We start from the raw sequence: 112,637 nt of genomic DNA, 5'->3' as shown, positions 1-112,637 counted from the left end.
TCCATGAAGCGTGGGTCGAGCGACAGGGTCGCGCCGCTGATCAGCCCGATGAACAGCACGGTGCCAACACCGGTGATGGTGGCATAGCGCACCGCCTGTTTCCGTAAGGTGCCCTCGGTTTTCATGACGAGCCAGGTGGAGCCCAGAAGCGCGTAGCCGACCACGAGGGCGACACCGGTCAGCAGGCTGAACGGGGTCAGCCAGTCCCACCAGCCACCGGCGTAGGCGCGGCCTTCGACATGGATACCCTGCACGAAAGCACCGAGCGCGATGCCCTGGCAGAAGGCGGCGACCATGGACCCCGCGGTGAAGGCAAAGTCCCAGTGGCCGCGGTGGTTCTCGCTCCGCCAGCGGAACTCGAACGCCACACCGCGGAAGATGAGCGCGATCAGCATGGCGATGACCGGGGCGTAAAGCGCGGGCATCAGGATCGAGTAGGCCAGCGGGAAGGTGGCGAACAGGCCGCCACCGCCGAGGATCAGCCAGGTTTCGTTGCCGTCCCACACTGGGGCGACCGTGTTCATGGCGACATCGCGGTCCTGGTCACGCCTCAGGAACGGGAACAGGATGCCGATGCCGAGGTCGAAACCGTCAAGCAGCACATAGATGAGGATCGCGGTGGCGATCAGGAAAGCCCAGATGAGCGGTAGGTCGATCATGGCTGGCTCCTATTCTTTTGCGTCTGTGGTTTCGAGGTAGGCGGCGGTGGACGCGACCCGGGTAGGTTTACCCCTGTCCGGACCGTGCGTGGCCTCACTCGGTGTCTGGCGCATCAGGCGCAGGATGTAGAAGACCCCGGTACCGAACACGATGAAGTAAACGGCTGCGAACACGGCAAGCGATGTCCCGACAGCCGGTGCCCCAATGGGCGACATGGACTGGTCGGTGCGCAGGAGGCCGTAGATCGTATAGGGCTGGCGGCCGACTTCGGTGACGATCCAGCCTGAGACCACGGCGATGAAACCGGCGGGGCCCATCGCGACGGCAGCTTTCTTCAGAAGCGGCGTGTCATAAAGCTTGCCGCGGAAGCGCTGGACAAGTCCCCAAATGCCGAGCCCGGCCATCAGAAGCCCAAGCCCCACCATAACCCGGAAGGCCCAGAAGACCACGAACACCGGCGGACGTTCGTCCTTCGGCCATTCCTTCAGGCCCTTGATGGTGCCGTTCATGCTGTGGGTCAGGATCAGGCTGGCGAGATGCGGAATTTCGACCGCGTAATCCACGGTCTCGGTCTTCTCATTCGGGATGCCGAACAGCAGCAGCGGCACAGGGCCGTCATTCTCAAAGTGACCTTCCATCGCGGCCACCTTGGCGGGCTGGTGCTCCAGCGTGTTGAGGCCATGCTGGTCACCGGCGAAAATCTGGATCGGCGCGACGATGGCGGCCATCCAAAGCGCCATGGAGAACATGATGCGCGCGGGGCGGTTGTCCTTGTCCTTCAGAAGGTGCCAGGCGCCGACACTGCCGACCACGAAGGCGGTGGTCAGGTAGGCTGCCAGCACCATATGAACCAGCCGGTAGGGGAAGGACGGGTTGAAGATCACCTCCCACCAATCGGCGGCGACAAACTGGCCTGCGTCGTTGATGGCATAGCCCGCCGGCGTCTGCATCCAGCTGTTCACGCTCAAAATCCAGAAGGCGGAGAAGAGCGTGCCGAAGGCCACCATCAGCGTGGCGGTGTAATGCAGCCGCTTGCCGACCCGTTCGAGCCCGAACAGCATGATGCCGAGGAAGCCTGCTTCCAGGAAGAAGGCGGACAGGACTTCATAGCCCAGCAGCGGGCCGATCACCGGGCCGGCCTTATCGGAGAAGACGGACCAGTTGGTGCCGAACTGGTAGCTCATCACCAGGCCGGAAACCACGCCCATGCCGAAGGCGACAGCGAAGATTTTCATCCAGTATTTGAAGGCGGTCAGGTAGGCGTTGTCGCCGGTTTTGAGCCATAACCCTTCAAGGACGGCGAGGTAGGAGGCGAGGCCGATGGAGAAGGCGGGGAAGATGATGTGGAAGGCGACAGTGAAGGCAAATTGTGAACGTGCTAGGAATTCAGCGCTGAAATAATCAGCCATCTGTTTACTCCTTGATCTGGCGGAGCTGGGGTCACTCCGCCGCTTGGGCTGTACGGGCCAGATCGGGGGCCAATTCTTCGATGGCCTTATACTGGCTAAGGAATACTTTGCCTGTGAGGTGCTGCAGCAGGCTGGACCGTTCAAGCCGATCCATCACCGGCCCTTTGACCTCACTCAGGTGGAAGGTGACGCCTGAGGTCTTCAGGCGGCTGTTGATCTCCTCCAGGCTCTCAAGAGCGCTGGCATCGATCTCGTTAACGGCCGGGCACATCAGGACAACATGCTTGAGCGCCTTGTTCGCACTCACCAAATCATAGACCTTGTCCTCAAGGAACCGGGCGTTGGCGAAATACAAACTCTCATCAACCCGGAGGGTCAACACCGTATCATTCGTCAAGACATTATGCCGCAGGATGTTACGGAAATGCTCGGTTCCTGGCACGATTCCGACGATAGCACAGTGCGGTTTGCTTGTCCGGTAAAGGTGCAGCACGATCGATAAAACCACACCTGCGATCAGACCGAGTTCGACTCCGGCGATCAAGGTCACGACAATGGTTGTCGCGGTGGCGGCGAAGTCGCGCTTCGAATAGCGCCAGGTATGCAGAAGCACCTTGCCGTCGATCAGCGACAGCACGGCGACGATGATGGTCGCGGCCAGCGTCGCCTTGGGCAGGAAATACAGAAGCGGGGTCAGGAAGATGGTGGCGACGGCGATGCCGATGGCGGTGAAGGCGCCAGCCGCCGGGGTTTCGGCCCCTGCATCAAAATTGACGACCGACCGGGCGAAGCCGCCGGTTATCGGGTAGCCGCCGGTCACGCCCGCGCCGATATTGGCGATGCCGAGGGCGACAAGCTCCTGGTCCGGGTCCACGCGTTGACGGCGTTTGGCAGCCAGGGTCTGTGCCACGGAAATCGAGGAGACGAAGCCGATCAGGCTGATCAGAAAGGCCGAGCTGGCCATGTGGGTGATCAGCGCCATGTCGAGATGCGGCACGGTCACGGACGGCAGGCCCACGGGCACTTGGCCAACCACAGGCACGCCGCTTTGGTCCAGATGCCAAACGGCGGTGATAAGGGTGGTGATGATAACCACCGCGACGGGCCCGCCCTTGGCAAGCGGCCCGGCCCAGGTTTCGCTGACGCCGATGGACAGGAGCATCTTCTTCAGGCGGGAGCGGGTTGAGAACAGCGCCGCCATGCTGGCGGTGCCGATGATCAGGGTAGGCACGTTGGTTTTGCCGATTTGGGCGGAAAGCGATTCAATAAGCTCGATTAATGTGCTGCCGCTCGATGTAATCCCGAGGATATATTTGAACTGGCTGACCGCGATCAGGATGCTGGAGGCGACGATGAAGCCGGAAATCACCGGGTGGCTGAGGAAATTCACCAGAAACCCCAGGCGCATCAGCCCCATCACCAAAAGCATCAGGCCGGAAAGGAGCGCGAGGACCATCGCCGCTTCGACATAGCCGATGCCGCTTCCGGGCGCAGCATGGGATATAGCGGCTGCTGTCATCAGCGAGATCACGGCTACGGGGCCGACCGCCAGCGCCCGTCCGGTGCCGAAGATGGCATAAAGCACAAGCGGCAGCATACTGGCATAGAGGCCGACTTCAGGCGGCAGGTCAGCAAGCATGGCATAGGCAAGCGACTGCGGGATCAGCATGACTGTGACGATGATGGCCGCCGTGATGTCGCTGACAAACGCCCGGCTGTTGTAAGCCGCTCCCCACTCGAGAATGGGGAAGAAACGCTTGAGGGTGGAAGCCGCTTTCATGGGCTATATATCCTTCTCTCGCCTGTAAAGGACGATGGCAGCAGGGGAACTGCTGCCATCATTGTTATTTTTTGTCTTTGAAATCGCAAGCGTCTGACGCGTCATGTGCGAGCGGCGCATGGCTCAGCACCTGCGGTTTCGCCAGCCATTCCCGGCCTTTGAGCATCAGGTCGAAATAGATGGACGGCATCAGCTTTTCCTTCAGGAACCAGGCGATGCTGGACGGCTTGGTGCCTTCGATCAGCCAGCGCGGCAGAGTCGGCTGCAGTTTGCCGCCATAGCCGAATTCGGCGAGGACGACCTTGCCGCGTTCCACCGTCAGCGGGCAGGAGCCGTAACCTGCATAAAGCGCGCCGGGGGCCTGGCCGTCCAGAACGGCGAGCACATTGTGGGCAACCACGGGCGCCTGCTTGCGCACGGCCGCGGCGGTTTTGGCGTTGGGGGCGGAACAGCTGTCGCCGAGCGAGAAGATATTGCCATACTTCTGGTGCTGCAGCGTTTCATTATTGACGGCGACCCAGCCGACGGCATCGGCGATCGGGCTGCCCTTCATGACATCGAGCGGCCCTTGCGGCGGGCAGACATGGAGCATGTCGAATTCCCGCGTTTCTTGGGTGACGTTCCCGGCGTCATCGGTCACCGCGAAGGTGGCGATTTTCTTCGCGCCATCGACCGCGATCAGGTCTTCTTTGTAATGCAGGTGGGCGTTATAGCGCTCGATATAGCCCATCAGGGCAGGGACATAGTCGGCGACGCCGAAAAGCGCGGCACCTGCCAGGTGGAAATTGATGTCGATATCCTTGAGACGGCCCTCGCGGCGCCAATGGTCGCACGCCATATACATGGCTTTCTGCGGCGCGCCCGCACATTTGATCGGCATCGGCGGCTGGGTGAAAAGCGCGCGGCCGTTCCTGAGGCCGGTGACCAGCTCCCAGGTATAGGGGGCGAGGTCGAACCGGTAGTTTGAGGTTACGCCGTTCTTGCCTAGCGTGTCGGTCAGGCCCTCGACCTTGTCCCAGTCGAGCTTCAGGCCCGGGGCAACCACGAGGGTCTTGTAATAGATTTTCTCACCGTCTTCGAGGACCACGGCATTCTTGGTGGGCAGGAATTCCGCCACCGCGCCATGCAGCCAGGTCGTGCCTGCGGGCAGGACATCCGCGAGCGGGCGTTTCGTCTGTTCACGGCTGAAGACGCCGCCGCCGACCAGGGTCCAGCCGGGCTGGTAATAATGAACCTCTTTGGGCTCGATGATGGCGATGTCCAGGTCCGCGCGGCGCTTAAGCAGGCTGGCTGCAGCGGCGATGCCGCCGGCGCCGCCCCCGATGATGACAACATCGTGGGCATGGCGCTCGGCCTCGGGCACCTTCTTGGCCCGGCCTTTGGTGTCAGCGCTGCCCGCCGTCATGCCTTCAATCGTGCCGCGGAGGGCGCTGAGGTTATAGCCAGCGGATGCCGCGGTCTTGAGGATGGCGTCGGTGGACAGGTGCCCGGCTTCGGAAAGCGCCCACAGGCTGATCGACCGCATCCCCGAACGGCAGTGTGCCAGCACCGGGCCTTTCATCTGGGCCATGGCGCGACCGAAGGCGTTGATGTCCTTCTTGGTCATGCGGCCGGGGCGGATCGGAATATGGCGGTAGTCCATGCCATGTTCGGCAGCCAGATCAGCCATTTTTGCAGCGCTCGGCTGGCCCATGCTTTCACCGTCCGGGCGGTTGTTGATGATGCCCTTGAAACCTTGGGCGGCCAGGATGCTGATGTCCTGCTCACTGATTTGCGGCGAAACCGAAAGGCCCGGCGTTACTTTTTTTACAGTCATGGGGTGGGGCTCTCCTAGTCGCCGTTAAAACAGGTTGATCGGCAGTTTCAAATAGCGGATGCCATTGTCTTCTGCCGGGGGCATGTCGCCCGCGCGCATATTGACCTGCACGGACGGCAGGATGAGGCGCGGCATATCAAGCGTGGCGTCGCGTTTGTTGCGCATCTCTGCGAACTCTGCGGCGCTGATGCCTTCATGAATATGAACATTCTTGGTCTTCTCCTCGCCGACGGTGGTTTCCCAGGCGTAGGTGTCACGCCCCGGGGCCTTATAGTCATGGCACATGAAGAGACGGGTCTCATCCGGCAGGGCAAAAATTTTCTGGACCGAGGCGTAAAGCGTTTCGGCGCTGCCGCCCGGGAAGTCGCAGCGGGCGGTGCCATAGTCCGGCATGAAGAGGGTGTCGCCAACGAAGCCGGCATCGCCGATGATATAGGTCATGCAGGCGGGGGTGTGGCCGGGCGTGTGGAGGGCGCGGGCCTCGATGTTGCCAACCTTGAAGCTGTCGCCATCGTTGAACAGATGGTCGAACTGGCTGCCATCGCGCTGGAAGTCGGTCCCGGCGTTGAACGCTTTGCCGAAGACATCCTGCACAACGGTGATGTTGGTGCCGATGGCGAGCGCGCCGCCCAGCTTTTCCTTGAGGTAGGGGGCTGCGGACATATGGTCGGCATGGACGTGGGTTTCGAGAATCCAGTCCACTGTCAGGCCGGCTTCCTCAATGAAGGCGATGATCTCATCGGCGCTTTTGGTGCTGGTCCGGCCCGAATTGGGGGCGAAGTCGAGCACGGAATCGACGATGGCGCATTTCTTGGTTTCCGGGTCGGACACCACGTAGCTCACGGTAAAGGTGTCCTTGTCGAAGAAGGCTTTGACTTGCGGGGTCATGGATTATCTCCTGGCGCGTGGCCCACACTTTCTTAAAGTCTAAGGGGCATGTTTCTTTGAGGGGTTTAGCGTCGGTTATTCTTTGCGGTAGGGGTCGGGGCTCAGTCTTATCCGGCTGCGTGTTTTGCCGGTGACCTTGGGAAAGGTCGGCGCGGCATCCGGCTTGAGCAGCATTTCCGATAATGTTTCGGCCGAGACGGGCTTGCCGCCGGTAATGGTCCCTGTGCCGAAGGTCAGGCACAGGGCGTTCACGAGGCGTTCCAGCCTGTCGTCGTCGAGCCGGTAGAAAACGGCTTTCGATTCCCGCCTGGTGGTGACTAGGCCTTCGTCACGCAGACGGGCCAGTTCCCGCGAAAGGCCGGGTTGGCGGACACCCGTCAGGCGTTCAATATCGCTGACCGATTTTTCGCCGTCCATCAGGGTACAGGCGGTCAATAGCCGGTTGGGGTGCGACAGGGTCTTCAGAAGACCCGCCACTTCTTCAGCATTCTGACGGATGTCCGTGAGGGCGGCGGGCTCAGTCATTTCGAGCTCTCCACATAGTACCAGTCACGGCCATTGCCTGTGGCTTGCGGCACCCGGGACCGGAGCGCCTCAACCGTGGTCGGCGGTACCTGCAGAAGCTTGTCGCCCGGCTGCCAGCCTTCCGGGGTGGCGAGATCGCCCTGGCTTGTCGCCTGAAGGGCGGCCAGGACGCGCAGCATTTCATCGACCGAACGCCCCACGCTCATCGGATAATGGATAAGCGCCCGCACGATGCCTTCGGGGTCGATGAAAAAGGCGGAGCGAATGGTCGACGTGCTTGTTGAGAAAGCGTCAATCATACCGTAGGCTTCCGCTACGGCGAGGGAGAGGTCCTCGATGATTGGGAAGCTGATCTGCACGCCGAAACGTTCTTCGATGTTCTGTATCCAGGCAAGGTGAGCGTAGATGCTGTCAGCCGAAAGGCCAAGCAGTTCACAGTCGAGATCGCGAAAGCGGTCTGCGGCTTTTTCAAGGGCGATGAATTCGGAGGTGCAAACCGGGGTAAAGTCCGCCGGGTGTGAAAAAAGGATCAGCCATTTGCCCCAATAATCGCTGAGACAGCGTACGCCCATCGTGGTGCGTGCGGCGAAAACAGGGGCTTTATCATTGAGGCGGATGGGCCGGGTCGGCGCGTCGTTTTCTTGGTCTTCATGATGGGTCATGATCCAGAGAGCCTCCATGTGAATTTAATGACTATCACTTTACATATATCAATTACGTAAAATGTAAAGTGTTTGGTGGGAATGTTGGGAAAAGGAAGTTATAAGTGTTTGAACATTCGTATGTTATGGGGTTGGCGGGCGGCGGCCTGATCGGCCTGTCTGTCGTGTTTCTGATGGCGACGACCGGGAGAATCGCCGGCATCAGCGGCATGATTGAAGGGCTCTTGGACCCGAAAGCCGGGGAATCGGCCTGGAAGCTGGCGTTCCTCATTGGCCTGCTGCTGGCGCCGACCCTGTTTCGTCTTGTGACCGGCGGCGTGCCTGAAATCGGCTTTCCGCATTCGCTCGGCCTGATGGTTGCAGGTGGCCTGCTGGTCGGTTTCGGCACCCGGGTAGGGGGCGGCTGCACCAGCGGTCACGGCGTTTGCGGCATCGCGCGTATGTCGCGCCGGTCGATCGTCTCCACCCTGACCTTCATGGCGACAGGGATCCTGACCGTCTATGTGGTCGGCCTTGTGGGAGGCGGCCAATGAAACTGATCGCCTCTTTGCTTGCCGGTCTCGGGTTCGGGGTCGGTCTCACGCTGTCGGGGATGGTCAATCCGGACAAGGTGATTGGCTTCCTCGATATCACTGGCCATTGGGACCCGACGCTGGCCTTCGTCATGGGCGGGGCGCTGATGGTCACCGCGATTGGGTACCGTTTCGTGCTCAAGCGGGCCTGTCCGATGTGCGACGACAAGTTCTATGTCTCTCTCGATAACAAGATCGATGCCCGGCTCGTCGGTGGCGCCGCAGTGTTCGGGATTGGCTGGGGGCTGGCTGGCTTTTGCCCCGGTCCTGCCGTTTCGGCCGTTGGGTTGCATGCCATGCCGGCGCTTTGGGTCGTCGGGGCCATGCTGGTCGGCATGATGGCCAAGCGGTTGATCGTGGGCCGCCACTAGAAAAAATGTGGCGGCGGACCTCCGCGCAGGTTTGCCGCCACGCCTCTCACAGGGAGGACGCTTTTGCCACTCCGCAAGGACTGAATCTAAGGTTTAGGCGATCTTTTCCCTCTTCCGCGCTATGATGGCAGGGCATCTCTGAAGGGGAGGGACGCATGACCATGATCACGCGCGTATTGGCCGGGGGGCTTGTCGCCGGGTTTCTCGATATCAGCTATGCCATCATCGTTTATGGCTTCAAGGGCGTGCCGCCGGTGCGCATTTTCCAATCGGTCGCGGGCGGGCTTTATGGCCGCGCCACCTATGATGGCGGGATAAGAACGGCACTTCAGGGCGGGCTTCTGCATTTCGCCATGGCCCTGGTGATGGCGGCGGTGTTCGTCGCCGCCTATGACCGGCTCAGCTTCCTGCAGAAGAAGACACCCTTGTGGGGCATGGCCTATGGGCTTGGTCTCTTCTTGGTGATGTATCTTGTGGTGATGCCCTTGTCGGCCATCGGCATGATCCGGATCCCCCACGGCGGGTATTTTCTCGGGGCCTTGTTCGCCCATTGCTGCCTCGTCGGGTTACCGATCGCGCTGGCCGCCCGCGGGCGCCGTCCTATCGCGGCATTGTGACCATCTCTTTTGTGCGACTGCTTGCATTGCCGGATGCCTTTGCCTAAACCCAAAAGCTGACCGGCCGGATGCGGGGATAACCCAACCTCCGGCCTGACCGATACCCCAGAATAAGCACAATGAGTTTGGGCATATGGACAAGCGTGGAATTTATGAGGCCGTCAGCGGGGACATCCTCGCCGTTCTGGACGGTGAGACGAATGTGACCGCCCGCATGGCGACGGTATCCTGCCTTCTGTCGCAGGCATTTGCCGACACCTATTTCTGGACCGGCTTCTATGTCGTCGACCCCGAAAAGGAGCGCGAGCTAGTGGTCGGGCCCTACCAGGGGACGCTCGGCTGCCTGCGCATTGCTTTCGGCCGTGGCGTGTGCGGCATGGCGGCGGAGAGCGGTGAAACCCAGGTGGTGGAAGACGTTCATGCGCTTGAAAACCACATTGCGTGCGACAGCCGCAGCAATTCCGAGATCGTCGTGCCGGTCCATGATGGCACGGGCCGCCTGATCGCCGTGTTCGATGTCGACTCCACCAAGTTTGGCGCCTTTGATGACACTGACAAGGAATGCCTTGAAGATCTGATGGCGAAGGTTTTCGCCTGATCTCCCCAACCCGCCCCGAAAAGGAGACCGGTTATGAAATATCTGCACACGATGGTCCGGGTGAAAGACCTGGACGAATCGCTCGATTTCTACTGCAACAAGCTCGGCCTTACGGAAGTGGGCCGCCATGAGGTTCCGGCTGGCCGCTTCACGCTGGTGTTCCTCGCCGCGCCCGGCAATGAGGATGCGCAGGTGGAACTGACCTACAATTGGGACGCGGAAGACTATTCAGGCGGCCGGAATTTCGGTCACCTCGCTTATGCGGTTGACGATATATACGATCTTTGCCAACGTCTTATGGATAAGGGCGTCGTGATCAACAGGCCGCCGCGGGATGGCCATATGGCTTTTGTGCGCAGCCCCGACGGGATTTCGATCGAGTTGTTGCAGGCTGGGAAACGGCTTGAGCCCAAGGAACCATGGGCGTCCATGCCGAATGTCGGCGAATGGTAATGAGGACTTCCCCTTTTGGGGGAAACCAGTTTAAATTCAAGCTTGGTTAACTAAGTTTTTAGTCTTCTTGCGCTCAATGGAATTGGGTATCCAGGCAAGATATTAGGGGATCGTCGTTGCAGCTGCACTGGTCAGACCGCATATCTTTCAAAATGGCCAGGACAGCGGTGATCATTGCCTTTGCCGTGGGTCTGGTGCTGTCTGCCGGTCAGGTTTATCTCGATTATATCGAAGAAGGCGGCCTTCTGGACCAGAAGGTGCTGAAAAGCCTGCAGGTGGCTGAAAAAGCCGCGACCCGTGCCGTGCTGATCCTCGATTCCGACCTCGCGCAGGAGGTTGTTTCCGGCCTGATGCAGTATGACTATGTCTCCGCCGCCGCGATCCTTGATGACCACGGTTCTGTGCTTGCGGGTGCCAAGAAGGATACCAGCCGTCTGGGGACGCCCAGCATCAACTATGCACGTATTTTCGTGGATGACGTGAAGGAATATACCTTCCGCCTCAACCTGCCGGATACGATGGCCGAGCGGCCGGGCAGCCTGCGTGTGACCGTCGACCGGGCCATCGGCCTTCAGCCTTTCTTCTCGCGGGCGGTGACGACTTTCCTGTCCGGTTTAGTACGCAACATGCTGCTCGTGATCCTGCTCTATTTCGCCTTCCACCAGGGGCTGACCAAGCCGCTGGTGCAGATCGTGGAGAAGATGAGCGGCATCAACCCCGAACATCCGGGCGAGCAGCGCATCAGCGTGCACCGGCGCCACAAGAAGGATGAGCTTGGCCTGCTGGTTGCCCAGACCAACCTGTCGTTCGATGCCGTGCAGGTGCTTCTCGATAACCTCCGGTCGACCAACAAGGCGCTGTCTTCATCCGAGGAAGCGCTGAGGAAGCGATCGTGGGAGCTGGAGCAGGAGGTTGAGCGCACCAAGAAGACCTCGATGGAGCTGATTGTCACCAAGGAGCAGGCCGAAGCCGCCAACCGCGCCAAGTCCGTGTTCCTTGCGAACGTCAGCCACGAGCTTCGGACCCCCTTGAACGCCATCATCGGTTTCTCCTCCATCATGGCGGACCAGATGTTCGGCCCGATCGGGCATGAGAAATACCGCGAATATCTGCAGGACATCCGGTCGTCGAGCGAGCATCTGTCCGACGTTCTCGGCGAAGTGCTCGACCTTGCCAAAATCGAGGCTGGTCAGTTCAAGATGGAAGATGAAGACGTGGATATGGTGCGCCTCTTCAACGAAAGCCAGGCGCTTATTTCCGGCCAGGCATCGCAGAAGGGCTTCAGCGTTGCCATGGATGTGCCCGAAGACCTGCCGAAGGTGAAGGGCGACCGTCTCCGCCTCAAGCAGTCGGTTCTCAACCTTCTGTCAAATGCGGTGAAATTCACGCCGCAGGGCAATGGCAATGTCATGCTTTCCGCAGCGATGGACCATGAAAGCGGTGAGATGATCATCCGTGTCGCCGACAAGGGGATCGGTATCTCGCCCGAGGAGCAGGAGCTTGTCTTCTCGCCGTTCGTGCGCTCGGCTTCGGCGCTTAGCCGCAGCCATGAAGGCACAGGGCTCGGGCTGTCGCTGGTCAAGGCCTTTGTCGACATGCATGGGGGTACGATCTCCCTGAAAAGCGAGCCTGAGAAGGGCTCCACCTTTACCATCCGCCTGCCGTCGGACCGTGTAATTACCCAAGCGTAAGCGGGGCGCCGGCCTAGTCTTTCCCGGCGGGGCAGGTTTTCTTGCGCGGGCTGGGTTAAATCCGCTCGTACCAATATTCCGAAAACACCAGAAGCTCGGTGAAGGCGCCATCCTTGATGACCGGGATGACGAGATTTTCGGTGCGCTTGTTCTGGCGGCCGAGAACCGAGGCGCGGGCGCAAAAGGGTTTCCTGAGGTCGATGGCATATTGCCCGATGGCCAGCCAGCGCCGGAATAGTTCAGGGGGCAGGCTTTCCCGTCCGTATTGCCCGGTCATTTCATGCAGGTCATTGGCGACGTGGGTCGCCAGTACGCGGGCATAAAAGTCCACAAGTTTGCCGTCCTTGATGATCAGATCGAACAGGGAAGCGTTGGAAATGAAGTCCCGGATGTCATTCGGGGTGAAAGCGCTGCGCTCCAGCATCCCTTCGGCATTGAGCCGGGGCTGCAGCCATTTGTCAGCGGTTTGCAACAAAGGACGGAGCAACCGGTAAGGTGATTCAAGTGTCAGGTCGACAGGTTTCGACATTACCGTCTCTTATCGTGAGCTTATTAATCGTACCATAGGCTGTTGTCTGGAACGGTCAAGCATCAGGCAGGCTGCTCACAGAAAAGAGAAGGGCCCGCCTTGGCGAACCCTTCGTTTGAAACCAACTTGAAAACCTATCCGGATGAGGCCGGTTTAGATGCTGTCCAGCGCTTGGGACAGGTCCGCGATCAGGTCATCGACATTCTCGATACCCACCGAAATGCGGAGCATACTTTCCGTGATGCCAAGGCGGTTCTTCACATCGTCGGGTACGTCCGAGTGGGTCATGGCGAACGGATGTTCCATCAGGCTTTCGGTGCCGCCGAGGCTGACAGCCAGCTTGATGATGCTGAGATTGTCCAGCACCCGGAAGGCGGCAGCTTCGTCACCGTCGACATCGAAGGCGAAGGTGGAACCAGCCGCGCCGCCACACTGTTCCTGGAAGATCGAATAGCAGGGATCGCTTTCTTCGAGGAAGCCGAGATAATGCACCTTGCTGACCTTCGGGTGGTCGCGCAGATATTCGGCAATCTTGCGGGCGTTGTTGGCGCTTTCGGTCATGCGGATCTTGAGGGTTTCAAGCGAGCGCATGATCAGCCAGCCGGTGTGGGGGTCGCACATGGTGCCGAGGATGGTCCGGAACCCGGCAACCGGCGCCATGACGTCGGCGGCGCCCACGGCCCCGCCTGCCACCACGTCCGAGTGACCGGCGACATATTTGGTCAGCGAATAGATGACGATATCGGCGCCGTGGCTGAGCGGCTTCTGCCACAGCGGGCCGAGGAAGGTGTTGTCGGTCATCACCACCGGACGGTGCCCCTGTTCTTCGCCTAGCTTATCGGCGAGGTCGCGGCACATATGCAGGTCGACCAGGTCATTGGTCGGGTTGGCCGGGGTTTCGGTGTAGATGACAGCCACACGGCCCAGTTTTTTGGCTTGTTCGATTGCCGGGGCGAGGGTCGCCTCATCGCCACCTGCTTCAAATTCCACCGACTGGATACCGAATGCCGGCAGGATGTTACGGATCAGATATTCGGTGCCGCCATAAACCGGAGCGGAATGCACGATCACGTCGCCGGGGCGCAGGTAAGCCCACAGGCAGGTGGAGATGGCCGCCATGCCGGAGGAGAAGGTCAGGCCCTTCTCGGCGTCTTCCCACAGCGCAAGCCGGTCTTCGAGCACTTCAAGGTCCGGGTTGTTGATGCGGGAATAGATCAGGCCCGGTTCTTCGCCTTCGGCCGCCTGGCGCTTGCCGTAGGCGAGTTCGAAGAAATCTTTACCGGCCTTGGCGGATTCGAACACGAAGGTGGAGGTCATGAACACGGGCGGCTTGAGGGCGCCTTCCGACAGCATCGGGTCGTAGCCATAGCCCATCATCTGGGATTCAGGGCTCAGGCGGTGGTTGCCGATAAATTTCCGGCGAAAGTCTTTCCGGGTCTTGGTCATTGGGGCGTCCTTCATTGGCACTGATGTTTTTCGGCCTTTTGGTGGCACGTTGGGTCCGTTTGTTCCCTATATCAGTCCCCCTTGCAACTAGATTCTGCTTGGCTTGAAATTAATGAAAGTCCTTAATTTCTGCGGGCTTGGCGGTGTTCTGCAGTTGTCGTGCGCGCTGGTTCCGTCTGTCACGGCTTTGCCTTTCGGGGGGAGGACGCTATAAACCATGGAGATGGCCCCAAACGCGACACCCGGAGTTTCCATGCTGATTGTTTTATCCCCCGCCAAGAAACTGGATTTCGAACGCGAGAATTATGCCGAGGATGCCCGGCCACCGCGCTTCATGAAGGAAGCGAATGAGCTGGTCGGCTATGCCCGCAAGCTCAAGTCCGAAGACCTCAAGGGTATGATGGGCATCTCGGACGCGCTCGCTGAGCTGAATGTCGGTCGCTTTAAGGCGTTCAAGACGCCCTTCACGCCCGCGAATGCCCGCCCGGCGCTTGATGCTTTCAGGGGCGATGTTTATGTCGGGCTCGATGCCGACACGCTTGATCAGGCGGGGCGTGCTTTTGCCGACAGTCATGTCCGCATCCTGTCGGGGCTTTATGGCCTGCTGCGGCCGCTTGACCTCATGCAGGCCTACCGGCTGGAGATGGGGACCAAGTTCGCGACCGATAAGGGCAAAACCCTCTATGCCTATTGGGGGGACCGTATCGCTGAAGCCCTGAACGATGACCTGGAGGGCGAGGCCGATCCGGTTATCGTCAACCTGGCATCGGGCGAATATTTCAAGGCGGTCAAGCAGAAGGCCCTGAAGGCGCGGGTGATCACGCCTGTGTTCAAGGAGGTTAAGAACGGGGAAGGCAAGGTTATCTCCTTCCTGGCCAAGAAAGCCCGGGGGCTGATGACCCGCTATGTCATCGACAACCGCATCACGGAACCCGAAAAGCTGAAGGCCTTCGACCTGGAGGGGTATAAGTATGACCCCAGCCAGTCGGACGCTGACACATGGGTGTTCACCCGGCCGCGTGCCTGAGCCTCAAGGCGCCGCAGTCCAGACCTCGAACGCCGGTTGGGCAGGCGCGACGTTTTCGGTGTTGGTGATATCCCGGAAAACGCCGACCAGATACCGGTGTCCCATATGATTGGCAAACTGGCCGCTGCTGGCGATCCGCCTTTTTTGTCCGTCCTCGCGCGTTAGATCGAAATTGAAGGTGAAGCCTGTTTTTTCCCGGGCCGCGTAGCGGATATAGCGCGCCATCTGCTTGCGGGTCTCAGCCGAATAATATTTGGCGGAAGCAGGCCCCGTCGGGACTTTGGCGTTGACCGAGCGGCCATGCAGGGCGAAAACGCCGTCCGACCACTGAACCTCCCATGTATCCAGGTTGAGGACCCAGGTGCCGAAACCGCCCAGTTTTTCCGCCTGGGCCTGTTGCAACTCCAACAGATCCTTTCGGGCTCTCAGGCGTATGACCCGGTGCTGGGCTTCCTGCTCTCTCTCCATGATCTCGGCGCGCTCACGCCGGATAGACCGGTTCAGATAGTTGATGAAGAGGCTGATGAGCAGCGTGAAAGCGGCGAACTCCAGGCACAGGCCCAGGATATTTTCCGTGCTGTGGCGGGCCAGGCTCGTCTTCCGGATATAGGACGCAATATAGGTGGAAAGGGCTTTCATGGCCCTGAGGGCGGGTAGGTCATCCACTTTCACCAGCGGGTCCAGTGCTCCGGTGCGCTTCCAGGGCACCGTGTTCGCGGTGGTAAGGGCCGCGGTGTAATTCCGGAGCATGGTGGTGATATCCGCCTTTTCGGCAAAAAATCCGGGAATGCGGTCTTCGGTCTTGGCCCAAAGCTCCTTGGCCAGGTGCATCTGTTCATTGGCGCGTCTCAGGTAGGCCGGACTACCCCTGAGGACGTAGTTTTTGAAATTGTGGATGAAACCGCCATAGCCGAAGGTGGTTCTGAACTCGGCATAGGTCCGGCGCGTTTCGACCATATTTTCCAACTGCGTGTCGGTTTCGTGCATATAGTGGACACGGATAAGGAGCAGGCCGATTGCGGCCATTGTGGCAGTGAGGCCTAGAATCAGACTGACCCAGAAAACGATTCTCTTCGCTAGCGAGTCATATAGGAATTGGGTCATCGCGCTGAGATCGGGGTTGTTGCTTCCATGGGATGTATAATAGCAAAATATACAATCATTACGATTTAAAAATATTCCATAAATGGTATGATTTCAAATGGCGGCTTGCGAAAGGCTGCTGTGGACACATGGAGCCTTCTATTTTTGTCAGTGACTTCAGGGGGATGCATCGGGGGCGGCCAAATGCGGCGATGGCGTGGTCTCCGTCCGGCACCGCTGCCGGTTCGCCTGCGGCCAGCCTGAAACCGGGGCGGTTTATAGGAGGGTTAGCCGCGGATAAACAGAAGTTGTTTTCGACTTTGAGGGCCAGGAAGCTATAGTAACGGTCAAGTTTCAACACGATGGAGGGCGCGGGACATGGATTTTAAAGTCAATGGCAAAGCCGTCAGCTTTGACGGCGAAGGCGATATGCCGCTGCTGTGGTATCTGCGCGATATCGCAGGCATGACCGGTACCAAGTTCGGCTGTGGCGCCGGCCTGTGCGGCGCCTGCACGGTTCAGGTGAACGGCACGGCCGTCCGCTCGTGCCAGACCGCGATGGAAGACGTGGCAGGCGCCAATATCACCACCATCGAGGGCCTGGCGGCCGGCGATACGCTGACCGCGCTCCAGATGGCCTGGGCCCAGCATGAGGTGCCCCAGTGCGGCTATTGCCAGAGCGGCCAGCTCATGCAGGCGGCGGCGCTTCTCAAGGAAAACCCGTCCCCCTCCGACGAGGAAATCGAGCAGGCCATGTATGGCAACATCTGCCGTTGCGGCACCTACCAGCGCATCAAGGCTGCGATCAAAGCGGTCGTGAGCGGTGAGATCAAGGGAGGCACGTTATGAGCTTCGATATCGAAAATATCTCACGCCGCGGCATCCTCAAGGGCATCGGCATCACCTCCGGGTTGATCCTGGCGGCCCCGCTTGTCGGTTGTTCCCCGGCGCAGAAAGCCATGGGCAAGCCGCTCAAAAGCTCGGTCTATCTGCAGATCGACCCGGACGGCACCGTGCATCTTTATGTGCACCGGGTGGAAATGGGCCAGGGCAGCCGCACCGGCCTGTCGCAAATCATCACCGATGAGCTGGACGGTGACTGGTCGCGCATCAAGCTGGTGAATGCATACGGCGACAAGAAGTTCGGTGACCAGGATACCGACGGCTCCACCTCGATCCGCAAATTCTATGATGCCTTCCGTGAAGCAGGGGCGGTCGCCCGTACCATGCTGGAACAGGCCGCCGCCGCCAAATGGGGCGTGGATGTCTCCAAGGTCGAGGCCCAGCACCACCGCATCGTCAATAATGAGACCGGCAAGTCCGAGGACTTCAGCGTCTTCGTCGATGCCGCCTCCAAGCTGCCGGTGCCCGATGCCAAGACGGTCAAGCTCAAGACGCCGGGCGAACGCACGCTGATCGGCAAGCCCAAGCGCAACGTCTATATGAAGGAATTCCTCACCGGCACCGCCCAGTATGGCCAGGATGTCCGCCGTGAGGGCATGCTCTATGCCGTGGCGGTCCGCCCGCCTGTGGTCGGCGGCAAGGTCAAGTCCTTTGACCGCGGGGCGGCCATCGCCGTCAAGGGCGTGGTCGATGTGGTCGAACTGCCGACGCTTGAAAAGCCGGTTGCCTTCAAACCGCTCGGCGGTGTTGCCGTGCTGGCGACCAATACCTGGGCCGCCATGAAGGGTGCGAAGGCCCTGAAGGCCGAGTTCGAGGATGGCCCCAACGGCGATTATGATACCACCGTTTATGCATCCAAGCTGTGGCAGGCCATCGATGGCGAAAGCCGCAACTTCCTGAAGGTGGGCGACGCCGATGCCGCCCTGAAGACCGCGCCGCATGTCTTGCGCGCGCAGTATTTCGTGCCGCACCTGGCGCACGCGCCGATGGAACCGCCCGCGGCCACCGCCGAATGGAAGGACGGCAAGCTCAGTATCTGGACCTGCTGCCAGAACCCGCAGTCGGTGCAGGAAACCGTGGCGCCTTATGTCGGCCAGAAGCCGGAAGAGATTTATGTCGAAGCCACACTTCTGGGTGGGGCCTTCGGGCGCAAGTCCAAGCCGGATTTCGCCGCCGAGGCAGCGATCCTCGCCAAGCATGCCGGGCGCCCGGTCAAGATGGTCTGGACCCGTGAAGATGACATGCATCATGACTATTTCCACACCATTTCGGCGCAGCGGGTCGAAGCGGCGCTCGATGACAAGGGCAAGGTAACCGCCTGGAAGCACAAGTCCGTCTTCCCGTCGATTGCCGAGCTTTTCAACCCGAAGGTGGATGGCCCGACCGCGTCCGAGCTTGGCCTCGGCCTTCTGGATATGCCGTTCGACATCCCGAACCTGCAGGTCGATGCGGGCGCGGCACGCGGCAAGGTACGGATTGGCTGGCTCCGCTCGGTCACCAATATCCAGCATGCGTTCGCGATCGGCTCCTTCGTCGATGAAATCGCCACGGCGCGCGGCACCGACAGCCTCGCCACCTGGATGGAGCTTATCGGACCTGACCGGGTGATCAACCCGGTGGCCGAAGGTGCGGACTATTCCAACTATGGCGAAAAGCCGGACCGCCACCCGATCGAGACCGCCCGCCTCAAGGGTGTGCTCAAGAAAGTGGCTGAGATGTCGGGCTATGGCACGGTCGCCGAAAAGGGCCGCGGGCTCGGCATTGCCGCGCACCGCAGCTTCGTCAGCTACGTCGCCTCAGCCGTTGAGGTGAAAGTGGCGGACGACGGCACGCTCACGATCCCGCGGGTCTGGATGGCGATCGACTGTGGCCTTGCCGTCAACCCGGACCGGGTCAGGGCGCAGATGGAAGGCGCTGTGGTCTTTGCGCTCTCGCACGCGGTCCATGGCGAAATCACCGCCAAGAACGGCCGTATCCAGCAAAGCAATTTCGACACCTTCCAGGTCTTCCGGATGGAAGAAGCGCCGACGGTCGAGGTGGAAATTCTGGAAACCACCGGCATCCCCGGCGGGGTGGGCGAACCGGGCGTGCCGCCTGTGGCCCCGGCGCTTACCAACGCCATTTATGCCGCCACCGGCCGCCGCATCCGCCGCTTGCCGGTGGGCGACCAGCTTTCAGCCTGACCCTGAAGCGCATCGTCAAAAAACAAAAGGCGGTCCCTTTCGGGGCCGCCTTCGTTTTAGCCTGAAAGCTAAGGATTAGAAGCGGTAAGCCACACCCAGCGTCGTGGTGACGGAAGAGGTGTCATACATGTTGGCTTTCACGCGGAACGACCAGTTGCTGCCAATGGCGCGCTCGTAGCCGAGGATCGTGCTGAGGCCGTCACCGGTGGCGGAGAAACCAAAGGCGGATGCCTTGACTTTGACATAGCCTGCGCCGACAAAAATCATGTCGCGCTTCTCTGCGCCGAAGGCATAGCCGACCGTGCCATTGACGGTCCAGATATTGTCGAGATAGTCGATGTCGGCCGACCCGAACGTGCCTTCAACGCCCAGGACGAGGTCGTTGTCGAGCTGCTTACGCGCGCCCAGAACGCCTGCATAATAGAGGTCGTTATAGTCGCTATCGTTCACCAGACCGGCTTCCGCACCGAGGTAAAAACCGGTGAAGGGGTGTGCGTCGTCTGCTTGTGCCGCACCGGCAAATGCCAGGGTAGCGGCGGCCATCGCTGCCAGCGAAATTGCTTTCATGATAAGTACCTTTATTTTTTACATTAAACCGGGAAAGTCCGGGGCGGCTTAGATAGCGGCTCACGGCGTAAGTGCAATTCAACGAAAGTGTAATTTCAGCCTAAAGCTGTTTATTGTTGCATTTTTGTGACGCCCATAGGGGCTGTAAGACACGGCTTGAACCGGGGCCCCTCTCACGGCTATAAGGCAGGCCTGAATATGGCTCCGGGCTTAGCCTTGGCGCTTAAGAGTTTTCCTTCTGAATGGATGCATCATGGCCGCACCGATCCTGAGCCTGCGTGATATCGACCTCCACTGGGGGGCTGATCCGGTGCTCGACCATCTGGAGCTTCATATCGGCGACAATGACCGCCTGTGCCTGATTGGCCGCAACGGTGCCGGTAAGTCGACGCTTCTCAAGGTCATCGCGGGACTGATTGAGCCCGAAGGCGGCGAACGCTGGGTCCAGCCCGGCACCCGCGTGGCCTACCTGCCGCAGGAACCGGACGCCAGCGGCTACGCCAGCCTCTATGACTATATCGTTGGCGGCCTGCCCGTGGATGAGCAGGACCAGACCTACCGCGCCGACGTGCTGGTCGAGGACCTGGATATCAACGCCGATGCCACGCCGGACAGCGCCTCGGGCGGGGAACTCCGCCGTGCGGCACTCGCGCGCACGCTGATCGGTGAGCCGGAGCTGCTGCTGCTGGATGAGCCGACCAACCACCTGGATATCAACATCATCCAGTGGCTGGAGGACTATCTCAAGACCTGGCGCGGCGCGATGGTGATGATCAGCCACGACCGTACCTTCCTGAATAACCTCGCCACCGCCTGCCTGTGGCTCGACCGCGGCAAGATCCGCCGTCTTGAGGACGGCTTCCAGTCGTTCGAAGCCTGGCAGGACAAGGTCGTCGCCGAAGAAGCCGAGGCGATGAAAAAGCTCGACAAGGTGATCAAGGAAGAAACCCGCTGGTCGGTCGAAGGCATCAGCGCGCGCCGGACCCGGAACCAGGGCCGCCTCAGGCGCCTTTATGCCCTCCGGGATGAACGCCGCAACGCGGTCAAGGCCACGGGGCAGGTGTCTATCACGCTCGCGGGCGCGGACAAGTCCGGCAAGACGGTGATTGAGGCCAAGAATATCAGCAAGGCCTATGACGGCCGCACGCTGTTTGAGGATTTCTCCATCCGCATCAACCGCGGCGACCGGATCGGTATCATCGGTCCGAACGGTGCGGGCAAATCGACGCTCCTGAAGGTACTGATTGGCGATCTGGAGCCGGACAGCGGCACCGTCAAGATCGGCACCAAGCTGGAGACCGTGATCATCGACCAGAAGCGCGCGGCGCTCAAGGATGACATGACGGTCAAGGATGCGCTGACCGGCGGACGCGGCAACTATGTCCATATCGGGGATGAGGCCCGGCATTTCGCCACCTATATGAAGGAATTCCTGTTCAAGCCGGAAAACGCGAATACGCCGGTTTCGGCGCTTTCGGGTGGGGAACGGAACCGGCTCTTGATCGCGTCCAACTTCGCCAAGCCCTCGAACCTGATGGTGCTCGATGAGCCGACCAACGACCTGGACATGGACACGCTCGACCTCCTTGAGGAAGTGCTGGCGGACTATAAGGGCACCATTATTCTCGTCTCTCACGACCGGGATTTTCTCGACCGGGTCGTGACCTCGTCTATCGTGATGGAAGGTGACGGCACTGCGGTCGAATATGCCGGGGGCTATTCGGATTATAAGGCCCAGAAGGCACTGTCCGCCGCGCCGGAAAAGCTGGAGGCCAAAGAGAAAACGCCCAAGGAAAAACTGGTGTCCATCGACGCCGCGCCGAAGAAGAAAGCCAGCAAGCTGTCCTACAAGGACCAGCGGGAGCTGGACGGCCTTCCGGCGGAGATCGAGGCCCTGAATACCAAGATTGCCCAGATGGAAGCCGAAATTTCGGACCCCGCGCTTTACACAAAGAACCCGGACCGCTTCGCCGCGCTCACGAAAGAGATCGGCGCCGCGCGAGACCATCTGGACGAACGCGAAATGCGTTGGCTCGAACTTGAAGAACTCAAGGACCAGCTTTCGGGCTAGGCAATATACCTGGCTCATTATCAAGATTGAAAGCTTGCTTCCTCCAGTTGTGTCGCTAAGTTTGGGGCAAGTCTTCTTGGGGGTAGGTATGACTGTACGACGACTTCTGGCTTTGGCGGCAATGGTGATTGCCGTTGGCTCATCTTCTGTACAAGCCGAAAATGCATGTAAGGTCTCGGATGTTTTGCCGAAGCTGCAGGCTTTGGCCCTAAACCGCATTCCGGCTGAGGAGCGTTCATTTGGTACGATGAAATCCCTGCGTCTTTGGGATCAGGCAGAAGTGGCTGCTCAAAAATATGATGAGGCCATCAAGACGAAATATGGGGCGCATCCGGATACGTCTATTGCGAACATGCTGTTGGACTGGAATGCGTTGGAGCGTTTCCATCTGATGCGTGGTTTCTATGAGGGAAAGCGGAGTCTTGCCGACGTGGAGGCTTACCTAGCGAAAAGTCAGGACGACTGGCGCAGGATGGTTGATGTTCTAGATTATGTTGATCTGCCGGATGAGGCATTGACAGGCATTGCTCAAGTCTTGGTGACCAAAGTAGTCCCCAGTATGCGCGGGTTCAACATGGGCGGGGCTATTGCAGCCCAAGGACCAAAATTTTTGCGGCTGGTTGAAGACACGCCAGCATACAAGGCAGAACCAATATTTGCCAAAATTGGTGAGGTCGGCTTGCTTGCTCAACGAGGGGACCTTTCTACTGCTACACGTGTTCTGAGAAAGATGATTGAAGAAGCGCGTCAGAAAGCACCCTCCTTGCCGGAAAGCATTCACTACGATTTGTCATATAATGCGATGGCGATTGGCGATGGACAGGCCCTTAAAATGCTCGCCAATATCCGTTCAGAACCGGAACCACCTGACCCAAATCTGGAAGGTGAAGACCTTGGGCCCGCCAGATATGATATGGCGGACGACTGGAAGAATCGAACATCTTTCTCGGCTTCAGAGCTTACCGCCATGCAGTGGGACCGCCGTCGCTTGATTGGGCTGATGCTGACCTTCGAGCAGTTGCAGGTTGGGACTATGAAAGCGCGCAAGGCTTTGGCGACCAAACTACTCCCGGTACCCGAGCAAAGTGAAAATATCGGGCGTCTCTATGCCTATATTGGTGACGAGCCTGGCTTTTTCGATCTGATTGCGAAGGAGCCGCCCGAGGAACAGGCCAAGGCCATTCTCGCATATATAACTTTCCTGAGGGGTAGGGGGCTTTCGCCTTCAGAAAATGCATGGAAGCAGCTGATCGGCCAGATTGGCGCTCTGCAATATCAGACCTATGAACCAAAGCAGATAACGAAAGATGGCGGTGTACGCTACCAGATGGGCCCGAATGCCTTTGAGGGCGATTTGGTTGATGCTGCCGACCTCGTTTTGGCCATGTGCCATAAATAGCTTCTGCCCCTTGCCCTTCTCCGTGCTTTGGACTAATAGTTTCCGCCTCCGTAGGGGAGTAGCCGCCTTCGACCATCAGAAGGCCCCGTATCAACAGACTTGGTTCAGCCCGCAAAGGGGTGCCATGGTGCGGGGAGGCCGGTTTCCGGTTTGGCGAGACCTATGGCGAGCGCGTGCCGGTTTACGTGAGGGAGCTGGCGGTTCGTGCCGCCATTAGGTATGCCCGGCTCCCTCCTGTGAGACTTTTCATGCAGGCTTTCTTTGCGATTTTCGTGACCGTGTTTCTGGCCGAACTGGGGGACAAGACCCAGCTTGCCACTGTGCTTTTTGCCTCGGACGGCAAGATGCCGGCCTATGCCGTGTTCATCGCGGCGGCGGCGGCGCTTGTCGCGTCAACGGCGCTGGCGGTTGTCGTCGGCACGCTGGCCGAACGCTACATGACCATGGTGCCCCTGAAGCTTATTGCCGGGCTCGGCTTCATTGTGATCGGCGCCTATACGGTTTGGGATCATTTCAAGGACGTGGCCTGAGGGCTCACCACTCATTCCTGATGGCGGCGACTGGGGTCCATACCGTGTCCCAGCGGCTAAGTTTTTCGTCCTTACTGAGCACCTTGGGTGAGGCCGGGACGCTGGCGGGCAGGGTGGCGTGGTCATCAAGCGCGCGGGCGTTTACCGCGCCCTTGGGCTTGCCACCGATCTCGCTGGTTACGGCGCTCACGCCGCCGCAGTTCTGGCAGATCCAGAAATGGGCGCTTTCGGAGCCCTGCTTGAACAGGCTGAGGGCGGCTTCATTCTGCACCTCGATGGTCAGCGCGCCTTCAGGGTCGGACAGCCACTCGGCGCCGTGCAGGGTGCAGAAGTCGCAGTCACAGGCGCGCGGGGTCAGGGCATCCGCCGTTTTGCCGCTTTCGAAGCGGATGGTGATGTTGCCGCAATAACAGCCGCCGGTGTGGTTGGTCATGTCCGTCTCCGTCAAGTCAGTCTCGCCCCTGCGAATTTGCCACAGGGGCGGGTCAATAAACAGGGGGCGGGCGCTATAATTTTTCTGTTCAAGGCCGGGAAATCTGCTAAACAGGGGCCAACCGCTGCCCGGCGGCTTTTTTGCGGCTGGGGGCATTACCGAAAATCAGTCTGAAGGATAAGCTGCAGAGGGTAACCATGGCAGGCCATTCCAAATTTAAAAACATTATGTACCGCAAGGGCGCCCAAGATAAAAAGCGCTCGAAAATCTTCTCCAAGCTGAGCCGCGAGATCACGGTTGCCGCCAAGATGGGCGGTGAGGAGATCGACAGCAACCCGCGCCTGCGCCTGGCCGTTGCGACCGCGCGTGCCCAGTCGATGCCGAAAGACAATATCGAACGCGCGATTGCGAAAGCATCGGGCGGCGACGCCGAAAACTATGATGAAATGCGCTATGAGGGCTATGCCTCGGGCGGCGTTGGCATCATCGTTGAGGCGCTGACCGATAACCGCAACCGGACCGCGTCCGACGTGCGGACCATCTTCGGCAAGGCCGGTGGCAACATGGGCGAAAGCGGCTCTGTCGGTTTCATGTTCGACCGGGTTGGTGAAATCAGCTATCCGGCGGATGTCGCCGATGCCGAGGCCATGTTCGAAGCTGCGCTCGAAGCTGGCGCCGAGGAAGTTGAATCGGATGAGGACGGCCACGCCATCTATACCGATGCCGCCGACCTGCATGCCGTTGCGACTGCGCTCACCGAAGCGTTCGGTGGCAAGGAACCGGAAAGCGCCAAGCTGATCTGGAAGCCCAAGGAGCCGATCGTGCTCGACAAGGAAGGGGCTGAGAAGGTCATGCGCCTTATCGAAGCGCTTGAGGACAATGACGATGTCCAGACCGTGTTCGGCAACTATGATATTCCGGATGACGTGCTCGCCGAGCTCGACGCCGAATAACAACAGATAATGTTGGGGCCTGCCAAGGTTTTCGCAGGGCGGAATCCGGGTGGGCCCCGTCTTTATTCAGGGAGCGAGGCAAAGAGGGCATATGCGGCTATTGGGGCTTGATCCGGGATTGCAGCGCACGGGCTGGGGCATTGTCGAGGCCGAAGGGACCCGCCTGCGCCATGTCGCCAACGGTACTGTCACCTCCTCACCCAAGAAATCCCTCGCCGAACGCCTCGTCGAACTCTATGACGGCCTCAGTGCCATCCTCCAGGAATGGCAGCCGCAGTCCTGCGCGGTTGAGGAAACCTTCGTCAACAAGAACCCCACCTCCACGCTGAAGCTCGGCCAGGCGCGCGGCATTTCGATGCTGGTGCCGGCGATCCACGGCCTTAATGTTGCCGAATATACCCCGAACCATGTCAAGAAATCGGTGGTCGGTGTCGGCCATGCCGACAAGAACCAGGTCGATGCCATGGTGCGGGTGCTTTTGCCGGGCGTGAAAATAAATGGCCCCGATGCAGCAGATGCGCTTGCGGTTGCCATCTGCCATGCGCATCATGTGGCAACCATGAAGAATATCGGGGGCCAAATGTTATGAGGGAACGGACGTTTTGATTGCGAAGCTCAAGGGTCTGGTGGATGCGGTCGGCGACGACTGGGCGATCATTGATGTCGGCGGGGTCGGCTATCTTGTTCATGCGTCTTCGCGCACGCTCGGCGGCTTGCCGTCCGTAGGGCAAGCCATTGGTTTGCATATAGAAACCGTGGTCCGTGAGGACGCGATCACCCTGTATGGCTTCGGCGATGTAGCGGAGCGGAACATGTTCCGCTTGCTCACCAGCGTGCAGGGCGTTGGCGCCAAGGTAGCGCTCGCTATCCTTTCCGTCCTCAATCCCAATGACTTGCAGAACGCCATCGCGGCCCAGGACAAGACAGCCGTCGCCCGCGCGAACGGTGTCGGGCCCAAGCTCGCCACCCGGATCGTCACCGAACTGAAGGACAAGGTCACCGGCCTTGTGTTCCAGCCGAAGGGTGTTGCCGGTGCGGCAGTCGCGGGCGGGCAAACTGTTGCGGCTGCAACAGCGGATGAAACCGTGGTCGCCGATGCCGTCTCCGCGCTCGTCAACCTCGGCTACCGGCCCGCGGACGCCCACGGTGCCGTCGCCCGCGCCTACCAGGAGCTGGGGGAGGGCGCGACCGTCGCCACCCTCGTGCCCGCCGCCCTCAGGGAGCTCAGTAGCGTATGAGCGATGCGGAAGAAAACCGGCTCGTAAGTGGACAGGAAGGCCTGAGCGATACGCTCGACGCGGGTCTCCGCCCGCAAAGCCTGGGCGAATTCATCGGCCAGCAGCAGGCGCGGGAAAACCTTAGCGTCTTCATCGAAGCTGCCCGTGCGCGCGGTGAAGCGATGGACCATGTGCTGTTTTTCGGCCCGCCGGGCCTCGGGAAAACCACGCTGGCGCAGATTGTTGCGCGGGAGCTCGGGGTGAATTTCCGAGCGACCTCCGGTCCGGTGATCTCGAAGGCTGGGGATCTGGCCGCGCTTCTGACCAACCTGCAGGAACGCGATGTCCTGTTCATCGATGAAATCCACCGGCTCAATCCGGCGGTGGAGGAAATTCTCTATCCGGCGATGGAGGATTTCCAGCTCGACCTGATTATCGGCGAAGGCCCGGCCGCGCGCTCGGTCCGCATCGACCTGCCGCAGTTCACGCTGGTGGGCGCCACCACGCGTTCAGGGCTTATCACCAAGCCGCTCAGGGATCGTTTCGGTATCCCAACGAGACTGGATTTCTATAACACCGAGGAACTGACTGAGGTGGTGCGCAGGGGTGCACGGCTGCTGGACCTCGCCATGACCGAGAAGGGCGCCCGTGAAGTGGCGGCGCGTTCGCGCGGGACCCCGCGTATCGCCGGGCGGCTCCTGCGCCGGGTGCGGGATTTCGCGCTGGTGGCTGAACGTACCGAGGTTGATGAAGTGGCGGCGGATGCCGCGCTGAACCGGCTTCAGGTCGATAACCTCGGCCTCGACACCATGGACCGGCGCTATCTCAAATGCATCGGCGAAACCTATATGGGCGGCCCGGTCGGGATCGAGACGCTGGCGGCCGCGCTTTCCGAACCGCGTGACGCCATTGAGGACATCATCGAGCCGTATCTCATGCAGGTCGGCCTGGTGCAGCGCACGCCGCGCGGCCGCATCCTGTCGCCCGACGGCTGGAAACATCTTGGCCTCACGCCGCCGCCAAGCCGCGAGGCGGGCCAGCTCGATATGCTTGGAGGATCGAAATGACCGCACAGGTCGCAACCGGCGCCTGGAAGGACGGCGTTTTTCACTTCCCGATCCGGGTCTATTATGAGGACACGGACGTCGGCGGCATGGTCTATCACGGCCGTTATGTCAGCTATTTCGAGCGCGTGCGCACCGAAAGCATCCGCGATACCGCGGCGGACGTGAACGCGCTCTTTGACCTCAGTGAAGAAGAGGGTGGGCCGCTGACCTATGTGGTCTCGAACCTCAACATCAGTTTCCGCCAGCAAGCAAAGATCGGCGATGTGCTGATGGGCCACAGCATGGTGAAGCGCGTTCGCGCCGCTGCCATAGAAGCGAAACAATGGATCACTAGGGATGGTGTGATGGTGGCCGAAGCCGATGTGCTGGTTGCCGTCATCGGGCCGGACGGCCGTCCGCGCCGCTGGCCCGCCGCCGCGCGCGACGCCTGGACCACATGGATGAAAGAGGCCGAGGCGGCAGCCGCCCGCGGCGCATAGAGGGTATGAGGAGAGTATAATGATCGGTCAAGCCGTGGAAGCTGTGCAGCTGGGGGGCAATGCGCCCGATTATTCGATCGTCGGCATGTTCATGTCCGCCGACATCATCGTGCAGGGCGTGATGGTGCTTCTCCTGGTCGCAAGCCTGTGGGGCTGGTCGATCATCTTCAATACCTGGAGCCGGGTGAAGACAGCCAAGTCCGCGGCGAACGAATTTGAGGACACTTTCTGGTCCGGGGCCAGCCTTGATGAGCTTTATAACCGCATCAAGGGCGCGCCCAACCATCCGATCGCGGCGGTGTTCGTCGCTGCGATGCGCGAATGGCAGCGCTCCTTGAGCGGCAAGAATGGCGGCGGGCTTGATAAGGTCACGGTGCAGGACCGGATTTACAAGGTCATGCATGTCACCACCGGCCGCGAGATGGACCGGCTTGAAGGCCAGGTCGGCTACCTCGCCACCATCGGTTCGGCATCGCCCTTTGTGGGCCTTTTCGGTACCGTCTGGGGCGTGATGAACAGCTTTACCTCGATCGCACAGGCCTCCAACACGTCGCTCGCCACCGTGGCGCCGGGGATCGCCGAGGCGCTTCTTGCCACCGCGTTCGGGCTTGTCGCCGCCATCCCGGCGGTGATCGGATATAACAAGCTGTCCACCGATCTGGGCCGCTACGCCAGCCGGGTCGAAGGCTTCGCGGACGAGTTCGCGGCCATCCTGTCCCGCCAGCTTGACGAGCGGGGGCACTAGGGATGGGCGCGTCAGTCACAAGCGGTGGCAAGGTAGAAGGCGCGCGCCGCAGGCGCGGGCGCTACAAGCCGCTGGCCGAAATCAACGTCACGCCGTTTGTCGATGTGATGCTGGTGCTTCTGGTTATCTTCATGGTGGCGGCGCCTTTGCTGACAGCCGGTGTGCAGGTGAACCTGCCGAAGGCGGCGGCCAAGCCCCTGCCGCAGGATAACAAGCCGCTTGAAATCACCATCGACCAAAAAGGTGCCATATTCCTTGTGAACACTGAGGTGAAGCTGGAACAGCTGGTTCCCCGGCTGAAGGCAATCGCGGGCGAAAGCAAGGACACGCGTATTTATGTGCGTGGTGACAGCCGGTTGGATTACGGCCGGGTCATGCAGGTGATCGGCACCATCAACGCCGCCGGGTTCACCAAGGTGGCCCTGATCGCCGAAAACAAAAACAAGTAGCCCGCCAAAGTGAGGGTATCCGTGAGGTCGAGAGGTTCTGAGGTCGTCTGGTGAAGGGAGAACGCATAGGCTGGGTCTTGTCTGCGGTGCTGCATGTTGGTGTGGCGACCGTTGCGCTTGTCGGGCTGCCATCGCTCCACCATGAGCGGCCGGCCCCGCCGCCGCCCATTGACATCGACTTCGTCAAGATTGCGGACAAAACGACGGCGGCGGCCCCGAAGGCTGAGAAGCAGCAGGAGCAGCAGGCCCCGCAGCATTCGGTGGCCGCAGCTGAGCCGGTGCCGGAAACCGCGACGGAAGCGATGCCGCTGCCGAAGCCCGCGCCCAAGGTGAAGGATATTCCAAAGCCGACGCCGAAGCCCAAGGTTTCGGAGCGCGAGAAACTGAGGAACAGCGTGCGGGTCCACGCCAAGCCCAAGCCACCGAGCCGGTTGAAGCTCAAGAATATCTCCTCGGTGATCGACCGCGCGCTCAAGGAAGAGCAGATCGCCACCAAGGAAGGCAAGAAGCAGGAAGAAAAGCAGGTCGCGAAGAAGAAGGAAGAGGCCAAGCCTGATCCGTTCGCCGGCATCCGTGGCCGGATCGCCGCAGCATCGCTTCGGGATGCGCTGAGCCAGAAGTTGGCGAAATGCTGGACCTTCCCGCGCGGCGCCAAGGGCGTGGAGGATATGCAGGTGACGGTACGAATTTACCTGCGGCCGGACGGTACGCTGGCGCGGATACCGGAATTTGTCGGCGTCGGGGACTTGAACGACCCCAGCCGGGGCTTCTATCGTACCTTCGCTGAAAGCGCACGCCGGGCCGTGCAGCTGTGCGAACCCTATAAGGAAGCGATGCAATATCTGCCCAAGGGCACAGGCTATATCGATTTTAATTTCTCCGGCGCTGAATTTGCCGGTGACTGACCAAAAGCGGGGATGAGTAACCATGGTTACGCGGATTAAACACACTATCGTTGCCACGATGACAGCCCTTCTGGCGGTGTTCGTATTTGCGAGCGCGGCACAGGCCCAGCTCAAGGTGGACGTCACCCGCGGCACCATCGACCCGGTGCCGATCGCCATCCCGGACTTTGCCCCGGTGAAGGATATCGAAACGCCTGCGGGTAAACTGTCTGACATCGGCGCGAGCATCTCGCAGGTGATTACTTCGAACCTCGTTTCCACCGGGCTTTTCCGGGCGGTTGACCCGGCGGCCTTCATCGAGAAGGTGACGGCTGCGCCCACGCGCCCGAACTTTGCCGCCTGGCGACCGCTTGCCGCGCAAGCGCTGGTGACAGGCCGCCTGGAACTGCTGCCCAGTGGCAGCCTGCGGGTTGAATTCCGCCTGTGGGATGTGGTTGCCGAGGTGCAGATGGAGGGTGTGGGGTACACGACCCCGGTGCCCAACTGGCGCCGCATCGCCCATGTGATATCCGACCGTATCTATAGCCGCCTTACCGGTGAAGAAGGCTATTTCGACACGCGCATCGTCTATATCGCTGAAACCGGGGACCCGCTCCACCGCATCAAACGACTGGCGGTGATGGACCAGGACGGCGCCAACCAGCAGTTCCTGACCGACGGCAGCTATCTGGTGCTGACGCCGCGTTTCTCGCCCAACCGGCAGGAAATTACGTTCCTGAGCTATTTCAAGAACAAGCCGCGGGTTTACCTGTTCAATATCCTCTCGAACCGGTTTGAGGTGCTGGGGGACTTCCCGAACATGACCTTCGCGCCCAGGTTCTCACCGGACGGCAACAAGGTGATCATGAGCTTGGCTGAAAACGGCAACTCGGACATTTACGTGATGGACCTGCCGACCCGGAAGGTGACGCGCCTGACCAACGATCCGGGCATTGATACCTCGCCGTCCTATTCGCCGGACGGCAAGCATATCGTCTTCAACTCGGACCGCGGCGGCAGCCAGCAGCTTTATGTGATGGATGCCGACGGCTCGAACGTGCACCGCATCAGCTTCGGTCGTGGGCGCTATGCTACGCCGGTCTGGTCGCCGCGGGGTGACCTGATCGCCTTCACCAAGATCGGCGAACGCAAGTTCCGGATCGGTGTCATGCGGCCGGATGGCAAGGGCGAACGCCTGCTCACCAACGCCTATCAGGACGAAGGCCCGACATGGTCGCCGAACGGCCGTGTGTTGATGTTCTTCCGCACCACCAAATATGACAACAAGGGCGGTGGGGGTCATCCGCGCCTGTGGTCGGTGGACCTGACCGGTTATAACGAACGCCAGGTACCGACCCCGTATGACGCGTCCGACCCTGCTTGGTCGCCGCCCTTGCCGGTCACAAAGAAATAAGCTGCGGTCAAGGCTGCCGGTCCGATGGATAGGATTGATACACTCATCATTGGTGCCGGGGTCGTCGGCCTCGCCATCGCCCGGGCGTGTGCCCTTAAGGGCCATGATGTCGCGATCCTGGAGGCCGAGGGCCGGATCGGCAGTATGACCTCGTCACGCAATAGCGAGGTGATCCACGCGGGTCTTTATTATCCCAAAGGCAGCCTGAAGGCGCGGCTGTGCGTGCGCGGACGGAACCAGCTTTATGCCTATGCCGCCGAAAAGGCCATTCCGCATAAGTTCCTCGGCAAGCTGATTGTCGCGCGCAACGATGCGGAAAGGGCGATGCTGGACCATATCCTGACGGCAGCACATGATGCCGGCGTGTATGACCTGGAGCGGCTTTCAGCAGAAGACCTCAACCGGCGGGAAGGGGCGCTGGCCGGTATCGCCGGACTTTTTTCGCCGTCGACCGGCATCATCGATGTTCATGCCTATATGGATGCGCTGCTGATGGACGCTGAGGCGCACGGCGCCATGCTGGCGCTCAAGAACCGGGTGACGGCGATCACGCCAGATGATGGCGGCTTCACGGTCGGCGTCATGGGCGAAGACGGCCCGTATGAGATCGGGGCCCGGCGGGTGGTCAACGCCGCCGGCCTGTCGGCCTGGGATGTGGCGCAGACGATTGCCGGCCTCAGGGACGGGGCGGTCCCGCCGCGCTTTTACGCCAAGGGCTGCTATTTCCGACTGACCGGCCCATCGCCCTTCTCCCACCTTATCTACCCTGTTCCGGTGCCGGGCGGGCTTGGCATTCACCTGACGCTCGATATGGAAGGCGGCGCGCGGTTCGGCCCCAATGTGGTTTGGACCGATACGGTCGACTATTCGGTCGACCCAAGCCAGGAAGCCGCGTTCCGGGATGCGATCGAGGGTTATTACCCCGGCATCAGGGACCGGTCGCTCACCCCGGATTTCGCCGGGGTAAGGCCCAAGATCGCGGGGCCGGGCAGGCCGGGGGCGGATTTCATGATCCAGACCGAGAAGGTGCATGGGCTGCCGGGGCTTATCCAGCTTTTCGGCATTGAATCGCCGGGGCTCACGTCCTCGCTTGCGCTGGCGGATTATGTGGTCGCGCAGCTTTCCGCCCCTGCGACCTGACAGCGCACCTTACTGGTTCCACAAGAAAATGCCGTGCGGCATGGTGGCTTTTCGCGTACCCTCCCGGGGTGTTTCCGGCTAGGCTGGCTGCGGCTGGAAACATATGGGGACTGGGCTTCTCAAATATTATTTTTGAGGGGGGTATTTTGGATTTTTCGCGTCTGACCGATCCGCAATGGTTCGAGCTGAACAAGGAATTGCACGGCCGTCCGGCCTTCGCCTTGAAGGCGCCGGTGCGCGTCAGCCATTTTGCCTATCTTTCGGGGGAGGATGGCGGTGCGCGCGACCGGGCGCACCTGGAGGCCCTCTGTAAGGCTTTTGACGTCGAGCCGCCAGCGGATGGCGGTCGTCATTTCAAGGCAGATTTTGGCGCGTTCGCGCTCAAGTGGGAACGCCACACCGAATTCACCACCTACACCGTTGTCACGCCGAGGGGGCAGGCCGCGCCCTTTGAAGCCATGGCCGCGGATGTACTGCCTGCAGATTGGATGACCGACAGCCCGGGCCGGCTTTTGCTCGCGCTCAAGATTGAGCTGGTGGATGCCGACAATGTCCCCGACAAGGAGGCCTGCTTCGCCGGGTTCCGCAACCGGGATATGGCGGGCAGCCTGGTCTCCGGCGGGCGGTCGAGCGCCTGGTCGGACTTCCATATCGATGACGACGGCTGCCTGCGGGTCGCTGTCCTGAATGACGACCTGACGGAAGGCCGTGCCGGGCGGCTTGTCCAGCGGCTGATCGAGATTTTTACCTATGGCCACATGGCGCTGATGGCGCTGCCGCTCGCGCGCCGGGTCATGGCCCAGTCCGCCACCATCGAGGCTGAGCTTGAAGACACAGTCGCGCATCTGGCGGCCAGCGAAGCGGGGGAAGATGCGGAGACGCATCTCGACACGCTCCTTGAGCTTGCCGCGCGGACCGAGCATCTGGCGGCGGGCTCACGCTTCCGCTTTTCGGCGGCCAAGGCCTATAACGCGCTCGTCCTCAGGCGGTTTGAGGAAATCCGCGAGGACCGGATGCCCGCGCACCAGCGTCTTTCCAACTTTTTCGACCGTCATCTGGCGCCCGCGATGCGCACATGTGAGGCGGCATCGAACCGGCTTTCCGACCTCGCGCTCAGGGTGGACCGGGCAGCCGGGCTTTTGCGTACGCAGGTGGAGCTGGGGATGCAGCGCCAGAACGGCGCGCTTCTGGCTGCGATGAACCGCAGAAGCCAGCTTCAGCTGAGGCTTCAGGAGACGGTTGAAGGTCTATCTGTCGTCGCGATCAGCTATTATGCGCTGGGGCTGGTGAAGATTGCTTTCAAGGCGCTGAAGACGGTGTCGCCGTTCGGGGTGCATATCGACCCGGCGCTGGCCACCGGGGTCGCTGCGCCTTTCGTCATTTTCGGGGCCTTCATGATGATCCGGGGTATCCGTAAGTCCGTCCTTACTAAGCCGGAGGAAGACGAGGGCTGAGCCTTCGGGAGTTTCAGGACCTTGCGGGGATTTCCCTAGGGCGTCGGGGGCAGGCCTTGGCTGTAGGCGGCAAGCGCCTTCTTGCGCAGGTCGTCCAGGGTCTGGTTGATACGGTTCAAATCGGCAATGAGGGCAGGGTCGGTCTTGCGGCTGCAGGCCAGGCTCAGGTCCGCCTTTTTCCATAAAAGCGCCAGCTCGGGCGGCGGCACGCCGATATCCCGCGCGGCGGCGGGGGCGTTGGAGACCCCGGATATCCACAGGTCTGCCCGGCCGTGATAGAGCATCTTGGCGGCGAGGTCGTCATTTATGGTGGCCAATACTTTGATATGGGCGCTCCGTTCTAGCGACTTGACCGAGGCGCTGCCCAGCTTCCCGGCAACGACATAGGGTTTGAGGTCATCGAGGTCATGGATCACGATCGAACTGCCGGGGCGGCGATAAAGCGCCCAGCCACCTTCAATCAATGGCCCGACCCACTTGAAGGTGGCTTCGCGGGTCTTGGTCCTGTTGATGACGAAGGCGCAGGTGTTGGGGGTTTCCTTGGCGGCGCGGTAGGCGCGGGCCGTGGGCATCAAGGTCAGGCTATAGTCCACATTGGCGCGGCGCATCAGTTCCTTGACGATCTCCACGGCGCTGCCCTCGATTTGGTCGCTCTTGGGGTCCCGGAAATTGTAGGGTGGGTTTTGTTCGGTCAGCAGGCTCAGGTGGGGGTTGGTTTCACCTGCGCTCACCCGTGCCGTTCCGGCAATGGCCAGAAAAGAGAGGCTGCAGATGACGAGGTACCGAGGACTGATCAAGTGAGGCGCTCCGCTAATTGAAATCGATCATTCAGACAGCGTAACAACTCATAGCTACCTTGTAACAATAGCGCATAAGGGCGGGTAAAACACCTCTTATCTGGCGCCGGGACTATTGGGATGCGCGTTGGGCGGGCAAAAAGTCATACCGGGCGAGGCTGGCTTCCCGTGCCTCGCCGAGGTTTGTATTCAGGTGATTGAGATGGGCAATGAGGCTTTCGTCCATCTTGGCATTACAGGCCATGTATAGGTCCGCGCGGGCCAGCACCAAAGCCTGCTCAACCGGTTCTTCCCCCAACTCTTTGACAATAGCGCTATGGCGTAGAAGGCCCGAAAGCCACAGGTCCGCCCGGCCTTTGTAAAGGAGACGCGCGGCGGCAAGGTCATCCGCCACCTGAAGGGGCACGGCGTGATAGACATTCGTCACATGGGCGGCCTGGCTGGGCGTGAAGGTGCCGGAAATCGCCAGGCCTTTCAGGTCCTTGATGGAGCTGATGTTGATATCGCTCCCTGCACGGCGGTACAGCGCCCAGCCGCCCTTGAACAGGGGGCCGACCCAGGTGAAAAGCGTCTCACGCTCTTTCAACCGGTTGGTGACGAAGACGCAGGTATTGGCGTTCAGAAGGGCCAGCTCATAGGCCCGGTTCCAGGGCATAAGCGTCATGCTGTAGTTGGCTTCGGCCTTGTCCATGAGGCTGCGGACCAGATCGACCGCGGCACCGGTGGCGGTCCCGTCCTTTTTGCCCTTGAAGGCGAAAGGCGGGTTGTTCGCGGTCAGCAATGTCAGGAACGGGGCGGGGCCGGACACCTTGTTTGGCGTCGATGCCGCCTGCACCTGGGCGGGCAGAAGCCCAAGTGTGAGAAGGCCCAAGGCAGCAAAAAGGGCGCCAAAAGATTTTGCCGCCCCGGTGTTTTTTGCTTTGCTACGCACAAGCGCTCCCGTCATTTCGGCAGTGGCGATACACCAAACAGCCATTCATGGATTGAGATGAAGCCTACATAAAGCGCGATTGCGATGACAAGGACAATGATATCCTTGATCACAGGTTTCTTCTCAGGCTTCTTCCATTCGCCGTCGCGCCGGTTGCTTCCCCAAATGGCGATAAGCGCCCAGGCCGCAAAGCCGCCGAACAGGGCCGTCGAGCGGGTTTCCCCATTCGAGAACAGGTGGCCGATACCCCAAAGGGCGACCGCCGTCAGCTGCGGATTGCGGATGAAGCGCTTGATGTTCGTGGGCGCGCGCGTGGCAACGAACAGGATGAAGGCAACAAGCACGAACAAGGGCGTGACATGGATGCCCCAGGCGGGTGGCGTGTAACACATGCCCGCACCCGCGGCGGCCTTCCAGCCGGTGATGATAAGGTAAAGCGAACTCAGGATAACGAGCGCGAACAGGCCCTTATACGGCATTTCCCCGATTACACCGGCCGCCCTGTTGCGCACAGGACGCGCGAAAAGCGGAATGAAATGCGCGAAGAAAAAGAGCGCAAGGCCCAGATACAAGGTCGTCATGGCAGTCCTCCCCTTATGCCAGCCATTTGGATGAGGGGAAGCCTACCCTACTTTGGCCTTGGGGAGAAGTTCCCTATTCAGGCTGGAGCCTTAGCCTTCGAGCGGCGGCACGCTGAAGCTGGTGTCGGCCCGGCACAGGAACCAGGGGTTCAGGAAGGTCCTGAGGTCCTTGCCGTAGCTGAGCGGTGTGCCGTCCGGGGCGTCCACTTCACCGCCCGCGGCCAGCAGCACGGCATGGGCGGCGGCGGTGTCCCACTCACACGTGGGGCCGAGGCGCGGGTAGAGGTCGGCCTCGCCGGTTGCCAGCAGGCAGAATTTCAGGCTGGAGCCGATGGAGACATGCTCGGCGGCCGGGAAATGGTTGAGCCAGGCTTCAAGGTCGGGCGAGCGGTGCGATTTCGAGGCGACGATAACCAGGTTGTCCGGGTCGGCTTTGCGGGTCGTGATCGCGCGTTTGCCGGAGATATGGTCGCCGTGGGCGTCCGCAATCCAGGCGCCTTGGCCGACGATACCCCAGTAAAGCTTGCCCATGGCGGGGGCGAGCACGAAGCCCATAATGGGTTTGCCATCCTTGATGAGGCCGATATTGACGGTGAAGTCCTGGCCTTTCTTGATGAATTCCTTGGTGCCGTCCAGCGGGTCGACAAGCCAGAAAGTGCCGCCAGAAATGTCCGGGCATTTGCCTTCGGACTTGGCTTCTTCGCCGACCATGGGAATTTCAGGAGCAATCTTTTCGAGGGCGGCCTGGATGACTTCCTCGCCGCGGCGGTCGGCTTCGGTTACCGGGGAGGCATCGGCCTTACCAAAAACTTCGAAATCGGAATGGTAGACCTCCATCACCACGCGGCCTGCGGCCAGCATGGTCTCAATGATCGGATCTACCAGTGTTTCCAAAGCTTTGGTCATAGTTTCCTCGTGTAAAAATGGTCTGAAATCGTTTCGTCACTTGGCCCGGTGGCTTTCGCCCGCTATGGTTCTGACACAGAGGTCATAAATGGCAAGGAAAAATGTCCCCAGCGGCCGGTCTGACGGCAGCAAAAGGGGGCGGGAAACAGGCGCGGAGCGGGCGCCTTCCAGCCAGCGGCCTTGGCAGTAAATGTGGGGAGAAGCCCTGATGAAGAATATGGATTTCGCGGCACTTTTGTGTTCGCGCCTGTGTCATGATTTGGTCAGCCCGGTGGGGGCGATCAACAACGGCCTGGAAATCCTGCAGGAAGAACATGATGCCTCGATGCGGGAGGCCGTGATCGACCTCATCGAAAAGTCCACCCGCCAAACCAGCAATAAATTGCAATTTTTCCGTCTTGCCTTCGGGGCTGCGGGCGGCTTTTCGGCCCAGCTCGACATGCGGGAGGCCGAGCGCGCGCTCAGGGCGTTTCTGGATGGCAGCCGGGTTGCGCTTGAATGGCAGGTCGACGTACCGAATGCGCCGAAGGGCCTTGTGAAGCTTCTTCTGAATTTGGCCCTGGTTGTGTCGGAATCGCTGATCCGGGGCGGTGCGCTGACCGTAAGCATGAAGATGATGGACGGAAAAGCTGCAATAAACATCGAAGGCTCGGGTGACCGTGTCATCCTGTCTCCTGCCGTGCAGGCAGTGATGACGGGCGCGCCGACAGATGAGGAGCTGGAGCCAAGAACGGCACCGGCCTATCTGGCGGCCTCGGTCGCAAGGGATCATGGCGGCCGTGTTTCCATCGAGGCTGTGACCGAAACGTCGGTTCGGGTTACCGCAAGCTTGGAGATGGCCGAGATGCAAACAGGCGGCTAATCTGGCACCAGACCAATAAGTTTTACACGTTCTTAACTCTTTTTAGCCAAGGTGCGAGTTGTGTATTTGTGTGCGTGGGGGCACACTCGAATAACAAGCGCCAAAAGAACCCTCAGGGACCAAGACCTATGGACGATCTGTTAAACGAATTCCTTACCGAAACCGGGGAAAGCATCGATGTTGTCGACGTCGAGCTGGTGAAGCTGGAGCAGGACCCCAACAACAAGGAAGTGCTGGATAACATTTTCCGCCTGGTCCACACCATCAAGGGGACATGCGGCTTCCTGGGGTTGCCGCGGCTGGAATCGGTGGCGCACGCGTCTGAAAACGTTCTTGGCAAATTCCGGGATGGCGAGCTTCAGGTCTCCGAGCATTCGGTGACGGTGATCCTGGAAAGCCTGGACCGGATCAAGGAAATCCTGGCAGGGCTTGAGGCGACGGAGGAGGAGCCGGAAGGCGACGACACCGACCTGATCGCCCGGCTGGATGCCATCGCGGAAGGCAAGGATGCCGCCCCCGCGCCTGAACCCGATACGATTGAGGGTGAGATTATCGACCCGGGCCTTGGCCGTGTGCTCAAGCCAGGCGAAGTTTCGCTTGCGGAACTGGAAGCCGCCTTTGCCAATGCCCCGGGGCCGGATGAGGCAGACGAGGCCGCCCCCGCACCGAGTGCGGCTGGGACAAGCGGCGCGCAGAAAAGTCTGTTCGAGCGTGTCGGGGGTGAGGACACGCTTGCAGTGGCCGCGCACCTTTTGGCCCAGCGGCTGGAAAAGCACCAGGAACTGGGCAAGTTCTTCGCAAGTGTTGACGCAGAACAGCGCAAGGGCCGCTTTATGGGCCTGATGCTGGCGCTTTATAAGGATGACCTGGACGCCGCCGACAATGTCGGCCGCCAACTCGTTACCGTTTCCGGTTTTTCCGAACAGAATTTCAATACGCTTATTGGGCTGGTCAAGGATGTCCTGGTTGAATGCCAGGTGGATGGCGACACGGCTGACGAAGCCGTCATGAGCTTCGAGCTGGTGCGTGAGGCTGTCCTGAGTGCCTCGAAAGCCATCACCAAGGCCGAAACCAACAAGGCCGGCCGTGAAGCAAAAAGCGGCGAGCAGGCCGCAGCCGGGGGCGAAAGCGGCAAGCGCGTCAGCCAGTCTATCCGGGTGAACGTCGATCTTCTCGAAGAACTGATGAACCTGGTGTCCGAGCTGGTGCTGACCCGGAACCAGCTTCTGCAGATTACCCGCAATGTTGAAAATTCCGAGCTGGGCGTCCCACTCCAGCGGCTGAGCCAGTGCACTACCGAGCTGCAGGAAAGCGTGATGAAGACGCGGATGCAGCCGATCGGCAACGCCTGGGCGAAACTGCCGCGGATCGTGCGTGACCTTACCGTCGAACTCGACAAGAAGATCGAGCTTGAAATGCTCGGCGCCGATACGGAGCTCGACCGTCAGGTTCTTGAGCTTATCAAGGATCCGCTCACCCATATGGTCCGGAACTCTGCTGACCACGGCATTGAAACCCCGGCCGAGCGGATTGCCCTTGGCAAGGATGAGGGCGGTACCATTACCCTGAACGCCTATCATGAAGGCGGTCACATCATCATCGAGATCAAGGACGACGGGCGCGGGATTTCCGTCTCGAAACTGTCGAAGAAAATTCTGGAGAAGCGGCTCGCCACCGAGGCGGAACTCGCCGAAATGTCCGACGCCCAGATCCAGAAATTCATTTTCCATCCGGGCTTCTCGACCGCCGAGCAGATCACCAGCGTGTCGGGCCGTGGTGTCGGCATGGACGTGGTGCGCTCGAACATCGAAAAGATCGGCGGCACCATCGATATGCAGTCGGTCGAAGGCAAGGGCTCGCGCTTCGCGATCAAGATCCCGCTGACGCTGGCTATCGTCGCGGGTCTCATCGTCAAGGCACAGGATGAACGTTACGCTATCCCACAGATCAGCGTTCTTGAACTTGTCCGGGCAGCACAGAACAGCGAGCATAAGATCGAGACGATCAAGAACACGCCGGTGCTCAGGCTCCGGAACAGGCTTCTGCCGCTCGTCTATCTCAATGAAATCCTTGGTTTTATGACGCGGGAGGAAATCGATGCCCGCGACAACAAGGACGACTTTATCGTTGTGGCGCAGGTTGGCACCTTTACCTTCGGCATCGTCGTCGACCAGGTGTTCGACACCGAGGAAATCGTGGTCAAGCCGGTGGCGCCGATCCTGAAGGACCTGGAAATTTATTCGGGGAACACCATTCTGGGCGACGGTAGCGTGATCATGATCCTCGATCCGAACGGCATCGCAGCGCTTGCGAATTCGAGCGCGGGCGATCACGAGCACGAAGAAGAAAAAGCCCACGAGGAAGCCAAGAAACGCACGGTACAGGACGAGAAGGAAAGCATGCTTCTGTTCCGGGCTGGCGGGACCAACCCGCGGGCCGTTCCGCTTGGCCTCGTTGCGCGGCTTGAGGAAATCGATATCTCCAGCGTCGAGCAATCGGATGGCCGCCTGATGGTTCAGTATCGGGGTGCCCTGATGCCGCTCATCCTCGCAGACGACAATATGGCGCTGAAGGAAGACGGCCGTCAGCCCGTGCTTGTCTTTACCGACCGCGAATACACCATGGGCCTCGCCGTCGATGAAATCCTCGATATCGTCGAAGATAAGCTCGATATCAAGCTGGCCTCGGATCGGCCGGGTGTTGTCGGCTCGGCGGTGATCGCCGGCAAGGCATCGGAAGTCATCGATGTTGCCCATTTCCTGAGCCTCGCTTTCGCAGACTGGCTCAAGAGCCGGGACATGGCCGACGATGTCGCGCCCTCAAGAGGCGTGAGCCTGCTGCTCATCGACGACAGCGACTTCTTCCGCAACATGCTGAAGCCGGTGCTGACGGTGGCGGGCTATGAGGTCAAGGCGGTCTCGAGCGCTGCTGTTGCGCTCAGGCTGATGGAAGAAGGCTACATGTTCGATATGGTCATCTCCGACATCGAAATGCCGGATATGAACGGCTTTGATTTCGCCCGTGAAATCCGGGACGGCAGCCGCTGGGCCGAGCTGCCGCTGATCGCGCTGTCGGCGTTGGCGACCGAACGTGACATTGCGCGCGGCCATGAAGCTGGCTTCGACGATTATGTCGCCAAATTCGATAAGGAAACGCTGCTCAGAAGCCTGTCGCAGCAACTGAAGATCAAAGGAGACGCGGCATGAGTAGCGATATGGTCGTCCGCAAGGACCTGAATGTCGTCACCACTGGGTCGCAGGATTATGTGACCGTCCGCCTCGCGGGGCAGACCCTCGGCATCCCGGTTCTCGGGGTGCATGATGTCTTGAATGCCCAGCAGATCACCAGAATTCCGCTCGCGCCCGAGTGGGTCTCCGGTGTCCTCAACCTGCGTGGCCGGATCGTGACCGCGATCGACCTTCGCCGCCGTCTCGGCTTCCCGCCGCTTGAAGAGGGGAAAGTCAGCATGTCGGTGGTGGTTGAGCATAATGAAGAGCCCTACAGCCTTCAGATCGACAGCGTTGGGGAAGTGCTGTCGCTCGACAACCAGCTGTTCGAGAAAAACCCGGTCACGCTGGACCCGCGCTGGCGCGAAGTCAGCCGTGGTATTTACCGGCTTGAAAAAGAGCTCTTGCCCATTTTGGACGTCGACAAACTTCTGGCCTTTGAAAGCAAGGACAAAGCGGCCTAAGATAAGGCGATGCAGCAACAAACAGGTTTCACCGGCGGGGTGGAATGAGGAGATTCCTGAGAAATGAAACTATGTCTTGTCGTCGATGACTCGAAAGTGATCCGCAAGGTCGCCCGGCGCATTCTCGAAGAACTCAATTTCGAGATTGAAGAAGCCGTTGACGGCCAGGATGCTCTCGATGTGTGCGACCGGAATATGCCCGATGTGGTGCTCTTGGACTGGAACATGCCCGTGATGGACGGGTTGGATTTCCTCAAGGCCTTGCGCTCCCGCGAAGGGGTTGAACAGCCGGTCGTGGTCTTCTGCACCACAGAAAACGATATGGCCCACATCCGTACCGCGATCGAGGCCGGTGCTAACGAATATATTATGAAACCGTTCGACCGCGAGATTATCGAAGCGAAATTCTCCCAGGTCGGGCTGCTGTAGGCAGGATTAACAATCAGTGACATCAGGCGTGTCCAATACGAATGTGGCGGTCAAGGACGGAGGCCCGTATCGGGTAATGGTCGTTGACGATAGCGCCATCATTCGCGGTTTTTTGAGCCGGTATCTGTCTGAAGATCCCGATATTGAGGTTGTGACCACCGCCAACAATGGCGCTGTGGCGCTGCGTCAGCTTGGGTTGAATGACATAGAAGTCGTTGTTCTCGACATTGAAATGCCGGAGATGGATGGGCTGACCGCGCTGCCGAAGATGATCGACATGAAGCCTGATATCCAGGTGGTCATGGCATCGACGCTGACCCGCAAGAACGCGGAAATCAGCTTGCGCAGCCTGCAGATGGGCGCGGTCGACTATGTGCCGAAGCCGGAGACGGCCCGGTCTGTGAACGCCAGCATCGATTTCCGGCGCGAGTTGGTTGACAAGGTCAAGGCCTGGGCTGGCCGCCGCCGCAAAAAACGCGGTGAAGCGTTGCCGACCACGGGCGAGGATATGCCGGGGCTGACGCCTGCGCGTCCGGGCCTGCGCCCTGCGCAGTCTGCGGGTGGGTTTGTCACCGCGCGCCGTCCTGTGGCCCGGCCTGTAACCGTGGCCAGTGCGCGCCCGGCTGCAGCAGCGGTCAGGCCGCAAGTCGCGGACAAAGAGGACCAGCCGCTTCCGATCAGCGCCATGTTGGGCCGCGAGATCAAACTGCGGACTGGGTCTTTCAAGCGTCCGAAAATCCTGGCGGTGGGCTCATCCACCGGGGGGCCGCAGGCGCTGATGAAGTTTTTCAAGGCTTTCGGCAAGGCCCCGAATGTGCCGATCCTGATCACCCAGCATATGCCGGCGACCTTCACGGCGATCCTGGCGGAGCATCTGGGGCAGGCGACCGGTTGGCCGGCACAGGAAGCGCGTGACGGTATCGTACCGGAAGCGGGCAAGATTTATGTCGCCCCTGGCGGCCGTCACATGGAAGTGGCGGAAGACGATAAAGGCGTTCATCTCCATCTGACCGATGAACCGCCCGAGAATTTTTGCCGTCCGGCAGTGGACCCCTTGTTCCGGAGCCTTGCTGCCACGTTTGGCGAACGTGCCCTGGCAGTGGTGCTGACCGGTATGGGCCATGATGGCCTCAAAGGCGCGCGTGAACTGACGCGGGCCGGTGGCACCGTGCTGGCGCAGGATGAAGCCTCCAGTGTTGTTTGGGGGATGCCTGGCGCTGTTGCCACGGCAGGCTTATGTACCGAAGTGTTACCGGTTGAGGAGCTGGGTCAAGCTACCGCCAAGCGGATACAGGGAGGAATTGGATGAAGACGGAAGATTTTGAATTCCTTTCCGGTATGCTCAAGGAACGGTCTGGTCTGATGCTGACGCCTGACAAGGTGTATCTGCTGGAAAGCCGGCTGACGCCTTTGGCGCGCAAGCGCGGGCTCGATACGCTCGACGCGCTTGTCCAGAAGCTGCGGATGAGCCGGGATGAGGGCCTGATCAAGGATGTCACCGAAGCGATGACGACTAACGAGTCCTTCTTTTTCCGGGATAATACGCCGTTCGAGCTGTTCAAGGATCATGTGCTGCCGGCGATGGACAAGGCCCGCGGGACGCAGAAACGCCTGCGCATCTGGTGCGCGGCGGCTTCGACCGGCCAGGAACCCTATTCGCTGGCCATCCTGCTGCGTGAAAACTGGATGAAGTGGCAGAACTGGAATATTGAGATTGTCGGCACCGACATCTGCACCCAGGTGCTGGAGAAAGCCAAGGCTGGCACCTACAGCCAGTTTGAGGTCCAGCGCGGTTTGCCGATCCAGATGCTGATCAAATATTTCCGTCAGGAAGGCGACCAGTGGCGCATCAGCGACGATATCCGCAACATGGTCACCTTCAGGCCCTTTAACCTGTTGAGCAACTTTATCGGCATGGGCACGTTCGACGTTATCTATTGCCGCAACGTGCTGATCTATTTCGACCAGACCACCAAGAAGGGCGTTCTGGAACGGATGCGCAAATGTCTTGCTGATGATGGAACGCTGTTCCTGGGGGCGGCGGAAACCGTGCTCGGTATCACGGACGCCTTCCGCCCTGTTCGTGGTCATCGCGGCATGTATGTGCCGACCGATGGCGCCGCTGAGAAACTGATGGGGCTGGGCTGACAAGCCCCCCCTTCACAGCCCGCTGATGCCGGGCAGCGTTCCGAGTAGATCATCCATCCCTATCCACAGCATACGTTGGGGGACCTATGTTTATCGGACACTTTGCCGTTGGGATGGCAGCCAAGCGCGTTGCCCCCAAGGCCTCGCTCGGCAGCCTGTTCCTGGCAGCACAATTTGTCGACCTTCTGTGGCCGACCCTTTTGCTCCTGGGGCTTGAAACGGTGCGGATCGACCCGACCGCCACGGCGGTCACGCCGCTTGATTTCGTCCATTATCCCATCTCCCACAGCCTGGTAAGCGGTGTTGGCTGGGCTATCCTTATCGGGGGCCTGACCTACCTGTTCAGCCGGCGTGTGCGCGATGCCGTGGTCATGGGCTGCCTGGTGGTTAGTCACTGGTTTCTGGACCTTGTCGTCCACCGGCCGGACCTGCCCCTTTATCCGGGCGGGCCGAAGCTGGGGTTTGACCTTTGGGCTTCCAAACCGATGTCCGTGGTGGTCGAGCTGGGCCTGTTTATGGTTGGGGCGCTGGTCTATATCCGTGCCACCCGGCCGACCGACAAGACTGGCCGTTTCGCCTTCATGGGCCTTATCCTTTTCCTGCTCCTCATTTACGCAGGCAATCTGTTCGGGGCGCCGCCGCCGAGCGCAACCGCAATTGCGTGGGTGGGGCAGGCACAGTGGCTGATTGTCCTGTGGGCCTACTGGGCGGACAGGCACCGGCACCCGGTTGAGGCGGCGTAACGTTTCCGGGTATGGAACCCAAGAAAAAAAGCAGGCCGGAAAGCCTGCTTTTTTCCTGTCTTGAAACTATATGCCCGGATCAGGCGACGGCTTCATCGCTTTCCTCTGACGGGTTCCTCAGCACATAGCCTCGGCCCCAGACGGTTTCGATGTAATTGTCGCCCTCGGATGCGGCTGCCAGCTTCTTCCTGAGCTTGCAGATGAAGACGTCGATGATCTTCAACTCCGGCTCGTCGATGCCGCCATAAAGATGGTTGAGGAACATTTCCTTGGTCAGCGTGCTGCCCTTGCGAAGCGAAAGCAGCTCCAGCATCGCATATTCCTTGCCGGTCAGGTGTACGCGCTGGCCCGCGACTTCAACGGTCTTGGTGTCCAGGTTAACCGAAAGCTTGCCGGTCTTGATGATCGACTGGCTATGGCCCTTGGAGCGGCGGACAATGGCATGGATGCGGGCGACCAGTTCTTCCTTGTGGAAAGGTTTGGTCAGGTAATCATCCGCGCCGAAGCCAAGGCCCTTGACCTTGTTTTCCATTTCCGTGAGGCCGGACAGGATCAGGATCGGCGTATTGACCTTGGCCGTACGCAGCTTCTTGAGCACGTCATAGCCATGCATGTCCGGGAGGTTCAGGTCCAGGAGGATAATGTCATAGTCATAGAGCTTACCGAGATCGAGCCCTTCTTCGCCAAGGTCTGTGCTGTACACATTGAAACCTTCAGCGTTCAGCATCAGTTCGATGCTGCGGGTCATCGTCGGATCGTCTTCAATTAGAAGAACACGCATGTTCATTCCCCTATCAGTCTGATCAATCAGCCCGGATGCCTGTCAGGCTTTAACAATAAAAAGTGACCCTATCTGACACACTTCCATGGTTAATGTTAACGAAGGTTAACAGATTGTCTACTAAAAACCATGCCGCCGTCCTGAGAGGGGATATGGAATTTGACCTGGCTTTTACCAATCATTAAAACCGATAGGGCATGATGACCGTCAAGGTCACGAGAGGGGTACCGTGCAAAGTCTCATCCAGGAAATCGAGCGGGTCCACACGGAGCGCCGTTACGGCCGGGTCACCGGCGTCCGCGGGTTGCTCGTTGAAGTGGCAGGCATCGGCCAACATGTGTCGATCGGGTCTCGCATGGAAGTTGAGACGCGGGATTGGCGCCGTGTCGCTGTGGAAGTCGTTGGCTTCCGGCAGCAGACCGCGCTTTGCATGCCCTATGACATGCTTGAAGGTGTCGGTGTTGGCTGCAAGGCCGTGCTGACCCACAGCGAACCTGTTGTTTTTCCAAGCTCTGCCTGGCTCGGCCGCGTGGTGAACGCGCTGGGTGAACCGATTGACGGCAAAGGCCCGATCAGCCACGGCACGCGCCCACGGCTTCTGCGCTCCGGCCCGCCGCCTGCGCATGACCGTCAGCGCGTCGGTGGCAAGATCGACCTTGGCGTGCGGGCGCTCAATGCGTTCACAAGTTGTTGCCGCGGTCAGCGGATGGGTATCTTCGCGGGCTCCGGTGTTGGTAAGTCCGTGCTCTTGTCCATGGTCGCGCGCTATTCCGATTCGGACGTCAGCGTTATCGGCCTGATCGGCGAACGGGGCCGCGAGGTCCAGGAATTTATTGAGGACGATTTGGGCGAGGAAGGCCTCGCCCGGTCGGTCGTTGTGGTGGCAACTTCGGACGAATCGGCACTGATGCGTCGTCAGGCCGCGCACCTCACGCTCACGCTGGCCGAATATTTCCGCGATGCGGGCTCCGAGGTCATGTGCCTGATGGACAGCGTGACCCGTTTTGCCATGGCGCAGCGTGAGATCGGCCTCGCCGGTGGCGAGCCGCCGACCAGCAAAGGCTATACGCCCACCGTCTTCACCGAACTGCCGCGGCTTCTGGAGCGCGCGGGGCCGGGGCCGCGGGGGGCGGGCAATATCACCGGGCTCTTCACCGTGCTTGTGGAAGGCGATGACCATAACGAACCGGTCGCCGATGCCGTGCGTGGTATTTTGGACGGCCACATCGTCATGGAACGGGCGATTGCTGAACGTGGCCGCTACCCGGCTATCAATATCCTCAAATCCATTTCGCGGACTATGCCGCGCTGCAACAGTGACGATCAGAATATCCTGGTGCGTGAAGCCAAGCGCTATATGTCGGTGTACTCCGACATGGAGGAAATGATCCGTCTCGGCGCCTACCGGCAGGGCAGCAACCCGGAAGTGGATGCCGCCATCGCCTATAACCCGTATCTGGAAGAATTCCTCGGCCAATGGAAGGATGACGTCACCACGATGGACCAGGGTTATGAACGCCTGCGCGAAATCATGATGATGGGACCGGCGGCTGAAATTCTATCCGAAATCCAGCTTTCCGGCGCGGCATAAGGGACATTAAGTGGCAAGCAGGCTCGACAATATCATTCGCCTGAGGAAGTGGGAACTCGACGAAAAACGCCGGGTTCTGGCAACGCTTCAGGCGGAGGAAGATGCCATTATCGCCCGTCTTGATGCGCTTGAGCAGGAAGTGGCGGTACAGTCGCAGAGCGGCGGACAGCTTGAAGTTTCCCCCACCACACTTGGCATTTACCTGGAAGGTGCCCGCGTTCGGGCCGACATGCTGGAGGCCGAGCTTGAGGCTCAGGCCGAAAAGGTTGCCGAGCAGCAGGACATTGTCGCCGAGGCCTTCCGGGAGCTGAAAACTTTTGAGATCGCCCGTGAGCAGGAAATGAAGCGTATCGCGCTCAAGGAAGCGCGGGAGGAACAGGCTGCGTTCGATGAACTGGGCATTCAGGCCCATATGCGTGAGGATGCCTTCGGCCTGAGCTAGGTCCTGCAGGTAGCTGTCCACATCCCCTTCTAATTTCTTTTCAAAAGCGCCTTGATCCTGTTAAGTTTTTCGCGGCTTACAGGAGAGGCTTCCATGACCCAACCTTCCAAGGATGACGGCGCCAAGACGCTCGAGCGGCTTCAATCGCTGGACCGCCGGTATCATCTGCATTCCTTTACCGACCCCCAGGCTTTGGTGCAGGCGCCGCCTTTCATGATGGAAACGGCGGAAGGCTGCTATGTTTCGGGGCAGGGCATCAGGCTTCTGGATGCCATGGCCGGTCTCGGCTGCGTCAACATCGGGTATGGCCGCAAGGAAATGGTGGAAACCGCCGCTTCGGCCATGGAGGTCCTGAGCTATTATCACAGCTTCGCGGCGGTCTCGAACCCGACGGCGGCGGCGCTTGCAGGCAAGCTGGCGTCCTTGGCGCCGGAAGGTCTCAACAAGGTATTTTTCGCCAACTCGGGCTCGGAAGCCAATGAGACGCTGATCAAGCTCGCGCTTCTATACTGGCGCCGGAAAGGCCAGCCGAAGAAGCGCGTGATCATCACGCGGGATTATAGTTACCACGGCAGCACCATCGCCACCTCGCTCCTCAATGGCAATACGGCCATGCAGGAGGAGTTCGGCCTGGACGCGCATGGCGAAGTGGCGCGGGTGATGGCACCTTTCTGGTACCGTCATGGCGGCAAAATGAACCCGGAAGCCTTCGGTCTTCATGCCGCGCGTGCGATTGAGGAGAAAATCGTCGAACTGGGCGCGGACAAGGTTGCCGCCGTGTTCGCGGAGCCGATCCAGGGCACCATGGGCGCGATCATCCCGCCGGACAGCTACTGGCCGGAGGTGGAGCGTATCTGCCGCCGCCACGATGTGCTTCTGGTGGCTGACGAAGTCGTCACCGGCCTTGGCCGGACCGGCGCCTGGTTTGCCCAGTCCACATACGGTTTCAAGGCCGACATGATGACGCTCGCCAAGGGCTTGTCGTCCGGCTATTACCCGATTTCCGCCGCGGTGGTCAGCGATGAGATCGCCGAGGTCATCACCGACAGGCAGGAAATCATGCAGCATGGCTTCACCACCTCGGCGCACCCTGTGGCCTGTGCCGTGGCGCTCAGGAACCTTGATGTCCTGGAAAAAGACAAGTTGATCGACCGTGTCTCCAATGACATCGGGCCTTATTTCGCCACCAAGCTGATCGAGCTTGAGAAACACCCGCTGGTGGGTGAGGTACGGGTGGCCGGCCTGATCGCGGGGATCGAGCTGACCCGCAACAAGGAAACGCGGGAACAGTATCCGGAAGAATTCAACCTCGGCGGCCATGTCGGGCACGCGGCGATGATCCGTGGTGTGATCGCGCGGCCCGCGGGGAATGCGCTTGTGCTGTGCCCGCCCTTCATCATCAAGCGCGGTGAGGTCGATTATCTCGTGAGCGCGCTTTATGACGCGCTCGACGATACCCTGAAGCTGATGAAACAGCAGGGCGTCTGGCCGTAAGGGGTGATGGGGCCGCCTGTTCTCAGGCGGCTTCCTCTGCTTTGGCAGGTGCCGGGCTGACCGTGGTTTTGCGGTTGATCATCACCACATTGCCGACGATGACGAGGGCAAGGCCGGTGATGGCCGGTGTCGTCCAGTGAAAGCCTTCCATGAAGGTGGAGACCGTGAGCGCCACGACCGGCGTCATCACCGCCATATAGGCCGCGCGGCCGACCCCCACTTGCCCCAGAAGCCAAAGATAGAGCGAGAAGGCGACCACCGTCCCCAGGATGGACAGGTACAGAAGCGAGCCCCAATATTCCGGGCGCGGGTCCAGGACCGGGGCTTTGCCGGAAAAGGCCGCGAAGACGATATCGAACAGGGCGCCATACAGCATTCCCCAGGCATTGAACGGCAACAAAGGGATGCTCTTGACCGACTTGGTGCCGACAAGCGTGTTGCCCCAGGATGCCAGGAGCGTGCCGATAAGGCAGAAGACGAGGCCGCGGACGCTGTCATCCGCCAGGGAGAAATGGCTGATCTCCGGCTTGAAAATCAGCATCAGGCCGATGACGCCAATCAGTGCGGACAATAGAACCGACGGCTGCACCGGCGCCTTCAGGAAGATCCGCCCATTGACGATATTCATGAAAGACAGGGTGGAGAAAGCCACAGCCACCAGGCCGGAGGTCAGATACTCCGTACCCCAATAGATCATGAGATAATTGGCGGAAAACAGGAAAAAGCCGGTGGTGAGCATCCAGCCGTGGTCGCGCGCGCTGAACCGCAGGCGCTTGCCGCGCGCCAGGCACCAGGCAAACAGGATGATGGAAGCGATGCCGAAGCGGAAGGCGAGCGACCATTCCTTGGGCACGACGCCAAGCTGCAGCTCAATGGCGTACCAGGTGGAACCCCAGATCAGCACACAGCCCAAGAAGGCAAAAACCACGCCCATACATCTATCCTTTACCAGCGTTACAGGACAACCGGCATATCAGGTAAGGGCGTTTGGTCAAGCCGTTTGTTGCGGCTGAATTCAGCCTTCGCTGGATGCGAGCAGGGCATCAACCTGAAGCGGGAAAGCCTCGCCGTCGTTCACGCTCAGGCGGCCGGTGAAGCCATTGGCGCCAAGGGCGGCGTCAAACAGCTTGAAGGCGTCTGTCTTGAGCGCGGGAGACAGCTGTTTTTCGCTTCTCAAGGTCAGGTCGAATTGCCGGTCGCGGATGGTGCCGTCCATTTGAATGGCGCCGAGCAGGCTGAAGCGGACCTCGACCAAAAAGCGCTGTTCCTTTTCTGCGTCCGTAAGGCCGCCCTGGCCGCCATGGCCATCCGGGTTCGTGCCTTGTTGTTCCGGCCCAGGGAACAGAACCGCGACGAGCGGCATGTCAGGATGGCGCATATCCAACGGCATGATCGCCGCGCGCCATTGGCTGCCCGTATGGCTGGCGAGGCTTGCCATATGGCTGATGTCACGTTTGAGCACCTCAAGGAGCGGCGCGTCTTTTTCCGCGAGCACCCGGGTGGCCGCTTCCCCAAGCCAGGATTCCGGCCCGGCACCGGCGGCCTTGAGGAAAAAGAGCAGGCTGTTGGTCAGCTTCGCGCCGCCATCGGCGCCGCGATTGCTGAAGGTCGCGGACGCCGCGGGACCTGCCGTACTGGCAACCAGCGTCTGGGCCGCTTCAAGTGCGGGCCAGCCGGTCGAAAGCGCCTGCAAGCTGCCTTGCGCGGCCGCGGTCGCACCGCTTGCTGCTGCGGCAGCGAGGGCTGCTTCGGGCTGCGCCGCCATTGGGGCCTTGCCGGGAACGGGCAGGATGTCGAGCAGGTCGCCGGTGGTCGGCCGGACACCGTTGGGCAAGGTCAGGCTGATGATGCCGCTTGTGGTTTCGAGCCGGAAATCCGTCTTGGGGCCTTCGGGCGTGAGGAAGGCGCGCACGGTGTGGACGGCCTTGATCCGGGCGGCACCCGCGTCTGCCACTTGCGCTGCCTGCTGTTCCCGGAGCGCGACCTGAACCGCGCGCTGTTCACCACCGGGCGGGGTAAAGCGGGCATTATAGAGCGTCGTGGGCTGGGGCGTGGCCTGGGCCGTGCTGGCGGCTGTTTCGCTGATCTTGACCAGTTCCCCCGCGAGCGGCGCCGCCGCGTCATAGCTCATGATGATCGGGCCTTTGCTCGTCTCCACATGGGCGAGGGCACCGCCTGCGAAAGCGCTGACAGGCAGGTTGAGCGTGCGGGCTTCTTCAGGCGCCAGCGCGCGGACCTGAAGGACTTCGGCAACCTGCTGCGGTGGCACGCGGCTCACGCTGGCATCAAGCTGTTGGACCTGTATCTGGGCGCCGTTGGGCGTGAAGGCGGGCAGCGTGGCGCCCAGGCCTGCTTCCGCCGTTTCTGCGAGTGCTGGCACTTCCGTCAGCGGCGAGGCGGGGAGCAGGTGTCCAGGCGCGGCTGTCGCATTTCCGGCGATGGCCTCGGGCGTCTGCGGCGCGCCGGGCGGAACCAGGGCGGAGGTTTTATAAAGACCTTGCGGTGCACGGCCTTGCTGCTGTGCGCTGATAAGCGCGGCGAGGTCGCTGCTGCTTGCGCGCTGCACCAGCGGGTCGGTGACCTGCTGTACCGCCTGTTGGCCGGATGGGGGCAGGGTATTGCGGCCCAGAAGCGAGGCCAGTGTTTCCGAGGTGGTCTCTGCGGTCGTAGGCGGCAGGGCTCCACGCTGATAGCCACTGTTTTGCGGGGCAGCAGGCACCGCTTGCTCCTGACCCCCAGCCGAGCCCTCAGGCGTATGAATGGAAATAACGGTGAGCGTCAGTTTTTCCGGCGGCTGGAGCACATGACCGTTGCGGGCCAGAAGCTCGGCGCTGACCGTTTTTCCGGCTTCGGTGATCTGGAGGATGACATCGTCGCCCGGTTTCAGCCCGGCGTCGGGCCTGAGCGCAAAAGTGGCTTTGTTGGTGACGATGATCGGCCGCCCGGTCGTGTCTATCTTGTCGACATTCTGGTGGAGCTTGTCGCCTACCTGCACATGGGCGGCACTGGCCGATATGGACACGGCAGGGTCACGCGCCTGAACCGCCTCGCCCTCCTGTGTGCGAGACCGGGTATCGCCTTTTTCATCCCCGCCTTGGGTCGGGGTATGCTGCGGGTCCTTGGAAACCGCGGAAGCCCGGTTTGTACCGCTAAGCGGCCCGAATTTCCCTGGGGTCGGCGGACCGAAAATATCGCTCATTCAGGGTTCCCACCATGCCGTGGTGCCATCTGCCGCACGCATTGGCATGAAGGGCTGAGGGGTGTCCTCAGCGCCCGACGATCGTTGCTGCCAGCGCGCGCACATCCTTTGCCGCCTCGGACTGCGGGTGCCGTGTCAGGATCGGAACCTGATTCCGTATGGCATCAACAACCTTGGCGTCATTTTTGATAATACCGGCAAGTGGCGGTGAAATCTTCAAAAATCCTTCGCAGGCGCGCTTGATGGCTTCATAGGCCCGCTCGCCTTCACGCTTGCTGGCGACATTATTGACCACAATGGAAATGTCGGCCTGCGGGTTGCGCATGTGGGTCACCTTGATGAAAGCATAGGCATCGGTCAGCGACGTGGGGTCGGCAGTCATCACCACAAGGATCTTACCGCGGTGGAAGCTCAGCGTGGTGACCGACGGGTCGATCCCGGCGGCGAGATCCAGGAGCACATAGTCGTAATCGGCGGCGGCATCAATAAGGCTCGCGCGCACGCGCTGCAGGGTATCTTTCGAAAGCGCCCCCAAGGCACCGGAGCCGGACTTGCCCGGCAGGACGTCAAAGCTGGTGCCGTCATTGTCCTGATAGGGGACGGCAACTTCACGAACGCTGCATTCGCCGGAGATAATCTGCCCCAGGTCGCGCTCCGGCATGAAGCCGAGCTGGATATCGACGTTGGCGAGCCCCAGGTCACCATCGAACAGCAGGACCTTACGCCCCGCATGGGACAAAGCATGGGCCAGCGTGACCGACAGCCACGTCTTGCCGACGCCCCCCTTGCCTGAAGCAATGGTAATGAGCCGGCGTTCCTGGACCTCCTGGTCCGTGGTCTTGGTCGCGTCTGTCATCGTCTGTTTTCCATGGGGTTGTCGTTTTTCTTGCGGCCCGGCAAGGCGGTCAGAAGCCGGGCGAGACTGAGGGGGGAGGCCGTTTCCAGCCCTTCCGCGATATAGGGACTGCGGCTGAGGCCCGCAATGGCCAGATGGCCAGGGCGCGCGGCCATGATGAGGCCGGCGTAGCGCCTGGCGGCATCCAGCCGGGTGGCGATGAACCGCTGGCAGCCCATGCGCGCGAAAATGCTGGCGATTTCCTGGGCATCGAGCGGGTCGAGCCCGGCAGGCAACACCAGGACCGGTTCGGCATCCACCTTCTGGATGAATGTCAACAAGGTCTCCAGCTCGTGCATGTCGAACGGGTTGGTGCCGGGTGTGTCGATGATGGTCAGCCCGTCATCCATATTCTTCGCGCGGATAAGCGCCGCGAGTTCGTCCGGTGTGTCGGCTGTGGAGACTGTTTGTTTCATCAGCTGCGCAAAATGGTCGAGCTGCTGGATACCTGCGGCTTTGACTGTATCGGTCGAGATCAGGTGCACCGGGCGGTTATGCAACAGCGCGTCTGCGGTCAGCTTGGCGGCACAGATGGTTTTGCCGGCACCGGGCGGCCCAACAAGCATGATCGGACGTCTGTGGGCATCGGTGATGGGGCTGAAGCGGATCGCGGTTTCAAGGGCGGCCGAAAAAGCTTCCGACAGACTGGATGCCTCGATCGCGCGCACGGCTTCGCTGAGCCTGGACGCGGTATCGAACGGAATACCGTGATGGCTCAGGACGGCATTGATGTCCGCATTGTCATACTCGCGCGAGGGCGGGATGGGATGCTCAATCTCGAAAGCCAGCGGGGTTTGGTCCGGCTTCGGCGCCTTTTTAGGCGGCTGCGGGGTTGCCCCGGCCTCAAGCGCCGCGGTGACGCGGACGCCGCCCTTGCTCTCATCGGTCTGAATGATGATGGCATCCGGCCCCAACTCGGACCGGACCATATCCATGACTGCCGCCATCGATTTGGCATGAAAGGTCTTTAAACGCATAGCCTGTGCCTAGGTTCCCATCGACCGGTTATTATTGGGGGTGTTCGCCGTCATATCTGTCCCAGGGTCCTGATTTTTGCTTGCGGATGAATTTCGTTCTGGCTCATCACCACGGTCGAAGGCCGGAAGCGTTCGATGATCGACCGTACATAAGGCCGGACGAGCGGGCTGGTCAGCAGTACGGGGGATTCGCCGTGTTCGGCCTGCTGGTCATAGACGATCCGTACGCTATTGATAAATTCCTGAAGCTGGGTCGGCGCCATGGCAAGCTGCCTTTCCTCGCCCTGGCCGATAAGGCTTTCGGCGAAGGCCTGCTCCCATTCGGGGGACAGGGTGATAAGCGGCACCAATCCTTCAGCGTTGGCATTGACGGAGCAAAGCTGCCGGGCCAGCCGGGAGCGCACATGCTCGGTGATCGAGACGATATTCTGGGTAAAGCCGGTGGCTTCGGCGATACCTTCCAGAATGGTCGGCAGGTCGCGGATCGACACGCGTTCGGTCAAGAGCGACTGCAGCACGCGCTGAATGCCGGACACGGTTATCTGGTTCGGCACGATATCGGCGATCAGCTTTTGGTGCTCGCTCGAGAGGTCGGTGATCAGCTTCTGGGTCTCGGCGTAGCTCAGCAGCTCGGACATGTTGTCCTTGATCACTTCGGTCAGGTGCGTGGTGATGACGGTGGCGGCATCGACCACGGTATAACCGCGGAAGCTGGCTTCCTCACGGGCAGATGTATCCACCCAGGTGGCGGGCAGGCCGAAGGCGGGTTCTGTCGTCGCTTCGCCCGGCAGTTCGACCGGGTGGCCTTGCGGGTCCATGACCAGCAGCATGCCTGGGCGGATATCGCCGCGGCCGACCTCGGTTTCCTTGACCCTCAGCACATAGCTGTTAGCCGGCAGCTGCATATTGTCGAGGATACGCACGGACGGCATCACGAAGCCCATTTCGCTGGCGAGCTGACGGCGGAGTGCCTTGATCTGGTCGGTCAGGCGGAAGCCGCTGTCGTCGCTGATCAGGGCCAGGAGGCCATAGCCGAGCTCCAGCCGAAGCTGGTCGATCGCAAGCGCCGAGGAAATCGGCTCTTCGACTGGGGTCGCTTTGGCCTCGCTTGCCTCTTGGGCTTGTACGGCTTCGGCTTCTTCATTCTGGTTGCGGCGGCTAAGCGTAAAGGCGGTGTAGCCTAAAATGCTGCCCATCAGTGCGAAGGGCACAAAGGGAATCCCCGGCATCAAGCCCATGGCGAAGAGAAGGCCGGAGGTGACGCCCAGCGCCCGCGGGTAGCGGCTCATCTGGCCGAACAGGGCTTCATCGGTCCGGCCGCTCAGGCCTGCCTTGGTGACAAGGAGGCCAGCTGCGGTGGAGACCACAAGCGCCGGGATCTGGGATACAAGGCCATCGCCCACCGTCAGGATGGTGTAATGGTCCACCGCTTCCTTGAAGCTGATGCCGTTGATGGCGACCCCGATGATGATGCCACCGATGGCATTGATGAAGGTGATAAGCAGGCCAGCAATGGCATCGCCGCGTACGAATTTGGCGGCACCGTCCATCGAGCCGAAGAAGGTGCTTTCGTCTTCAAGCTCCTGCCGTCTTGCCCGGGCCTGGTTTTCATCAATCAGGCCTGCCGACATGTCGGCGTCGATCGCCATCTGTTTGCCGGGCATGGCATCAAGGTTGAAGCGGGCGGCAACCTCGGCGATCCGGCCTGAACCCTTGGTGATGACTACGAAGTTCACGATCACCAGGATCGCGAACACAATGATTCCGATAACCACCTGGCCGCCCATGAGGAACTCACCGAACGCTTTGATAACCTCGCCCGCGGCATCGGTGCCGGTGTGTCCCTGTGACAGGATAAGGCGTGTTGATGCCAGGTTCAGCGATAGCCTGAGCATGGTCGCGATCAGGAGGACGGTCGGAAAACTGCTGAATTGCAGCGGTTTCTGGATGAAAAGAGCTGTCATCAGCACCAGCACCGAGAAGGTGATGGACGCCGCCAGCATCACATCCAGAAGCCATTTCGGCATCGGCATGATCAGCATCAGGAGGATGGCGACCATACCAAGCGCGAAAGCAACATCCGTGCTCTTGAGCCCGGCGATCATGGCACTCACGTTCGTGTTGCCGCCGCCTGCTGACTTTTCCGTAGTTTGGTCGCTCATGCACTTACCCGAAACAGGTTAAAGGGCCGAAGGAGACCCGGCGGGCCTCCCCGCCGAATTAGATTGCGCGCTGGCCGTCTCCCGGCTGAGGCACGCTGACGCCTTCGGAATTATACTGGTTCAGCTTGTTCCTGAGCGTCCGGATCGAAATGCCGAGGATATTGGCGGCATGGGTCCGGTTGCCGAGGCAATGTTTTAGAGTGTCGATGATCAGGTCGCGTTCCACTTCAGCCACGGTCTTGCCGACGAGCGTGGCACCGCCGGCCTCGCCATCAAGTTCCGAAGCCATGGTGCCATCGGCCATGTCGCTTTCGCTGCCGACGCTGTAGCCGGTCAGGTGGCCGCTGCCGTCCGGCAGCAGGATGGCGCTGGGGCTGATTTCATCGCCAGTGGCCAGAAGCACCGACCGGTGCATGGTGTTTTCAAGCTCGCGCACGTTGCCGGGCCAGGTGTGCGCCTTGAGCATCCGCATGGCGTCATTGGAGATCGGCCGTTCGGGGACATGGTTCACATTGGCATATTTCTCGGCGAAATAGTCGGCGAGGGCCTGAATGTCGGCCGGGCGGTCCCGCAGGGGTGGAACGCGCAGGTTGACGACGTTCAGGCGGAAGAACAAGTCTTCCCGGAAATTGCCGGCCTTCACCTCTTCCTGCAGGTTGCGGTTCGAGGTGGCGATGATGCGGATGTCGATATTCACAGGTTTGTTGCCGCCGACGCGGTCGATCTGGCGTTCCTGGATCGCCCGCAGAAGCTTGGCCTGCAGGCGGACATCCATCTCGGAAATCTCGTCGAGGAGCAGGGTGCCGCCGTCGGCTTCCTCAAACTTGCCGATCCGGCGGGCGACGGCCCCGGTGAAGGCGCCTTTTTCGTGGCCGAACAGTTCGGATTCCAGGAGGTTTTCCGGGATTGCGGCACAGTTGACGGCGACGAAGGGCTTGCTGGCACGGCGGCTTTTCTGATGGACGAAATGCGCCATCACTTCCTTACCGGTCCCGCTTTCGCCGGTGATCAGGATGCTGGCCTCCGAGGGCGCGACCTGCTCAGCCAGCTTTGCGACGTTCTTCATCACCGCGTCACGGTAGATGAAGGACTGGCTGTCCTCCGCCACAGCTTCGAGGACAGCGGCGATGAGCTCGGCGTCCGGCGGCAGGGGGATATATTCCTTGGCCCCGCCGCGGATGGCGGCTGCGGCAATCTTCGGGTCTGTCCCAATCCCGCAAGCAACCACGGGGAGCGAGAAATGCTCGGCGCGCAGCCGGGGGATCATCGACGGAATATCGAGGCTGATTTCGACCATGATGAGGTCGGAGCCACGCGTACGCAGGATGTTGAATGCCGTTTCGATGTCGGGCGCGTGGGTCACTTTCGCGCCGCGTTCCATCGCTATTTGGCTCGCGGCGCCTAATTGGCCGTCGAGTGTGCCCACAATCAGCAATCGCATGGTCTTGTCTCCGTTTTATCGTGCCGCGTGCTGAGCGGATTAAATCCTGGTGCCTGAGCTTTGGTCATGTTCAACCGTCTCATTTGAAAAAGGTAATTCTTTTGGCCGGCGGCAATACTGTGTTGAGCAGCATTTCCAGCCGACGCGGGTTTTCCTGGCGACGGATCGAGGTGGCCGCCATGGTATATAGGTTGTTCACAAGCGCCTCTTCGCTCGTGCAGTGTTCTGTCTTGGCCGCAAGCGGGATGAACACCAGATGCGCCATCACGGCACCGTAAAAAGTGGTCAAAAGCGCTACGGCCATCGCCGGGCCGATCGAGGCCGGGTCATTCAGTGTGCCGAGCATCCGTACAAGGCCGATCAGCGTGCCGATCAGGCCCATCGCGGGCGCCACATCCCCGGCGCGGCGCAGAAAGTCGACCGCGCGCATATGGCGGGACGCAGCGGTTGAGGCTTCCCGGCGCATGATCTGCTCGATCTCCTCCGGCTGGGCGCTGTCCGCGACAAGCTGGATCGCTTGCATCAGGAACGGTGTGTCCTTCAGCTTGGGGATCAAGCGTTCCAGCAGCAGCACATCGTTATGTTTGCGCGCCTCGACCGCGATTTTCATCAGCTTGATCGCTTCTTCGCTCGGGTCCCTCTGGCTGTGGCTTAAGAGCGCCCAGATGTTGGCGGGCAGGGTGATCATTTCCCGCATGCGGAAACTGATCGCCGTTACAGCGAACGTGCCGAGCACCACGATCAGGATGCCCTGCAGGTTGACAAATGCGCGTGGCGATCCGCCGAGCAAGATTGCCCCAAGGACCAGCAGAAACGCTGTCAACATGCCGAAGACTGTACTCATAAGCGCCTTTCCCCCTCAAGCAGCTGCCGTTCAGGCGCCGCCGCCATCCAGCTTGATGATCTCTGTCATGGTGACGCCGAGATGATCTTCGACCAGCACAACTTCGCCGCGGGCGACCAGCCGGTTGTTGACATAAATATCGATGGCTTCGCCGACCTTGCGGTCCAACTCGACAACGGCCCCGGGCGCCAGTTTCAGGAGCTGGCTGACCTCAAGGGTCGATTTGCCAAGCACAGCCTGAACGCGGACCGGGACATCGAAGACCGGCTCCAGCTCCTGCGCGGTGCGGATCTGGCCGTCTTCCTTCTGGGCCAGTTCCGGGGCGCGGGTCGCGTCATCCGACAGCTCCTCGTAGCCTACGTCGCCTGATGTATCGTTTTCATTGGCCATATAAGGTTCCTTTATTCCCGGTCGTTATTGCACGCCATCGGCGGGGTCGCCTTGGGGTGCGGCCGAAATGGGCATTGCGGGTTCGCCGTCCGACATGACGAAGCGTTGGACGGCATCCTCAATCTGATGTTGGATATCGGACATGCGGCGTTCGGTGCCGCCATCCGGCCATTCTACCCGGCAGTCCTGCTGCCCGAAGGACGGCTCTGCCACCAGGACGATGTCTCCCTGAAAATTGGTCGTGGCCTTCATGTCTTCGACCCGGTCGTTGATTGCATCCAGCATGTCCTCCGATACCCGGACCACAAGCCTGGGCTCCACGGCCGCGGTGGCCATGCAGTCCTGGATCAGGGCTTCCAGCTCCGCCATCGGCTGGGCCCGGATAAGGGCAGGGGCCAGTTTGGCGGCGATGGTGTAGGCAAGCTGCACCATTTCCGTCTTGATGTGGCTTTCAAGCTGGGCGCGCTGATCAAAGAGGGCCGCTACAGCCTGCCCCACTTCACCGGTGAGGATGCGGGTGGCTTCCTCAATTTCGCCAAGTGTTTGCTGCCGCCCGGTTTCAACCCCTTCGCCAAACGCATCACTCGTTGCCTGCTCGGCTTGGGCGCGCACACGTTCAAGCTCGACGTCATAGCGGCTGCGGGCGCCGCCGTCGAAGGCTTGGTCGAACGTGAATTTTACCGGCTCGGTCATGAGGTCATTGCACCTTAATAAATCAGCTCGTCTTCGCCCTTATTGTCCGACAGCAGGATTTCACCGGCTTCGGCCAGGTCTTTGGCTTTGTTGACCATGTCCATTTGGGCTTCATCGACATCGCGCAGGCGCACGGGGCCCATGGCTTCCATATCCTCGCGCAGGATTTTGGCCGCGCGTTCGGACATGTTGGAGAAGAACAGGTCGCGGAGCGTGTCGGAGGCGCCTTTCATGGCGAGTGCAAGACGGTCCTTGTCCACATTCCGGAGCAGGGTCTGAACGCCGGACGGGTCCAGGTTCGCCAGGTCTTCGAAGGTGAACATCAGCGCGCGGATACGCTCGGCGCTGTCACGGTTCCTGTCCTCAAGCGAGGCAAGGAATCGGGCCTCGGCCGACCGGTCGAGATAGTTGAAAATCTCGGCGATGGTTTCGTGGCTGTCGCGCCGGCTGGTCCGCGCGAGGTTGTTCATGAACTCGACCCGGAGTGTCTGCTCCACTTTGTCCAGAATATCTTTCTGGACCGATTCCATTCTCAGCATCCGCATGATGACTTCCATCGAGAAGTCCTCAGGCAGCACGGAAAGGACGCGGGCGGCGTGTTCCGCCTTGATCTTCTGCAGCACCACGGCAACGGTCTGCGGATATTCGTTCTTGAGATAGCTTGCCAGCACCACTTCGTTGACGTTGCCAAGCTTGTCCCACATGGTCCGGCCGGCAGGGCCACGGATTTCATCCATGATGACCTGAACGCGGTCACCCGGCAGCATCTTCTTCAGAAGCCGCTCCGTGCTTTCGAAGCTACCGTTGAGGTTGCCAACAGTCGAAACTTTCGAGGCAAAGTCGACGAACAGGTCCTCCACCGCACTCGCCGTGACGGTGCCGAGGTTCGACATATGCTGGGACAGTTCCTTGATCTCGTCCTCGGAGAGGGACTCCCAGATCGGACGGCCGCTTTCCTCGCCGATTGCCAGCATGAAAGCGGCGGCCTTTTGGGAGCCGGACATTTTATTGACGTCAACCAATTGTTCGTCCTTCCTTACGTTTCAGCCGTTAGTCCGCATAAAGCCATGTGCGGACAATCGCCACCGATTCATCGGGGTTGGCGCGAATGATGTCTGCGACCTTCTTGATTGCCGATTCCTGAATGCGGCCTTCCACCTGGGCGACGTCGATCTTGGCGTCTGCGCGCATGGTATCAACAGAGAGGGAGCCGGACTGTTTGGCTGCGAGCACCATCGCGGCGGCCTGTTCATCCCCTTGGGCCGCCAGCGCCATGACCTCTGGGGTCAGGGGCGCTCCCGGGCCGGTAATCGCAGGCGTACCGACGCTGTGGTCTTCAAGCTGGCCGGTTTGCGGCTGGGGCGTCGGCGCATCCGGAATAGCCTCGATCACACGGACGACCAGCGGCCGGACAACCAGCAACAGGACCAGAACGCCCATCAGGATGGTGCCGCCCTTGGTCAGCAATGCCATCAGGTCTTCCTTGTCGAGACCGAGGAAATTGAACTTCGGCGTTTCTTTCTGGAAGGTGCCGGCGTCGGCAAACTCAAGCTGCTTCACGGTCACTTCATCGCCGCGGTCCTCATTATAGGGGATCGCGCTCAGGACAAGGTCGCGCAATTGCTGCAGTTCTTCCGGGCTGCGGGCAACAGCGGGCTGCGGATTACCTTCAGCGTCGAATTTGCGGATATAGTCCACCAGAACGGCGACTCTGATCTGGGTAACCTCACCGGGCTCCTTGACCACCGTCGTCTGGGTTTTCGAGTTCTCGTAGTTGGTGACCTCGTTGGACTTTTGCGATGTGCTTGCGTTGTCGGCCTGCTGGTTTTGGGCATCCGGCAGGCTGTTGGCCATGGTTACCTGGCCGCCGTTTTTCTGCGCATCCCGCGATTTTTCCTCAGTCGACTGCTGGGAAACAACCACCTGTTTGTCCGGGTCGTAAACCGTTTCATTCGTCGTCGTCCGGCTCATATCCATCTTGAGCGAGACTTCCGCCCGGACATGGCCTGCGCCAACACGGCGGTCCAGCAGTTGCTCGATCTTGTTGCGGTACAGCTGTTCCTTGGCAAGCCGCGCGTCTTCAAGCGTGTTGAAGCCTGAAAACTTTCCGTCCTTGGAGCCGTTGGCAAGCAGGCGGCCGGTCGTATCGGAAATGGTGACCCTGTCTGCGGAAAGGCCAGGGACAGCCGACGCCACCAGGGCCTGAATCGCCATGGCTTCGGTGTGGCTCAGTCCGCCGCCGCGGGTCTTGACCAGGATCGAGGCAGATGGCTCGGTCGCCTGGCGTTCAAACGGGCGCCGTTCCGGCATGACAACATGGACCCGGGCGTCGCTGACCGCCTTCAGGTATTTGATCGTCCTGACAAGTTCGCCTTCGATGGCGCGGATCTTGTCCACATTCAGTTCGAAGTTGGTGCGACCGAAACTGGATTCCTTGTCGAAAATCTCGTTACCGACAACGCCGCCCGACAGGCCTTCACCGGCCAGCGACAGGCGCAGCCGGTCCACCTGGTCCTGCGGCACCTCAACGATGCGGCCGCCGGCCTCGGTTTTATAAGGAATATTTTCGCTTTCCAGCTTCTGGACGATCTTGCCAGCGTCCGCCGGGTCAAGATCGGTGAAAAGCGGGGTCATCGGCGAGCTTTGCCAGCGACCGATGATCATGATGAAGAAACCAATCAGCAACACGCCAACAGCAAGCAACGCTATTAGCCGTCCCTTACCCAGATTGTTGAGAAACTGCAGAAAACCGTCCAAAGCCCACCTCGGATTTTGCCATGGCTCCGGGCAGGCGCCCAGTGCCGATACTGCATACCCTAATCTTCCCCGGTAAACAGAGTGTTAAATCTAGGCAAAAATTGCCTATAAATGTAAAGGGATTTTTATCGGATGGGGGAGTTGCGGGCGTGGGCCTGGGGCAAGGTCCGTCAGGCGGAGTGTGTAGCGCGGTATTTCTGGATGCGAGTCGCCCTCAAACCGGCGAGGCCGTTTTTGTTAATTGCCTGTTGCCACGACAGAAATTCTTCCACGGAAAGGGAATAGCGTTCACAGGCTTCTTCGAGGCTGAGAAGGCCGCCCTGAACGGCAGCAACCACTTCGGCTTTACGGCGGATAACCCAGCGTGTGGTATTGGCGGCGGGCAGGTCTGCCACGGTCAACGGCCGACCAGTGGGGCCGATTACCTGATTTTCATCCTTATGTCTGCTCATCCAACTCAACCACTTACGATGAAGATCTGAAGGAAGTCGACTATAGGCGGAAGGCTTTTAAAAAATGCCTAATGGGCAGGGTTAATAAACCATTAAAGATTGCCGCCGGAGAAAGGCAACCGGGCAGCCTTGCGGCCGCCCGGTATAGGCAAAAGAGATGGGTCGTCACCCTTAGATACGGGTCAGTTCCTGAAGGATCTGGTCCGAGGTGGTGATGATCCGGCTCGAGGCCGAGAAGGCACGCTGTACCTTGATGAGTTCCGCGAATTCGCTGGCGAGGTCCACGGTGGACTGTTCGAGCGAGTTCGGCGAAATCTTACCTGCACCGGCGTCACCGGCTTTTTGCAGGCTTACCGGGCCCGAAAGGTCGGAGGCTCCGAAGGCGTTGCCCTGGCGGCGGCCAAGGCCGTCCGGGTTCTGGAACACGGCAACCGGCAGTTTGTAAACCGGCAGGGTCAGGCCGTTGCTGAACAGCGCGGTCACGACACCGTCGTTGCCGATCGACACACCGTTCACGCTGCCGAAGGCGGCGCCGTCGGCGTTCGAGGACAGAAGCGCCGAGCTGGTGGCCGACTGGACAAAGCCGGTGCCGTTGCCGCCGTTGGTCCCGAAGTTGAAGGCGATCGCGCCCGGGTCAACGGCAGTGCCGCCAGCCGAGGAATAGTTGAAGTTGAGCGTGCCGCCCGGGAAGGTCACGGGCGCCCCCGTGGAGTCAAACATGGTGGAGCCGGTCGCGGTACCATCAAGATTGATCGAACCGTCGGTATTGAATTTCAACTGACCATAAGCAACCATGCCGTTGGTGGCGGTCACTGCGGTGGGGTCATCGAAATACATTTCGTAGTTCCAGGTGTTGGTGCCGGTTTTCGTGGCGCCAATGTTCAGCACATGGTCCCGCCCCTGGCTGTCATAGACCGTGATATTGGTCTCGAAGTCAGCCGGGCTGGTGGTACCGGCGGCGTTTGCAGCAGCCATGTCACCTGGGGTCGTGGTGTTGTAGGTCGTATTGAGCGGGGTGTCGCTGTTCAGGTTGACACGAAGCTGTGCCGTGCTGGTAGCGTCACCGATACCGTTCAGGTTGTTGATGTTGATCGGCTGAAGCGCACTGGTGTCGTTCTGGTTACCAGTGATATTGCCGGAGGTATCCGTCGGCCAGCCGAGCAGGTAGTTCCCGGCGGTGTTGACATAGTAACCATCAGCGTCCTGGCTGAAGGAACCCGCACGGGTATAGAGAAGCTCGCCTGAGGTATCCGTGGCGCTGGAGCCATTCCGGACCACGAAGAAGCCTGCGCCGTCGATCGACAGGTCGGTCGCCGAGCTCGAGGGCTGCAACAGACCCTGCTTGGATACAAGCGTATCCGAGTAGGCGCGCACGCCGCCCGGGGAATAGGACGAAAGCGCTGCGGTTTCGGTTACAAGGGTCGAGAAGCGCGAACGCGTCTCCTTGTAGCCGACGGTGTTTACGTTGGTGATGTTATCGGCGATGACGCCCACGCCTTCTGTGAAGGACTGGAGCCCCGATACGCCTGCTGCCAGAGCAGTGAATGCCATTTTAAATCTCCTACACTCTTTTGCCTTTTCACGTACTTTGGGCTTTCTGCACTGGCCCGGCAGTCGCCGGACCGGCGGAACACTTCAGTTCCGCCTTACTCTGTCTTTACTGTCCGTAGATAAGCTGGAAGATCTTATCCTGGGTAACGTCATTCGGGCCGACGGTGAAGACCGGCTTTGATTGGTCCGTCATATCGACCGCTTTGATGGTATCCTGAACGGCGATGGCCGGGCTCAGGGCGGTGTCGTTACTGTCCTTGGCCTTGATGTCCAGGGTGTAATTGCCCGCCGGCGCCATGGTGCCGTCGTTCTCGAGGCCGCTCCAGTTGAAGTCATGGAGGCCGACGCCGGTCTTACCGGCTTCTGAATAGACGAGGTTGCCGCTGGCATCCCGGACTTCGAGCGTCAGGTCGGCGGCGGCTGCGGTGTTCTGGTACTTCCACTTGATACCGCCGGTGCCGTCCGTATCGCCCTTGTTGCCGTTGATCAGCGCCTGGTTGCCAAGATAGTTGGACGAATTGGCGACGTTGTTGACCTGCATCAGCGAGTTCAATTTCTCGAGGTTCTTGTTGGAGTTGATCTGCTGTTCAACACCCGCGAAGGACACAAGCTGTTGGGTAAACTGGTTGCTATCCATCGGCGACGTCGGATCCTGGTGCTGCAACTGCGTGGTCAGGAGCGTCAGGAAGTCGCTGAAATTGTTGGCAAGCGTCGCGCCGGACTTGCTGGCCGAGCCAGTTGCCGTAGTTGCCGATGAGGATACGCCTGTAATATCTACCATGATCCTGTCTTTCCTAGGTCCTTCTCACACTGCCATCAGACGCTGATGTCTACGCCGGTTTCTGCACTTACGTGCGGCAGGATATTCTCAAGCGGGACCTGCTGTTCTGCGGTGTCCGTCGTAAAGTCTGCGCCGATGGGGGCTGCCGAGCGGGCAGCCAGGTCGGCGCGCATTTTTTCCTGTTGAACGGCTTCGGCGAAGGCCCGGCCGGCGCTTTGTTCGCCGCCATTGTCCAGGCTGAAGCTGATGCCGCCCTGTTCGACGCGCTGGCCGTGGGAGGTCAGGGCTTTTTCAAGGCCCTTGGCGTCGCGCTGCAGCAGGTGCAGGGTCTCCGGCCGTTCCGCTGCCACTTTGGCGCGGATTTCGCCGTCTTTGGTGAAATGCAGTTTCACTTCGACCCGGCCAAGCTCGGCGGGGTCAAGCCGCATGGTGAATTGCTGTTCGCCCTTCAGGACCGCCTTGCTGACCTGCAGGTTGAACTGCTGGGCGACATTGGCGGACAGCGTTGCCGACGGGCGACCGCCCATCAGGCCCATGCTGTCGAGGAAGCTGGACTGACCGCGCAGGTTATTGAGCCCGGCGGCCACGGCATCGTGGCTACTGCCCGCGGATTGTCCGACCAATTGTTCCGGGGTCAGCGCAAGGGACGGGTCACGCCCCGCACTCCCCGCCATTTGCTGGCCGAGGCCTGCGGTCGGGTCAATGGCGCGGGCGGTAAATTGCTGGCCGACGGCCTGGGTGTTCGCGGGTTGCAGAAGCGCCTTGAAGTCGGCTGCATCGGCCTGCTTGCCGTCGGTGGCGTCGGCGCCAACGGCTTTCGTGGCGGCTTGGGCGACAGCCTGGGCGGCCGGTTGCTGTTGGGCAGCCGTGGTCGCGGCCGTATGGCCTTCCGTGGCCTGCTTGGCGGCGTGGGCGACAGCGGCGTGGGAAACATGTTGGCTGGCGGCCTGCTGGGCGGCATGGGCCGCTGCGGCCTGCGCCTTGGCTTCAGCACTCAGCGCCTTGTCGTCGGCAAGGGCGAGCGGCTGTTTGGTTGTCAGCGCGTCGGTTTCGTCAGTTTTGGCAAGCTTGGCACCGTCGGTTGCGGCGGCGGTCGCTGCCGTAGCAGTGTCCGCGCTGGCCGCGTCACCGGTGGCGCCATCGGCCTGACCGGCGGTTGCGCCTTCCGTGGCGGCGGTCAGAATGTCGGTGGCCTCAGTCTCGGCGTCCTGAGCGCCAGCCTGAGCGCCAGCCTGAACGGTGGCCGCCGTATCGGCCGCCGCGGTTTTCGCGTCGGTCTTGTCGGCTTTATCCGTATGTTGGGCGGCGGCGGTTTTGGCGGCATCGGCGGTGGCCTGGCCCGCTTGTTTCTGCGCGTCGGCGAGCGCCTGTGCGGCTTCTTTCACGGCTTTGCCGTCGGCCCCGGCAACTGTTGCATCGGCAACAGTTGTGTCCGTGGTCTGTTGCGCCGGCGTTTTGCCGTCGATCAGCGCTTTCAATTCGTCGATGGGCAGCAGGTGTCCCTTGCCAGGTTTGGCCGGTGCTGTCGCGATGACCGTACCATCTGATGCCGCGGTCGTCTTCTTGTCGAACGTGACGTCGCTTTGACCCAACTGAACGGTAATTGCGGCTGCGGACAGGTTCGCGCCATCTTTCGTCAGGGTCTCGGAGACTTCATGCTCGGGCTTGACGTCGGCGCTTGCGCTCAGCGCATCAGCATTTTTCGATTGCTTGGCGCTGTCCGCGGGAACCAGCGCGCCGTAGGCGTCGACATAATCCTGAGAAGTGGTGCCTTCCGAAGCGGTGGCTGCGGTGCCTGATTGATCGGCGGCTTTGCGGTCCGCTTTATCAGTGGCCTTTTCAGCGGCCTTCTTCTCATCCTCCGCGTCGGCGTCTTTCTTGTCCTTAACCTGTGCTTCTTTGGTGGCGGCAGCATCGTCGGCCCTGCGGGCGTCTGCGCGGCGGGCGTCTTCGGCCTTTTGGGCACGCTTGGCGACGGCGGCATCATTTACCGCATCGGCAAAACTGCCCGACCGATCTTTCCCATCCACACGAGAGTCATCCCGGCGATCAGGAGCAGATGCGGGACCGGCGAGGCCGGCCAAACCCTGCGCTGGGCCTGAGATATCAGTGTGTGTCTTATAATCGATGGGGTTCATGTTCCCTACCAAAGTTTTGCGCCCGGTCCACGGGCAGGTTTTTCACTCGAACCCATAGAAGCAAGGGGCGGGCCAGTTTTTGGATTTTTTGAAAAAGTCCTGAATCCTCCATGGCCTGCCCGATGAGTCACAGCGAAGGCGCAGGGGGGCGTGAACCGTCCTTTGACGATTCTTGCCGGGTAAAAATAAACCCGGTGTGGCAAAATGGGCCGAGGGGGCGTAAAACCCCCGGGTATGCGCCGGGGTCTGAGCCGGAAAAATGGCCCGGAAACGCTTGCGCGCGCGGCCCCGAATGCTTATATCGGCGGCGAGAGATGCCTAAAGCTGACGAAAGCAGTATGAAATGACGGATAGCCTTAACAGCCTCGGATTTAACCGCCCGCCCGCCGAAACGCGGGTGGTCGTCGCCATGTCCGGCGGCGTTGACAGTTCGGTGACGGCGGCGCTCCTGAAGGAAGAGGGCTATGACGTCGTCGGCATCACGCTCCAGCTTTATGACCACGGCGTCGCGGTCCAGAAGAAGGGCAGCTGCTGCGCGGGCCAGGACATCCATGATGCCCGCCGTGTCGCCGAAGCGCTCGGCATCCCGCATTATGTGCTCGACTATGAAAGCCGCTTCAAAGAGCAGGTGATGGAAGAGTTCGCCGACAGCTATATCAAGGGCGAAACCCCGATCCCGTGCGTGCGCTGCAACCAGACCGTCAAGTTCAAGGATTTGCTGTCGACCGCGCGCGACCTGGGCGCCGACTGCATGGCGACCGGCCATTATGTCCAGCGGGTAGTCGCGGACGACGGGCAGGCTTACCTGTCACGCGGGCTCGATATGGGCAAGGACCAAAGCTATTTCCTGTTCGCCACCACGCGCGAGCAGATCGACTTCCTGCGCTTCCCCCTCGGCCATATGGACAAGGACACCACGCGGAAGCACGCGGAGCGCTTCGGCCTTTCCGTCGCTGACAAGCCGGACAGCCAGGATATCTGTTTCGTGCCCGAAGGCCGCTATGTCGACGTGATCGAGCGCCTGCGCCCCGGCGCATTGGAGCCGGGTGAGATCGTCGATATCGACGGCAATGTTCTCGGCATGCACGAAGGCATCATCAAATATACGGTCGGCCAGCGCCGCGGCCTCGGTGTCGGCGGCACGGAGGAGCCCCTTTACGTCGTCAAGCTCGACCCGGCCAAAAAGCAGGTGATCGTTGGGCCTAAAGAAGCCCTGACGACCAGCGAGATCGGCGTGAAGGACGTGAACTGGGTGGCGGGCGACGTGCCTGCGGACGGCCTGGATGTGACGGTGAAAATCCGCTCCACCCGCCCCGGTGTGCCCGCGCGGCTTTATCTGGAAGACGGCCGTGCGCGCCTTGTGCTTCAGGATGCCGAAGCCGGTGTTTCGCCCGGGCAGGCCGCTGTTTTTTATAACGGTGACCGTGTCCTCGGCGGCGGCTGGATCGACCGCGCCGTCAGCGCCGACCCGCGCCTCGCGGCCTGAGCTGTTTCGTTAACAATTTTTGGGAAAACAACCTGAGCCGGGCGTGGCCAGCTCAGGAATATCCTGCGCCTAGTGCGCGTAGGACTTTTTTGGTGTGGGCATGGGGTGCGGCGCCGTCAGTCGACCGGCTTCCAGAATGGGCAGGCCAGCCTCCGTCGGCACATAGATGACCTGAGCACCTTTGGCTTCCGCTTCCTGAAGGCCCTGGATATAGAGATAGCGTAGGTAGCCCTCAGGGCCACCGAGACCGTCGGCGATGATCTTGTTGGCGGCAGCGACGCCCTTGGCGCGTTCGACTTCAGCCTGCGCCAGATATTTGGCGGCTTCTTCCTTCGCCTGGGCTTCATTGATCAGAATCTGCCGGTTCTGGCCTGCGCGCGCCAGCTCGGCCTTGCCCGTCAAACCCTGTTGCCAGACCTTGTAGACTGGTAATCCGAACATTAGGCCCAAAATGAACGCCACCACTACAAAGCTCAGTGTCAGTACGCCTCCTGCTGTCAGTCGCATGGCATTTCCCCTTTCTTTTTCAATATTTCTGGTTGTGTAGGTATGGGCATATTGGATTTGTCGCTCAATGATAAATCGACATGGGCTGCCCGATTTTTCCACCATACCTTTATCGGCATAAGACTAAGAATCTCCCTTAAAGCTGTAGCCAAAACGCCTTCCGAGTGTATAGTTGGGGGGGTATTTTAGACGTACTATATTAGAATTTCATGGGGGGAAGATGAGCGCACGGAGCTTAGGGCGCCATATGGCCGGAGGCGTTATTCTGCTTCTGACCTTTTTGTTTTCACACACGGCGATGGCCGACACGCCACAGGTGAAGGTGATGCCGACGCCGGACTGGGTCGTCGTCCAGTCTTATGACCCGAATGACCTGAAGGGGCAGCCCACGGGTGGGCCTGCGTATCTGCTTCTCAGCAACCAACGGCGGCTTGAGGATAAGGATAGCGCCTATTATGGCCACCGTGTCATGCGGGTGGACGATGTTTCGGATGCTGAAGACGCCTCCCAGATTTCGCTGACGTTCGACCCATCCTATCAATGGCTGGCGATCCACTATATCCGGGTCCGTCGCGGCGATGAGGTGCAGGACCGCTACAAGGCCGACAGGCTGAAGGTTCTGCAGAATGAAACCGATGCCGACCGCCTGATGTATAATGGCGAGGTGACGGCCTCCTATATCCTCAAGGATATCCGCCCCGGCGATATCATCGATTACGCGTACACCATCCACGGCAAGAACCCGGTTTATTTCGGTCATATCGGCACCGATGTCGGCCTGCGCTACAGCGTGCCGATCGCTCACCGGTATGTCCGGATTATGATGCCCAATGACAGGCCCATTCGCACGCGGGCCTATGCCGGTGCGGCTGAGCCCAAAGTGACGGTTGAAGGCGGGCAGCATGTGCTGACGTGGGATTTGCATGATGTGCCGACCCACAGCGCCGACGACGATGAGCCCGTCTGGTATGAAAGCTACGCTGGCTATGAAATCAGCGATTTCCGGGATTGGCCGTCCCTTGGGGACCATTATACCCGCTACTATCATGCGCCGGAGAAAATCTCCCCCGCGCTTCAGCAGGTGATTGACAGCATCAGGACGGACCACAAAACCCCGGTGGGGCAGGCGCGGGCGGCGCTCAGATTCGTGCAGGCCTCCATCCGCTATCTCGGCATGGAAAATGGCGAGGGCGCCTATGCCCCGCGGGACCCGTCCCAGGTTTTGGACCAGCGCTTCGGCGACTGTAAGGACAAGACCATGCTTCTGGTCACCATCCTTGAGCGGTTGGGCATCAAGGCCCTGCCGGCCTTGGTGGATTCACGCATCCGCAAGCATGTACGGGACAGGCTGCCGTCGGCATACGCGTTCGATCATGTGATCACCCGCATGGAACTGGGCGGCAAGGTCTATTGGCTCGATGCCACCAAGGATGACCAGATCGGCAACCTGGATAATCTGGAGCAGGCGCCGTTCGAGGCCGGGCTGGTAATCGACGGCAAAGCCAGCCGCATGGAAACCATCCCGCTGCAGCTGGCGGACGGCAGGCTGAATTCAGATGTGACCGAAACCTTTGATCTGGCGAGCGACCCGAAAACTGTCGGTCTCAGCGTCAAGACCGTTATGTGGGGGGATTCAGCGGATACTTTCCTCAGCCGCCTCAAACGCAAGGGTGCCGCCGAAATCCAGAAGGGCTATATGAATTATTACGCCAAGGACCATTCGTCCATCAAAGTGGCGGCGCCGATGACGGTGAAGAAGGATGTCGAAAAGGGGATCGTAACGGTCGAGGAACACTATAGCATTCCGGACGGTTGGGACCTGGATGACACCAAAAAGAATAAGTCCTTTACGGCCTGGCCCACGGAAGTGCGGGCGGCCATGCCGGATGTGAAGGGCAATAACAGGACAAGCCCCCGCGCGATCGGGTACCCCCACGCCGTCCGCCACGAACTGGTGTTCAAGCTTAGTGGCAAGTGGAACATGCATCCCAAAAATACCGATATCAAGGATACGGCCTTCAGCTTCAGTAAGAAGGAAAGCTTCCAGAAGAATATCTACAAGCAGATCTATGTCTTCCGCCGGGACAAGGGGTCCATCCCCGTCTCGGATATCGCCAAAAGCCACAAGGACCTGGATAAAATGTGGGATGCTGCGAGCGTGAGCCTCAGTACACCGGTGTCGGGCGCGACCAAGCTTGTGAGCAACAAAGACGATACCGGGAGCTTGGGGAGCCCCAGAAGCTGGCTTCCGTGGCTGATTGTCGCGATCGCCGCAGGCTTCACGCTGGTTATCACCTCGCGTGAGCGGCGCTGAGGCGCAGGCACGAGAAAAAGAAAAGGCCCCGGAATTTCCGGGGCCTTTTTGATGGGTTGTGGTGGCTTTATTCCGCCGCCTGAAGCGTGGCTTCGGGGTGGTGGTATTTGGCCATGATCTTGTCGCGCTTGGAGGGCTTGATATAGGCCTTGGTCATATCGCCGCCCATCTGCCTGGCGACCAGCGGGTCCATGATCCTGAACCAGATCGGCGGGTTCCAGGCCGCGACGAACATGGTGAAATAGCCAGCCGGAAGCTGCGGCGAGGTGTCGAAGTGCCGGAGGCACTGGTACGGCCGCTCGGCATGGGCATGGTGGTCGCTGTGGCGCTGCAGGTGGAACAGCAGCACGTTCGACAGAACATGGTTGGCGTTCCAGCTGTGGTGCGGCTGCACGCGCTCATAAGACCCGTCCGGGCGCTTCTGGCGCATCAGGCCATAATGCTCGATATAGTTGGCGGACGACAGCATCAGGTTCGACAAGAGCGCGCCGATGATCAGGTACGGCAGCACAATGAGCCCGAAGGTGACGGTCAGCGCCGTATAGAAGGTAATGGTGATCAGCGAGTTCAGCAGCACCTCGTTCCCGAGGCTGAAGGCCGACTTGCCTTTGCGGGCAAGGCGCGTCTTCTCGATATTCCAGGCGCGTTTGAAGCCGCCCGGCAGCTCATGCAGCACGAAGGCGTAGAAGCTTTCGCCCATCATGGCGGTGGCGCTGTCCTCAGGCGTGGCGACCTGAACATGGTGGCCCATGTTGTGTTCGACCCGGAAGTGGCCCATGCCGCACAGGCACAGGAGGAACCGGGCAACGTTGATCGCCGTCTTGTCGCGCCGGTGGCCGACTTCGTGCGCGGTGTTGAGGGCGCCCGAGCCCATCAGTCCGTTCGCCACGGTAATGGCGATATAGCCATTGAGGCTGAGCGGCTGGGTGGCGACAAACCAGGCACCGGTGATCCAGATGAAATAGCAGACCGGCAGGGCGGAGAAGGCGGCCCAGCGGTAATAGGGGTCATCCCTGAGGGCCGGGATCGCCTCCTTCGGCGGGTTCGACCTGTCCGTGCCCCAAAGGCCCTCGATCAGCGGAATGAAGACATAGAAGAAAACCGGCGAAAGCCACAGGACGCTTTCATAACCGGTTCGCGTATAAAGCCACATGGCCAGAAGCGGCAAGCCGCCGAGGACGGTGGCAAGCGGCCACAAATAGCGTTTGGTATCACGATAACCGTGCAGGGCAGCGGCGTGGGTCATGACATTCCTCCCAGGTTTTCAGTCCTTCCCATCTTCAAACTAGCATTTAATGATAATATTATCAATAATGATTTTCTGGTCAGGCTGGGCACGGCTGTGTATGATGGGAAATTCCTTGGAGGGTTAGGGGGATAGCAGTTTTGGGTGTTGCCAAGAAACGAGTACGTCTCAGTCCGGAAGAGCGCCGGAGCCAACTTCTTGAAGCCGCGGTCGATCTTTTCGCGCGTCAGGGCATCGGCGAAGCCAAGCATGCGGACGTCGCGCGCGCGGCCGGGGTTTCGGTGGCGACCACCTTTGTCTATTTCCCGACACGGGAAGCGCTCATCGATGCCGTGCTCGATGACGTGGCCGAAGCCAACCTCAGCGTTTTCGATGAGGTGGATGCCTCGGGGCTGACGCCGTCCGAGCTTCTGAACGCGCTGGCGGATTATATGACGGCGATGGTGGACAGCAGGCCCGCGTCCGCCAAGGTCTGGATCAGCTGGTCGGCGCTGTTCGCGCCCGCGCTCCGGGCCAAGTTCCGCGGCTACCAGAAGATCGCGCTCGACAAGCTTTCCGACATTCTCGCCACCGCGCATGAGCCTGGCTATGCCAACGCGCGTGACGATGCCCGTATTCTCCTGGCGGCATCACAGATGCTCAGCGTCATGAAGCTGGACGGGGAAGACAAGGAGCGGGTGGACCGTTTCACCCGCCACACCATCGATGTCGTGCTCGCCTACGGCGGCGACAAGTAACCGCTCAGTCCCACTCGATCGTCGGCTCAATCTCCACCGGGCAGTTCAGGCTGTTGGCGATGAAGCAGGCGGCGTGCGCCTTTTCGTGCAGCGCCTCGGCCTTGGCGATATCGCTTTCCGCGGTGATGGTGATGCGCGGGCGCAGGGTGATCTTGGTGAACCTGCCACCACGGCCGGGTCCGCCTTCGTCCATCACGCCCTCAGCGTCATCGAGGTAGCTTTTCACCACCACGCCGCCGACCGCGCAATAATGCAGGTACCACAGCATGTGGCAGGCCGAGGCCGAGGCCACCAGCAGGTCCTCCGGGTTGTGGCGCGTGGGGTCCCCCAGGAAGGCCGGGTCGGAGGAGGCGAGGATCGGCGGGCGGCCTTCCATACTCAGAGTATAGTCGCGGCTGTAATCCTTATAGCCGGTGGTGCCGGTTTCGCCCGCGCCGGTCCAGCTGGTGCGGGTGTGATACTGGTGCAGCTTGCTCATGGGTCTTGGTCCTCGCGTCAAAAGGGGGTGGTGCCATCATAGGGCCGGGGGCATAGGCCCCACCAGTACCAATTTGGCAATTTTGACCGGACCGGCAGCGCGGCATCCCGCCGGGGTGTGCGGGCGAACCACGGCCCGGTTCCGCATACATACATTTTTGTGTCAAAAATCGGCTTGACGGACGGGAGCGGGTCTTTTATACCGGCGCAGCTTTCGGCGGCTGTGTGGCTGTTTTGAGTGTGTACCGCAAACGCGTCGAAGGCCTTAAAATGTGGCCGAGTAGCTCAGTTGGTTAGAGCAGCGGAATCATAATCCGCGTGTCGGGGGTTCAAATCCCTCCTCGGCTACCAACAAACCACAAATGCCGGTGTGCCTCCCTGTATCAGGTCGAGACCACCGGCATTTGCTTTTTCTGGCGCCCTGTTTGACTTGGGCCCTGCGCTCCCTCTATAGAAACGCCATGCAGATATTCGAAGGTATCATCACCGACCGTGGGTCCAAATATGCGGTGTCCGGCGGGCCGTGCGCCACGCCGGATGAGGCCAAGGCCTTCATCAAGGAGCTCACCCGCAGGAAGAAGTTCGCCAAGGCGACCCATAACACCTGGGCGTTCCTGTCGGATGAGGGGGCGGTCAAGAATGACGACGGCGAAAGCGGCGCGGGTATGATCATCGTCCGCATGCTGGAGCGGGAGGATGTCAGGGGCCATATCATCGTGGTCACCCGCTGGTACGGCGGCAAGCATCTGGGCGGCGACCGCTTCCGCCATGTGCAGGATGCCGTGCACCATTATCTGGCGCATGCCGATATCGGCTAAGGCCCGATTGCCCTAAAGGGGGGCTCTAACTTTTCCGTAGATTTTTCCGGTTCGGTTGTGCCGGGCCCGCACTTCCTGTATCCAGCTAGGAGAAGGGTAGCGCGCCGGACGTCCGCGGGGTGGCCCGCAACATTTATGATGGCCTTATGACCTTACGCGCGACCCTTATCAGTATTTTCGCCCTCCTGCTCGGTGCCGGGGCCCTCAACCTCGGGATGGGGTTGCAGGCGTCGCTTCTGGGTGTGCGCGCGGGCATGGAATCTTTTCCGACCGTGCTGATCGGTCTCATCATGTCCAGCTATTATGCCGGGTTTGTGGTTGGCAGCCTCAATGCCGCCAAGCTTGTCAACCGGGTCGGGCATATCCGGACGTTTTCCGCCTTCGCGTCGCTGACGTCGGCGGCGGTGCTGCTTCATGCGGTTTTCGTCAATCCCTGGGCCTGGCTCGGCTTCCGTGCCGTGACCGGGTTCTGTGTCGCCGTCTTGTCGCTGGTGACCGAAAGCTGGCTGAATGAACGCGCGAGCAACCTGAACCGCGGTACCATTATCTCCACCTATTTTGTCGTCACCCTCGGCGCCACCGCGCTTGGGCAGGTGCTCCTGATGGCGGCGCCGCCGTCGGGCTACCAGCTGTTCGTGCTGGTCTCGGTCGTGATCTCGGTGGCGCTGGTGCCGGTGGCGCTGACCTCCTCGCCGATGCCGGAGCTGACCCCGCAGGAACGGATGCCCTTGAAGGCGCTTTTCAACGTGTCTCCCGTCGGGCTTATCGGCAGCCTGGGGGCAGGGCTGATCGCAGGCTCCTTCTGGGGTGTGGGGGCTGTTTATGGCCAACATGTCGGCATGACAACGCCGGAGATCGCGCTTTTCATGACGCTGGTGATCTGCGGCGGCGTGGCAACCCAGTGGCCGCTTGGCAAGCTTTCCGACGGGATAGACAGGCGTTATGTCATCGCAGGCACCACGTTCGGGATCACCCTGATTGCCGCGCTATTCACCTTTGGGGGTGAGGACGGCGGCGTGCAGTTTTATGTGCTCGCGGCGCTTTTGGGTGGCTTGATCCTGCCGCTGTACGGTATCGCCATTGCCCACGCCAATGACTTTCTGGAGCCGCAGGATTTTGTCCCGGCGAGCGCCTCGCTGCTTTTGAGCTACGGTATCGGCGCGGCGATCGGCCCGCTTGCGGCCACGGTGGTGATGAATTTCATGGGGCCTTACGGGCTGTTCTTCTATATGGGCGTCTCCGCGCTCGGGATCGGCCTGTTCACGCTGTACCGTATGACGCGGCGGCGTGAAGTGCCGGTGTCGCCAGAGGCGGAGACCGTGCCCGCCATGGCGCCGATGCCGAACACCTCCGCCATGATTTATGAGATGGACCCGCGCTCGGAAGAACAGCCGGAAGACGAGGACGCCGAGGACAAGGCGCAGTCCTCCGGCGCCTGAGGCAAGTTAGCGGTTTGGCGCGGGCCCTTTGACCCAGGCGTTGAAGCGGTCCCTGAGGGCCTTTTGGTCTTTCCTGAACAGGAACACTTTCTCAACCCGCGTGTAGGGGGCATCAGGACGGACGGCGCACAGGCCTTCCCGCCGCCTTTGCCTGTATTCAGCCTCCAGGCTGTCGGTGAACATGACATCGGCCTTGTGGGCCTTCAGAAGCGCGAAAGGCGCGTGATTGTCCTTGGTGACAGTGAGCGTGGCGGTGCGGATATGGGCGCGGGCGAAACGCTCGTTGGTGCCGCCGGGGTTTTCAACCACACGCACGCCGGCGCGGTCGATGGCTTCAAGGCTGTCGTACTGGCTTTCCTCCCCGCAGCGGACCAGCGCCACCTTGCCGGTGATGGCGAGCGGGACCGACATCAGGGCGGCCTTCGTCCGCGCCTCGGTTTTGGATATGCCGCCGACGGCCATCATGAAATGCCCGGCCTTCAGGTCCGCCATCAGGGTCGGCCAGGTGGTGGGTACAAAGCGCAGGCTGTAGCCTTCGTCTCTCGCGAAGGCGGTGATGAGCGCGATGTCCGTGCCCTCATAGCGGCCGGTATCCTTGTTGAGCCAGGTCACGGGCCGGTAGTCGCCCGTGGTGCCGACTGTCAGAACGGTCTCGGCCGAGGCCGGGACAGCTATGACAAGAAGCAGTAGGAAGGCGATATATTTCAAGGGTGTCATGCGGGGGTCTCCGTCACTGGGCTCATCGCCAGGGTCCGGGCCGTTTGGGCCTGTACCCAGGCGGCAAGCGCCTTGAACTTTTCCGTCGCGGCAAATTCGTACGATGCCAGCAGCCAGTCGCTTGCATTCAAGGGAACCGGAAGCCCCAGCGGCACCAGGAAGCCGTTGTTGATGTCATCTTCCATCAGGAAGGTGCGCCCCAGTGTGACGCCAAGGCCGTTGATGGCTGCCAGCATAGCAAGGTCCGTGCGGTCGAATGTGGTGACGCTGTCCAGGGACTGCGTGAAGCGCGGGTCATGCTCCGCCATCACGGACCAGCCAAAGCCGGACATTTCCGTTTCGGCCCTGACATCCATAAGAATGTCCAGTTCCTGCCGCCAGGGGTCCTTCGGGTCGATGCCCTTGCGGGCGATATAGGCGGGGCTCGCAAGCGCCACCATATAGGGGTGGCTCAACCGGATGGCGCGCAGGCCGGGGTAAGGCCCCGGCCCGAAGCGGAGGGCGACATCAGCCTCGCCCCGGATCAGGTCGACCGGCAGGGTTTGTGCCTGCACCGTCAGGTCCAGCCCGGAGCTTTTGGCGTCCGCCAGCAGGGGCACCAGCCATTTCATCGCCATGGATGGGGAGGTGGAGAGCCGGATCGCCGGGGTGCGGCGGCTGGTGATGATGGTGCTTAAGGTGGCTGTCAGGTCCTCAATGCTTTTGTAGGCGGCCTCGCACAGAAGCTCGCCCGCGCGGGTGAATTGGATGCTGCGGGTCGTCCGTTCGCAGATAGTAACCCCTAGAATATCCTCAAGCGCGCGGATGCGGTGGCTAACGGCTGTCTGGTGCACATGCAGCTTCTTGGCTGCCCCTGTGAAGGTGCGCTCGGTATAAAGCGCCGCGAGGAACGGGCTGGCCTGTATCAGCTTCATTATCTTATCATTCATGAATATTACTCATGTATTAAAGAGAAAATTGTGGCTTGTCTCCGGCCTATATTCGGCAGAAATTATAGCCATGTCACCGCAATGAGTAAATGCTGCGTTCTCCTCCTATGAAGATTTCTTCATGAATAACGGCTTCAGCCGGTACGCGGCCCATAACCCCAGAGGTGGCGAGGATAAGGAGATAACCGATGATGAAGATGGCGCGCCCTCTCGCGCTTACGGTGGCGCTCGCTCTGATGACAGGAGCAGCCCACGCCCAAAGCATGACCCTGCAGGTTTCCAGGGATTATTACCTCGTTCATGGCGACAAGGCCCTTATGAAAGGCGACATGGCGGCTGCTGCCCGCTATTTCCGCCAGGCGCTCGGGAAAAACCTGACGGATGCTGAGCGTGTCTCGGCCCACAATTCGCTGTGTGCCGCCGAATTCAGCCTCGGCCATTACGGCGCGGCGAAGAAGGCCTGCACGGCGGCGATCAAGGCGGATCGTGGCTACTGGAAGGCTTATGTGAACCGCGGCAACGCCCAGCGTGCCCTGGGGGACAAGGAAGCCGCGCTCGCTGATTACTGCGCCGCCCATGCGCTGGAACCCCGCAAAGTTAAAGGGCCGTTCGTGCATCAGTGCCCGGCCTGATAAGGGGGGGCAACCCCCGCGAAGGCCGTCTGCTTACCTCCATTGGCAGGCGGCCTTTGTCTGCTTGCCGCATAGGATTGGCCCCGGTTATAACGGAAGGGCCAGTGGGGCTTGCGAAGGGGATATGGGATGGCGCTCAAGCGGCTTTTAACTTATGCGGATTTCCGTGATGCGGCCCGGAAGGCGCTGCCTGCGCCGATGTTTCATTATATCGACGGCGGGGCTGATGATGAATGGACCCTCAGCCAAAACACCGATGCCTTCGGAAAATATGAACTGCTGCCGCGCTATCTGAAGGATATGTCCTCCATCGACACGCGCACGCGCGTTTTGGGGGCGGACCTGGCGGCACCGATCATCCTGTCGCCCACGGGGATGAACCGGCTGTTCCATCATGAAAAGGAACTGGCGGTGGCGCGGGCGGCGGAAAAACACGGGCTGATGTACAGCCTGTCCACCTTAGGGACCAGCAGCATCGAAGATGTCGCGGCGGTAAAGCCGGGGCCGAAGATGTTCCAGATTTATGTGCACAAGGACCGCGGGCTCACGCTGGAGTTCGTCGACCGCGCCCGCGCGGCGGGCTATGACGCCCTGTGCCTGACGGTCGATATGCCGGTGGCGGGCAACCGGGAACGCGACATCCGCACCGGCTTCATCATGCCGCCGCGCTTTACGCCCGCAAGCTTTTTCAGTTTTGCCGCGCGGCCGGGCTGGTCCCTCAACCTGCTTCGGGATGCGGACTTCCGCCTCGCCAATGTCGCGCACCGGCAGGATGCCTTGGGGGAAAGCGCGATGGGGGTCATCGCCTATGTGAACAGCCAGTTCGACAATACTGTCACCTGGGACGATGTCGCCGCGGTGATCGAACATTGGGGCGGACCTTTCGCCATCAAGGGCATCATGGCGGCGGATGATGCTCGCCGGTCGCTCGATGCCGGCGCGAGCGCGGTGATGATCTCGAACCACGGCGGCAGGCAGCTCGATGGAGCACCCGCACCGATCGACTGTGTGGCGCTGATGCGGGATGCGGTCGGGAATGAGCTGGAGCTGATCGTCGATGGTGGGGTCAGGCGCGGCAACCATGTTGTACGGGCGCTGGCGGCGGGCGCAAATGCTGTGTCGTTCGGCAGGCCCTACCTGTTTGGCCTGGCGGCAGGCGGTGAAGCCGGGGTCGATAGGGTGCTGAAGCTGATGAAGGCTGAGGTCCGGCGCACCATGGCGCTCGTCGGTGCCGACAAGGTGGCGGAGATCGGCCCGCATCATTTAACGGGTCAATAGGTTGGATCGCGGGCGCGTAATCCTATATAGTGGTCTGACCGCCTTTTTATCGCCTGAAAGGTCTGTTCTTATGATAGGCGCTACTTGAAAGGACCCTCATGGCTGCCACCACCCGCGATTATTCGCTCGCTGAAGAAGTAACCCACGCCGTCACCCACGGTGTCGGGGCTTTGCTTGCTGTGGCTGCGCTCGTCCTTCTGGTTGTCAAGGCCGCGGACACCGGCGGCGCGCAGGAGATCGTGGCGGTCAGCCTGTATGCCGGCTTCACCATCGTGATGTATCTGGCCTCAACGCTGTACCACAGCCTGTTCAAAACCAACGCGCGCGGCTTTTTCAAGCTGCTGGACCATTCGGCCATCTATTTCAAGATTGCGGGCACCTATACGCCGTTTGCGCTGATCACGCTGCCGACCACGGTGGGCGTGTGGGTGATGATCGGCGCCTGGGGCGCTGCCATTCTGGGCGCCGCCCTCAAGGCGCGCGCGTTCGTGCGTCAGGCGGCCAAGAAATTCAGCCCGCTGTCGCTTGGGCTCTATCTCGCCATGGGCTGGGCCGGGGTGTTGATGCTGGGGGAACTGATGGACCGCCTGCCGGGGGCCGCCATCTGGTGGGTTATCGCCGGTGGCCTGTGCTACACTGTCGGCGCGGTCTTCTATGCCCTTAAGCGCATCCCCTATACCCATGCGGTCTGGCACCTGTTCGTCCTCGCCGGCAGTGCCTGCCATTTCATCGCCATCTACGTCTATGTGATCTGAACCGCTCCCGGCTCTGATGCTTCCCAGTGCTTTCCCGGGGCGCGGGGAAATGCTATAATCCCCGCCTTGCCTCACGCCTTATACGACGCGAGACATGACGCTTTTCAACCCTTGAGGACGAGAGGAGGCTGTCATGACTGTTGCTCGTACGCTTCAGCACTATTTGGACGATCGCGGCATTCCGTACGATGTGATGCCGCACCGGCGGGAAGTGACCGCCACGCGCATCGCCGAGGCCGCGCATATCCCCGGCAAGGCCATGGCCAAAAGCGTGCTTTTGACCACGGATCACGGCTACCTGCTGGCCGTCGTGCCTGCATCCCGCCGGGTCGATCTGTCCCGGATCAGCCACCGGCTTGATGAACGGCTTGGGCTCGCCAGCGAAGCCGAGGCGGAGACCATGTTTGTCGATTGCGACCGGGGTGCCATCCCGGCGCCGGGGCATGCCTATGGTATGCGGGTGATCGTCGATGACCGGTTAGGCACGCTCGATGATGTCTATTTCGAAGCGGGCGACCATGAGACCCTGATCCATGTCAAAAAGCCGGATTTCGAACGCCTGATGGCACGGGCTTCCCATGCCGATATTTCCCGCCCGCATTGACGGGGGCTTTAACATCTGCCCCCGCAGACACCTTCCTGCCAGAAGGGCGCGGGGGCCAGTGGCCTGATAGTCTGACCTGATCGTGTGACCCGATAGTGATGGAGCCTGGATTCTAGAGGGTCGGGACGAGCATGGGCTCATCATGCTGTTCTGCATCGGCTGCTGTGGCGGCAGCGGTCTCGGTTGCCACCTGTGCATCGGCTGCTTCCCGTGTCGGCGGAATGATCGGCTTGCGGGGCTTGATGTCCGCCGTATTCATCAGTTTGGCTTTGGCGGCCTTCTCTTCCGGCGTCATGCGGTAAGGGCCCATTTCCTGCCACTTACGGCTGCCGGGGATTTCCCTGAGGCGCCACTGGTACGGAAAATTCTGCCACGGGGCGCACGACTGGTAGCGGATATCGCACACAATGGTGCCGCCGCTGGTCTCGATAGACAGGACAGCGTGATATTCCCCCGTCTCGGTATAGGCAGTCGCGATGCGGAAGGCGCCTGCATAGGCCGGGAAATTCTCGCGCAGCCGCTTCCTCAGCGTCAGGGCGAAGTCTTCGCAGTCTCCTGCCCCGGCCTTGGAGAGGGCGGTCCAGACATCGACCTTTTCTTCCGTGGGCTTGATCATTTTATGAACATCGCGGTCAGCCCGCGCGATGGCCTTGTTGATGGCTGGCGTGCTGGGGATGGCGCAATCGGCAGGATTTTTCTCGCAATAAATCTCGAATTGCTGCGGCGCGGGTACGGTCGTGCCGTGGGGCATCGTCCCCTGCGCGGTATCCTCCTTGCTGCCTTCTGTTGCGGTTCCTGGGGCGGTGGGTGTAAGCCCCGAAGGTGCCAGCGCATGGGAACTCTGGTCCATCACGCCCATACAGGCGCTCAGGTTCAACAGCGAAATCATCAACAGTACAGTTTTGCTCATCTTACGCATTTACATCGACCCCTCATTCGGCCCCACTGGGGGCATTCCAGTCGTTCCTCGTGGACGTTCCTAAAAGGAAGTCCCGTGTTTTGCCTGAGGGGGAGGTGCTTCTTAGGGAGGGCTATGTATCTGCCTCATCCTCTTTCGTTCGCCAGCCCGGTTTTCCGGGGTTTTGCCTGTTCAGGCGAATCGAGCACCAAGGTTTTCGTGACATTTGGTCGGGGGCGCTTAACAAAATATTAAAGCTAGAAATTGGGTAAACAGATGTATTAATTGAATAAGTATTTTACATTTATTTGATGTAATATTTATTTACTTTAATATTTATAAGTTATTGATTTATTTGAAGTATATATTATTTTTGTTCTAGGTTTATCGAAGGCTGATTGCCCAAAAGCTCGGGATTTTACTTGAATTTTGTCTAAAATTTGCTGTTTTTGACCTATGGGGGCGTTCCACTCCAGGTCGTGCTGGACCTGATTCGAAAAGTGCCATAGAGGAAGGGCTCCGATAGGAACCTGAAGCAAGGAGCGTCAAATGCAGGCCCCATCCCGGCCAGTCTTGAGCCCCCAGGAAGGGGTGCATGAGAAGTTGGAAGAAACCGTCAGGCGGCATCTGTCCGCGCCGTTCCTGCGGCCGGTGGCTGATCATACCCGGGCAGCGTTTGAAGCTGTCGAGGAAAAGCTGGCTACAGCCGATCGCCCGCTCATTCTGGATGCCTGTTGCGGGGTGGGGGACAGCAGCCGGGTGCTCGCGGCCCAGAACCCGGACCGCTGGGTGGTGGGGGTCGACAAGTCCGAGGACCGGCTGAGCCGGGAACGCGTGGGCGATAACCCGGAAAACCTGATCCTCATCCGTGCCGACCTGAATGACTTCTACCGCCTGGCGGAGGATGCCGGATGGCGGCCCGAGCGGCATTATATCCTGTATCCGAACCCTTGGCCGAAACCGGGTCACCTGAAGCGCCGCTGGCACGGCGCGCCGGTCTTTCCCAGCCTGATTGGCCTGAGCGGCCGCCTGGAGCTTCGGTCCAACTGGAAAATCTATCTGGAAGAATTCGCCGCGGCCCTGCGGATCGCAGGCTATGAAAGCACGTTGGAACCCTTCGAGGCCACAGACCCCATCACGCCGTTCGAACGAAAATACCGTGACAGCGGCCACACCCTGTGGCGCCTGACGGCGGAGCTGGCTTAGGCGGCGCCGAATTCCAGGTGAAGAATACGCCGGGGCTGGTGCGATAAAGCCTTAGATGAGGCATGCAGTAGAAGAGGGCGCATGGCGAGAATGTCGCCAGCCTGTGCCCGGCAAAGGACAGCCTCAGCCCCCTCCGTATGTCGGGATACATCGGCCTGGGCAAGGATGCCTAGCCGGTGGGAGCCGGAAATGATCTTGAGGCATCCATTGTTTTCGTCGGCGCCATCCAGGTGAACTCGTACTGTAAGCATGGCGTCCAGAACCGAGCGCGGCGGTTGGGCATGATGGAGGCCATCTTTGAAGGTCCAATTGCTCCAACCCGGCAGGTCATGTTTTTCAGCGCAGGCAACGGTCTTGTCCTGATGCCAGGCAACCAGCCAGTTGCGGGTGGGGCTTTTGTCGAACAGGATCGCGCGGATCAGGCGGGGCGGAGTTGGGAGGTGTGCGCCAACCCGGGCAAGCAGGTGTTGGTTTCTTGCCAATGCTGCAACACCGGGAAACTGAAGGTCCGCCCCCCTAAGGCCGCCGCGGTCCGGTTCGAGGCTGCTGGCCCCTAATTCTGCCCGCAAGGGTTCCAAAATATTTTCAGGGAGAACGCCGGACCAAAGTTCTGCGCCATGATCCGGCAGGTTCAGGTCTTCAATTTCCATGCCCATCCCTAAAAATAAGGTAGCGTCCGCTTAATAGGCGAACGCTACACACATTTTATCAGGCCGCCCAGTCGAGGATGACCTTGCCGGACAGGCCCGAGCGCATGATGTCGAAGCCCTTCTGGAAGTCGTCGACATCGAAGCGGTGGGTCAGGATCGGGCTGAGGTCGAGCCCGCCCTCAATCATCGCGATGGTCTTGTACCAGGTCTCGAACATGCGGCGACCATAGATACCGCGGATATCGAGCCCCTTGAAGATGACATGGTTCCAGTTGATGCCGGTGCCTTCGGGCATCAGCCCCAGCATGGCAACCTTGCCGCCGTGGTTGATGGTCTCCAGCATGGTGGAGAAGGCCTGCGGCACGCCGGACATCTCCAGCCCGACGTCGAAGCCTTCAGTCATGTGGAGGTCAGCCATCACGTCCGAGAGTTTCTCCCGCGTCACATTCACCGCCCGGCTTGCGCCCATCTTTACGGCGAGCTCAAGCCGGTAATCGTTCACGTCGGTGATGACCACATGGCGGGCCCCAACGCGGCGGGCGATTGCCACGGCCATGATGCCGATGGGCCCCGCGCCGGTGATCAGCACGTCTTCGCCGACGAGGTCGAAGCTGAGGGCGGTGTGCGCCGCGTTCCCGAACGGGTCGAGGATGGCGGCGAGTTCGTCGGTAACCGCGTCCGGCAGCGGACAGATATTGACGGCGGGCACGGAGATATATTCAGCGAAGGCACCGGGGCGGTTGACGCCGATGCCCTGTGTGTTGCGGCACAGGTGGCGCTGGCCCGCCCGGCAGTTGCGGCAGTGCCCACAGGTGATATGGCCTTCAGCCGACACCCGCTGGCCGACCTTGAGGCCGACAACTTCGCTGCCGAGCTCAACAATCTCACCGGCGAATTCATGGCCGACATGCATCCCCACGGGGATGGTCTGCTGCGCCCACTGGTCCCAGTTGTAGATATGGATATCGGTGCCGCAGATGGCGGTCTTCTTCACCTTCACCAGAACGTCATTGTGGCCGACTTCGGGAAGCGGCACATCGTCCATCCAGATGCCTTCTTGGGCTTTTGCTTTGACAAGCGCTTTCATTGTTTTTGTCCCATAGGGCGGCGCCTTATTTGGCTGCCGCAGTCTTTTTAATTGATAACGCCGAGTTCACGCCCGATACGGCCGAAGGCCTCGATGGCGCGGTCGATCTGTTCCGGGGTGTGTGCGGCGGACATTTGCGTGCGGATACGCGCCTGGCCCTTGGGCACCACCGGGAAGGAGAAGCCGATCACGAAGATGCCTTCCGCCAGAAGCTTGTCTGCCATTTCACTGGCCAGCCGCGCGTCACCCAGCATCACAGGGATGATCGGGTGGCCGGCACCGGCGAGCGTGAAGCCGAGCTTTTCCATGCCTTCGCGGAAGCGGCGGCTGTTGGCGTGAACGCGGTCACGAAGCTCGCTGCCGGCTTCCAGAAGTTCCAGCACCTTGATCGACGTCGCGGCGATAACGGGCGCCAGCGTGTTGGAGAAGAGGTACGGGCGCGAGCGCTGGCGCAGCCAGTCGACGACCTCAGCCGAAGCTGCGGTATAGCCGCCCGACGCACCGCCCAAAGCCTTGCCAAGCGTACCGGTGATGATATGCACCCGGTCCTGCACGCCGAAATGCTCGGGCGTGCCCGCGCCGGTTTCGCCGATGAAGCCGACCGCGTGGCTGTCGTCCACCATGACCATGGCGTCATATTTTTCCGCGAGGTCACAGATGGCGGGCAGGTTGGCGAGGATGCCGTCCATGGAGAAGACGCCGTCGGTGGCGATCAGGCGGAAGCGGGCGTCCTGTGCGTCCTGCAGGCATTTCTCGAGCTCGGCCATATTGTTGTTGGCGTAGCGGAAGCGCTTGGCTTTACAAAGCCGCACGCCGTCGATGATGCTGGCGTGGTTCAGCGCGTCGGAGATAATGGCGTCTTCCGGGCCGAGGATCGTTTCAAACAGGCCGGCGTTGGCGTCGAAGCAGCTCGGGTAAAGGATGACGTCTTCCTTCTTGAGGAATTTGGCCAGCTTGCCCTCAAGCTCCTTGTGCACATCCTGCGTACCGCAGATGAAGCGGACGGACGACATGCCGTAACCGTATTTGTCCAAGGCTGCCTTGGCGGTTTCAACGAGGATATGCTCGTTCGACAGGCCAAGATAGTTGTTGGCGCAGAAGTTGATGAAGTCGGTATCGCCCGAGCCCGCCACATGGACGGCGGCCTGCTGCGGCGTGGTAATCACGCGCTCTTTCTTGTAAAGGCCAGCTTCTTTTACTTCCGCGATCTGTTCGCGCAGATATTCCGTGTACCGATCCGTCATGCCCAATTCCTTTCTGTGCCCAAAACCCTGAACTCAGAGCCCCGGCCGCGTCCCACCGCGTTCGAAGGCTCTTAAGTTCGATATCTTAAATACTAAGTTCAATATATTGGTCAATAGCCAATATATGCGTCATAGCGGACGTTATTGCGGCGTGATGACCACCATCAGCGCCCGCGCTTCGGCATCGCCTTTATTTTCAATAAAGTGCGGGATGTCGGCTTCATAGCGCGCGGTGTCGCCCGCTTCCACTATCTGTTCATCATGGCCGGTGCGGACGCGCAAATTGCCCTCAAGAACGGTCAGATGTTCCATGGTGCCGTCGCCGTGACCTTCTGATTCGAGGATGCCGCCGCCCATCAGCCGCATGTCATACCATTCGGTCTTGGACACCATGTCGATGGGGCTGAGAATACGCAGGGTACACTTGCCGTCCGCGCTTTGTATCTCCGGCGTCTGGTAGGATTTGGTGACCGTGACCACAGGCCCGTTATCGGCCTCTTCCGCGTTGGCTTCGCTGAGTAGGCTGGAGATATCGATCCCCAGGGATTGGGTCAGGCTCCAGAGCGTGGCAAGCGTCGGGTTCGTCAGTCCCCGTTCGATCTGCGACAGCATGGATTTGGACACGCCGGACGCCTTTGCGAGGCCGTCGAGCGTCAGCTTGCGCTCGGCCCTCAGGGCCTTGATTTTCTGGCCGACGTCAGGCGGGGAATTGCGGGTCATGAACAGCCTTTCTGTGTTTCGCTGTTCACTATATTGAATTTTATGCCGCTTCGGTAGTCTCTTTTGCCGCTTTTGCCTTGGGGCGCATGTTGAAAAGCACCATGCAGATGAGCGTCAGCGCAACCCCGAACCAGCCCAGCGTGTTGACGGTGGGGAAGGGGATGGTCTCCGGCCACAGGCGGTGGGCGAAATAGCTGCAGAAGATGGTGACGAGCGGCGTGGCTGCCACCACTGAACTGATGTGGGTTGCGGGCCAGTAGCGCAGGCTTTCACCGAACGCACCATAGGCGATCAGCGTATTGAAGGCGCAGAAGGCGAGAATGCCCCAACCTGCGCCCTTGACGTCGCCGAAGCTGGCGAGGTCAACGATCGGCAGCAGCAGGACAATGGCGAGCACGTAGATGAATAGGAAAATATTGGTCGAGGACAGCCGGCTGCCCAGCCCTTTTTGAAGCATGGCATAGCAGGCCCAGGTGAAGGAGCAGAAGACGGCGATCGATGCCCCGATGATAAAGTTCTGCCGGTCACCCGAGAGGGCAGCTTCCGCTGTCATCTCCGACAGGGCGGCGTTTGAGAACATCATCAGCCCGGCAATCAGCCCGGCGAAACACAGGACCTGTATGAAGGTCAGCCGTTCGCGGAAGAAGATGATCCCGCCGAGAGCCATGAAAAGCGGGGTCGCCTGGTTAAAAATCTGGTTGGTGGCGGGGGAAATATAATTGAGCGCCACGACGAAGCCGACATAGTCGGTGATCAAGAGGACACCGGCCACGAACATAATGGCCCATTCCCTGGGCTTGAGCGTCCTGTATTCGCGCAGCCTGCCGCGCGCCATCTGATAGATGAAGCAGACGATCGCCGCCACCAGGAAGCGGAACCAAGTGATGGTAACGCCGTCCTGGACTTTAAGCGCGAAGGAGAGCGCGATGGATAACATGCCCCAAAAGAGCACGGTGATGGAAATCAGGATCAGGCCTCGCGTGAAGGCATTGGCGGGCTGGGCGGTCATGGGCGCACTCACACATAAGAACAGCCTTTATATGACGCGCTTTTTATATGCGGGAAACAAGATAAAGTGGATTGCCTATATGCAAATGGGTAATAGTGGTTCGCCATGTATGAAAGCCTGAAAAAACTCGACCTCAGCCTCCTGATCGCGCTCGATATGCTCTTGCGCGAAAAGCATGTCAGCCGCGCGGCCGACAAGCTGGACCTCAGCCAGCCAGGCATGAGCAGGGCGCTGGCCCGGTTGCGCGAGCTGTTCGGCGATCCGCTTCTGGTCAGGGGCCGCAGCGGCATGATGCTGACGGAACGCGCCGAAGCGCTGGCGCCCGAGGTGCAGATGTTCCTCGACCAGGCCCAGCGCCTGTTCGATGCCGGTGGCTTTGATGCTGCCCAAAGCACGCGGAAATTCAGTATCCGCGCCACCCATTATGCGATGCAGACCTACCTGCCGGAGATCGTGCGCAGTTTCCGCCGTCAGGCACCTAACGCCAGCCTCGTGATCGAGGACCTGAAGGTGCATGACCTGGAGATGGAGGTCAGCCCGTCCTGTGATCTGGCCATCGCGGGGCCGGATATCATCCAGCCCGAAACCTATATCCGGCGCAAGCTGGGGGAGGACCGGTTCGTCTGTATCATGTCGGCCGATCATCCGCTCGCGGACAAGGAGCTGACGCTGGATGATTATCTCGCGTACCCACAGTGCGTTGTGTCCATGGGCGGCGGGCCCAGCACCAAGGTGGATGAAGCCCTGGCACAGGTGGGGCGGCGCCGGCGCGCGGCGCTTTTCCTGCCGAACAGTCTGGCGGCGCTCGAGATGATGCGCGGCTCTGATTTCCTGATCACCGCGGCCTGCAACCAGGTCCGGCGCTTTGCCGAGCAGTTCGGCCTTATCTGGAAGGACCTGCCGTTCCCGCATATGCCAGTGACCTACCATCTGGTCTGGCATCCGCTTTACCAGGACAATCTGGCGCACCGCTGGTTCCGCACGCTGGTGCAGGAACATATGCAGAAGGCGCTGTTGGCCAGGGATTGACGCTGGATTAAAGCGCTTTCACCCAATTATAGAGGGGCAGCGCCAGCTCGAACCGGCGCAGGCAGTCCGTGAGGCTGATGTCTTTCGGCGTGTCGGCGTGTGGGGTTTCGTGCCAGGCAACCAGCCCCTTGCGGCGGACGAGCGTGGCATTCTCCGGGGAGGTCACCATGCCTGCGGGCGGGCGCTTCAGTTCTGGTTCGTCGAAGCGGAAGCCGGATTGGGCGAGCCCGCTGATGAGCCCCGCCAGTTTGCGGGCATTGTCCCGGTCGCTGATATGGGTGCGGTAGGTGGCCAGCTTGTCATCAGGGAACAGGATGGCGCCGGCGCCGCACACATGCCTGTCGCCTTCGATGGACATATAGAGCGCGGGGCCGCCTGCTGGCTGCGCGCTATCCTTGCCCTTGGGCCAGAAGGCGAAGCGCAGGTGCGTGTTATAGGGCGTTTTGTCTTTGGTGAAACGCAGGTCGCGGGGCACGCGGAAAATTTTGTGGCTCAAGGGGGTGCCAAGCCGGTCGCCAAAGCGGATGGCGACAGCTTCGGCCAGGAAAGTGGCCGGGGCTTTGACATCTGCCTCATAGCGGGCCCGATTGGCTTCGAACCAGTCCCGGCTGTTATTGTCCGCTAGGTCCTGAAGGAACCGTATACCGGCTGCCGGGAAATAGACGCTCGTCATTTCGCTCCCCCTCTTTGTCTGCGTCTGCAGGATGCCAGTGTATCGCAACAGGGGAAAAATGTCCCGTATCGGTATAGATCGGAAAAAGCAAAAAAGAGAAGGGCTACCGGGTCGGCGGTAGCCCTTCAGCGTGGGTCAGGGAATTCAGAAAACAGAACTAATGCGGCTTTACCGCAATCTTCTTCGCGGACGGTGCCTTGGTCTCGGTGCGGGGGAGAGAAAGAGACAAGACACCGTCCTTGAAGCTGGCTTCAATGGCATCCCGGTCCACATCGGACGGCAGCTCAAAGCTGCGTTCGAAGTGGCCGTAGCGACGTTCGGAGAAGAAATAACCCTCGTGGCTCTCAGATTTTTCTTCTCGCTTTTCGCCCCGGACAGTGAGCGTATCGCCGCTAAGCGAAACATCGATATCCTTTTCCTGCACTCCGGGAAGCTCGAGTGACAGGACATAGGCATTATCGGCGTCCCTTGCATCAGCGGCTGGGGAGAAATAATCTGCGACTGCTGAAGCAAAATGCCGGACAGGTGACCACAAGTGATTCCAGACAGGTTCAAGACCAGTGGAAAAGGAAGATTTGGTTTGGCCTTTCATTGCCTGGCTCCCTGTAGCACCTTTGCCGTTGAAGACAGTGTCTTTCTATAATGAACCGGCAGGTCATTACTTGACCGTGATCAAGTGAAGGGCAGAAAGTTCAAAAAACTGCATTTTCATCAGAAAACGTGCCTACAAGGCGGTTGACGGCAGCGCCGCTTCGGTGTGTGAATGTGGCACCTGCAATCACCGATGGGGGAACTCCGTGGCGACCGGTAAAGTGAAATGGTTTAACGCACAGAAAGGCTTCGGCTTCATTGCACCCGATGAGGGCGGTAATGATGTGTTCGTCCATATCACGGCGCTCAAGGAAGCCGGGATCGCCGACCTTCAGGAAGACCAGCCGGTGTCCTACCAACTGGCGGAGGACCGCCGCGGCCGTCAGGCAGCCACGGCGCTCAAGCTTCTTTAGGCTCCGGCCCCATTAACGCGGGCTGATCCCCGCGCCGCTGCGTATGGCATTTTCGCCGGAAGCAGGTCTCTCCATACAAGGCTAGAACGTCGGACAAGGGTGAAAGCCAGATATGGCGTGACCCAAAAAGTTAGCCAATTGTGAAAGTATTGCTTGACGATCGCTGTGTGATGGCTAATAGTTTCCGTCATGGCTAAGTATATAACAGATTTGGATAGAGCATTTTCCGCGCTCGCGGATCCGACAAGGCGGGCGATCGTCAGTCGTCTGTGTGATGGACCGAAATCCGTGAGCGAACTTTCTGAGCCATTCGAAATAGCTCTGCCATCGCTGCTCAAGCATGTGCGGGTTCTTGAGCAGAGCGGGCTCATCAGTTCTGAGAAAATTGGACGCGTTCGAACCTGCAAGATTGAACCGCACGCCCTTCATGCGACCGAAGCGTGGATACAGCAGCATATTTCGGCCTGGGAGCAACGCCTCGATCGCATGGAAGCCCACATTGAAAGCATGAAGCGCGAGGATAAAGACTATGAGCAACCCATCAAAGAAACCTGATTCGGCCTGGCGAGACTGGCCGATAGACCGTGAAATTGTCTTGAGCCGCGTCATCGATGCGCCACGGAGCATGGTTTATGCCGCCTGGGCGGACCCGGAACAAATAGGAAAGTGGTTTGGGCCGGAAGGCTTTGTGATCGAAACCAAAAAGATCGAGCTAACCCCGGGCGGGGCCTGGCGGTTTGATATGATCGCACCCGATGGCACGCGCTACAGTAACCGAATGGTTTTTCTTTCTATGGAGGCCCCGGCACGTATTGAAGTCGAACATGGTGCGGATCAGGACAACGACCCGGGAAAATTCAGGATGCTTGTTACCTTTGATGAACAAAGCAACGGCAAAACCGTCCTCACCCTCCGTCAAATGCATCCGTCCAAGGGGCGCCGGGATGAGAAGATGGGCTTTGGTGCTGTCGAATATGGCGGGCAGACGCTGGATAAGCTCGCGCTCCATGTTGCCAAGCTCGGGGGCAAATAAACGAACGGGTCTGCAAATCCGACATTGACGGGCATAGCGTGAATGTCGGATCGCAGGCTGGCTATGGCCGGGCCATAAAACCTTTTTGCGGTGTTGTGGCCGTGCGTGTGAGCATGTCCACGTTCCCTGCCATTAGGGCGGAGATGTTGGCGGTGATTTTCTCGATCGGCCAATCCCACCAGGCAAGCGCGAGCAGGCGGCGTATTGTCTCCTCGTCATAGCGCATACGGATCACTTTGGCCGGGTTTCCTCCCACGATGGCATAGGGTGGGATGTCTTCGGTCACCACCGACCCCGCCGCGACGATTGCGCCGTGCCCGATGGTGACGCCGGGCATCACCAGCGTCCGGAACCCAAGCCAGACATCATGCCCCACCACGGTGTCGCCGCGGCCGGGCAGGTCCATCAACAAGTCCATATGCTCAGCCCACGCACCACCCATGATCGGGAAAGGGAAGGTGGAAGGGCCGTCCATCCGGTGGTTGGCGCCGTTCATGATGAAGGTCGTTCCTGTGGCGAAAGCGCAAAAGCGGCCGATCGCTAGCCGGTCACCTGAGGCTTCATAATGATAGAGGACATTGCGCTCCTGAAACAGGTCAGGCCGGTCCGGGTCATCATAATAGCTATAGTCCCCGGCCTCGACATGCGGGCCTTTGAGGACGGATTTCAGGAACACCACGCGGTCGGTGTGCGCAAGCGGATAACGAACATTGGGATCGGGTGCGCCAAGCGTGGCGCCCATGGAAGAAACAGGCATCGCAGAACCTCATAAAACGGATATGGCAAAAGTCATCGCCACGACCGGCCGGCAAGCGGCGGGGGTGGCGGGTTCAGCGTGCTTTGTTCATGGGCAGGGCGCTCCTTTTCTGATCCACCCTATATAAGCGGCAGGGCACAGTGTCGCAAGTCTTCCTGCATGGGGGCTGAAAAGGCTTGCATTCGGCATTTCATTCGTATACGAACATAATCCAGTTAGATCGTATACGAATGAAATGCCATGGCTGACCCCAAGATTTTCCATCTGCTGCACATGAGCCACCGGGCGGTTTTCCGCGCGGCAGACCGGGTCTTGACGGCGCGCTTCGGCGTGACGGCCGGGCAGCATGGCCTGCTTCTGTACCTAAGCCGGAACGACGGTGCCGCCCAGGGGGCTGCCGCGCAGGCGCTTGGCCTTAAGGGCGCGTCCATGTCCGGTCTTGTCGACCGGATGGAAGCTAAGGGGCTGGTCGAACGGCGGCCCAGCGAAACCGACAAACGGGCTTATGGCCTGCACCTGACGGCCGAAGGGGCGGCGCTTGTGGAGGCCACAGGCCCCTTGATCAAGGAAACCAATGCGCAATTGCTCGCCGGGTATTCGGCGGAGGACCGTGCGCGGATCGGGACGTTCCTCGAGGATGTGATCCGCCGTGCCGACGCCTTCGATGCCGAGGCGCTTCATGATGATACGGGCGAACAGCCTGCCAACCAAAAGAGAGGATAGCCCATGACCGACCAAGTGATTACCGAGATCAACAACCGCGTGCTGACCATTACCTTCAATCGGCCGGACAAGAAAAATGCGCTCACCCACGCCATGTATGCCAAGGCGGGTGATGCCATCCGGGATGCGGCTGAGGATGACGGTGTCCGGGCTATCCTGATCACCGGGGCGGGGGACGCATTTACGTCGGGCAATGACCTGGCCGACTTCCGCGATACGCCGCCGATTGGCACCGACACGCCGGTCAGGCGGTTTCTGGATGCGCTCGTCTCGGCGGAAAAGCCGATTGTCGCGGCGGTGAACGGGCTCGCGGTCGGCGTGGGGCTGACCATGCTCCTCCATGCGGATATCGTGTATGCGTCCGAGACGGCACTGTTGAGTGCGCCGTTCGTCGACCTCGCGCTGGTGCCGGAAGCGGCGTCATCCCTGCTGCTGCCGGCCCGTGTGGGCCATGCCCGCGCGGCAGAGATTTTCATGCTGGGCAAGCGCGTACCGGCGGATGAAGCGCTCACCATGGGGCTTGTCTCTGCCGTTTATCCGGCTGACGCGCTGATGCCCGCGGCGATGAAGGCGGCGGCAATGCTGGCGGCCAAGGCGCCGAAAGCGCTCAAGCTTACCAAGATGCTGATGCGCGGCGACAAGGATGTCGTCAAAACCCGGATGCATGAGGAAGGCAAATATTTCGGCGAGCAGTTGGTCTCATCCGAAGTGGCGGAAGCCATCACCGCCTTCATGCAGAAGCGTGCCCCCAAGTTTGAGTAAAGCGTACTGAAACCCTAACCGGCGGCACAAAATAAAATAAGGCCGCTTTTTACGACAGCGAGGATACTATGACACCTACAGACATCGAAAAACTGACCAAATCTTTCACCCTTGTGCTTGCGCGGAAAGAAGACTTCGCCGCCAGCTTCTACGCCCGCCTGTTTGAGACCGAACCGGCGGTTCGGCCGCTCTTCAAGTCGGACCTTAAGGCGCAGGGCGCCAAGCTGGTGGCATCGCTTGGGATGATCGTCGCATCCCTCAAGTCCCCGCGGGAGCTGACAGATTATCTTTCCGCCCTTGCCAGGCGTCATAATGGTTATGGGGTTGAACATGCCCATTATGCCGTGGTCGGCAGCGTGTTGATTGCCACGTTCGAAGAAATTCTGGGTACTGCTTTCACCCCGGAATTGAAAAGCTTATGGGGCGCGGCCTATCAGGCTGTTTCGGATGCGATGATTACGGCATCGGCCGCAGCGGCCTGATCCAAAGGGCCGATCTAAGGGGGAAGGCGGGTCCGCAAGAAGGCCCGCCTTTTTTGCTCCGTGACGGTCTCCTGGCTCACAAAAGCGTGCAAATAAATATTATAGAAATGACTTTATAAAATCGCTAATGTCAGCCACCGAACAAATGCCGCAGGGCAGGAGAGGCTTATGAAACTGGCGGAACGGACACACCCTAAATGGGCTACACCGGAAATGTGTCTGGTGCTGATGGCCGGGGCCGCACCGTTCAGCTTTTCCATCTGGATGGCGCTCATCAACAACTTCGCGGTTGAAGCCGCCTCCTTTACCGGTAAGGAGATCGGCATCCTGCAAAGCCTCCGTGAGGTGCCTGGGTTCCTGTCCTTCACTGCGGTGTTCGTGCTTCTGCTCATCCGGGAACAGACCTTCGCGATCCTGTCGCTCCTGACCCTCGGGGTCGGTGTGGCCATCACCGGGGCTTTCCCCAGTGTGCTGGGCATTTATGCCACCGGTGTGTTGATGTCGATCGGCTTCCATTATTATGAAACCATGCAGATGTCCCTAAGCCTGCAGTGGCTGCCGCAGGATGTGGCGCCTAAAGCGCTTGGCAAGCAGATCAGCGCCAAATCGATCGCGTCCATCGGCGCGTACGGCCTGTTGTGGCTGATCCTGAATTTCTTCAACCTGGGCTATGAGTGGCTTTATGCGCTTGGCGGCGGGGTTACGGTTATCGTGGCGCTCTATGTCTGGGCGGTCTTCCCGCGGATCGACGGTGCGGAGGCGCAGCACAAGCATATGGTCTTCCGCAAGCGCTACTGGCTCTACTATGCGCTGACCTTCATGGGCGGGGCGCGGCGGCAGATTTTCATCGTGTTCGCAGGCTTCCTGCTCGTGACCAAATTCGGCTTCAGCGCGGCGGAGGTCAGCGGGCTTTACCTGATCAACCATCTGGTCACCAGCTTCCTGGCGCCCAAGCTCGGCCATCTGGTGATCCGCTTCGGGGAACGCCGGGCGCTTATTTTCGAATATGTCGGCCTTATCCTGGTGTTCAGCGCCTATGCCATGGTGGAAAGCTCCCACGCGGCCGGGGTGGTCTATGTCATCGACCACCTGTTTTTCTCCTTCGCGATCGCGCAGAAAAGCTACCTGCAGAAGATCGCCCACCCCAAGGATATCGCCTCCACCTCCAGCGTCAGCTTCTCCATCAACCATATGGCGGCGGTTGTGATCCCGGCGGTGTTCGGGACCTATCTGTGGGTGGCGTCGCCCGCTTATGTCTTCATCGCGGGCGCGCTGATGGCGGGCGTATCGCTGTTGCTGTCCCTCAATGTGCCGCGCCACCCTGCGCCGGGGGAAGAAGTGCTGTGGGGCCGCATCGCCGCACCGCAGGCTGCGGAATAACAGCCTTTTCATCTTCCTGTTTGCACCGGAATATCCCCGTCCTATAAGACGGGAGGACAAAGGCATATGCGGGAGCGGAAGGGCTGTATGGGCGAGACTGACCACATCATGGACAAACAGGCGTTTCTGGCCGCGCACGGCTGGTCGGGTGCCGATGTTGCCCCCCTGACCCCGGACGCCTCTTTCCGCACCTACGCCCGGCTCACCCGCGGCGATGAAAGCCGGATGCTGATGACGGCACCACCCGCGCAGGAAAACCTGCCCGCGTACCTTCAGATAACCGAACATCTCCGCGGGCTCGGCCTCAGGGTGCCCAAGGTGGACGCAAGCGACACGGCCGCCGGGCTTGCCCTCATTGAGGATTTCGGCGATGCCACCTTCACCCGCCTGTTGAAGGCGGGGGCGGATGAGCGCGCGCTCTATCTGCTCGCGACCGATGTGCTCCGCGTCCTCCATGCGCACGAGGGTGCCACGGCGATAGACCTGCCGCCCTATGATATGGCCGCACTTATGCGCGAAGTGGACCTGTTTATCGATTGGTTCGTGCCTGCCGTGCGTGGGACGGACGTCACGGACGCCGAGAGGGAAGCTTACCATGCGGCGTGGGCATCTGCCCTGGCCACAGTGGCGGCGAACCGCTCCGCACTCGTCCTCCGGGATTATCATGTCGATAACCTGATGGTGGTGGGGGAGGGCGCGCTCACTGATATAGGCGCCTGTGGCCTTCTGGATTATCAGGATGCGCTAATCGGGTCGCCCGCCTATGACCTGGTCTCGCTTGTTGAGGATGCCCGCCGGGACATCGCGTCGGACATCCGCGCGGCGGTGCTCGAGCATTATTTTGAGGGTATGGCTGCAAAGGACCGTGCCGCGTTTGAAGCCGACATGGCGCTTCTCGGGGCCCAGCGTCACGCCAAGGTGGCCGGTATCTTCGTGCGCCTCAGCCGCCGGGACGGCAAGGATATCTACCTTGTCCACGTGCCGCGGGTACTGGCGCTTCTGGAACGCTGCCTGGAAACCCCGGCGCTTCAGGCCGTGCGGGATGTGATTGAGGAAATCGTGCCGGGCTACAGGGCGCTGCCGCTTCAGTCCTGAGGGTGGCAGGCGAGAAGGTCGAACAGCTGGTCATAAGCTGCGGCCATGGTCTTGATGCCGAAGTTCGCCACAGCTTTCTTTTTGTTGGCCTGGCCGACCAGGGTGCGGGCATCCCGAAGCTCGATCAGGTCCCTGAGGTTGGCGGCTAGCTCCGCCGCCTCGCGGCCTTCCACATAAACGGCGTTCTCTTCGGCCACCATCTGCTTGATATCCCCGACGTCGGTGCTGGCGACGGGCAGGCCAGCCGCCATGGCTTCGATCACCGAAAGCGGCATCTGCTCGGTATCCGAGGAGAGCGCCATGATATCGAAAGCAGGCAGGATAAGTTCGGGTTTCTTGAGCGTCCCGGTGAAGATCACGCGGGATTTGAGGCCAATGCGTTCGGCAAGCATCTTTAGCGCCGACCGGCCGACCCCGTCGCCAATGATTACCAGCTTATAGTCAGGATAATCAGGCGCGATATGGCTGAAGGCCTCGATGAGGCGGCCGATATTCTTTTCGGGCCGAAGCGCTGCGACAGTGCCGATGATCTTGTCTTCAGGCTTTAACCCATGCTCGGCCAGAAGCGCGCCGTCCGCCGGGCGGTCAAAGCGGGCGATATCGATCCCGTTCGGGATATAGTGCAGGCGGTCCGGCCGGATGTGCCAGTTTTCGCGCGCAATCTTTTCCAGCGTGTGGGACGGCACAACCACGGCGCCGGCCGCACGGTAGGCGAAGCCACGCATCAGCTTGCGGCTCAGCCGTTCCTCGGCCTGCTCATCCGTGCCGAAACCGTCCTGGATATGCATCATCGGGCTGAGGGGCGCGAACCGGTTGGCCAGCGCCCATTCGATGCTGCCCCAATTATAGGTGACAAGAAGGTCGGGTTTGACCGCCCTCAGGATACGGCGGCAGGTCCGCGCGGCCTGCCAAAGGCTGCCTTTGGGAATAGCCTCGGCATCAAGCTGCTCGACCGCACCCGCGCGGATCAGCGACAGGGCATCATAGCAGCCGTCCATGGCATAGACCGTGTGCCGGAAATCCTTGCCGTCAGCGGCAAGTGCCGCGAACCGCCGCTGGGACCCGCCAATTTCAAAGGACGGAAAAACATGAAGAATATGGCAAGGCACCATGGTGCTCCGGTCATGAAGACTGTCGCGTACCATAGTGCCTGATCATAGCGGAGGATCAAGTCTTCCGTTAGTGGCTCATGAAAATCGGCCGGGTAAAGTTGCTGACCAGCCAGCGGGTAACGCCGCCCAAAATCATTTCGCGCCAGCGCGAGTGCGAATAAGCGCCGATGACCATGAGGTCGGCGTTGATGTCCTCCGCGATGCTGGCGAGCTGCTCGCCGACAGGCACGCCGCTGCTTTCGCGTTTGTCGGCGTGGGCGTTGATGCCGTGGTCGGCCAGATAGCTGCAGATATCATCGATACCCGGCCGTTCTTCATCGATATCACCGAGTTGGACGACGGTGACCTTTTCGGCGTTCTGCATCAGGGGCAGGGCGCTGCCGACCGCCCGGGCGCCTTCGGCCCGGCCGTTCCAGGCGACCATCACATGGCGGTCCACCGGGCCTTCATAATCCTTCGGCACCATCAGAACGGACCGGCCGGAGCGGAACAGAAGGTCGTGGAACACATCTTCGGTATCGGGCACGTTGCTGTCCGGCTGCAGGCACACGGCCAAATCCGCGGTGCGGGCGCTGCGGCCGACAATGTCGCCGATGTCACCGGTGATCACGCGCCAGACCGCTTTGGCACCATCGGCTTTCTCGCCGGGCTTGCCGATTTTGATGCCGCACGCGCCCATGGCCTCGGTGAAGGCTTTCTCAGCGGCTTCGGCATGGAGGCGGCCTTCGCGCTCAGCATTGTCACACAGGGTCTGGATCATCTCTGCCGTCAGGCCTTCACCCATGAAGGGGATCGCAGAGCGCGGGTCCGGCCGGACAAACAGCCCGGTCAAGGTCGCCCGGAATTGTTGGGCGAGGTTGCTTGCGACCCGCGTCACGGCCTCATGGGCGACATGGCTGGTCAAGGGCAGAAGGATGGATTTCATGGTGTGCTCCCCGGCATCGGTGTTGTTGGTGACTGAAAATAACCTCTTGATAAATGTCGATCTTTGATCAGAGTCAAAGCTGGTTCATGACCCGTTCAGCGCAGAACCCCTACGAGTATACCTTATGAAACGGATAATTTGGATTCTGCTGTTTTGTTTTGCCATCTCGATCCTTGAGGCCGGGGGAACAGCAGCATTCGCCTTCGCGCCGCCCAAGAAATACCATGGCCAGGAAGACGAACATGACGAAGCGCTCGATGCCACCCGTCATGGCGATATCCTGCCTTATTGGCGTATTCGGCGTATGGTTGAGGACCGGCTGGACGGTAAAATCGTGGGGCAGAAGCTACGCCGCACCAATCAGGGCTGGCAGTATGACCTGCGGGTTAGGCGTAAGGACGGTAAGGTGCTGGTGGCGATCGTGAATGCCGCCACCGGGGCCATCATCAGTGTCCGGTAGCGTGCTTGGCTAATAACAAAATGACGACAACCATGACGGCAAACGACAACAAGAGGAGAGGTGGATCATGCGGGTCCTGATCGTGGAAGATGATGCGACATTGTCGGAACAGATGCGTCAAAGCCTGGCGGATGCCGGCTATGCGGTCGACCTCGCCGACAATGGCGAGGATGGGCATTTTCTGGGCGATACCGAACCCTATGATGCCGTGATTCTGGACCTCGGCCTGCCGATCATGGACGGCACTAGTATCCTGAGGAAATGGCGCACGGATGGCCGCGACATGCCGGTACTGATCCTGACAGCGCGGGACGGCTGGACCGACAAGGTCGAAGGCCTGGACGCCGGGGCGGACGATTATCTGACCAAGCCTTTCATCATGGAGGAGCTGCTGGCGCGCCTGCGCGCGCTCATCCGCCGTTCGGCCGGGCAATCGAGCCCGCAGATCAGCTGCGGTCCCGTGATGCTCGATACCCGCAACGGCCGGGTCAGCGTTGACGGTCACCCGGTCAAGCTGACGGCGCAGGAATTCAAGCTGCTGTCTTACCTCATGCACCATGAGGGCAAGGTGGTCTCCCGCACGGAGCTGACAGAACATATCTACGACCAGGATTTCGACCGCGATTCAAACACCATTGAGGTGTTCGTCAACCGCATCCGCAAAAAGCTCGATGTGCCGATCATCAGCACGGTGCGCGGGCTTGGCTACCGGTTGGAATGGCAAGAGGAGGAGGCGTGAGGGCACGCATCTCGCAGTTTTTCCGGACGCTGACCGGACGGCTTCTGCTGTCGGCCTTCTTTTGGTCGGCGGCGGCGCTTGCCGTCGGCGGGCTGTCGCTTTCCTATGCGTTCCGGGATTATGTGCTCTCCGACGTCGACCAGAAGCTGGAAATGCTTTTGGATACGATGGTCGGCATCAGCGAGATTTCGCCTGAAGGTGTGCTCCGTTTCAACAGGCCGCTGTTCGACCAGCGCTTTGCCACGCCCTATTCGGGCTGGTACTGGCAGATTTCCGAAGCGGGGCAGCAACCGTTCCGCTCCCGCTCGCTGTGGGATTTCGAGCTGACGCCGGACATGTCCAAGCGGATATTCTCGCTGAAATATTCCGAGGTTGAAGGGCCGGACGGTCAACGCCTCCGCGTGGCCGAACGGGATATCATCCTGCCGGAAGCAGACCGTATCTTCCGCTATCAGGTCGCGACCGACACGGCGGAGGTCCGGGCGGCGATCGCCCGCTTCAACTGGCTGCTTCTGGGGGCTTTGGCGCTCATTATGGTGACGGTGTCGCTGGCGCTGGTGATCCAGGTGGCTTATGGCCTCCGGCCGCTTCGGTCCTTGGGGCGCAAGCTTGCCGGGGTGCGGGCCGGGAAGGACAGCCGCCTTGATGGCGCCTGGCCCGAGGACCTGCGCCCGCTCGCCCAGGAGATCAATGCCCTCATCGACCAGAATGAAAAGCTGGTGGCACGGGCCCGCACCCATGTGGGCAACCTGGCGCACGCGCTTAAAACGCCGCTCAGCGTCATCATGAATGAGGCTGAAAACCTGCCGGAGAAAAGCGCCACCACCATCAGCCGGCAGACGCGGGAAATCCGCGAACATATCGACCATCACCTGAAACGCGCCCGGATCGCCGGGGGTGGCTCTGGGCCGGGGCTTGCCGTCAAGGAACGGCTGGAGAAGCTGGCCCGCGCCATTAGTCGGCTCAACCAGGACAAGGGGCTCTCGATCGAGCTTGAATGTCCCGACGGCCTGATGTTCGATGGTGAACGGGAGGATTTTGACGAAATCCTCGGCAATGTGGTCGATAACGCCGGAAAATGGGCCGTCTCCCATGTGACCATCAGTGCCCGCAAGCTGGAAGACAGTCCACGGCGCCAGTTCCTGGAAATTCGTGTTGAGGATGATGGGCCGGGGGTGCCGGAAGACCAGCGTGAGGTGTTGTTCGAACGTGGCCGCCGCCTTGATGAACGGGTGCCGGGCACGGGGCTAGGCCTCGCCATCGTGCGCGATATTGTCGAGATGTATGGCGGCAGCGCTTATATGGATGCGGCCTCGCTTGGCGGCTTGGCTGTGGTCGTGCGCCTGCCGGCGAAATAAGGCTCGCCTATGTTTCCCGGGCCTTGAGGCCCGCAGCCGCCAGCATGGCCCAGCCTGCCATCAAAAGCGTTCCGCCAAGCGGGGGAAGCCAGTGCAACGGCCCCAGGCTGCCGGGCCCAAGCGCCGCAAGCCAATAGAGACTGCCGGAAAAACACAGGATACCAGCCTGAAAAGCGAGCCCCGCCCGGCTGGCCCAGCGTTGGCTTGCTGGTGTTTGTGCCAGCATGGCGATGACACCTGTCAGGAGAAGCGCCAGGGCATGGAAAAGATGGAATTCGCTCCCCTGTTTAAACAGCTGAATAGCGTGCTCCCCCAATCGGGAGGGAAGGGCATGTGCGCCGACCGCGGACAGAATGGTCGCTAAAAGGCCGTTGCCTGCGCCTAGGGCAATCAGTATTCCGGGCCGCATCGGCTATTCTCCTTTCAGGGGATGGATATGATGCGGCCGATCATACGGTGCGTGCAGGCAGGATCAAGCGGCATGTTCCTATGCGGTGACCCGGATATTCCGCGCGTTCCAATGGGATACCCCGCACTTTATGGTCGCTGATTTAATCCCCTATAGGGTGCATTCAGGGGCGCGGGTAAGAAAGGCCTGTGTGAACAGGATAATGCCAATTAATAGTGTATCAAAATGGAACATGTTCGGAATTTGGTAAATATTTATTAACCACAATTTGGTATACATGACTGTTTTTATTTGATTTTGTTTTTTCTGCAATTGCGGCGAAGGCAATAAATCCATATACTGACTACACCGATGGTTGTTTGGGGCCATCAAAAGCATAGATCGTTTTTGTGGCTTCAGAAAGAAAGCCGATGGGGTTGAGGAGACGGTCACCGACCAGGACTTTCGGTATGTGCCGATGTCGGTTGGGCTTGCTTGGTAGGCGGATCAGAATGCTATCCGATCACCAGACAAGGGGCTGAAAAAACACTTGTTCACCGCTTTTGGGGAGGGGTGGACAAAGTTGGATTACGCTTGCTTGTAAGGAGATGCGTGTGCTGCAAGAGATCGTCAACAATGCCAATATGGGATTTGTTGTAGTTGGCCCCGACCTGGATGTTCGCCTGTGGAACAAATGGATGACCCAGGTGACCGGCGTTGAAGCCGAGGTCGCCTATTGCCGCAGCCTGCCAGATTTATTGCCCGCCTTTCATGATCGCGGCCTTCTCGAATATATCGAGAAAGCGCTCCAGAAAGGGATGTCCTCCACGCTTTCCCCGCGGGATACGCAGGATGTAATGCCGATTGGGCCGGTCGAGGTGATGGTCCAGCCGCTGCGCTCCAAGCCTCATCTGCACTCTCTGAAGCCTGTCAGTGAAATGATGGCGGACCCTTTGTGCCTGATCCAGTTCAAAAGCCGGTCCGGGGCTGTGGCGCCCGCGCGCGGTGCAGAGAGTGCTTCTGTTGCTGATGTAACGGGGCAGGTGGGCGAAACGCAGCAGGCACGGCTGCAATTCTTGGCCACTGTCAGCCACCAGATCAGGACGCCTGTCAATGGTGTTCTCGGCGTGACCGAACTTCTTGCCGCCACGCAATTGTCGACGGATCAGCGCAAATATGTCGACCTGATTGCCAAGTCGGGCCAGGCGCTCCTGAATTTCATCAATGAAATGGCCGACCTGTCGAACCTTGAAGCCGGCCTGGTCCAGCTAGAGACGCGCCCGGCCGACCTGCCGTCGCTGATGCAGGAGGTGATGGACCTGTTCGCGACCGCAGGCTCCCACAAGGGTGTCAAGGCCGTGATGGAGCTTTCCTCCGACCTGCCGCGCCACGTCAGGACCGACGCGCAGAAGCTGCGCCAGATCCTGGTCAATCTTCTGGGGAATGCCTTCAAGTTCACCGACAAGGGCCGTGTGACCCTTGAGGCTCATACGGCCGAAACCGGGGGCGACACATTCCTCAATATCTCGGTCTCCGATACCGGGGTCGGTATTCCGAAGGAACGCATCGGCGGCTTGTTCGAGAAGCTTTCGATGGATGTCCGCGGCGGCGCGCGGCTTTATAACCGCATGGGGCTGGGGCTTTATCTCTGCAAGGAGCTGATCGACCTGTTCGGGGGTGAGATCAGTGTCCGCAGCACGCTCGGGCAGGGGTCAACCTTCATGGTTCGCATCCCGATAGATGTGGTGGAGAAAGCCGCGCCTGAGCAGGCCGAGTCTGACGAAATCGAGGTCCGCGCAGACGACAATGGCCCGTGGCGCGTACTGGTTGCGGAAGATAACCCGGTCAACCAGGTTCTGTTCCGGAAAACGCTGGAACACCAGGGTCATAAGGTGACCATGGTTGGCAACGGGCAGGAGGCGGTGACCTCGGTTCAGGTGCATGAAACTTTCGATATCATCCTGATGGATATCACCATGCCGGTGATGGACGGCTTGGAAGCAACGTCATTGATCCGGTCGCTCACGGGCACGAAGGGCCGCACGCCAATCCTGGCGCTCACGGCGCATGCGCTTGAAGGCGACCGGGAGAAGTTTCTGGATGCAGGGATGGACGGCTATCAGTCAAAGCCGGTAGAGCCGGGGGCGCTTCTCGACGCGATGACCAACGTCATCCACGCCCACCGGCATAGCTTACGTAGCGATAGCTTTATGGTACCAGGACAACCGGCACGCCGACGGAGTGAGCCAGAGAATTGGCCACGCTCCCAAGAACCAGGTCAGCGACGCGAGAGCGACCGCGCCGACCAATGAACAGCATGTTGGCATGTTCTTCTTTCACCCGGGCTTGGATCGTCTTGACCGGGTGACCCCAGAAATATTCGGCGGAGACGTCTACGCCGCTGCCTTGGTACAGCTTCAGGAGAGGGGCGAGCACTTCGTCGTGGGCAGCGTGCTCCTCTTCAGCTTTTTCAAGCGGACGGTTGTACATTTCCTCAACCGACAGCGGCTGGTAGCCGGACCACGGGATAACGGTGATCATCCGGACTGTCGCGCCGGTTTGTTTGGCCAACGTAACTGCGCGGTCCACGGCGCGGTTTCCCCATTCGCTTCCGTCGACGGCGACCATATAAAGTTGTTTCGACATGACAAGACCTCTCTTTCTCTCGTGGTTTCGCTATTTCCTAGCGCTCACCACACCTTAGCGCCTTGACGCCCGTCAAGCCATAGCGGCTTCACGGGCTTCGGCTTTAATCATGTCGGCGCATTTCTCAGCGATCATGATGGTGGGGGCGTTGGTGTTGCCGCCAATCAGGCGCGGCATCACCGAGGCGTCGACCACGCGCAGGCCTTCGAGCCCGATGACTTTGAGGGTTGGGTCCACCACACTCGCCTTATGGTCGCGCGGGCCCATCGCACAGGTGCCGACAGGGTGATAGATGGTCTCCGCCTTGTCGCGGATGATGGTCTCGGTCGCGCTGTCGTCGTCAATATCCACACCGTGCCAGGGGGCTTTTTCATGCGTGGTGAGGTCCTTGATGGCAGGCTGGGACATCATGCGGCGCACCAGCTTCACGCCTTCACGCATCACGCGCAGGTCTTCAGCCGCATCCAGATAGTTGGGGTCGATGGCGGCGGGCGCCAGCGGGTCGGCACTCGAAAGGCCGATGGTACCGCGGCTGTGCGGCCGGAGCTGGCAGACATGGATACCGAAGCCATGCTCGTGCGGGTCCGCGAACCCGTGCGGCTGGTCGGCCATGCCGAGCATGATGTGGAACTGCACATCCGGGCGTTCCAAGGCCGGGTCGGTCTTGAGGAAGGCGCCGACGGGTGTCACGCAATCCGACAGCATCCCCGGCTTGTGCAGGAACCATTTGATCATCTCGGCGATGCCGCGGTGCGGTGCCTGATAGCGCATGAGCGAGATCGGGTCCTTGAGGTGGGCGTAAACGGTAAGGTCCAGGTGGTCCTGCATGTTCTTGCCGACGCCCTGAAGCTCATGCACCACGGGCAGGCCGACCTTTTGGATCATGTCCGGGTCGCCGATGCCGGAAAGCTGCAGCAGTTGCGGGCTGTTGATGGCGCCGCCGCACAGGATGACCTCACGCCCCGCGTGCCAGGTTTCCACCTTGCCTTTGCGGCTGATTTCCACGCCGGTCACGCGCTTGCCCTTCAGGACGACACGGCGGGCTTGCGCTTCGGTAAGGACCGTCAGGTTTTCCCTGCCCACTGCTTCGGCCAAGTAGGTGCGGCCTGTGCTCTGGCGGCGGCCACCGCGGATGGTCTGGTCGTACCAGCCGACGCCTTCCTGGTTCGGGCCGTTGAAGTCATCGGTGTACGGGAGGCCCATTTCCGATGCGGCGTTCAGGAACGCGGTGTTCAGCGGGTTCTGGGACGTGTGCTGGCTGGTTTTCAGCGGGCCCTTGTCGCTATGGAAATCGTCGGGCTTGCGGTCGCTGCCTTCGGATTTCTTGAAGTAGGGCAGCACGTCATCGAAGGTCCATCCGGTGCAGCCAAGCTGGGCCCATTCGTCATAGTCGCGGGCGTTGCCGCGCACATAGAGAAGGCCGTTGATGGCGGATGAGCCGCCCAGCACCTTGCCGCGCGGCCAGAACAGCTTGCGGCCGTTCAGGTTCTTCTGCGGCTCGGTCCAATAGTTCCAGTTAAATTTGTTGGGGGCGACCACCTTGCCGATAAGGCCGGGCATGTTGATCTGGAGCGCACCATCCTTTTGGCCGGCTTCCAGAAGCAGCACCTTGTTGTTGGGGTCCTCGGTCAGGCGGGCAGCCATGGCACAGCCGGCGGACCCGGCCCCTACGATGATATAATCGAACTTTGTCTCGGGCATGTCAGTCGATCTTTCTTAAGGTCACGGGCAGGCCGTCAACAGGTTTGATGAGCGGCATGATCTGGAAGCGCGTGCTGTAGCCTTCCGGCAGCACGATTTCATAATGCGGCAGCAGGTGGGTCATGATCACCTTAGCCTGCATGTAGGCGAAATGGAGGCCGAGGCACATGTGCGCGCCGCCACCGAACGGTATCCAGGCGAAACGGTGCCGTTCCTTGACCCCGCCTTCGGGCGAGAAGCGCATGGGGTCGAACGTGTCCGGGTCATCCCATACGTCCTTGTCGCGGTGGGAAGCAACGGCGCTGATGCCGACAACCGTGCCCTTGGGGATGCGGTGGCCGGCAAAGTCGACGTCACGGACCGCACGGCGGGGCGTGCCCGGAACCGGCGGGTTGAGCCTGAGGGCTTCCTTGAAGGCATAGTCGGTGAGGACGAGATCCTTCATCTTGTCATAAGGCAGGCGGTCATCATTGAGGCCGAGGCCCTTGATTTCCGCGCGGAGTTTGTCCTGCCACTCGGTATGACGGCCGAGTTCGTAAACCAGTGTGGTGACCGAGCTTGTGATGGTGTCGTGGGCGGCCATCCATAGGAAGATCATATGATCGATGATTTCCTGGTCAGTGAACTGGTTGCCTTCGTCATCCTGGGCTTGGCAGAGCTGGGTGAAAATGTCGGTACCCGGCTTGGTCCGCCGTTCGGGGATCAGCTTGCCGAGGAACTCCACCATGAAGCGGCGGCCCTTGATGCCGCGCGCCATGATAGTGCCGGGGATCGGCACGCGCACGACGCCGATGCTGGCAGCGACCATGTCGGTAAGCGCCTTATTGACCTTCAGGCTGTCCGGTCCGGGCTCCAGGCCAAGGAACACGGTCGTGGCCATGTCGAGCGACAGCTGCTTGATCGCCGTGTAGAAGGCGAAATGCTTCTTGTCGCCCCAGGCCTTGATGCGTTCGGGCATGGCGTCGTTCAGACGCTCCAGATAGCCCTGCATCGGGCCGGTCTTGAAAGCGGCGGCCATGATATGGCGGTGGGCCTTATGCTCATCGAAATCCAGCAGCATCAGCCCGCGCGGGAACAGCTTGCCGATCCACGGCGCCCAGCCCTGTTCTGAGGAGAAATTCTTGCCTTTGTCCATCAGGACAAATTCATTGGCGTCCGGCCCGCACAGGTTGACCGTTTCCGCAAACAGCGTGCGGGCACGGTAAACCGGGCCATAGGTTGACCGCATATAGTCGCCCAGGGCGACCGGGTCTTTGAGCATTCTAAAGGTATGACCGAAGATCGGCATGCCGCGTTCGCCGGGAATGTCTTCCAGACGTGCCGCGCGCGCAGGCGTACCGTGGTCCGCTGTTGCTGTCATAGGTCCCTCCCCCTGGACAGTTACGGATTATACTGAACTCATTAGTCCAGAAAATGACTATAAGGCAGGAATGGGCAGAGTCAAATGGCCAGGAAGCCGTGTGAAAACCTTCCGGGGGATGCAGAAATAGATGACAAATTCCGCCAGTCCGTTTGCTGGCAGGCTTTAACCGCCGTCAGTGCTTGCCGGGGGCAGCCGTTGACGTCAGGCTTGGCACGCGCGTGTAGGTGCAGCTTTCTTTGCCGTCCATGCCGTAGGTAAAGGTCAGGGTCACGTCGGTGCGCCCCGCTTCCTTGCCGTCGGCTAAATAGGCGAAATAGCGCCAGCGCCTGAGCGCAGCCTTCACGAAGTTAGCCATGCCATGGCTGGCTTCCGGGTGTTGGATGCGGATGTTGGTGACGCGTCCGTTCGGTGTGATGTCGAACACAGCGGTTACGCTGCCGGGTTCCGTGCTTTTCTTGGCTTCAAAAGACAGGTTGGGATTGGTGCAGGAAGAAACACGCCACATACCATCCTGTGGCCGTTGTTCTTTCGCCTGTGAAGCCGGTGTAAAAAGAAGCACAATTACTGCTGTGAGAACAAAGCGCATGGTTCAGTCCTCCCCTTCTCCGCCCGCTATAGTATAGTAAACTAGCGCTTAGGTGAAGGCTGAGCCTTTTGGCGTGCCGAGCAGGGAAGTTGGGGGCCGATTTATGTGTGGCCGTAACCACCGCCACCCGGCGTTTCGATGACGATACAGTCACCGGGTTTTACCGCCTTGCGGTCCGAGGCCGCCATGGTTTCTGCCGTGCCGTCAGCGCGGATGACAAGCGTGCGGCCAGCAGCACCCGGCATCCCGCCATCGAGCCCGGGGGCGCCGGTCTTCCGGTGGCCTGACAGGATGGCGACATCCATATCCTCAAGGAAACGGATCACCCGGCGGGCACCATTACCGCCGTGCCATTTGCCGTCTCCGCCGCTTTCTGCGCGGATGCTGAATTCTTCTACCCGTACGGGGTAGCGCCATTCCAGTACTTCAGCGTCGGTCAGGCGGCTGTTGGTCATGTGCGACTGAATGGCTGAAACACCATCAAAGCCCGGCCCGGCGCCGGTGCCGCCCGCGATGGTTTCGTAATATTGGTAAGCATCGTTGCCGAACGTGAGGTTGTTCATCGTGCCTTGCGACCCGGCCATGGCGCGGGCAGCGAGGAACAGGGCGTTCGTCACCACCTGGCTTGTCTCCACATTCCCGGCGACGACGGCGGCGGGCGGGACGGGGTTCAGCATACAGCCTTCGGGCATGACCAGCTTCACCGGTTTCAGGCAGCCTGCGTTCAGGGGGATATCCTCGCCCGTCAGCACGCGGAAGACATAGAGGATCGCGGCTTTCGTGACCGCAAGCGGCGCGTTGAAGTTATTGGGCTGGATACCGCTCGTGCCGGTGAAGTCCACCGTGACCGTGCGGTCCTGCCGGTTTACCGCCAGTTTGACCGCAACCTCGGCACCGCAATCCATGGCGTAGCGGCATTCGCCGTTATGTAGGCGGTCGATCACGCGGCGCACGGCTTCTTCGGCATTGTCCTGCACGTGGCCCATATAGGCGGCGACAACGTCCGCGCCAAAGTCAGTGACAAGCCGCGTGACCTGCTGGATGCCGCGTTCGTTGGCGGCCACCTGTGCCTTGAGGTCGGCGATATTCTGATCCGGGTTGCGGGCCGGGTAGGGGCCTTCTGCAAGCGCCGCCCGGACTTCCGCTTCCTGGAAACGCCCATCCTTGACCAGATGGAAATCGGTGAAGCGGATGCCTTCTTCCTCGATGGTTTTGGAAGCGGGCGGCATGGAACCGGGGCTGATGCCGCCAATGTCCGCATGGTGCCCGCGCGAGGCAACGTAAAAGTCCGGCGTGGTTTTGCCAGGGAGGAATACCGGGCTGATGACGGTGATGTCCGGCAAGTGGGTGCCGCCCGCATAGGGGTCATTCAGCATGAACACGTCACCCGCCTGCATGGCGTCTTCGCGGGCCCTGATGATTGCGCTCACACTTTCGCCCATGCTGCCCAGGTGCACGGGCATGTGTGGCGCGTTGGCGATCAGGTTGCCTTCGGTGTCGAACACGGCGCAGGAGAAATCCAGCCGTTCTTTCACATTCACGGAATGGGCTGTTTTCGCCAGCACAGCGCCCATTTCCTCGGCCACCGACATGAAGAGATTGTTGAAAATCTCCAGCATGATCGGATCCGGTTTGCCGGTTTCGACGGCTTGCCGTGCCCGCGCCTCGGTGCGGCTGAGGATCAGGGTGTCGTTCGCCATCTGCTCGGCGCTCCAGCCCGGTTCCAGCACCGTGGTGCCGCCGTTTTCCAGGATAAGCGCCGGGCCTTGGATCGTGTGGCCGGGCTTGAGGCGCGCGCGGTCATAAACCGGCATGTCGCGGCGTTCCCCTGCCATATAGGTGCTGATGGTCTCGGTTGGCGCGGTTTCATCCCCTGTAGCCACCAGTGTCAGGGCTTCTGCCGACCCGCCGCCTGCGGCTTCCGCCTCCATGGCTTCGGCGATGATGGTATGGCCGGGGTCGGTGAAGCCGAACTGCTGCTTGTGCGCGGCTTCGAACGCGGCAGTCATGTCCGCAAGCGGGCCATATGGGATGCTGAGCGTGGTGTCGGTGCCCTGATATTTGGCGCGGACGGTCAGTGTCAGCACTTGCTCACCGGCCGCGATACCCTGTTCGGCAAGCGAGGTCTGCGCCAACGTGCTCACGGCCTCAGCTGCGGTCTTGAGGGCTGCGGCATCGTCAAGCGGGGCTTCGACGGCCTGGTCCGCCAGCGTGCGCTGGTCGGCAAGACCCATGCCGAGCGCGGACAATACGCCGGAGAAGGGCGGTACGATTACTCGTTCGATGCCCAGTGCGTCGGCCACGAGGCAGGCGTGCTGGCCACCGGCACCCCCGAAAGTCAGCAGGCTGTATTTCTTGATGTCATGCCCACGTTCGACCGAGACGCGTTTGATCGCCCGAGCCATATGCTCCACGGCAACCAAAAGGAAGCCTTCGGCGATGGCCTCAAGGCTCCGCCGTTCCCCCGTCACGGCTTCTATCTCATCCGCGATCTCACGGAAGCCGGCTTCGGTCGCGGCTTTATTGAGCCGTTCCTTGCCGCTTTCGCCGAACACCGCCGGGAACAGGGCCGGGCTCAGTTTGCCGAGCATGACGTTACAGTCGGTCACGGTGATCGGGCCGCCACGACCGTATGCGGCCGGGCCGGGATAGGCGCCTGCCGATTGGGGCCCGACCCGGAAGCGGCCGTCCTCGAACCGGCAGATGGAGCCACCGCCCGCGGCCACGGTATGGATATCCATCATCGGCACGGTCATACGCACCCCGGCGACGACCGTGTCTGAGACGCGCTCGTAAGCGCCGGCATAGTGGCTGACGTCGGTTGACGTGCCGCCCATGTCGAAGCCGATCAGATGGTCGCTGCCCGCGCGCTCGCCTGTTTTGGCGGCGCCAACGATGCCGCCCGCCGGGCCTGAAAGCACGGCATCCTTGCCCTCAAACGCGTGGGCGGCGGCAAGGCCACCGTTCGACTGCATGAAATAAAGCGGGGTGTCGCCCACGGCCCCGCGCACCTGTTCAACATAGCGGCGCAGGATGGGCGACAGGTAGGCGTCGGCCACCGTGGTGTCGCCGCGCGGGACAAGTTTCATCAAGGGGCTGACCGCATGGCTCGCGGAAATTTGGGTGAAGCCGATGTCGCGGGCGATTTCCGCCACGCGCTTTTCATGATCCGGTGCCCGGTAGCCATGGACGAGCGCGATAGCGACACTGCGGAAGCCCTTGTCATAAGCATCCTGAAGGCTTGTCCGGCACCCGGCTTCATCAAGCGGCGTGACCACGGCACCCTGGGCGTCCATGCGTTCGGTGACTTCGGCGACCTCGGCATAGAGCGGTTCGGGTCTCGCGGGCTGCAGCGCGAACAGGTCGGCCCGGTGTTGCTGGCCGATATAAAGCGCATCCTTGAAGCCCTGAGTGATCATCAAAAGCGTCGGTTCGCCCGCGCGTTCGAGAAGCGCATTGGTGGCAACCGTGGTGCCCATCTTGATGGCGGATACTTGGCCTGCCGGGAAGGGCGTCCCCTCTGGCACGTCCATGATTTCCCGCATGGCGAACACGGCGGCGTCCTGATACCGGCCCGGATTTTCGGACAGATATTTATGCGCGCTTAAGGCTCCGTCCGGATGGCGGGCGACAACGTCGGTGAAAGTGCCGCCTCGGTCGATCCAGAATTGCCATTGCTTTTGTGTCATTTTGGTGTGGATTACCTGAGAAAAATATGCCGAATTTCTTTGAATATGGGTTGCGATTAGTAGCGTTTTAATCGCGATATCTTAGCATATAAGGCTTCAATATGTGTTTCAGTTTCGGGAGAGTGGTGACAGGCTTTATGGCAGTTAGGGCATAAGGCGACGGTATTGTCTGTTGTATCTGGGCCATTTTTAGCGAGCGTTTTTATATGGTGCACTTCAAGAAATGGTCTTCCATCCTTACGATCAAAGGGAGCGGGCATTTCACAAAGTTCACATTTTCCTTGAGCT

111 protein-coding genes and 1 tRNA gene (2 of these 112 running past the window's edge) are annotated in these 112,637 nt (G+C 60.3%); 57 read left to right on the top strand and 55 right to left on the bottom strand.

Features of this window, described 5'->3' with window-relative positions; translation table 11 throughout:
- The 7 genes from cydB to K6118_RS10970 all read right to left on the bottom strand — a co-directional run.
- Positions 1–659 carry the 5' portion of a cytochrome d ubiquinol oxidase subunit II gene (gene cydB, locus K6118_RS11000; protein WP_247120399.1) on the bottom strand. 343 nt of this gene lie to the left of the window's left edge, so 659 of the gene's 1,002 nt are visible here — the first part of the coding sequence; the start codon lies at positions 657–659; the stop codon falls past the left edge of the window.
- 9 nt (positions 660–668) lie between these two features.
- Positions 669–2,069, bottom strand: a complete 1,401-nt coding sequence (locus tag K6118_RS10995; RefSeq protein ID WP_281500750.1) for a cytochrome ubiquinol oxidase subunit I — start codon at positions 2,067–2,069, stop codon at positions 669–671.
- 31 nt (positions 2,070–2,100) lie between these two features.
- The gene (locus tag K6118_RS10990; protein WP_247120398.1) at positions 2,101–3,849 is read right to left on the bottom strand and encodes a SulP family inorganic anion transporter; all 1,749 of its coding nucleotides are present in this window, start codon (positions 3,847–3,849) and stop codon (positions 2,101–2,103) included.
- 64 nt (positions 3,850–3,913) lie between these two features.
- The gene (locus K6118_RS10985; protein ID WP_247120397.1) at positions 3,914–5,665 is read right to left on the bottom strand and encodes a bifunctional protein tyrosine phosphatase family protein/NAD(P)/FAD-dependent oxidoreductase; all 1,752 of its coding nucleotides are present in this window, start codon (positions 5,663–5,665) and stop codon (positions 3,914–3,916) included.
- 24 nt (positions 5,666–5,689) lie between these two features.
- Positions 5,690–6,553, bottom strand: coding sequence for an MBL fold metallo-hydrolase (locus K6118_RS10980; RefSeq protein WP_247120396.1), 864 nt, complete (start codon positions 6,551–6,553; stop codon positions 5,690–5,692).
- A gap of 75 nt (positions 6,554–6,628) precedes the next feature.
- Complete coding sequence (locus K6118_RS17630) at positions 6,629–7,078, bottom strand: metalloregulator ArsR/SmtB family transcription factor (protein WP_247120395.1); 450 nt, start codon at positions 7,076–7,078, stop codon at positions 6,629–6,631.
- Positions 7,075–7,740 carry a peroxiredoxin gene (locus tag K6118_RS10970; protein WP_247120394.1) on the bottom strand — a complete coding sequence of 222 codons (666 nt, stop codon included), beginning with the start codon at positions 7,738–7,740 and terminating at the stop codon, positions 7,075–7,077. The genes K6118_RS17630 and K6118_RS10970 overlap by 4 nt, the downstream gene beginning before the upstream one ends.
- Positions 7,741–7,844: 104 nt before the next feature.
- Here K6118_RS10970 and K6118_RS10965 point away from each other — a divergent pair, with 104 nt between their 5' ends.
- The 6 genes from K6118_RS10965 to K6118_RS17555 all read left to right on the top strand — a co-directional run bounded on the left by K6118_RS10965 (position 7,845) and on the right by K6118_RS17555 (position 12,042).
- On the top strand, positions 7,845–8,273 hold the full coding sequence (locus tag K6118_RS10965) for a YeeE/YedE family protein (RefSeq protein WP_247120393.1): 429 nt from the start codon (positions 7,845–7,847) through the stop codon (positions 8,271–8,273).
- Positions 8,270–8,683 (top strand): YeeE/YedE family protein, encoded by a 414-nt coding sequence (locus K6118_RS10960; RefSeq protein ID WP_247120392.1) that lies wholly within the window; start codon positions 8,270–8,272, stop codon positions 8,681–8,683. Before K6118_RS10965 ends, K6118_RS10960 begins: the two co-directional genes overlap by 4 nt.
- A gap of 155 nt (positions 8,684–8,838) precedes the next feature.
- Positions 8,839–9,300 (top strand): hypothetical protein, encoded by a 462-nt coding sequence (locus K6118_RS10955; protein WP_247120391.1) that lies wholly within the window; start codon positions 8,839–8,841, stop codon positions 9,298–9,300.
- Positions 9,301–9,433: 133 nt separating this feature from the next.
- Entirely contained in the window at positions 9,434–9,898 is a 465-nt protein-coding gene (locus K6118_RS10950; RefSeq protein ID WP_247120390.1) for a GAF domain-containing protein, read from the top strand.
- 33 nt (positions 9,899–9,931) lie between these two features.
- Positions 9,932–10,351: a VOC family protein gene (locus K6118_RS10945; RefSeq protein WP_247120389.1), complete on the top strand. Its 420-nt coding sequence runs from the start codon at positions 9,932–9,934 to the stop codon at positions 10,349–10,351.
- A gap of 167 nt (positions 10,352–10,518) precedes the next feature.
- The gene (locus tag K6118_RS17555; protein WP_247120388.1) at positions 10,519–12,042 is read left to right on the top strand and encodes a sensor histidine kinase; all 1,524 of its coding nucleotides are present in this window, start codon (positions 10,519–10,521) and stop codon (positions 12,040–12,042) included.
- Between the two features lie 55 nt (positions 12,043–12,097).
- On the opposite strand, the gene K6118_RS10935 is transcribed toward K6118_RS17555, so the two are convergent.
- Together K6118_RS10935 and K6118_RS10930 are read right to left on the bottom strand one after the other, a co-directional pair.
- A complete protein-coding gene (locus tag K6118_RS10935; RefSeq protein ID WP_247120387.1) occupies positions 12,098–12,571 on the bottom strand; it encodes a hypothetical protein in 474 nt (157 codons plus the stop codon).
- A gap of 153 nt (positions 12,572–12,724) precedes the next feature.
- Positions 12,725–14,017 (bottom strand): cystathionine gamma-synthase family protein, encoded by a 1,293-nt coding sequence (locus K6118_RS10930; protein WP_247120386.1) that lies wholly within the window; start codon positions 14,015–14,017, stop codon positions 12,725–12,727.
- Positions 14,018–14,270: 253 nt separating this feature from the next.
- On the opposite strand from K6118_RS10930, the gene yaaA reads away from it, so the two are divergent.
- On the top strand, positions 14,271–15,044 hold the full coding sequence (gene yaaA, locus K6118_RS10925; protein ID WP_247120385.1) for a peroxide stress protein YaaA: 774 nt from the start codon (positions 14,271–14,273) through the stop codon (positions 15,042–15,044).
- Between the two features lie 3 nt (positions 15,045–15,047).
- On the opposite strand, the gene K6118_RS10920 is transcribed toward yaaA, so the two are convergent.
- Positions 15,048–16,070 (bottom strand): hypothetical protein, encoded by a 1,023-nt coding sequence (locus K6118_RS10920; RefSeq protein WP_247120384.1) that lies wholly within the window; start codon positions 16,068–16,070, stop codon positions 15,048–15,050.
- Between the two features lie 435 nt (positions 16,071–16,505).
- On the opposite strand from K6118_RS10920, the gene K6118_RS10915 reads away from it, so the two are divergent.
- Together K6118_RS10915 and K6118_RS10910 are read left to right on the top strand one after the other, a co-directional pair.
- The gene (locus tag K6118_RS10915) at positions 16,506–16,976 is read left to right on the top strand and encodes a (2Fe-2S)-binding protein (protein WP_247120383.1); all 471 of its coding nucleotides are present in this window, start codon (positions 16,506–16,508) and stop codon (positions 16,974–16,976) included.
- On the top strand, positions 16,973–19,213 hold the full coding sequence (locus tag K6118_RS10910) for a xanthine dehydrogenase family protein molybdopterin-binding subunit (protein WP_247120382.1): 2,241 nt from the start codon (positions 16,973–16,975) through the stop codon (positions 19,211–19,213). The genes K6118_RS10915 and K6118_RS10910 overlap by 4 nt, the downstream gene beginning before the upstream one ends.
- A gap of 75 nt (positions 19,214–19,288) precedes the next feature.
- On the opposite strand, the gene K6118_RS10905 is transcribed toward K6118_RS10910, so the two are convergent.
- Positions 19,289–19,780 carry an outer membrane beta-barrel protein gene (locus K6118_RS10905; RefSeq protein WP_247120381.1) on the bottom strand — a complete coding sequence of 164 codons (492 nt, stop codon included), beginning with the start codon at positions 19,778–19,780 and terminating at the stop codon, positions 19,289–19,291.
- A 253-nt stretch (positions 19,781–20,033) separates the two neighbouring features.
- Between K6118_RS10905 and K6118_RS10900 the strand changes: the two genes are divergently transcribed.
- From K6118_RS10900 to K6118_RS10890, 3 genes are all read left to right on the top strand, one after another.
- A complete protein-coding gene (locus tag K6118_RS10900; protein WP_247120380.1) occupies positions 20,034–21,851 on the top strand; it encodes an ATP-binding cassette domain-containing protein in 1,818 nt (605 codons plus the stop codon).
- A gap of 88 nt (positions 21,852–21,939) precedes the next feature.
- A complete protein-coding gene (locus K6118_RS10895) occupies positions 21,940–23,250 on the top strand; it encodes a hypothetical protein (protein ID WP_247120379.1) in 1,311 nt (436 codons plus the stop codon).
- Between the two features lie 248 nt (positions 23,251–23,498).
- Positions 23,499–23,780: a TMEM165/GDT1 family protein gene (locus K6118_RS10890; protein WP_247120378.1), complete on the top strand. Its 282-nt coding sequence runs from the start codon at positions 23,499–23,501 to the stop codon at positions 23,778–23,780.
- 4 nt (positions 23,781–23,784) lie between these two features.
- Here K6118_RS10890 and K6118_RS10885 read toward each other — a convergent pair whose 3' ends face one another.
- The gene (locus K6118_RS10885) at positions 23,785–24,213 is read right to left on the bottom strand and encodes a GFA family protein (RefSeq protein WP_247120377.1); all 429 of its coding nucleotides are present in this window, start codon (positions 24,211–24,213) and stop codon (positions 23,785–23,787) included.
- 197 nt (positions 24,214–24,410) lie between these two features.
- On the opposite strand from K6118_RS10885, the gene K6118_RS10880 reads away from it, so the two are divergent.
- The 11 genes from K6118_RS10880 to K6118_RS10825 all read left to right on the top strand — a co-directional run bounded on the left by K6118_RS10880 (position 24,411) and on the right by K6118_RS10825 (position 34,015).
- Positions 24,411–25,166, top strand: a complete 756-nt coding sequence (locus K6118_RS10880; RefSeq protein ID WP_247120376.1) for a YebC/PmpR family DNA-binding transcriptional regulator — start codon at positions 24,411–24,413, stop codon at positions 25,164–25,166.
- Positions 25,167–25,257: 91 nt separating this feature from the next.
- The gene (gene ruvC, locus K6118_RS10875) at positions 25,258–25,755 is read left to right on the top strand and encodes a crossover junction endodeoxyribonuclease RuvC (protein WP_247120375.1); all 498 of its coding nucleotides are present in this window, start codon (positions 25,258–25,260) and stop codon (positions 25,753–25,755) included.
- A gap of 13 nt (positions 25,756–25,768) precedes the next feature.
- Positions 25,769–26,404, top strand: coding sequence for a Holliday junction branch migration protein RuvA (gene ruvA / locus K6118_RS10870; RefSeq protein ID WP_247120374.1), 636 nt, complete (start codon positions 25,769–25,771; stop codon positions 26,402–26,404).
- Positions 26,401–27,450 carry a Holliday junction branch migration DNA helicase RuvB gene (ruvB, locus tag K6118_RS10865; RefSeq protein WP_247120373.1) on the top strand — a complete coding sequence of 350 codons (1,050 nt, stop codon included), beginning with the start codon at positions 26,401–26,403 and terminating at the stop codon, positions 27,448–27,450. Before ruvA ends, ruvB begins: the two co-directional genes overlap by 4 nt.
- A complete protein-coding gene (locus tag K6118_RS10855) occupies positions 27,447–27,929 on the top strand; it encodes a thioesterase family protein (protein WP_343269942.1) in 483 nt (160 codons plus the stop codon). Before ruvB ends, K6118_RS10855 begins: the two co-directional genes overlap by 4 nt.
- Positions 27,930–27,948: 19 nt before the next feature.
- Positions 27,949–28,674 carry a protein TolQ gene (gene tolQ / locus K6118_RS10850; protein ID WP_247120372.1) on the top strand — a complete coding sequence of 242 codons (726 nt, stop codon included), beginning with the start codon at positions 27,949–27,951 and terminating at the stop codon, positions 28,672–28,674.
- 2 nt (positions 28,675–28,676) lie between these two features.
- Positions 28,677–29,123 carry a protein TolR gene (gene tolR, locus K6118_RS10845; RefSeq protein WP_247120371.1) on the top strand — a complete coding sequence of 149 codons (447 nt, stop codon included), beginning with the start codon at positions 28,677–28,679 and terminating at the stop codon, positions 29,121–29,123.
- 50 nt (positions 29,124–29,173) lie between these two features.
- On the top strand, positions 29,174–30,028 hold the full coding sequence (locus K6118_RS10840; RefSeq protein ID WP_247120370.1) for a hypothetical protein: 855 nt from the start codon (positions 29,174–29,176) through the stop codon (positions 30,026–30,028).
- A 22-nt stretch (positions 30,029–30,050) separates the two neighbouring features.
- Complete coding sequence (gene tolB / locus K6118_RS10835) at positions 30,051–31,421, top strand: Tol-Pal system beta propeller repeat protein TolB (RefSeq protein WP_247120369.1); 1,371 nt, start codon at positions 30,051–30,053, stop codon at positions 31,419–31,421.
- A 24-nt stretch (positions 31,422–31,445) separates the two neighbouring features.
- Positions 31,446–32,561 carry an NAD(P)/FAD-dependent oxidoreductase gene (locus tag K6118_RS10830; protein WP_247120368.1) on the top strand — a complete coding sequence of 372 codons (1,116 nt, stop codon included), beginning with the start codon at positions 31,446–31,448 and terminating at the stop codon, positions 32,559–32,561.
- 146 nt (positions 32,562–32,707) lie between these two features.
- A complete protein-coding gene (locus K6118_RS10825; protein ID WP_247120367.1) occupies positions 32,708–34,015 on the top strand; it encodes a DUF3422 family protein in 1,308 nt (435 codons plus the stop codon).
- 35 nt (positions 34,016–34,050) lie between these two features.
- On the opposite strand, the gene K6118_RS10820 is transcribed toward K6118_RS10825, so the two are convergent.
- The 4 genes from K6118_RS10820 to cysQ all read right to left on the bottom strand — a co-directional run bounded on the left by K6118_RS10820 (position 34,051) and on the right by cysQ (position 37,230).
- Positions 34,051–34,746: a substrate-binding periplasmic protein gene (locus K6118_RS10820; RefSeq protein ID WP_247120366.1), complete on the bottom strand. Its 696-nt coding sequence runs from the start codon at positions 34,744–34,746 to the stop codon at positions 34,051–34,053.
- A gap of 178 nt (positions 34,747–34,924) precedes the next feature.
- Positions 34,925–35,743 (bottom strand): substrate-binding periplasmic protein, encoded by an 819-nt coding sequence (locus K6118_RS10815; RefSeq protein WP_247120365.1) that lies wholly within the window; start codon positions 35,741–35,743, stop codon positions 34,925–34,927.
- An 11-nt stretch (positions 35,744–35,754) separates the two neighbouring features.
- On the bottom strand, positions 35,755–36,324 hold the full coding sequence (locus K6118_RS10810; RefSeq protein WP_247120364.1) for an NnrU family protein: 570 nt from the start codon (positions 36,322–36,324) through the stop codon (positions 35,755–35,757).
- Between the two features lie 90 nt (positions 36,325–36,414).
- Positions 36,415–37,230 (bottom strand): 3'(2'),5'-bisphosphate nucleotidase CysQ, encoded by an 816-nt coding sequence (gene cysQ, locus K6118_RS10805; protein ID WP_247120363.1) that lies wholly within the window; start codon positions 37,228–37,230, stop codon positions 36,415–36,417.
- Between the two features lie 208 nt (positions 37,231–37,438).
- On the opposite strand from cysQ, the gene K6118_RS10800 reads away from it, so the two are divergent.
- From K6118_RS10800 to K6118_RS10770, 7 genes are all read left to right on the top strand, one after another.
- Positions 37,439–38,092, top strand: coding sequence for a histidine phosphotransferase family protein (locus K6118_RS10800; protein WP_247120362.1), 654 nt, complete (start codon positions 37,439–37,441; stop codon positions 38,090–38,092).
- A gap of 128 nt (positions 38,093–38,220) precedes the next feature.
- Positions 38,221–41,298, top strand: coding sequence for a hybrid sensor histidine kinase/response regulator (locus tag K6118_RS10795; protein WP_247120361.1), 3,078 nt, complete (start codon positions 38,221–38,223; stop codon positions 41,296–41,298).
- Positions 41,295–41,783, top strand: a complete 489-nt coding sequence (locus tag K6118_RS10790) for a chemotaxis protein CheW (RefSeq protein ID WP_247120360.1) — start codon at positions 41,295–41,297, stop codon at positions 41,781–41,783. Before K6118_RS10795 ends, K6118_RS10790 begins: the two co-directional genes overlap by 4 nt.
- A gap of 63 nt (positions 41,784–41,846) precedes the next feature.
- Positions 41,847–42,212, top strand: a complete 366-nt coding sequence (locus tag K6118_RS10785; RefSeq protein ID WP_247120359.1) for a response regulator — start codon at positions 41,847–41,849, stop codon at positions 42,210–42,212.
- Between the two features lie 76 nt (positions 42,213–42,288).
- Entirely contained in the window at positions 42,289–43,521 is a 1,233-nt protein-coding gene (locus K6118_RS10780; RefSeq protein WP_281500767.1) for a protein-glutamate methylesterase/protein-glutamine glutaminase, read from the top strand.
- Positions 43,518–44,360, top strand: a complete 843-nt coding sequence (locus K6118_RS10775; protein WP_247120357.1) for a CheR family methyltransferase — start codon at positions 43,518–43,520, stop codon at positions 44,358–44,360. Before K6118_RS10780 ends, K6118_RS10775 begins: the two co-directional genes overlap by 4 nt.
- An 86-nt stretch (positions 44,361–44,446) precedes the next feature.
- Complete coding sequence (locus tag K6118_RS10770; RefSeq protein ID WP_247120356.1) at positions 44,447–45,103, top strand: hypothetical protein; 657 nt, start codon at positions 44,447–44,449, stop codon at positions 45,101–45,103.
- 79 nt (positions 45,104–45,182) lie between these two features.
- On the opposite strand, the gene ctrA is transcribed toward K6118_RS10770, so the two are convergent.
- Complete coding sequence (gene ctrA / locus K6118_RS10765) at positions 45,183–45,884, bottom strand: response regulator transcription factor CtrA (protein ID WP_247120355.1); 702 nt, start codon at positions 45,882–45,884, stop codon at positions 45,183–45,185.
- Positions 45,885–46,113: 229 nt separating this feature from the next.
- On the opposite strand from ctrA, the gene fliI reads away from it, so the two are divergent.
- The 3 genes from fliI (at position 46,114) to K6118_RS10750 (ending at position 49,411) form a co-directional block, all read left to right on the top strand.
- The gene (gene fliI / locus K6118_RS10760; protein ID WP_247120354.1) at positions 46,114–47,475 is read left to right on the top strand and encodes a flagellar protein export ATPase FliI; all 1,362 of its coding nucleotides are present in this window, start codon (positions 46,114–46,116) and stop codon (positions 47,473–47,475) included.
- Positions 47,476–47,485: 10 nt separating this feature from the next.
- A complete protein-coding gene (locus tag K6118_RS10755; RefSeq protein ID WP_247120353.1) occupies positions 47,486–47,917 on the top strand; it encodes a flagellar export protein FliJ in 432 nt (143 codons plus the stop codon).
- Between the two features lie 93 nt (positions 47,918–48,010).
- Positions 48,011–49,411, top strand: coding sequence for an aminotransferase (locus K6118_RS10750; protein WP_247120352.1), 1,401 nt, complete (start codon positions 48,011–48,013; stop codon positions 49,409–49,411).
- A gap of 22 nt (positions 49,412–49,433) precedes the next feature.
- On the opposite strand, the gene K6118_RS10745 is transcribed toward K6118_RS10750, so the two are convergent.
- From K6118_RS10745 to K6118_RS17550, 15 genes are all read right to left on the bottom strand, one after another.
- Positions 49,434–50,345, bottom strand: a complete 912-nt coding sequence (locus K6118_RS10745) for a DMT family transporter (RefSeq protein WP_247120351.1) — start codon at positions 50,343–50,345, stop codon at positions 49,434–49,436.
- 81 nt (positions 50,346–50,426) lie between these two features.
- Positions 50,427–52,610: a hypothetical protein gene (locus tag K6118_RS10740; RefSeq protein WP_247120350.1), complete on the bottom strand. Its 2,184-nt coding sequence runs from the start codon at positions 52,608–52,610 to the stop codon at positions 50,427–50,429.
- Positions 52,611–52,677: 67 nt separating this feature from the next.
- Positions 52,678–53,466, bottom strand: a complete 789-nt coding sequence (locus tag K6118_RS10735) for a MinD/ParA family protein (RefSeq protein ID WP_247120349.1) — start codon at positions 53,464–53,466, stop codon at positions 52,678–52,680.
- Complete coding sequence (locus K6118_RS10730) at positions 53,463–54,482, bottom strand: flagellar biosynthesis protein FlhF (RefSeq protein ID WP_247120348.1); 1,020 nt, start codon at positions 54,480–54,482, stop codon at positions 53,463–53,465. The genes K6118_RS10735 and K6118_RS10730 overlap by 4 nt, the downstream gene beginning before the upstream one ends.
- A 50-nt stretch (positions 54,483–54,532) precedes the next feature.
- Positions 54,533–56,644: a flagellar biosynthesis protein FlhA gene (gene flhA, locus K6118_RS10725; protein WP_247120347.1), complete on the bottom strand. Its 2,112-nt coding sequence runs from the start codon at positions 56,642–56,644 to the stop codon at positions 54,533–54,535.
- Between the two features lie 58 nt (positions 56,645–56,702).
- Positions 56,703–58,085, bottom strand: coding sequence for a sigma-54-dependent transcriptional regulator FlbD (gene flbD / locus K6118_RS10720; protein ID WP_247120346.1), 1,383 nt, complete (start codon positions 58,083–58,085; stop codon positions 56,703–56,705).
- Between the two features lie 79 nt (positions 58,086–58,164).
- Positions 58,165–58,929 (bottom strand): motility protein A, encoded by a 765-nt coding sequence (locus K6118_RS10715; RefSeq protein WP_247120345.1) that lies wholly within the window; start codon positions 58,927–58,929, stop codon positions 58,165–58,167.
- 30 nt (positions 58,930–58,959) lie between these two features.
- On the bottom strand, positions 58,960–59,319 hold the full coding sequence (gene fliN, locus K6118_RS10710; RefSeq protein WP_247120344.1) for a flagellar motor switch protein FliN: 360 nt from the start codon (positions 59,317–59,319) through the stop codon (positions 58,960–58,962).
- 24 nt (positions 59,320–59,343) lie between these two features.
- Positions 59,344–60,012 carry a FliH/SctL family protein gene (locus K6118_RS10705; protein ID WP_247120343.1) on the bottom strand — a complete coding sequence of 223 codons (669 nt, stop codon included), beginning with the start codon at positions 60,010–60,012 and terminating at the stop codon, positions 59,344–59,346.
- Between the two features lie 14 nt (positions 60,013–60,026).
- Entirely contained in the window at positions 60,027–61,016 is a 990-nt protein-coding gene (gene fliG, locus K6118_RS10700) for a flagellar motor switch protein FliG (protein WP_343269945.1), read from the bottom strand.
- A 46-nt stretch (positions 61,017–61,062) separates the two neighbouring features.
- A complete protein-coding gene (gene fliF / locus K6118_RS10695; RefSeq protein WP_247120341.1) occupies positions 61,063–62,769 on the bottom strand; it encodes a flagellar basal-body MS-ring/collar protein FliF in 1,707 nt (568 codons plus the stop codon).
- A 170-nt stretch (positions 62,770–62,939) separates the two neighbouring features.
- Positions 62,940–63,221, bottom strand: coding sequence for a CtrA inhibitor SciP (gene sciP / locus K6118_RS10690; RefSeq protein WP_247120340.1), 282 nt, complete (start codon positions 63,219–63,221; stop codon positions 62,940–62,942).
- A gap of 171 nt (positions 63,222–63,392) precedes the next feature.
- Positions 63,393–64,772 carry a flagellar hook protein FlgE gene (locus K6118_RS10685; protein WP_247120339.1) on the bottom strand — a complete coding sequence of 460 codons (1,380 nt, stop codon included), beginning with the start codon at positions 64,770–64,772 and terminating at the stop codon, positions 63,393–63,395.
- Between the two features lie 106 nt (positions 64,773–64,878).
- The gene (locus K6118_RS10680) at positions 64,879–65,553 is read right to left on the bottom strand and encodes a flagellar hook assembly protein FlgD (RefSeq protein WP_247120338.1); all 675 of its coding nucleotides are present in this window, start codon (positions 65,551–65,553) and stop codon (positions 64,879–64,881) included.
- Between the two features lie 35 nt (positions 65,554–65,588).
- The gene (locus K6118_RS17550; RefSeq protein ID WP_247120337.1) at positions 65,589–67,583 is read right to left on the bottom strand and encodes a flagellar hook-length control protein FliK; all 1,995 of its coding nucleotides are present in this window, start codon (positions 67,581–67,583) and stop codon (positions 65,589–65,591) included.
- 451 nt (positions 67,584–68,034) lie between these two features.
- On the opposite strand from K6118_RS17550, the gene mnmA reads away from it, so the two are divergent.
- Positions 68,035–69,177, top strand: a complete 1,143-nt coding sequence (gene mnmA, locus K6118_RS10670; protein WP_247120336.1) for a tRNA 2-thiouridine(34) synthase MnmA — start codon at positions 68,035–68,037, stop codon at positions 69,175–69,177.
- A 69-nt stretch (positions 69,178–69,246) separates the two neighbouring features.
- Here the strand turns inward: mnmA and K6118_RS10665 are convergent, their stop codons facing one another.
- Positions 69,247–69,684, bottom strand: a complete 438-nt coding sequence (locus tag K6118_RS10665) for an SPFH domain-containing protein (protein ID WP_247120335.1) — start codon at positions 69,682–69,684, stop codon at positions 69,247–69,249.
- Between the two features lie 247 nt (positions 69,685–69,931).
- Between K6118_RS10665 and K6118_RS10660 the strand changes: the two genes are divergently transcribed.
- On the top strand, positions 69,932–71,998 hold the full coding sequence (locus K6118_RS10660; protein ID WP_247120334.1) for a DUF3857 domain-containing transglutaminase family protein: 2,067 nt from the start codon (positions 69,932–69,934) through the stop codon (positions 71,996–71,998).
- A gap of 67 nt (positions 71,999–72,065) precedes the next feature.
- Here the strand turns inward: K6118_RS10660 and K6118_RS10655 are convergent, their stop codons facing one another.
- Positions 72,066–73,244: an alkane 1-monooxygenase gene (locus tag K6118_RS10655; RefSeq protein WP_247120333.1), complete on the bottom strand. Its 1,179-nt coding sequence runs from the start codon at positions 73,242–73,244 to the stop codon at positions 72,066–72,068.
- A 140-nt stretch (positions 73,245–73,384) separates the two neighbouring features.
- On the opposite strand from K6118_RS10655, the gene K6118_RS10650 reads away from it, so the two are divergent.
- Positions 73,385–73,981 (top strand): TetR/AcrR family transcriptional regulator, encoded by a 597-nt coding sequence (locus K6118_RS10650; protein ID WP_247120332.1) that lies wholly within the window; start codon positions 73,385–73,387, stop codon positions 73,979–73,981.
- 4 nt (positions 73,982–73,985) lie between these two features.
- On the opposite strand, the gene K6118_RS10645 is transcribed toward K6118_RS10650, so the two are convergent.
- Positions 73,986–74,459: an OsmC family protein gene (locus K6118_RS10645; RefSeq protein ID WP_247120331.1), complete on the bottom strand. Its 474-nt coding sequence runs from the start codon at positions 74,457–74,459 to the stop codon at positions 73,986–73,988.
- A 273-nt stretch (positions 74,460–74,732) separates the two neighbouring features.
- Between K6118_RS10645 and K6118_RS10640 the strand changes: the two genes are divergently transcribed.
- The 3 genes from K6118_RS10640 (at position 74,733) to K6118_RS10630 (ending at position 76,715) form a co-directional block, all read left to right on the top strand.
- Positions 74,733–74,809 (top strand) — tRNA-Met (locus K6118_RS10640).
- Between the two features lie 110 nt (positions 74,810–74,919).
- On the top strand, positions 74,920–75,276 hold the full coding sequence (locus K6118_RS10635; RefSeq protein ID WP_247120330.1) for a YigZ family protein: 357 nt from the start codon (positions 74,920–74,922) through the stop codon (positions 75,274–75,276).
- A gap of 146 nt (positions 75,277–75,422) precedes the next feature.
- A complete protein-coding gene (locus K6118_RS10630; protein WP_247120329.1) occupies positions 75,423–76,715 on the top strand; it encodes an MFS transporter in 1,293 nt (430 codons plus the stop codon).
- Between the two features lie 6 nt (positions 76,716–76,721).
- Here K6118_RS10630 and K6118_RS10625 read toward each other — a convergent pair whose 3' ends face one another.
- Together K6118_RS10625 and K6118_RS10620 are read right to left on the bottom strand one after the other, a co-directional pair.
- Positions 76,722–77,432: a transporter substrate-binding domain-containing protein gene (locus tag K6118_RS10625; RefSeq protein WP_247120328.1), complete on the bottom strand. Its 711-nt coding sequence runs from the start codon at positions 77,430–77,432 to the stop codon at positions 76,722–76,724.
- Positions 77,429–78,361 carry a LysR substrate-binding domain-containing protein gene (locus tag K6118_RS10620; protein WP_247120327.1) on the bottom strand — a complete coding sequence of 311 codons (933 nt, stop codon included), beginning with the start codon at positions 78,359–78,361 and terminating at the stop codon, positions 77,429–77,431. Before K6118_RS10620 ends, K6118_RS10625 begins: the two co-directional genes overlap by 4 nt.
- Positions 78,362–78,549: 188 nt before the next feature.
- Here K6118_RS10620 and K6118_RS10615 point away from each other — a divergent pair, with 188 nt between their 5' ends.
- The 4 genes from K6118_RS10615 to K6118_RS10600 all read left to right on the top strand — a co-directional run bounded on the left by K6118_RS10615 (position 78,550) and on the right by K6118_RS10600 (position 81,630).
- The gene (locus K6118_RS10615; RefSeq protein ID WP_247120326.1) at positions 78,550–78,993 is read left to right on the top strand and encodes a hypothetical protein; all 444 of its coding nucleotides are present in this window, start codon (positions 78,550–78,552) and stop codon (positions 78,991–78,993) included.
- A 129-nt stretch (positions 78,994–79,122) separates the two neighbouring features.
- Entirely contained in the window at positions 79,123–80,271 is a 1,149-nt protein-coding gene (locus K6118_RS10610) for an alpha-hydroxy acid oxidase (protein WP_247120325.1), read from the top strand.
- Between the two features lie 98 nt (positions 80,272–80,369).
- On the top strand, positions 80,370–81,026 hold the full coding sequence (gene trhA / locus K6118_RS10605; RefSeq protein ID WP_247120324.1) for a PAQR family membrane homeostasis protein TrhA: 657 nt from the start codon (positions 80,370–80,372) through the stop codon (positions 81,024–81,026).
- 133 nt (positions 81,027–81,159) lie between these two features.
- Complete coding sequence (locus K6118_RS10600) at positions 81,160–81,630, top strand: aminoacyl-tRNA deacylase (protein WP_247120323.1); 471 nt, start codon at positions 81,160–81,162, stop codon at positions 81,628–81,630.
- 112 nt (positions 81,631–81,742) lie between these two features.
- On the opposite strand, the gene K6118_RS10595 is transcribed toward K6118_RS10600, so the two are convergent.
- Positions 81,743–82,549: a transglutaminase-like cysteine peptidase gene (locus tag K6118_RS10595; RefSeq protein ID WP_247120322.1), complete on the bottom strand. Its 807-nt coding sequence runs from the start codon at positions 82,547–82,549 to the stop codon at positions 81,743–81,745.
- A 570-nt stretch (positions 82,550–83,119) separates the two neighbouring features.
- Between K6118_RS10595 and trmB the strand changes: the two genes are divergently transcribed.
- A complete protein-coding gene (gene trmB, locus K6118_RS10590) occupies positions 83,120–83,734 on the top strand; it encodes a tRNA (guanine(46)-N(7))-methyltransferase TrmB (RefSeq protein ID WP_247120321.1) in 615 nt (204 codons plus the stop codon).
- Here trmB and K6118_RS10585 read toward each other — a convergent pair.
- From K6118_RS10585 to K6118_RS10565, 5 genes are all read right to left on the bottom strand, one after another.
- A complete protein-coding gene (locus K6118_RS10585; RefSeq protein ID WP_247120320.1) occupies positions 83,731–84,384 on the bottom strand; it encodes a phytanoyl-CoA dioxygenase family protein in 654 nt (217 codons plus the stop codon). The two genes, trmB and K6118_RS10585, sit on opposite strands and share 4 nt — an antisense overlap.
- Positions 84,385–84,442: 58 nt before the next feature.
- Positions 84,443–85,471, bottom strand: coding sequence for an L-threonine 3-dehydrogenase (tdh, locus tag K6118_RS10580; protein ID WP_247120319.1), 1,029 nt, complete (start codon positions 85,469–85,471; stop codon positions 84,443–84,445).
- Positions 85,472–85,518: 47 nt separating this feature from the next.
- Positions 85,519–86,715, bottom strand: a complete 1,197-nt coding sequence (locus tag K6118_RS10575) for a glycine C-acetyltransferase (RefSeq protein WP_247120318.1) — start codon at positions 86,713–86,715, stop codon at positions 85,519–85,521.
- Between the two features lie 141 nt (positions 86,716–86,856).
- Positions 86,857–87,435 (bottom strand): helix-turn-helix domain-containing protein, encoded by a 579-nt coding sequence (locus tag K6118_RS10570; protein ID WP_247120317.1) that lies wholly within the window; start codon positions 87,433–87,435, stop codon positions 86,857–86,859.
- Positions 87,436–87,475: 40 nt separating this feature from the next.
- Complete coding sequence (locus K6118_RS10565; protein ID WP_247120316.1) at positions 87,476–88,444, bottom strand: DMT family transporter; 969 nt, start codon at positions 88,442–88,444, stop codon at positions 87,476–87,478.
- A 105-nt stretch (positions 88,445–88,549) separates the two neighbouring features.
- On the opposite strand from K6118_RS10565, the gene K6118_RS10560 reads away from it, so the two are divergent.
- Positions 88,550–89,473, top strand: coding sequence for a LysR family transcriptional regulator (locus K6118_RS10560; protein ID WP_247120315.1), 924 nt, complete (start codon positions 88,550–88,552; stop codon positions 89,471–89,473).
- A gap of 7 nt (positions 89,474–89,480) precedes the next feature.
- Here K6118_RS10560 and K6118_RS10555 read toward each other — a convergent pair whose 3' ends face one another.
- The gene (locus tag K6118_RS10555) at positions 89,481–90,146 is read right to left on the bottom strand and encodes a TIGR02453 family protein (RefSeq protein ID WP_247120314.1); all 666 of its coding nucleotides are present in this window, start codon (positions 90,144–90,146) and stop codon (positions 89,481–89,483) included.
- Positions 90,147–90,303: 157 nt separating this feature from the next.
- Positions 90,304–90,738: an Hsp20/alpha crystallin family protein gene (locus tag K6118_RS10550; RefSeq protein WP_247120313.1), complete on the bottom strand. Its 435-nt coding sequence runs from the start codon at positions 90,736–90,738 to the stop codon at positions 90,304–90,306.
- A 205-nt stretch (positions 90,739–90,943) separates the two neighbouring features.
- Between K6118_RS10550 and K6118_RS10545 the strand changes: the two genes are divergently transcribed.
- From K6118_RS10545 to K6118_RS10535, 3 genes are all read left to right on the top strand, one after another.
- Positions 90,944–91,150, top strand: coding sequence for a cold-shock protein (locus tag K6118_RS10545; RefSeq protein ID WP_247120312.1), 207 nt, complete (start codon positions 90,944–90,946; stop codon positions 91,148–91,150).
- Positions 91,151–91,339: 189 nt separating this feature from the next.
- Complete coding sequence (locus tag K6118_RS10540; RefSeq protein ID WP_247120311.1) at positions 91,340–91,705, top strand: ArsR/SmtB family transcription factor; 366 nt, start codon at positions 91,340–91,342, stop codon at positions 91,703–91,705.
- Positions 91,680–92,183, top strand: a complete 504-nt coding sequence (locus K6118_RS10535) for an SRPBCC family protein (protein ID WP_247120310.1) — start codon at positions 91,680–91,682, stop codon at positions 92,181–92,183. Before K6118_RS10540 ends, K6118_RS10535 begins: the two co-directional genes overlap by 26 nt.
- 61 nt (positions 92,184–92,244) lie before the next feature.
- Here K6118_RS10535 and K6118_RS10530 read toward each other — a convergent pair whose 3' ends face one another.
- Positions 92,245–92,925, bottom strand: a complete 681-nt coding sequence (locus K6118_RS10530) for a CatB-related O-acetyltransferase (protein ID WP_425531547.1) — start codon at positions 92,923–92,925, stop codon at positions 92,245–92,247.
- 255 nt (positions 92,926–93,180) lie between these two features.
- Between K6118_RS10530 and K6118_RS10525 the strand changes: the two genes are divergently transcribed.
- From K6118_RS10525 to K6118_RS10505, 5 genes are all read left to right on the top strand, one after another.
- Positions 93,181–93,663 (top strand): MarR family winged helix-turn-helix transcriptional regulator, encoded by a 483-nt coding sequence (locus K6118_RS10525; protein ID WP_247120308.1) that lies wholly within the window; start codon positions 93,181–93,183, stop codon positions 93,661–93,663.
- Between the two features lie 3 nt (positions 93,664–93,666).
- On the top strand, positions 93,667–94,425 hold the full coding sequence (locus K6118_RS10520; protein ID WP_247120307.1) for an enoyl-CoA hydratase: 759 nt from the start codon (positions 93,667–93,669) through the stop codon (positions 94,423–94,425).
- Between the two features lie 68 nt (positions 94,426–94,493).
- A complete protein-coding gene (locus K6118_RS10515; RefSeq protein ID WP_247120306.1) occupies positions 94,494–94,907 on the top strand; it encodes a globin domain-containing protein in 414 nt (137 codons plus the stop codon).
- 168 nt (positions 94,908–95,075) lie between these two features.
- The gene (locus tag K6118_RS10510; RefSeq protein ID WP_247120305.1) at positions 95,076–96,287 is read left to right on the top strand and encodes an MFS transporter; all 1,212 of its coding nucleotides are present in this window, start codon (positions 95,076–95,078) and stop codon (positions 96,285–96,287) included.
- A 66-nt stretch (positions 96,288–96,353) separates the two neighbouring features.
- Positions 96,354–97,382 carry an aminoglycoside phosphotransferase family protein gene (locus K6118_RS10505; protein WP_247120304.1) on the top strand — a complete coding sequence of 343 codons (1,029 nt, stop codon included), beginning with the start codon at positions 96,354–96,356 and terminating at the stop codon, positions 97,380–97,382.
- Here K6118_RS10505 and K6118_RS10500 read toward each other — a convergent pair.
- Both K6118_RS10500 and K6118_RS10495 read right to left on the bottom strand, forming a co-directional pair.
- The gene (locus K6118_RS10500) at positions 97,373–98,527 is read right to left on the bottom strand and encodes a glycosyltransferase family 4 protein (protein ID WP_247120303.1); all 1,155 of its coding nucleotides are present in this window, start codon (positions 98,525–98,527) and stop codon (positions 97,373–97,375) included. The genes K6118_RS10505 and K6118_RS10500 overlap by 10 nt on opposite strands.
- Before the next feature lie 34 nt (positions 98,528–98,561).
- Positions 98,562–99,419, bottom strand: a complete 858-nt coding sequence (locus K6118_RS10495) for a universal stress protein (RefSeq protein WP_247120302.1) — start codon at positions 99,417–99,419, stop codon at positions 98,562–98,564.
- Positions 99,420–99,543: 124 nt separating this feature from the next.
- Between K6118_RS10495 and K6118_RS10490 the strand changes: the two genes are divergently transcribed.
- The 3 genes from K6118_RS10490 (at position 99,544) to K6118_RS17545 (ending at position 101,976) form a co-directional block, all read left to right on the top strand.
- Entirely contained in the window at positions 99,544–99,879 is a 336-nt protein-coding gene (locus K6118_RS10490) for a PepSY domain-containing protein (RefSeq protein ID WP_247120301.1), read from the top strand.
- A 67-nt stretch (positions 99,880–99,946) separates the two neighbouring features.
- Entirely contained in the window at positions 99,947–100,618 is a 672-nt protein-coding gene (locus K6118_RS10485) for a response regulator transcription factor (protein ID WP_247120300.1), read from the top strand.
- The gene (locus tag K6118_RS17545) at positions 100,615–101,976 is read left to right on the top strand and encodes an ATP-binding protein (protein WP_247120299.1); all 1,362 of its coding nucleotides are present in this window, start codon (positions 100,615–100,617) and stop codon (positions 101,974–101,976) included. The genes K6118_RS10485 and K6118_RS17545 overlap by 4 nt, the downstream gene beginning before the upstream one ends.
- 7 nt (positions 101,977–101,983) lie before the next feature.
- On the opposite strand, the gene K6118_RS10475 is transcribed toward K6118_RS17545, so the two are convergent.
- A complete protein-coding gene (locus tag K6118_RS10475; RefSeq protein ID WP_247120298.1) occupies positions 101,984–102,385 on the bottom strand; it encodes a DUF423 domain-containing protein in 402 nt (133 codons plus the stop codon).
- A 593-nt stretch (positions 102,386–102,978) separates the two neighbouring features.
- Between K6118_RS10475 and K6118_RS10470 the strand changes: the two genes are divergently transcribed.
- Positions 102,979–104,676 (top strand): response regulator, encoded by a 1,698-nt coding sequence (locus tag K6118_RS10470; RefSeq protein WP_247120297.1) that lies wholly within the window; start codon positions 102,979–102,981, stop codon positions 104,674–104,676.
- Here the strand turns inward: K6118_RS10470 and K6118_RS10465 are convergent.
- The 6 genes from K6118_RS10465 to K6118_RS17540 all read right to left on the bottom strand — a co-directional run.
- Entirely contained in the window at positions 104,573–105,010 is a 438-nt protein-coding gene (locus tag K6118_RS10465; RefSeq protein WP_247120296.1) for a universal stress protein, read from the bottom strand. The two genes, K6118_RS10470 and K6118_RS10465, sit on opposite strands and share 104 nt — an antisense overlap.
- Before the next feature lie 72 nt (positions 105,011–105,082).
- The gene (locus K6118_RS10460) at positions 105,083–106,711 is read right to left on the bottom strand and encodes a GMC family oxidoreductase (RefSeq protein ID WP_247120295.1); all 1,629 of its coding nucleotides are present in this window, start codon (positions 106,709–106,711) and stop codon (positions 105,083–105,085) included.
- Position 106,712: 1 nt separating this feature from the next.
- Complete coding sequence (locus tag K6118_RS10455; protein ID WP_247120294.1) at positions 106,713–108,071, bottom strand: cytochrome P450; 1,359 nt, start codon at positions 108,069–108,071, stop codon at positions 106,713–106,715.
- Between the two features lie 175 nt (positions 108,072–108,246).
- Positions 108,247–108,579, bottom strand: a complete 333-nt coding sequence (locus K6118_RS10450; protein WP_247120293.1) for an energy transducer TonB — start codon at positions 108,577–108,579, stop codon at positions 108,247–108,249.
- 182 nt (positions 108,580–108,761) lie between these two features.
- Entirely contained in the window at positions 108,762–112,349 is a 3,588-nt protein-coding gene (locus K6118_RS10445) for a hydantoinase B/oxoprolinase family protein (RefSeq protein WP_247120292.1), read from the bottom strand.
- A 56-nt stretch (positions 112,350–112,405) separates the two neighbouring features.
- A protein-coding gene (locus K6118_RS17540) for an HNH endonuclease (protein ID WP_247120291.1) crosses the window boundary here: on the bottom strand, positions 112,406–112,637 show its end. The gene runs 521 nt beyond the window's last position; the window shows 232 of its 753 coding nt (coding positions 522–753); the start codon falls outside the window, past its right edge; the stop codon is at positions 112,406–112,408.

Source organism: Kordiimonas marina, from assembly GCF_023006325.1.
In the GTDB taxonomy this organism is placed as follows: Bacteria; Pseudomonadota; Alphaproteobacteria; order Sphingomonadales; family Kordiimonadaceae; genus Kordiimonas; species Kordiimonas marina.
The sequence above is the reverse complement of the archived record's forward strand: the minus strand, read 5'-3'. Positions and strand labels throughout refer to the sequence as shown.

Bases quoted from the DNA above. Each gene is read 5' to 3' on its own strand.
- K6118_RS10995 (WP_281500750.1), bottom strand. From the start codon at position 2,069: ATGGCTGATTATTTCAGCGCTGAATTCCTAGCACGTTCACAATTTGCC.
- K6118_RS10990 (WP_247120398.1), bottom strand. From the start codon at position 3,849: ATGAAAGCGGCTTCCACCCTCAAGCGTTTCTTCCCCATTCTCGAGTGG.
- K6118_RS10985 (WP_247120397.1), bottom strand. From the start codon at position 5,665: ATGACTGTAAAAAAAGTAACGCCGGGCCTTTCGGTTTCGCCGCAAATC.
- K6118_RS10980 (WP_247120396.1), bottom strand. From the start codon at position 6,553: ATGACCCCGCAAGTCAAAGCCTTCTTCGACAAGGACACCTTTACCGTG.
- K6118_RS17630 (WP_247120395.1), bottom strand. From the start codon at position 7,078: ATGACTGAGCCCGCCGCCCTCACGGACATCCGTCAGAATGCTGAAGAA.
- K6118_RS10970 (WP_247120394.1), bottom strand. From the start codon at position 7,740: ATGACCCATCATGAAGACCAAGAAAACGACGCGCCGACCCGGCCCATC.
- K6118_RS10960 (WP_247120392.1), top strand. From the start codon at position 8,270: ATGAAACTGATCGCCTCTTTGCTTGCCGGTCTCGGGTTCGGGGTCGGT.
- K6118_RS10955 (WP_247120391.1), top strand. From the start codon at position 8,839: ATGACCATGATCACGCGCGTATTGGCCGGGGGGCTTGTCGCCGGGTTT.
- K6118_RS10950 (WP_247120390.1), top strand. From the start codon at position 9,434: ATGGACAAGCGTGGAATTTATGAGGCCGTCAGCGGGGACATCCTCGCC.
- K6118_RS10945 (WP_247120389.1), top strand. From the start codon at position 9,932: ATGAAATATCTGCACACGATGGTCCGGGTGAAAGACCTGGACGAATCG.
- K6118_RS10935 (WP_247120387.1), bottom strand. From the start codon at position 12,571: ATGTCGAAACCTGTCGACCTGACACTTGAATCACCTTACCGGTTGCTC.
- K6118_RS10930 (WP_247120386.1), bottom strand. From the start codon at position 14,017: ATGACCAAGACCCGGAAAGACTTTCGCCGGAAATTTATCGGCAACCAC.
- yaaA (WP_247120385.1), top strand. From the start codon at position 14,271: ATGCTGATTGTTTTATCCCCCGCCAAGAAACTGGATTTCGAACGCGAG.
- K6118_RS10920 (WP_247120384.1), bottom strand. From the start codon at position 16,070: ATGGCCGCAATCGGCCTGCTCCTTATCCGTGTCCACTATATGCACGAA.
- K6118_RS10915 (WP_247120383.1), top strand. From the start codon at position 16,506: ATGGATTTTAAAGTCAATGGCAAAGCCGTCAGCTTTGACGGCGAAGGC.
- K6118_RS10910 (WP_247120382.1), top strand. From the start codon at position 16,973: ATGAGCTTCGATATCGAAAATATCTCACGCCGCGGCATCCTCAAGGGC.
- K6118_RS10905 (WP_247120381.1), bottom strand. From the start codon at position 19,780: ATGAAAGCAATTTCGCTGGCAGCGATGGCCGCCGCTACCCTGGCATTT.
- K6118_RS10900 (WP_247120380.1), top strand. From the start codon at position 20,034: ATGGCCGCACCGATCCTGAGCCTGCGTGATATCGACCTCCACTGGGGG.
- K6118_RS10895 (WP_247120379.1), top strand. From the start codon at position 21,940: ATGACTGTACGACGACTTCTGGCTTTGGCGGCAATGGTGATTGCCGTT.
- K6118_RS10890 (WP_247120378.1), top strand. From the start codon at position 23,499: ATGCAGGCTTTCTTTGCGATTTTCGTGACCGTGTTTCTGGCCGAACTG.
- K6118_RS10885 (WP_247120377.1), bottom strand. From the start codon at position 24,213: ATGACCAACCACACCGGCGGCTGTTATTGCGGCAACATCACCATCCGC.
- K6118_RS10880 (WP_247120376.1), top strand. From the start codon at position 24,411: ATGGCAGGCCATTCCAAATTTAAAAACATTATGTACCGCAAGGGCGCC.
- ruvC (WP_247120375.1), top strand. From the start codon at position 25,258: ATGCGGCTATTGGGGCTTGATCCGGGATTGCAGCGCACGGGCTGGGGC.
- ruvB (WP_247120373.1), top strand. From the start codon at position 26,401: ATGAGCGATGCGGAAGAAAACCGGCTCGTAAGTGGACAGGAAGGCCTG.
- K6118_RS10855 (WP_343269942.1), top strand. From the start codon at position 27,447: ATGACCGCACAGGTCGCAACCGGCGCCTGGAAGGACGGCGTTTTTCAC.
- tolQ (WP_247120372.1), top strand. From the start codon at position 27,949: ATGATCGGTCAAGCCGTGGAAGCTGTGCAGCTGGGGGGCAATGCGCCC.
- tolR (WP_247120371.1), top strand. From the start codon at position 28,677: ATGGGCGCGTCAGTCACAAGCGGTGGCAAGGTAGAAGGCGCGCGCCGC.
- tolB (WP_247120369.1), top strand. From the start codon at position 30,051: ATGGTTACGCGGATTAAACACACTATCGTTGCCACGATGACAGCCCTT.
- K6118_RS10830 (WP_247120368.1), top strand. From the start codon at position 31,446: ATGGATAGGATTGATACACTCATCATTGGTGCCGGGGTCGTCGGCCTC.
- K6118_RS10810 (WP_247120364.1), bottom strand. From the start codon at position 36,324: ATGACGACCTTGTATCTGGGCCTTGCGCTCTTTTTCTTCGCGCATTTC.
- cysQ (WP_247120363.1), bottom strand. From the start codon at position 37,230: ATGACCAAAGCTTTGGAAACACTGGTAGATCCGATCATTGAGACCATG.
- K6118_RS10800 (WP_247120362.1), top strand. From the start codon at position 37,439: ATGAAGAATATGGATTTCGCGGCACTTTTGTGTTCGCGCCTGTGTCAT.
- K6118_RS10795 (WP_247120361.1), top strand. From the start codon at position 38,221: ATGGACGATCTGTTAAACGAATTCCTTACCGAAACCGGGGAAAGCATC.
- K6118_RS10790 (WP_247120360.1), top strand. From the start codon at position 41,295: ATGAGTAGCGATATGGTCGTCCGCAAGGACCTGAATGTCGTCACCACT.
- K6118_RS10785 (WP_247120359.1), top strand. From the start codon at position 41,847: ATGAAACTATGTCTTGTCGTCGATGACTCGAAAGTGATCCGCAAGGTC.
- K6118_RS10780 (WP_281500767.1), top strand. From the start codon at position 42,289: ATGGTCGTTGACGATAGCGCCATCATTCGCGGTTTTTTGAGCCGGTAT.
- K6118_RS10775 (WP_247120357.1), top strand. From the start codon at position 43,518: ATGAAGACGGAAGATTTTGAATTCCTTTCCGGTATGCTCAAGGAACGG.
- K6118_RS10770 (WP_247120356.1), top strand. From the start codon at position 44,447: ATGTTTATCGGACACTTTGCCGTTGGGATGGCAGCCAAGCGCGTTGCC.
- ctrA (WP_247120355.1), bottom strand. From the start codon at position 45,884: ATGCGTGTTCTTCTAATTGAAGACGATCCGACGATGACCCGCAGCATC.
- K6118_RS10750 (WP_247120352.1), top strand. From the start codon at position 48,011: ATGACCCAACCTTCCAAGGATGACGGCGCCAAGACGCTCGAGCGGCTT.
- K6118_RS10745 (WP_247120351.1), bottom strand. From the start codon at position 50,345: ATGGGCGTGGTTTTTGCCTTCTTGGGCTGTGTGCTGATCTGGGGTTCC.
- K6118_RS10740 (WP_247120350.1), bottom strand. From the start codon at position 52,610: ATGAGCGATATTTTCGGTCCGCCGACCCCAGGGAAATTCGGGCCGCTT.
- K6118_RS10735 (WP_247120349.1), bottom strand. From the start codon at position 53,466: ATGACAGACGCGACCAAGACCACGGACCAGGAGGTCCAGGAACGCCGG.
- K6118_RS10730 (WP_247120348.1), bottom strand. From the start codon at position 54,482: ATGCGTTTAAAGACCTTTCATGCCAAATCGATGGCGGCAGTCATGGAT.
- flhA (WP_247120347.1), bottom strand. From the start codon at position 56,644: ATGAGCGACCAAACTACGGAAAAGTCAGCAGGCGGCGGCAACACGAAC.
- flbD (WP_247120346.1), bottom strand. From the start codon at position 58,085: ATGCGATTGCTGATTGTGGGCACACTCGACGGCCAATTAGGCGCCGCG.
- K6118_RS10715 (WP_247120345.1), bottom strand. From the start codon at position 58,929: ATGAGTACAGTCTTCGGCATGTTGACAGCGTTTCTGCTGGTCCTTGGG.
- fliN (WP_247120344.1), bottom strand. From the start codon at position 59,319: ATGGCCAATGAAAACGATACATCAGGCGACGTAGGCTACGAGGAGCTG.
- K6118_RS10705 (WP_247120343.1), bottom strand. From the start codon at position 60,012: ATGACCGAGCCGGTAAAATTCACGTTCGACCAAGCCTTCGACGGCGGC.
- fliG (WP_343269945.1), bottom strand. From the start codon at position 61,016: ATGTCCGGCTCCCAAAAGGCCGCCGCTTTCATGCTGGCAATCGGCGAG.
- sciP (WP_247120340.1), bottom strand. From the start codon at position 63,221: ATGAGCAGACATAAGGATGAAAATCAGGTAATCGGCCCCACTGGTCGG.
- K6118_RS10685 (WP_247120339.1), bottom strand. From the start codon at position 64,772: ATGGCATTCACTGCTCTGGCAGCAGGCGTATCGGGGCTCCAGTCCTTC.
- K6118_RS10680 (WP_247120338.1), bottom strand. From the start codon at position 65,553: ATGGTAGATATTACAGGCGTATCCTCATCGGCAACTACGGCAACTGGC.
- mnmA (WP_247120336.1), top strand. From the start codon at position 68,035: ATGACGGATAGCCTTAACAGCCTCGGATTTAACCGCCCGCCCGCCGAA.
- K6118_RS10665 (WP_247120335.1), bottom strand. From the start codon at position 69,684: ATGCGACTGACAGCAGGAGGCGTACTGACACTGAGCTTTGTAGTGGTG.
- K6118_RS10660 (WP_247120334.1), top strand. From the start codon at position 69,932: ATGGCCGGAGGCGTTATTCTGCTTCTGACCTTTTTGTTTTCACACACG.
- K6118_RS10655 (WP_247120333.1), bottom strand. From the start codon at position 73,244: ATGACCCACGCCGCTGCCCTGCACGGTTATCGTGATACCAAACGCTAT.
- K6118_RS10645 (WP_247120331.1), bottom strand. From the start codon at position 74,459: ATGAGCAAGCTGCACCAGTATCACACCCGCACCAGCTGGACCGGCGCG.
- K6118_RS10635 (WP_247120330.1), top strand. From the start codon at position 74,920: ATGCAGATATTCGAAGGTATCATCACCGACCGTGGGTCCAAATATGCG.
- K6118_RS10630 (WP_247120329.1), top strand. From the start codon at position 75,423: ATGACCTTACGCGCGACCCTTATCAGTATTTTCGCCCTCCTGCTCGGT.
- K6118_RS10625 (WP_247120328.1), bottom strand. From the start codon at position 77,432: ATGACACCCTTGAAATATATCGCCTTCCTACTGCTTCTTGTCATAGCT.
- K6118_RS10620 (WP_247120327.1), bottom strand. From the start codon at position 78,361: ATGAATGATAAGATAATGAAGCTGATACAGGCCAGCCCGTTCCTCGCG.
- K6118_RS10615 (WP_247120326.1), top strand. From the start codon at position 78,550: ATGATGAAGATGGCGCGCCCTCTCGCGCTTACGGTGGCGCTCGCTCTG.
- K6118_RS10610 (WP_247120325.1), top strand. From the start codon at position 79,123: ATGGCGCTCAAGCGGCTTTTAACTTATGCGGATTTCCGTGATGCGGCC.
- trhA (WP_247120324.1), top strand. From the start codon at position 80,370: ATGGCTGCCACCACCCGCGATTATTCGCTCGCTGAAGAAGTAACCCAC.
- K6118_RS10600 (WP_247120323.1), top strand. From the start codon at position 81,160: ATGACTGTTGCTCGTACGCTTCAGCACTATTTGGACGATCGCGGCATT.
- K6118_RS10595 (WP_247120322.1), bottom strand. From the start codon at position 82,549: ATGCGTAAGATGAGCAAAACTGTACTGTTGATGATTTCGCTGTTGAAC.
- K6118_RS10585 (WP_247120320.1), bottom strand. From the start codon at position 84,384: ATGGAAATTGAAGACCTGAACCTGCCGGATCATGGCGCAGAACTTTGG.
- tdh (WP_247120319.1), bottom strand. From the start codon at position 85,471: ATGAAAGCGCTTGTCAAAGCAAAAGCCCAAGAAGGCATCTGGATGGAC.
- K6118_RS10575 (WP_247120318.1), bottom strand. From the start codon at position 86,715: ATGACGGATCGGTACACGGAATATCTGCGCGAACAGATCGCGGAAGTA.
- K6118_RS10570 (WP_247120317.1), bottom strand. From the start codon at position 87,435: ATGACCCGCAATTCCCCGCCTGACGTCGGCCAGAAAATCAAGGCCCTG.
- K6118_RS10565 (WP_247120316.1), bottom strand. From the start codon at position 88,444: ATGACCGCCCAGCCCGCCAATGCCTTCACGCGAGGCCTGATCCTGATT.
- K6118_RS10560 (WP_247120315.1), top strand. From the start codon at position 88,550: ATGTATGAAAGCCTGAAAAAACTCGACCTCAGCCTCCTGATCGCGCTC.
- K6118_RS10555 (WP_247120314.1), bottom strand. From the start codon at position 90,146: ATGACGAGCGTCTATTTCCCGGCAGCCGGTATACGGTTCCTTCAGGAC.
- K6118_RS10550 (WP_247120313.1), bottom strand. From the start codon at position 90,738: ATGAAAGGCCAAACCAAATCTTCCTTTTCCACTGGTCTTGAACCTGTC.
- K6118_RS10540 (WP_247120311.1), top strand. From the start codon at position 91,340: ATGGCTAAGTATATAACAGATTTGGATAGAGCATTTTCCGCGCTCGCG.
- K6118_RS10535 (WP_247120310.1), top strand. From the start codon at position 91,680: ATGAGCAACCCATCAAAGAAACCTGATTCGGCCTGGCGAGACTGGCCG.
- K6118_RS10530 (WP_425531547.1), bottom strand. From the start codon at position 92,925: ATGGGCGCCACGCTTGGCGCACCCGATCCCAATGTTCGTTATCCGCTT.
- K6118_RS10525 (WP_247120308.1), top strand. From the start codon at position 93,181: ATGGCTGACCCCAAGATTTTCCATCTGCTGCACATGAGCCACCGGGCG.
- K6118_RS10520 (WP_247120307.1), top strand. From the start codon at position 93,667: ATGACCGACCAAGTGATTACCGAGATCAACAACCGCGTGCTGACCATT.
- K6118_RS10515 (WP_247120306.1), top strand. From the start codon at position 94,494: ATGACACCTACAGACATCGAAAAACTGACCAAATCTTTCACCCTTGTG.
- K6118_RS10510 (WP_247120305.1), top strand. From the start codon at position 95,076: ATGAAACTGGCGGAACGGACACACCCTAAATGGGCTACACCGGAAATG.
- K6118_RS10505 (WP_247120304.1), top strand. From the start codon at position 96,354: ATGCGGGAGCGGAAGGGCTGTATGGGCGAGACTGACCACATCATGGAC.
- K6118_RS10500 (WP_247120303.1), bottom strand. From the start codon at position 98,527: ATGGTACGCGACAGTCTTCATGACCGGAGCACCATGGTGCCTTGCCAT.
- K6118_RS10495 (WP_247120302.1), bottom strand. From the start codon at position 99,419: ATGAAATCCATCCTTCTGCCCTTGACCAGCCATGTCGCCCATGAGGCC.
- K6118_RS10490 (WP_247120301.1), top strand. From the start codon at position 99,544: ATGAAACGGATAATTTGGATTCTGCTGTTTTGTTTTGCCATCTCGATC.
- K6118_RS10485 (WP_247120300.1), top strand. From the start codon at position 99,947: ATGCGGGTCCTGATCGTGGAAGATGATGCGACATTGTCGGAACAGATG.
- K6118_RS10475 (WP_247120298.1), bottom strand. From the start codon at position 102,385: ATGCGGCCCGGAATACTGATTGCCCTAGGCGCAGGCAACGGCCTTTTA.
- K6118_RS10465 (WP_247120296.1), bottom strand. From the start codon at position 105,010: ATGTCGAAACAACTTTATATGGTCGCCGTCGACGGAAGCGAATGGGGA.
- K6118_RS10460 (WP_247120295.1), bottom strand. From the start codon at position 106,711: ATGCCCGAGACAAAGTTCGATTATATCATCGTAGGGGCCGGGTCCGCC.
- K6118_RS10455 (WP_247120294.1), bottom strand. From the start codon at position 108,071: ATGACAGCAACAGCGGACCACGGTACGCCTGCGCGCGCGGCACGTCTG.
- K6118_RS10450 (WP_247120293.1), bottom strand. From the start codon at position 108,579: ATGTGGCGTGTTTCTTCCTGCACCAATCCCAACCTGTCTTTTGAAGCC.
- K6118_RS10445 (WP_247120292.1), bottom strand. From the start codon at position 112,349: ATGACACAAAAGCAATGGCAATTCTGGATCGACCGAGGCGGCACTTTC.